Source organism: Gemella haemolysans ATCC 10379 (genome assembly GCF_000173915.1).
GTDB lineage: Bacteria > Bacillota > Bacilli > Staphylococcales > Gemellaceae > Gemella > Gemella haemolysans.
Map to the genome: position 1 here is coordinate 1 of NZ_ACDZ02000009.1, position 115,343 is coordinate 115,343.

Sequence of the window (115,343 nt, forward strand, 5' to 3'; positions counted from 1 at the left end):
AATTCCACTTTTCTCTCCTGCACTCAAGTTTAACAGTTTCCAATGACCCTCCACGGTTGAGCCGTGGGCTTTCACATCAGACTTATTAAACCACCTGCGCGCGCTTTACGCCCAATAATTCCGGACAACGCTTGCCACCTACGTATTACCGCGGCTGCTGGCACGTAGTTAGCCGTGGCTTTCTGGTTAGGTACCGTCTCTACTGTGTATAGTTACTACACAATCATTCTTCCCTAACAACAGAGCTTTACGAACCGAAATCCTTCTTCACTCACGCGGCGTTGCTCCGTCAGGCTTTCGCCCATTGCGGAAGATTCCCTACTGCTGCCTCCCGTAGGAGTCTGGGCCGTGTCTCAGTCCCAGTGTGGCCGATCACCCTCTCAGGTCGGCTATGCATCGTCGCCTTGGTAGGCCTTTACCCCACCAACTAGCTAATGCACCGCAAAGCCATCTCATAGTGTTAGCAAAACCAACTTTTAAACATCAACCATGCAGTTAATGCTGTTATCCGGTATTAGCTATCGTTTCCAATAGTTGTCCCAGTCTATGAGGCAGGTTCTTTACGTGTTACTCACCCGTTCGCCGCTAAGTTTTTCCGGTGCAAGCACCAGAAAAACTTCGCTCGACTTGCATGTATTAGGCACGCCGCCAGCGTTCGTCCTGAGCCAGGATCAAACTCTCCAAATAAATTTGTTAGCTTGATTAGCTCATTAAAAAGTTTTATAGTTTCTTTTTAAAACTGTCCTTTTTTGGAATTAACGTTGACTTAATTCGTTTAGTTTTCAATGTTCAAATCATTGCGATTAACAACTTTTATATTTTAACATTTTTAAATTTCTTTGTCAAGCTTTTTTAAAAACTTTTTTAAAAATGTTTTTTTATCTTCTTCAGAAGACTTTTATTATTCTATCATTTCTTCGAATCTTTGTCAAGAAGTTTTTTTATATTTTTTAAAAACTCTTGAATCGTTTACTTCGTTGAAATAATTGAATTTGTCTTTCTTCAAGACTTTTATAAGTTTATCATTTCTTTCATATTTTGTCAAGAACTTTTTTATAATTTCTTAACATTTAATATTTTGAAGTGTTTAATCGTTCGTCTTCTTCTCGAGAAGACTTTTACTATTCTATCATCTGTTTTATAACTTGTCAATAGTTTTTTTATATTTTTGCAAAACTATTTTAATAGTTTATTTCGATGAAGTTGTCTTTATAAGACAGTAATTATTTTAGCATTTCTATTATCTTTTGTCAAGGTTTTTCTTAACATTACTTCTTTAGAAATTCTCAATTGTTCGTCTTCTCTATCAGAAGACTTTTATTATTCTATCATCACTTTCATATTATGTCAACAAAATTTTTAATTTATTTTCATTTTATTTTTCCAAACCATCTAATACGCTAATTATACCTTTATATAATAAGAAAGAGAGAATAGTTTCCTATCCTCTCCTTCTATTATTTCTACTATATATCGTAAAAATCAAACACAGTAACTGGTAAGTTTCTCTTATGTTCTGATTTTAAATAATGTCCTTCTATTATTTCTTTTACATTATTAAGAACTTCTTTTCCTTCTAAGTAATCATCTATGTCATTATATGTTACTCCAAGTGCAACTTCATCTTCTAAAGCAGGACGATCTTCTTCTAAATCTGCGGTTGGTTGTTTCAAATATAAGTGTTCTGGACAATCTAACATTTTTAATAATGCTTTCCCTTGTCTTTTATTTAATCTATATAGAGGAACGATATCTGCTCCACCGTCTCCATGTTTTGTAAAGAATCCAGTGATAGCTTCTGCTGCATGGTCAGTACCAACTACTATACCTTTATTCATAGTAGCAATAGAATACTGAGCTTTCATTCTTTCTCGTGCTTTCTCATTACCTTTCGCAAAATCAGTAATTTCCACACCTGCTACTTTTAAAGAATTTACACTAGCGTCTACTGCGTCTTTTATATTAACAGTAAATACTTTGTCCGGATTAATAAATTTTAATGCGTCGTTACAGTCATCTTCATCAAATTGTTGTCCATACGGTAATCTAACGGCGATAAAGTTATACTCTTCACCTGTCTCTTCCCTCAATTCAGTAATTGCCATTTGACATAGTTTACCGCAAAGCGTAGAATCTTGCCCACCTGATATACCTAATACTAAACTTTTTATAAAGTTATTTTTCTTTATATAATCTTTTAGAAAATTGATTGTTAATCTTATTTCCTCTTCTACATTAATTTCAGGTTTACATCTTAATCTTTTTATTACTTCCTGTTGTAATGTCATATTATCACCTAATTATTTTGATTTTTTTGTTACTCTTTCCAATATTTCTTTTCTATTTTCCCAACATTTAGTACTTAAGTCTACTGGATAGAATTCTGGATTTAGCAAACGAAGATACTCACTCCATAATAATTCTTTATTTTGTTGGAAGTACTTAGCACTTTCTTGTACTGTTGGAACTTCATATACTTGCTTACCATTAACAAAAATATCTTCATGGATATCTATTGCTTTAAAGTTCTCCACTTCCTTAGCTAAATATGTATGAGTTGGATGGAAAAGTTTTATACTCTGTTCTGCATTCACATCTTCATTCTCCAATGCAATGTAATCCCCTGCTGCCATACCTGTGTCTGTATTTATTATTCTATAAACTTTTTTCACACCAGGAACAGTTAATTTTGCAGGATTTTCTGAGACTTTTAGCCTGTCAATCATCTCACCTTTATCATTTTCTAAACATGCAAGTTTATAAACTGCACCTAATGCTGGATTATCAAAAGCAGTTATAAGCTTTGTACCTACACCCCACGCATCAATACATGCACCCTCTTGTTTTAAGTGAGTAATCGTATCTTCATCTAGATCATTTGAAGCTACTATTTTCGCATTAGGATAACCCGCTTCATCTAACATTTTTCTTGCTTCTTTTGATAAATATGCTATATCTCCTGAATCCAATCTAATACCATGGAAATTAATCTCATCTTTTAATTCATTCGCTACTTTAATAGCAGTAGGAATTCCAGAGCGCAATGTATCATAAGTATCAACTAAGAAATAACAATCTTTATGCGCAGCTGCATATTTCTTAAATGCAACTTCTTCATCTTCATAAGCCTGAACAAATGAGTGAGCATGTGTTCCGCTACATGGAATATTAAACAATTTTGCAGCTTTTACGTTACTAGTCGCATCAAACCCACCGATAATAGAAGCTCGCGTCCCCCATACTGCCGCATCAAATTCATGAGCACGACGAGTACCAAATTCCATACAAACTTCACCTGGACATAAGTGCTTAATTCTAGCAGCCTTTGTAGCTATCAGTATTTGATAGTTAACAATATTCAAAATAGCCGTTTCCATTATTTGCGCTTGAATAAGTGGAGCTTCAATTCTCAAGAGTGGCTCATTAGCAAAAATAATTTCTCCCTCTTTTACAGAACGAATATTACCTGTAAATTTCATAGCACTTAGATATTCTAAAAAGTCTTCTTCATATCCTAATTCTCTTAAAAATTCTATATCAGAGTTTGAAAATTCAAATGAATTTACATAATCTATAATTTTGGCTAGTCCAGCAAATACTGCATATCCTCCACCAAAAGGAATTTTTCTAAAATACACATCAAAATATGATTTTCTCTCATGTATTCCGTCTTTAAAATATGCATATCCCATATTAATTTGATAAAGGTCGGTATGCAAAGCATCACCTATATATTTATTCATAATCTCCTCCGATTTATGTATATAATTAAATTTGTTACCTATTATATTATCATTTTAATACCTTTTTAACAAATATTTAAACTTAAGTATAGTAAATTTAATACTAAAATCTCGTTTCGCTATACAGTATCTTTTCTTTTATATTAATCATTTCTTATATTAATAGTCAGAAGTATTTTTTTATAAAGGAAGTGACTCGACAAAATCTCGATTTCGGAGAAAAAAGATTTTGTCGAGTCACACCCGCACAGTTTATTAGATATCTAAAAAGCTTTTATAAAGCGAATCTAGATATCAATAAACCACTGCGTCTATGAGTCCTCATATACACTTTGTTAAAATTTAGGACTTTTGAGTCAGCCTCATCATTATAGAAGTTTTAAAAAAAGAAGCAACAGAATGTTATCCCCTGTTACTTCTCTGATTATTAGTGTTTGAATTTGCGTTGTTAGTTGCTCTTTGAGGTTGATTAACCTCTTGTTTATCATCATCTTCATTTTCTGATGAACTATCTTCTGTTTTTTTATCGCTAGTTTTATTAGTGTTTTGCTTATCTGTAGCTTTCTCTGATCCTTTTTTAGAAGACGATTTTTTATCATCTTTTTTCGCTAGCTCAGGTATTTTACTGTCATCAATTCTACCATTATTATCTTCAGATTTCTCCAAATTCCCATCCATTATAGACTTAATCGTCGCCTGTAAGAAATTCTCTTGTAATGGAATATTAAAAATCAACTCACCTTGATAACTTAACCCATACTCTTGTCTTACCAAGTCTGTTATAAAGTATGGATCTTTTAGCTTATCTATGACCAGTTCATTTACTTTATTCTCTTTGTCAAGATTTTCAATCATCTGATTTTGTTCAGCTAATTGAGCATTGATTTGTTTCTTATCTCGAATATATAAAAATGTTTGCAGTAGAGTTACAGCTAAAGCAAAAGTCATTATAGCTAATATAATAAACTTACGACGTTTTCTGTACTTAGCCTTTGCTTTTAAGACATCTTTTTTAAATTGGCTATTCTGCTCTCTCATCTTTTACTTCTCTTAGTTTCTCCGATAAGATTTTGAACATTTTAGTTGCATCTTCTTTCTTTGTGCTATCTTTTAATTCTAGCACCTCATAAACAACTTCTTTTTTTGCAAAGTAAATAGTGATTTCATCCCCTATTTTCAAAGTACTCGAAGGCTTAGCTTTCTTACCATTAATCGCAATATGACCTTCTGACGATATTTCATTAGCAACTGTTCTTCTCTTTATAATTCTTGATACTTTTAAAAATTTATCCAAACGCATTTAATCACCCCTAAATATTAGTACAATCTATTATCACATATTTAGCCTCTTTTCGCAAATAAAATCTACGGTAATATATGAAATTTTGAAAACTTCTACCAAACAAAACAAAAGATATACAATCGAAATTTTTTTCAACCGTATATCTTATATATTATTAAGCCCAGTTTCCGTCTTTGAAAATCGCTACTTCTTTACCATCTGCTGTATAACCAGTGATATTTGTTGTCGCTTCTCCAATCATAAAGTCAACGTGAACTAAACTATCATTAGCACCAACTTCTGCTAATTGTTCATCAGTCATTTCCGGTCCACCTTGAACACATGTTGGATATGCTTTACCAAGGGCAATATGGCACGCTGCGTTCTCATCAAATAATGTTTCTAAGAATAGAATTTTTGTATTTGAGATTGGTGAATCATAAGGTACTAATGCCATTTCCCCTATTCTTCTTGAGCCTTCATCTGTTTCTAATAAGTTTTTAAGAACATCATAACCACGCTCTGCTCCGAAGTCTACGACTTTACCATCTTCAAATTTTAACCAGAAGTTATCAATTAATACTCCACTGTAGTTTAGAGGTTTAGCATTATAAACAATACCACTTGTCTCATCTTTATGAGGCATTGTAAATACTTCCTCTGTAGGGATATTAGCTACGAAACGAGAAGCTTTTTTAGCATAACTTCCTGCACTTTGCCAAATATGATTTTTAGGTAAACCTACATATAAATCAGTTCCTAAGTCATTTGTGATATGTAATTTAACTAATTCATTTTCGTGTAAGAATTTCGCTTTTTCATCTAAAACTCTAATGTGTTCTTCCCATTCAGCTACAGGGTCATCTCCAGTTGAACGACAAGCACTTAAGATTTGATCCCAGAGTTTTAAATAAGCTTCTTCATCGCTTAATTCAGGATATAATCTCTTCGCCCATCCAACAGTTGAAGCACTGACTACACACCATGGACATTCGTCACTCATAATTGATTTCATGTAGTTACGCATAGCTTTTGAACGACCTACCATAGACGCTTTTAATTTCTCACTATCTACACCTGCTAATCCATCTGGATCATCTCCGATAATAGATAAGAATGCTGCACCTTCATCTAATTCAACTTGATACTTATCAATATACCATTGACCAACCGTACTCAATGACTCTTCACTTTGATATTTTAAATTTAATTTTGTTAATTCTTGATCACGCCACTCTACTGATACTCTTTTTGCTCCTAATTCATAGCAAGCTTCTACAACTTTAGCTACAAACTCACGTGTTTCAGTACTAGCACGAACTAATACCGGTTGACCTTCTTGAACATTTAATCCAACTTTCGCAATAAGTTGAGCATATTTTTTTAATTGTGTATTTAAATCCATTTGATTTTCCTCGACTTCTTCTCTTTATTTGCTAATTATTTCTTTAATTGCACATAATCTATTATATCACTTTTTCTTAGATAATATTAGTAGGGAGTAACTCAAAAATCGTGATTTCGTAGAAATCGATTTTGTCGAGTCACCCCCGCACAGTTTATTAGATATCTAAAAAGCTTTTCTAAAGCGATTTTAGATATCAATAAACCACTGCGTCTATGAGTTTTCATAGGCACCTTGTTAGAATTTAGGACCTTTTTGTCAGCCCTCATAGAAATTAAACTTCTCTAGTTGCTTGTTTTAACCATTCTAACTCATCACCTTCAAAGTGTGGAGCTAATACTTCAAATACTTTCGCATGATATTTATTCAATTCATATTTATCTTCAATTGTAAGCATATCTAGATTAATAGCCTCTAAATCCCATGGTACAAATGTCATCACTTCAAATTCCATAAATTGACCATATTCATTTTTTACTGTTTTTCTAACAATAAGTTCATTCTCTAAACGAATACCATGAGATCCTGAGATGTATAATCCCGGTTCATTAGTAACTACCATACCGTGTTTAAATGGTTCAGCTGCACGATAGATTCCCCAGTGAATACCATGAGGTCCTTCATGAATATTACCTAAGTAACCTACACCATGACCTGTTCCGTGGTTGAAGTTCTCATAATCTTGCCATAATGGAGCACGAGCGAATAAGTCCACATTAGCTCCAGAAACACCTTCCATGAATTTTAATCTTGATAAACGAAGGTGACATTGAAGTACTCGTGTATAATCGTATTTTAATTTATCGCTAACTTCTCCCATCGCTGTAGTACGTGTGATGTCAGTTGAGCCTTCTTCAAAGTGTGCACCAGTATCAGTTAAGAAGAAAGTACCTGTACGTAGCGGAATAGAAGTTTCTTTAGAAGATGAATAGTGCACAATAGCCCCATTTTCACCATGACCGCAAATTGGAGAAAAACTTGGACAGATAAAGCCACCTTGTTCTTTTCTCAATTCTACAAGTTTCGCAGATGCCGAAAGTTCATCTTCTTGTTCACTTGTACCTTGTTTTACCAGTTGTTTTAACCAATAAATAAACTTCGTATGAGCAATACCATCTTTCACATGGGCTTTAATAGTATGCTGTAATTCAACCTCATTTTTTATAGCTTTCATTAAAATTGTCGGGTTACGTCTCTCCACTAGTGTTATCTCTTTTGGAATATTGTTAAACACTGCATAGTTTAAGCACTCTGGATCGACTAGAACTACATCGTTGCCTGAAAATTGTTTCACTTCTTCATAAATATCATTATATGACTTAATGTGTACATTGTGGTCTGCCAAGTGTTTTTTGATTTCATCTGATAGTTTTCTCTCATCTACATATAAGTCAACACTATCTTCATAAACAACTGCATAACTTAATAATACTGGTACATAATCAACATCCATACCGCGAATATTTAATAACCATCCAATATCATCAAGTGTAGTTATAACATGAATATTTGCTCCTACTTCATGCATTTCTTTACGAACTCTCTCAAGCTTACTAGCTACAGATTCTCCAGCTCTTTCTAAACTCATATAAAATGCTGGTTCTTCTGATAGCGCCGGACGATTTTCCCAAATCTCATCAACTAAATCAACATCATATTTTACCGTAGCATTTTTACGTTTTAGTTTAGTAGCTAAGTCTTTTCCTTCACCAAAAGTCACAACGCGCCCATCGAATCCTAATACCCCATCCTCTGGTGTATTTTCAACAACAAACTCCGCGATAGTAGGAACTCCTGGTTCACGCATTTTTTGTAACTCGATACCAGTTCCTTCTAATTGTTTTTCTCCTTGTAAGAAATATCTCCCATCTGTCCATAAACCTGCGAAATCCTTAGTAACAATTAATGTCCCTGCAGAACCAGTAAATCCACTCATAAATGCACGAGCTTTAAAATGTTCTCCTACATATTCACTATTGTGAAAATCCGCTGTTGGAATCATATAGACATCAATTCCATTTCTTTCCATTAATACTCTTAACTTAGAAACTCTTTCTTTTATCTCCATTGTCCTTACTCCTTCGTTATTTCATATATAACTTCTATATGAATTTTCTAACTAATCGTGAAAAACCTCACCGATAAATAATCTTCACAATTATCATACTTATTATTCTATCACATTATAATATGCATTTCACTAGGGAGTGACTTAAAAATCGTGATTTCGGAGAAATCGATTTTGTCGAGTCACCCCCGCACAGTTTATTAGATATCTAAAAAGCTTTTATAAAGCAATTTTAGATATCAATAAACCACTGCGTCTATGAGTTCTCATATACACTTTGTTAAAATTTAGGTCTTTTGGGGCAACCCCCTAGATTTTTAAATTAGTTATTTTTTCAATAAAATATAGACTATAGAATCAACATCTATAGTCTACATACTATTGTTATTATTTTAATAAATCTTTGAAATAATCAGTTGCTTTTACCAACGAATCCACTATCGCCGGTTCTCCTCCTGAGTGACCAGCTACAACAATATCCAATTTACAATTATTTAACTTTTTACTTAATTCATAAGCACCTACAACACGGCAGTCAACATCATAACGACCATGAGTTATTGTTGTAGGAATATCTTTTATAGCATCGATATTATTTAATATCCAATCATCGTCATTCCAGAACATATTATTCATCCAAAAGTGGCATTCAATAGTCGCCATTGAAACTGAATAGTGAATATCACCAAAACTTTGTTCCAAGTTAGGGTCTGGATTAAGTGTAACAAGACTTCCTTCCCACATGCTCCACTCTTTTGCCGCGATTTCTCTTATCTCCCTATATTTACTTGTTAGACGGTTATAATACGCACGAACCATATCACGACGTTCATCTTTAGGTATTATACTTTCATATCTCTCGAATGCTTCTGGGTGTATATTACTCGCACCACCTTTTTCATAAATCCATAATATATCCTCTCTACGTCCTAGGAAAATACCACGTAATACTAAACCTAACACGCGCTCTGGATGTTTAATAGCATAACAAAGTGCTAAGGTAGAACCCCAACTTCCTCCAAATACTAGCCATTTATCAATGTTTAAATCTTCCCTTATTTTCTCCATATCCTCAATAATGTGCCAAGTATCATTATTCTCTAAGCATGCATGGGGCGTAGACTTTCCACTTCCTCTTTGATCAAATAATATAATTCGATAGAATTCTGGATCGAAATATTGTCTACCACTTGCCGATGTTCCACAACCTGGTCCACCATGTAAAAAAACTACCGGAACACCTTGAGGATTCCCACTCTCCTCATAATAAATAGTATGGGTCTCATCGACCTTTAACATTTTAGAGAAATTTTCTTTAATTTCAGGATATAAACTCCTTAATTCCCCCATAATAATACCTCCTGTTGTGTATTTGTTTACAATTTATTTATATCACATAACAGTTTTATTTTTTACTTCTTAAAAATAAATTAATTAGCGATATTTATACTCCTCTTCTATTATATCTCAACCTTTTTTAATATTCAATTACTTTCTTGAAATCTATAATAATCATCTATATAACAATTTTGCAATCGATTAATATTAGTGATATAATTATATTAAAGATTATAAGACAAAAAAGGAGTAGAGAAAAGTGAAACTTTCAAGAACTAACAAAATTTTAGAAAAAATGAAACAACAAGGAATCAACCAAGCTTTAATTAGCGATCCTTATTCAATTTTCTATCTAACTGAATACTTAGAGCATCCAGGTGAAAGATTTTTTGCAGTGCTACTTGATGAAAATGGTGATCACAAACTATTCATCAATGCTCTTTTCCCACTTGAAAAAGATTTAGAATTAGAAAAAATAGTTTATTCTGATACTGATAATCCTATTGAACTGCTAGCAAAAATTATACCAAATGGTTCTGTCGTAGGTATAGATAAAGTTCTTCCTGCTCGATTCCTATTACCTCTTATGAATCATCTACCAGAAAACAAATTTGTAGATGTATCTCAAATCGTCGATCGCGTTCGCATGATTAAAGATGATGAAGAAAAAGAACTTATGCGCCGTGCTTCTATTCTAAACGATACGGCCTGTCAAAGAGTTATAAATAGTATTTCTGAAGGAAAATCAGAAAAAGATGTAGCTAAAGATTTACTTTCTATTCATGAAGAATTAAAAGTCGATGGATTATCATTCGATCCTATTATCGCTTACGGTGCTAACGGAGCTAATCCTCACGGTACTGTAGGAGATAGATATGTAAAACCCGGCGATGCTATAATTATCGATATGGGTGGGATTAAAGACAATTATTGTTCAGATATGACACGTACTGTATTTTGGAAACAGCCAAGCGAAAAAGCACGTGAAGTATTTGAAATAGTATTAGAGGCTCAAAAACGAGGCGTTGCTGCTGTTAAACCAGGAGTTAGATTCTGCGATATAGACGCAGCTTGTCGTGATTACATTACAGAAAAAGGGTATGGAGAATTCTTTACACATCGTACAGGCCATCACATCGGATTAGAATGTCATGAATATGGAGATATTTCTAGCATCAATGAAACTAAATGTGAACCAGGTATGATTTTCTCTATCGAACCAGGCATTTATCTTCCAGGAGAATTCGGTGTTCGTATCGAAGATTTAGTCTTAGTAACGGAAGATGGTTGCGAAGTTTTAAACAAACTTAACAAAGAATTAGTTATTATCGGCGAGTAACTAATTATATTAAATTAAGCTTTTCATAAAACTACTCCTAAGAAAAGAAAAGACGATTGACTTTAATACAATCGTCTTTTTCTTTTATTCAAAATGTTTCTTTAAAAATTCCCCTACGATATTCCAATATTGTTCTCTGAATTTTCTTTCAGCCTGAACATGTTTCATTCCTGGGAAACTGTGAAATTCTTTTTCTGAAGTTATTAGATCATAAGCTGCTTTCCCATGTTCTAATGGAACAAAACCATCTTCTTCACCATGTAGTACTAAGGCCGGAAGTTTAGTTTCTTTCAAGGCTTTTGTTGCATCTACATCACCAAAGAAATATCCAGCTCTTATCTTCGTCACCGTATTTGCCGCCGGAATTACAGGAAAACTCGGTAAATTAAATAATTTTTTCAACTGATATGTGAACTCTACTTTTAAATTCACATAACCACTATCTTCGATAAAAGTTTTTACGTTAGATGGTAAATCCTTACCTACTGCATTCATTACTGTAGCTGCTCCCATACTAATTCCGAATAATGCAGTATCGGCATTGTTATTTTCTGATGATATTTTTTTCACCCAATTAACTAGATCATCAGAGTCATAGCCACCCATAGATATAAAGTCACCTTCACTATTACCGTGAGCTATTAAATCTGGTGCAAAAACACTATAACCCATGTCGTAGAATTTTTTGATATAATTAACCATTTTTTTAGCATCACTAGTGTATCCATGAACTACAAATATCCACTTTTTAGCATTAGGATTGACAAACTTATATCCAACAAGTTTATTTTTAGTAACAGACTCCATCTCAACAGTTTGCTTCGTTTCATCAAACCACTTGTTTAAAGCTGTTTTATCCTCTTTACTCCCATCACTATCTTGATTTACGATAGCACTCTTGTCTACCTTCGGATTCAATCCAAAATTATAAAAATAGTTTCCAACAAAACCAAATACAACAACTAGTAAAATCAACAGAGTCGCTAATATTTTTTTAAAATGTTTTTTCACTTGTCTTTACCTTTCATCTTCAAATTCAATAAAACTATTATACTACCACTTCGAATAAAAGTAAACAAAAAATAACACTAATAGTGACTTAGAATGTCACTATTAGTGTTATTTTTTATTCTATCCCATACTTTTCTTTAATAGCATCTGCCACAATCATCCCCGTGAACCAGGCAACCATAAGATTGTAACCACCGATTTCTCCATGTAAGTCTAGAATTTCTCCTGCAAAGTATAAATTCTCTATTTTTTTATGACTACATGTCTTCGGACTTACTACTTTAAGATCTACTCCACCTGCTGTAGTAAAGGCATATTCTAATGGCATCGTCTTAACATCAACCAACTCATAACGTTTAATTTTTGTTACAAATTTTCTTAACTCTTTTTTACTAACATTTTCTGGGAAATGTTTTTCGATCATAAAGTTATAAAAACTCTTCGGTAATTTTCCATTCAAGAATTTATTATCTTCCCATAGTTTAGCAAAAAGTTCCTCCTCATTAAGGTCAGGATAAAAGTCTAGATAAAATTTATCCTCTGGATAACGAGCTACGAATTCTCCCATTGAAATTGATAACGGCCCACTTAATCCTTTGTGCGTAAATAGAAGATCTCCGCTTCTTTCATTTTTTTTATGGAACATTCTTACATTTTGCAGAGCAACCCCAGATAATTCTCTAAAGTCTTCAAAAACTAAGGCTACTTCACTAGGATATATTTTGGTAATCTTCACACCATGTTTTTTCAGAATTCTATGTAATGAACCATCACTTCCACTCTGAGGATATGTTTTCCCTCCAGCACAGACTACGACATTTTTTCCGTAATACGTATCAACATTAGTCTTTACACCTACTAGCTTATCATCTTCGAATACTAAATCTTCTACTTTCTCTTTATAGTTAATCTTCGCATGGTCTATTTTAAACGCATTAACAACATCTCTAGATTTTTCACTCGCTGGATATAATCTCCTATTTTCTTGCTTTAATTTCAAATTATGCTTATCAAAGAACTTCTTAACATTATATTTATGATATGCACTTCTTAAAAATCTACCATTATGCACTGCTGCGACAAAATCTTCAGCATTATCACTACTCATAACATTACAACGACCATTTCCTGTTAAAAGCAGTTTTATTCCTGCACGTCTATTTTGCTCAAGAACTAGTACTTTTAAACCACTATCATTAAGCCTATCTGCTATCATAAGCCCTGCACTACCAAGCCCTATCACAATCACATCGTATTTCATCTTAAATCTCAACTTTCTCTTAATTTAATCAAATATCATCTAATTATACCACGTAATCCAATACTTTCAAATTTTTCTATGTTAAACATAATTTTATACTACATACTTCCAATTAAAAATTCTAAAATTTTCCTTCCTTCTTATTGGAATTTTTCGCTATTTTGTAATATACTAAAAGGTATGTGTTTAAACAGTGTTCTAATATTAAATTAGTATTGTGCTTTAAACAATTTTAAAATAAAGGATTTTAAATAATGAGATTGAAAAAAATTGGTATTTTGATTTTACTTCTTGTATTTTTAGTTCCAAACTTCTCGAAAGCTGATGATAACTTTCTAGATAACAATGCAGTAACAAATATAAGTGATGTTAATGCGCATCTTGTAGTTTCGGAATTAAACACGGGGAAAATCATTTCTAAACGTGGAGAAAATGAAAAAGTATCTGTAGGTAAATTACCAAACTACCTTGCACTTTACCTACTTACTGACAATTTAAAAAATAAAAAAATAACGTTAGATGAGAAAATTAATATTGCTAGTGGAGATGACATTCTCTCTAAATATAAAATAGAATCGTCAATTACAGTTAAAGATGCAATCTTCCTATTAGAAAATGAAAATTCTAATAGCCTTAATCAAGCTGTATTCACTCACTTTAACGTAACTCTTGATAAAGCTAAAGAAACATTAGCTGCTATGTCACTACATGACACAAAATTAGAATCACTAGATAACAATGGGAATAATACTAGTACTGCAAAGAATATCTCTTACCTTACTAGCTTAATTCTTAAAAATTATCCTGAGATTACAGAAATCACAAAAAATCCAGAACATACTTTAGTATCTAGAGAAAAAATTAACAATAGTGTTGAGTTTAAAGAATCAGATAAGTTTAGAGTTTTAGGTTTAGATTACTCTGACAAAAATAGTGTAACTTACGCGTACAGTGGTAATACTAAATTAATTATCACAGTATTAAACCAAAGCGATGATAAAGCTACTTATTTTGATAAGCTTCAAAAAACTTACGATTATCTATTCTCAAACTATAACTACAAACTAGCCCTTAAAGCAGGAACATATACTATAAACAATGAGCGTATTACTTTCAATGAAGATATTTACGACTTATTCTATGAAAAACATTCGATAAAAGATGTAACATACCTTCTAATGAATAAAAAAATACTTTTATTCCAAAAATATGAAACAATTTCTGCAAATGAAGGAACAGTATTCTCTGATTTTAGTTCTAACGATAATACAGGAAACCTGGCAAAAATCAAATCAAACTTCATCAATGATGATAACTTTGATAAGAAAGATAATTACGAAAAAACTACTATTGTAATAGATCGTACGAAATACTTCGCTACGGGTATACTTGCAATATACACACTTGTTTTCGCAGCACTATACGTTATGAGACAAGTTGTTAGAAAGGATTAAATATGGAGCAAAACAATTTAGTTTTCGAAGTTGATGGTACAATTTATGAGCTTGTTTACAACTTCAAAGATGCCTTTCAAAAAGAAACATTTGAAGAAAAACTTGTAGATGTATTAAAAAATAAACCATATATCGTAGGAGATATTTCTCATGAAAAACTACGACTTACTGGATTCATTTTAACAAAGGATAACAACAATCCTAAGAACATAAACAACCTTGAAGATTACATACTAGAATATTGTAATTTCGGTGCACCATTCTTCGTCGTTAAAAAAAGAAATTCATAAAATAAATACCTAAGATGAGGTCATCCTCACCTTAGGTATTTTTCTATATAAACTTAGCACAAACTGCCTCAGGTACAACTACCTCAGAAGCAACAACAGTTAGTTCACCTGTTTTCTTATTAACAGTGTACACAGTAATTGTTCCACTATTTTCATTTGTCGCAATTGCTAAAGTATTATCTTTTGAAAGGTCAAAATCTCTAGGCCCCTCTCCTTCAGTACTAATAGTTTGAAGCTGTATTAGACCTGATTCTGTATTTTCAAAAATAACTATAGCATCTTGTCCTCTATTAGAAACATAGATAAATCTATTATCATTTGAAATTTTTATCGCACTACCTTTATTTTCTAATGAAAAACCTTCAGGTAGTGTAGGATAATATGTTGGATTTGTTAAGTTCCCTTCTCCATCGTAATTAAAAGCAATTACCTCACTAGTAAGTTCTGTCATAACAAAAGCTTGTTTTTCGTCACTACTAAATACTATGTGGCGAACTCCACTTCCATCTTTAGCTTTAAAAGTAGCTACTTTTTCTAAAACCCCTTCATTAAGCTTATACGATGTAATCTCATCAGTTCCTAAATCACATGAAAAGACATATTTTTCACTTGGGGTAAATCCTGAAAAATGCACATGAGGTTTCTCTTGTCTTTCGTGTACTCCACTTCCTTCATGATGATCTGTTGATAAGAGTTTTACAAGCTCACCATTTTCAACAGAATAACTATCGATCGTACCTAAATGATAGTTCGCTGATAATAAAGTATTTTTCTCTGAGTTTAACTCTACATAACAAGGAGGATTTCCTTCTTGGGCAACTGATGTTAATTCTTTCAAATCACCATTTTCTTCAACTTCAAAGCTTGTAACAGCACCTTTTCCATCTACTTTTGATACACTATATAAATATTTATTATCATTAGACAATGCTAAATACGTTGGATTGTCAACTTTTGCTACATTTCTAACTTCTAGTACTTTTCCTTCTTCAGATAACTCAACTAAATATATTCCTTCACTAGTTGCTTTCGTATATGTTCCAATATATGCTCTTACCATTATTTTTCCTCCTACTTTCTATAAACTTATTATAACATTTTCAAAAAAAATTTAATAAAATTTTCTCTCGCCTATAATTCGTATAAACCAAAATTATCTTTTTTTTTGAAAAGTTAAAATCTCATTTTACGAATTTTCTACCCTTTTCATAAACTTAAAATTCGTTTTTAGCTATTTTTTTGTTGGAAATTCGATATTTTACAAAAAAAAACCACAAAAATTCTAACATTTAAGATTTTACATATCTTCAACTTCTTGATATAATAGTTTATATTAATAAAAGTATATTTTAGGAGGAAAACCGTGAAACACGAATTTATATTAGTTCTTGACTTCGGTAGTCAATATAACCAACTTATCACTCGTCGTGTACGTGAACTTGGTGTTTATTCTGAGCTACATGACAATGAAATTTCTATTGAAGAAATTAAAAAAATGAACCCTAAAGGAATTATCCTTTCAGGTGGACCTAACTCAGTATATGAAGAAAAACTCTCTTACGATTGATGACGAGATTTTCAACCTAGGTATTCCTGTATTAGGAATTTGTTATGGAATGCAACTTATGCAACACAAGCTAGGAGGAAAAGTTGAATCTGCTACAAGTAGAGAATACGGAGCTCACAATGTTGACGTAACTCCAGGAGCTAAATTATTCGAAGGTACTCCTGAAACTCAACAAGTATTAATGAGTCACTCTGATAAAGTTGTTGAACTTGCTGAAGGATTCAAAGTTGTAGCGACAAGTGATAACTGTCCAATCGCTGCTGCTGAAAACGTAGAAAAAGACTTCTACTGCTTCCAATTCCACCCAGAAGTACGTCACTCAGAATACGGTTATGACTTAATTAAAAACTTCATCCGTAATGTATGTAAATGTACTGAAAACTGGACTATCCAAAACTTCATCGATGAAAAAATTGAAGAAATTCGTGCAGAAGTTGGAGATCAAAAAGTTCTTTGTGCATTATCTGGTGGTGTAGACTCATCAGTTGTTGCAGCCTTACTAGATAAAGCAATCGGAGATCAACTAATCTGTATGTTTATCGATCACGGTCTACTTCGTAAAGGTGAAGCTGAAGCTGTAATGAACACATTCAGTAAAGAAATCGAAGGTGGATTCAACATGAATCTAATTAAAGTCGATGCAAAAGATAGATTCCTTGGAAAACTTAAAGGTGTAAGTGATCCAGAACAAAAACGTAAAATCATCGGTAATGAATTCGTTTATGTATTTGACGAAGAATGTGCTAAACTTCACGACGTACCATTCTTAGCTCAAGGTACTCTTTACACTGACGTTATCGAATCTGGAACTAAGAATGCTCAAACAATCAAATCTCACCACAACGTAGGTGGATTACCAGAAGACATGCGTTTTTCTCTAATCGAGCCACTTAATACTTTATTCAAAGATGAGGTTCGTGCATTAGGTGAAGCACTTGGTCTTCCTCACGAAATCGTTTGGCGTCAACCATTCCCAGGACCAGGACTTGGTATCCGTGTTCTTGGAGAAGTAACAGAAGAAAAACTTCAAATCGTTCGTGACAGTGACTTTATCTTACGTGATGTTATCGCTAAACGTGGATTAGAAGGAGAAATCTGGCAATACTTCACATGTCTTCCAGATATCCGCTCAGTAGGAGTTATGGGAGATGTTCGTACATACGATTACACAGTAGCAGTTCGTGCAGTAACAAGTATCGATGGTATGACAGCTAGCTGGGCTCACATTCCATTTGAAGTACTTGAAGAGATCTCAGCTCGTATCGTAAACGAAGTTGCTCACGTTAACCGCGTAGTCTACGATATTACAAGTAAGCCTCCGGCAACAATCGAATGGGAGTAGCTTTTAAAAGTCAAGAAACCTTGCTATAACTGACTTTAAGAAACATTATATAGATTGAAATTAGTTAAAACACTTTGGATTGTCTCCAAAGTGTCTCCAGAAAGACCTTATCAAAAACTATTGATAAGGTCTTTTTATTAAAATCTTTGATTTCTTACCTTATCTTCACTAAAATAAAAATATAAAAATAGATAATCAAGAATAATACATTCAACACCAAATTTTATCAAAATAGCAACATTTCAATTTCTTGTGACTACTTGTATGATACTTATTATCTATGTTATAATTAAATGGAATTATAATTTTAAGAGGAAGATAATATGAATTTAATAATTAAAAAAATAATAGACAAGAAAGAAAAAGAAACAATATCAAAAGAGGTCCTTTACGACCTTCCTGAATGGTTTGGTCTACCTGAAAGTACAAAAGAGTATATTGAAGATTCACAAGATAAACCGTTTTTGGCTTGCTATGCAGATAATGAAGTTGCAGGTTTTATCGTATTAAACGCAACAAGTAAGGATACTGCAGATATTTTTGTAATGGGTATAAAGAAAAAATTTCATAGAATGGGAATTGGAACAAAACTAAACATAGAATTCGAAAATATGGCAAAAAATCTTGGATATTCTTACTCACAGGTAAAAACTGTAAAAATGGGCCACTACAAAGAATATGATATTACTAATGAATTCTATATCGCAATGGGATATAAAGAATTAGAATGTTTTCCTACCTTATGGGACGAATGGAATCCATGTCAAATATATATTAAATATTTAGGGGAATAATACTTCAATAATATTTTATTTATAAATAAAATATTTTAGTATCTAAAAGCTCGATGAGTAAAAATAAAAGTAGTATATTCACAAAGAAACTTGATATAGTTTACTTTTAAAAACTAAATACAAGATAAATACAAATTTATACCCTGCCATTTCCCCTGCCAATATAAAAAATAAAGTTGAAACTCCCTATGATATCAACTGCTCAGGATAGATTCTTCCCCTATTGAATAGGGGAGTTGTAAAAAAGTTCCCTTAGCCTGCACAACAAGATAATTTCGAAATATCTTTATCGAACGTAAGTGCAACTAATTTTAGCCCTTCAGCCATTGTTAAATATGGTGCTAGGGTTTCTGTTAAATCTTCTATCGTTAAGCCAAATTTAACAGCTAATGATGCTGCATAGATGACATCTCCTGCATTTTCAGATACAATATGAACCCCTAATACTTTTAGTGTTTCTGCATCTGCTACTAGTTTAAATACACCGGTTGTTTCACGGTTTACAATTGCTCTTGGAACAGCATCTAAAGGTAATACAGATGTCTTCACATCATACCCTTTCTCTTTTGCTTGTTCTTCTGTTAAACCAACCGTTGCAACCGTCGGATTCGTAAACGTAACAGCAGGAACTACCGATAAATCTATTTTTTTGTTTAATCCACCAATAGCATTATCAGTAATAATTCCACCTTCATAGGCTGCTACATATACAAATTGTGGTCCTAAAGTCACATCTCCTGCTGCATAAATCTTTTCATTACTTGTTTGACCAAAATCATTGATCAGGATTTCATTATTTTTTCCAGTTTCAACACCTGCTGCACTTAAATTTAAAGAATCCGTATTTGGTTTTCTTCCAGTGGCAATAAGTAACTGATCTGATTCAATGACTTCTCTACTGCCATTTACTGTTACGTAAACCCTTTTTATCTCTCCACTTTGTTCAACACGCTCAAAAGTTGCCCCTTTGACAAGGTTTATACCCTGTTCAATTAACGCTTTTTCAACTGACTCTGAAATCTCAGGATCATACTCCTTTAAAAGTCTCTCACTTCTTTGCATAAGCGTTATTTCTGAACCTAAATGATGAAATAGTTGTCCAAGCTCCATTCCAATGTATCCTGAACCAATTACAGTTAATCGTTTTGGTATTTTCTTTAACTCAAGAAGTGTTGTACTGGTTAAATAGTCCATTTTTTCAAGTCCTGAAATTTGGGGCAACGAAGGCGATGCACCTGTTGCAATTAAAAAGCGTTTTGCAGATAACTTTGCCCCATTGACCTCAACCGTACTAGCATCAACGAATTTTGCTTCACCTTTAATTAAATCAAAATTATATTCATCAATTAAATCCATATATTTTTGATTCTGAAGTTCGCTCACCAATTTATCCTTTTGCGTGATTAAACTAGCTAAATCCACTTCTCCAGCGGATGTTTGTAAACCTATAAACGGATTGTCTTTTGATAAATGATTGATTTCCCCTGCCCTAAGAAGAGTTTTTGACGGAACACAGCCAATATTCACACAGGTTCCCCCAACCGTTCCACGCTCAATCATTCCAACTTTTGCACCGTATTCTATAGCTTTAATTGCCGAAGAAAAGGCAGCAGCACCAGAACCAATGATAAGAAGGTCATAATTATCTTCATTAATTAACGCCACGTTTTCTAGTGATGATACTTCTTCAATTTCTCCGGCTTGGTAATTTGCTTCATCAATCGCCTTTATTGCACTTTCAACCTCAATATCATCGGGCAGTTCAAATACTGCTTCACCACGACGATAACTAGACTCAATATTTTTAGCACCTATCTTTTCAAGTGCTGATTCTACGCGTTTTTCACAACCCGTACAAGTCATTCCTGAAATGTTTACCTTAAATTTATTCATAAAAAAGCTCCTTTCGTTAATTAATCTCTCATGTTAATATTTCTATTATTGGACACGAATGTAATTGCTTTTCAGCTGGACATCGTTGTTTTAAGTCGTCTAACATAGTTTCAATTCGTTTTAAATCCTCTATTTGTTTTTGCACTTCCTTTTGTTTTTTAGAAACAAATTCGAACATATCTTGACAACGAACTTCATCTTTATCTACAACACCAAGTAATTTATAAATCTCGCTTAAAGAGAAACCAAGTTCCTGTATTCGTTTAATAAACCCAACACGCTTAACGTCATCATATGAATATATCCGATAACCAGCTTCCGTTCGGTGAGGTTCTTGTAATAAATTTTTTCGCTCGTAATATCTGATCGTTTCTTTATTAACTCCACATTTATCTGCAAACTCACTAATGCGATAAATCATCTTATTTCACCCCCTGAATATTATAAACCATGTACCATAGTACACAGTCAAGTAAATTGGACTATTTTATTTTTTTCCCAAAGTATCACTCGTATGTGATTGATACTTTTATATAATACTATTGATTATCCTAACATCCCACCAGAAAATCCGATTTAAACACCAGTTGTTTTTAAACTATTAAGAAAGTAATTCCACTATATATTCCGAAGACCCGTTATTTTTTATTGTCTTTTTTAATACTACAATACATGTACTAACTACTGAAACAATCAAAAAATTTATTCCAATAATCGTCTGTACAATTTCAATCTGACAAAATCATTGCAATTAAATTATGTTTATGATAAAATGAAATTATAAAAGAGAGAGCCGTTTAAAAGACGGTGACTCAGTTATTTAGTTAAATTATAACCATCTTAACCTGCCAAAGTTTAAAGATGGTTATTTTTTCATCATATAAGTAACAATAGCTACAACCAAAGTCAAAAGTGCAATTACAAAAACCGCAAAATCTATCATTAGTTGGATAGCTTCGTACGTAGACATTCTCTACTCCTTTCGTCCAGATTTTAGTGTATGCGAGCATAGAACCATCCCCTTTCATATTGAAGTAGCCACCATCTTTATCGGAAGTTTTACACTCCCTAACTTCTCTCTCCAGTTTTGATTATATCAAATTAAACTATCATAATCAAATATTTATAAATACTAATATATCAACACTTTTTACTAAATAATTATACTTTTTATACCCTGCCATTTCCCCTGCCAATATAAAAAATAAAGTCGATACTTCCTATGATATCAACTACTCAGGATAGATTCTTCCCCTATTGAATGGGAATAGATTACAAATATAATTTGAATGGAGAATCCTAATTTAACTGCGTTTCTAGTTGTTATAAATGTTGTAAATCTATTTAATTCAATTAGGTTCCCCACCAAAAACCCCACCAAAATACTTCGGTGGAGTCTTTTTAATAAAATCTTTGATTTCTTACCTTATCTATGCTAAAATATAAATATAAAAAAGAGAGAGCCGTTTTAAAGACGGTGGGTTTAGTTATTATATAACCATCTTACCTTGCCAAAGTATAAAGATGGTTATTTTTTATTGTCTTTTTTTAATGCTACAATACATGCACTAACTACTGAAACAATCAATAGATTTATTCCAATAATCGTCTGTACAATTTCGTAAGCTGACAACTTGCTACTCCTTTCATCAAGATTTTAGTGTATGCGAGCATAGCACCATCCCCTTTCTTATTGAAGTAGCCACAGCAGTAGGAACTAGAAAAAGCAGATACTAACTTTTAGCACCTGCTTTTTAAGTTCCTGTTGCATACGCTATTCGTAATATTTTTCTTCAGTCTTTGACTTTGAAAAATAAACGACTACCGCAATCTTTATCGGAAGGTTTTACACTCCCTAACTTCTCTCTCCAGTTTCGTTTATATCAAATTAAACTATCATTATCAACTATTTATAAATACTAGTATATCAATAATTTTTGCTAAATAATTATACTTTTTATACCCTACCATTTCCCCTGCCAATATAAAAAATAAAGTCGATACTTCCTATGATATCAACAACTCAGGATAGATTCTTCCCCTATTGAATGGAAATAGCTTTTAAAAATCAAGAGATCTTGCTATAACTGACTTTAAGAAATATTATATAGATTAAAAATAAGTTAAAATACTTTGGATTGTCTCCAAAGTGTCTCCAAAAACCCCACCAATAATTTTTGGTGGGGTTAATTTTATAGTTATTATCATGATAAAAATAATCACTATCTTTTATAAAAAGTATTTACAAAGAAATTTCTAAGGCATATAATTAAATGGAGTATCACTAAATTACTTTGATTTCCTAGTTACTTATAACAATAAATCTAAAAAGGAGACACAATTTATATGTACAAAAAACTTATCGCTATAATATCTAGTCTTATCGCCCTTATAGTACTTGCTAGCGGGATTTATTACTTCTTTGGTTCTAATAATTCTATAAAAGAAGAACATACTAAATACTTAGCTCTAATAAATGATAGTCATGATTTTAAAGGAGGGCTTGCTGGATTAGAAACTCTTGACAATGAGAAAGGTCAAGAAGCGTTCAAAAACATTAAAACTGAAATTAAAATCGCTAAAGAATTAAAAAATACTGATGAAAGTCTAGATAATAAGGATGTAGATGCTGCTAAGAAATCTCTAGATAAAGTAGATTCCCTTACTACAGATAATTCTTTCGATAAAGCAATTGAATGGTTAAAAGAAGATATTACGAACTACGAAAAAGCTCAAAAAGAAATCAAAGATGCTAAATCGGATGACTTCAATTCAATACTTGATAAGTATAAATTCAAACATAGTTCTTTAAAAGCAAAACTAAGCGAAGGAAAGAACGAAACTAAATCTGAAAATAACAATTCTAACCCTAGCTCATCAATTTCTGATAATGAAAATATACCTAGAGTCGGATTACAACAAGCTCCAATTACATATGGTGAATTAAAACGTGGTGTATATAATAATGGAGGTGCAGAAACTGTAATAGGTAAACTTCTTTCTGAAGAGCTAGGTGGTCCAGTAGCCAACTTCTCGAATGAACAAATAAGAGATGCAATTGCTAGATATAATCAAAAACACTCAGCTCAAAACACTGTATCTACTAGCGGAGATCCTCTAGAAACTTATTATTCTCAATGGGTTTCTGCCATTAAGAGAGAACATCCAGAAGCAAGCTTTGTCAAGGATACTGATGGAAAGTACTATGTTGAGGGACTTACTAAAAATCGATTAGCTGTTATTTATGAAAATCCTCATTTAGTTCGACTAGTTAACGCTACAACTAACCTACATGTAGAATTTTAATACGAAAACTTCTCAATTATCAAACATGATATTGAGAAGTTTTTACTTTCTAAGTCAAACTATTATCCTATCTCTCATTGACGTAATCATACTATTATTCTATAATTGTTTATGTAAGATAATAAAAGGAGAATTTTATGAATAAAAATAACAAAACTATAATATCAATTGTTTCGATAATCGTTGTCCTTGTTATTTGTTTTTTCGGATATAATCTTTACCAAAAGAAACAAGCAGAAGTTATTTCAGCAGAAAAATTAACATTACTGCATGAACTAACAAAACAATTTAATGATGAAAATGACAGAAATAATAAATTCAACCTACTAAAAGATACTCTTGATGAGCAATCAAAATACAATCTAGATTCTTATAAAGATTCAAAGGTTAAAGATGAATTTAAAAATAGTATAAATACCATGAGAGATTATTTCCATAAAGACTACGACAATACTATAAAAGAAAACAACATCTCCGACCTTAATAACACTTCAGATAAAAGCAAATTTTCTGATAAGAAAGCAAAATTAGATGATTTGGCAAAAGTTATAGAAAAAGAAAAAGATGTTACATTTGAGACTGAACAACAAGCTCAAGAAAAGCAATCAGAAGTGGAAAAACTTATAAAAAAATATGAAGAACGTATAACTGAATTGGGCAAAAAAGAGAAAGAGATAAAAATAGAAGAAAAAAGAAAAAGCACATCAGATGATATAGGAGAAAAGCCGGTCACTATGACTTCTACTCACTATGAAAATGAGTACTTTATCGTTGATGTTCCCGCAAAATGGTCTGGAAAATGGTCTATTAGTAAAACTATAGATACAAAAGATCTTGGAACACCTTCTCAACCAGCTATAATATATGCATTTAGTCGTTCTGGGGATAATCCTATGTTTGGTGGCGGTGGACAAACCGTACATGTTTATCCTAATGGATTACCAAGCAAGGCAAACTCAGTTAAAGAATGGACAAAATTTGGTTCTAATATCTATGTAGGGGTTGGCGCTAGTAGCGGTTTCTTTAACGAAAAAAATGAAACATACTATAAGGACGAAATGGCTAAAATACGTGCTAAATAAGACAAAACACCTCAATCAAATCGGAGATTGAGGTGTTATTTAATATATTTATCTTATTATCAATTATTATTAATCTTGAAATAGTATATATTTCTAAATTAACCTTACTCTCCTCCTATTATTGACGTAGCCTTGCTATTATTCTATAATTATTTATGAAGTAGAATAAAAGGAGATTTTTATGAACAGAAATAAAAAAACTATAGTATCAATTGTTTTGTTAACCATTGCCATAGTTATTTGTTTCTTCGGTTATAATTTTTATCAAAAGAAACAAGAAGAAGTTGTTTCAGCTGAAAAATTAACTGCTATACATGAAGTTATAAAAAAATTCAATAACAGAAATGATAGAAATGAACGACTAAACTTATTAAAAGACACTCTTGATGAACAATCAAAATACAATCTTAGTTCCTATAAAGATTCAAAAGTTCAAGAGGAGTATAAAAACAGCATAACTACAATGCGCACTTACTTCCAAAATGATTATGATAACACTCTAAAAACAAACACCTTATCGGAAATCAATACCGTATCCGATGAAAAAGTAATTACAGATAACAAAACAAAATTAGATGAATTAACTAAAACTATAGATAAAGAAAAAGATTATACTTTTGAAACAGAGCAACAAGCACAAAACAAACAAACTGAAATAGAGAAGCTCGTAAAAAAATACGAAGAACTATAGGTGAATTAAAAGCCAAATCAAATGATAATAAAGTAAAAAAAGAAAATTCATCAAAAAATAGTGAAGAAAAATCAGGAAAAACAAATACAACACACTATGAAAATGAATACTTTAGTGTAGACGTACCACAAAATGGGATAAAATATGGTCGTTATCTATGGATGTTGATTCTAGCAATTTAGGAACGCCATCTCAACCTGCCATAATTTATTCATTTAAACATGACCCTGAAGGTAACGTTCCATTTGGTGGTGCTCAAGCAATCTACGTTTTCCCTGATGGAGTGCCTAATAAGGCTAATTCATCACCAATATTAAAAGAACTAAACTCTAAAGTCTACCTAGGACCTGGAGCTGCATCTGGTTTCTTCTCAACGGATGACAAGCCTGATAGAGCAACTATTAAAGTCAAATAATACAAAAACACCTCAATCAAATTTGGATTGAGGTGTTTATTTCTATACAGTTTGAACATCAGCAACATAGTATTTAGACTTATTGTGTCCACCTGTACTATACCATATTTTAGTGATAAAAAAGTAGTCCTTGAAACTTATAGATTTCAAAGACTACTATATTTATTATCTTAAACCTTTATCGTATGGAATACCAAGTGCTTCTGGAGTAGAAGTTTTCTTAGAAAATACGATAAGTGCAATTATTGTAGCTACGAATGGGAACATATTCCAGAATGATACCGGGATTGGTAGGTCTGGTGCTAAGATAGAAACTTTCTCAGCAAATACTTTAGTTCCTCCGAAGAATAACGAAGCTAATGTAATTGTAATTGGGTTATATTTACCGAAGATTAATGCTGCTAATGCTAAGTATCCGAATCCGTATACTGTGATTGCTGCGTTGAATCCTTGAGAGAATGTAGTTGCAATGATAGCTCCTGCTAATCCTGCTAAACATCCTGAAATAAATACCCCAATATAACGATATTTAAATACATTTAATCCAAGTGAATCACTGGCTTGTGGGTTTTCCCCTACAGAACGCAAACGTAATCCGAATGGACGTTTGTAAATTACATAATATGTTACAATTACTAAGATTACAGCTATAAATACTGTTGGATAAATAGTAAATTTACCAAATACTGTATATCTTGGGAAACCACTTGCTAATAATAATTCATATGTACCATTAAAGTGGTTAACTAAGAATAACGCTATAGCTGGTGTAATTAAGTTTATCGCCGTACCTGAGATAACCTGGTCAGCTTTTAAGTTAATACTGATATATGCGTGGATTAACGACATTAAACCACCAGCAAGTGTAGCAACAACTAAACAAATTACTAACTGGAATAATGTTGGAGATCCATCGAACACTGATAATGCTAATAGTGATGCAATGAATGATCCAAAGATTACGAAACCGTCAAGGGCAATGTTAACAACCCCACTTTTTTCCGAATAGAAACCACCGATGGCAGCTATAAGAATAGGTGCAGTATATTGTAACATTGAGTCTAATAGTGATAATACTGTATCCATCTATTTGTCTCCTTTCTGTTTCTTACTACTAAATAATTTATCAAGCAACTTGTTATCAAAGATAGCTTTAGCTGCAACGAATAATACGATTAATCCAATTAAAATATTCGCGATATCTTTTGGAATACCGATGAATGATAATTGTGGAGTTAATACTCCTAGGAATCCGAATAATAATGCTCCTAATAATGATCCTAAAGCAGTATTAGCACCGATTAAAGCAACCGCGATTCCCATATATCCAAATCCTTGGAATGTTGAACCTGCAACTACTTGTCCTACAGGTCCCATGTTGTAAAGAGCACCACCTAGACCAGCAAAAGCTCCTGAAATAGCCATTGATAATATTGTGTTTCTGTTAACTTTCATACCTACGAATTTTGATGCATTCGGGTTAAAACCTACAGAACGTAACTCATATCCGAATACTGTTTTTTCCATAACAATATAGAAAATAATAACACTAAAGATAGCTAAGAATAAATCTGTTCCTAAACGATAGTTATTGAAAATACCTTCAACTAAACTATTTTGTAAATACCCAGTTCCATCAGCTGAAACGATTGGTTTAGAAATAATATCATTAGTTCCTTTAATATATTTAGGTACAGCAAATTGTACGAAATATAAAGCTGTGTAATTTAACATGATTGTTACAACTACTTCACTGATATTGAATCTAGCTTTTAAGTAACCTGCAATAGCTGCCCAAAGACCACCTACTACAACCCCAACTAAAATACTAGTAATTAATACTAAATAGAAGTTCATACCTTCCATTTTAATCGCAACAAGTCCAGCGAAAAGTCCTCCCATAATGAATTGACCTTCTGCACCGATGTTGAATAAACCTGTTCTAAATGCAAATGCAACAGATAATCCAGTACAAATTAATGGAATTGTTGATACAAAAATTTCAGCTATACTGTTTGAGTCTGAGAAAATATCTCCGATTACTCCAAACACATCTCCTGGTGCTGCCCCTATTGCTGAAATAAGAATCGCCCCAATAATAAATGAAGCTAATATCGGTAGCACCGCATTAGTTAAAACTTTTTTTAACATACGTTCTCCTCTCTACTTCTTAACCCCTGCCATAAGCAGACCAAGTTGTTCTTTTGTTACATTTTCATCATTATCCACAATATCAATAATGTTACCATTGTGAATAACTGCAATTCTATCAGACAATGTTAATATTTCATCTAAGTCAAATGAAATTAACAGGACACCATTACCTTTATCACGGTAATCGATTAACATTTTGTGAATACCATTAATAGCCCCAACATCAAGTCCACGAGTAGGTTGTGTTGTTACTAATAATTTCGGATGTAATTCTAAAGCACGCCCGATAATAAGTTTTTGTTGATTACCACCACTCATACTACGTGCAGAAATTTTCTCATCTCCAGCTTTACGAACATCATATTTTTCACATATTTCTTTCGCAAATTTTGAGATAATATTTTTCTTCAAGAATCCACGGTTAGAGAATTTTTCTGTGTAATAGTTTTCTAAAACTGAGTTTTCTTCAACACTGAAGTCTAGTACAAGACCATCTTTGTGTCTATCTTCTGCAATAATCTCAAGTCCAAGCTCTTTACGTTTTGCAGTAGATAATGAATTGATTTCTTTTCCGTCGAAAATAATTTTCCCTTTTGTTTCTTTAAGTAAAGCATTTAGTACTTCTACAAATTGTTGTTGACCATTTCCGTCAACCCCCGCGATACCTAGAATTTCACGTTCACGGACATTTAAGTTAAAATCGTGAAGAATATCTTTTTTCTCGGCAGTATCTGCATATACCCCTGAAACTTCAAGAATATTTTTCTTACCTTCTCTTGAACGCTCATATTTAATAATTTCTAAGTCTTTACCAATCATTAGACTTGCTAATTGTTCTTTTGTAGTTTCTGCTATTTCAACAGTTCCAAAGTACTCTCCACGACGAATAATACTACAACGATTCGCAACAGCCATAATTTCGTTAAGTTTGTGAGTAATTAATAAAATAGTTTTTCCTTCTGCTTGAAGATTTTTAAGAATAGCTAAGAATTCTTTAATTTCAGCAGGAGTTAAAACTGCAGTAGGTTCATCAAAAATTAAAATGTTAGCATCTCTATATAACATTTTCAAAATCTCAACCCTTTGTTGCATACCTACACTGATATCTCCAACTAATGCTCTTGGATCTACTTCTAAACCATATTTTTTAGATAAATCACTGATCTTTTCAGCAGCGCTATCTAAATCAATTTTTCCACCTTTTACTTCTTCCATTCCAAGAATGATATTTTCTGCAACAGTAAAATTCTTAATAAGTTTAAAGTGCTGATGCACCATACCTATCCCTAACTTATTAGCATGCTTAGGATCTTTAATATCAACTTCCTTACCATCTAATTTGATAACACCGGCTTCTTGATGGTACATACCAAAAAGAACCGACATCAACGTAGATTTTCCAGCACCATTTTCACCAAGTAAGGCATGAATTTCATTGTTCTTTACTTGAATAGTGATATCTTTATTTGCGTAGAAGTCGCCAAACTTTTTAGTTATGTTTAGCATTTCTATAGCGTACATATCTTTACCTCTCTTTTATATATTCTTACATAATATATATTATAATATATTTTGACAAAGTAGTATAGCTTTTTAAGGTATTTTTTTATTTATATTTAATATTAATTTACCTCATAGTAAATTAATTAAAATCCATACTGTATTCGTTTTAATATTTTATAATATAATACGGTTTTTCTAACTTAAATAATCATCAATACAATATAAATTTTTTAATACTATTTAAGAAATATAATAATAATTTCGACAAAAAAAGACCTAGCATTTACTAGGCCTTTTTACTATAAACTTTTTAAAATTAAAGTTCTCCGTCGATATTAGCTTTATCAGCTACACCAGCTGCGTCTGCTGCAACTGTTGCTTTTCCAGACTTAAGATCTTCAACAACTGTTTTAACTTTAGCTTTGATATCATCGCTTAAGTTAGGGTTTTCTGCTGGAAGTCCAACACCATCTTCTTTAATAGTGAAGACTTTAGCTGTTCCACCTTCAAATTTGTTAGCTTTGATAGCATCTAAGATGTTAGCAACTGCTACGTCGATACGTTTAACAGCTGAAGTTAAGATAACTGATTTTTCAACATCTTTTCCATCTTTATCTTTAGCTTTGAATACACCTTCAGAATATTGGTCTTTATCTACACCAACGATCCAGTGTTTAACTTCTCCGCTTTCTTTAAGATCTTTAGCAGCTCTTTCTTGAGCTTCTTTAATAGATCCACTACCAGTTCCACCAGCTGCTACAAAGATTACGTCAGCACCTGCATCAAACATAGTTGCTGCTAAAGTTTTACCTTTGTTAGTGTCATTGAATGAACCACTGTAGTTGTAAACAACTTTGATGTCTTTTTTAGCTGCTTTAGCACCTTGAACGAATCCAACACCAAATTTAACTACTGCAGGAATTTTAGCTCCACCAATGTATCCAACTTTACCAGTTTTTGATTGTAAAGCTGCTGCATATCCAGCTAAGTATCCAGCTTCGTGTTCTGAGAATGTTACAGAAGCAACGTTTTTGTTTTGAACTACACCATCGATGAAAATGAATTTTTTATCTGCAAATGAATCTGCAACTTTTGGTAATTCTTTTTCAAAGTAGAAACCAGCTAATGAAATTACGTCAGAAGCTTTTGCTGCGTTTTGTAAGTTAGCTGCAATGTCACTTTGGTTTTTAGTTTCGATTGGGTTAAGTGCTTTTCCACCATTTTTCTCTGCCCAAGCTTTTACAGTTTCAACGTTACTTTGGTTAAAACTTTTATCTTTTGCTCCACCTTCGTCAGTTACAACACCGATTTTTAATCCAGAGTTGTTAGAAGATGAATTTCCGTTAGATGATTTAGAAGAACATCCAACAATAATTAATGCTGCTGATAAAACAACTGCTATTAATGAAAATACCTTTTTCATAAATAAAAAGTCTCCTTTATTTGTATATTGTTTATATCTAAATAATACCACATTATCTTTGAAACTTCAATGATTTATTTTTGAAATGTTAACATTTTTTTATAATGTTCGTTTTATAATTATAAAAAGCTATAAAAACAACTTCCACAGCTTATATCATATCTATTCTTCTTCATTTTCATAGAATTATTTTAGAATTATAAAGCATTTCCAAAACATTAATAACGTTTACAATTTAACACGAATTTTTGCATATTATTTATTATTACACATTAATTAAATAAATTAAAATAACACTATAAAAAAGGATTTATCAAAGAGTTGAAAGTTTACGAACATTAAAATATAGTACTCTTATTATAAGTAATTAACACATACTAATTGCTGTAGATAAATAAAAAAATCTCTATAGAACTAAAAGTTCTATAGAGATTCCAACATTAAATTTTTTTATAATTCCCCTTCAATATTTGTAGCTGCCCCTTTAGCTTTAAGTTCATCTCCAGTAGCTACTACTTCAACTTTACCTGATTTTAGTTCTTCGATAGCACTAGCAACTTTTGTTTTAACTTCATCACTTAAGTTAGGATTTTCTTTTGGAATTCCTACACCATTTTCTTTAATACCAAAGACATGTTCACCTTTTGTAAACTTACCTTCTTTGATTTCATTTAATATTTTAGTAACTGCTACTTCAATATTTTTAACAGCAGAAGTTAAGATAGCAGATTTTTGATATTCTTTTCCGTCTTTATCTTTCCCTTTAAAAATACCTTCTTCGTATTGATCTTTATCTACTCCTACAACCCAGTGTTTAATCTCTCCACTCTTAGACATATCAATAATGCCGCGTTCTTTAGCTTCTGAGATTACACCATTACCAGTATTACCTGCAGCAACGAAAATTACATCCGCACCTGAGTCATACATAGTAGCTGCTAATGTTTTACCTTTGTTTGTATCTGAAAAAGTTCCGCTATAATTATACATTACTTTAATATCACTTTTAGCCGCTTTAGCACCTTGTACAAAACCAATACCAAATCGCTCTACTGGTGGAATTTTAGTTCCTCCAATATATCCAACTTTTCCTGTTTTAGATTGTAAAGCTGCAATATATCCGGCTAAATAACCAGCTTCTTGTTCCTTAAAGATTAATGAAGCAATATTAGGCGCATCAACAAAAGTATCAACATACATGAATTTTTTATCTTTATATTGTTCCGCTACTTTTGGAATTTCTTTTTCAAATTCATAACCAGCTAAAGAAATAATATCAGATACCTTTGCTGCATTTTGTAAATTAGAAGTTAAATCAGATTGAGTTTTCGTTTCTAAAACAACTGGCTCTTTTGCACCATTAGCTTTCGTCCATGCTTGAATTGCCTCTACGTTAGCTTGGTTAAAACTCTTATCTTTTGCTCCACCTTCACCAGTTACGACACCAATTTTATATCCGCTCTTTCCGTCAGATTTAGTGTCGTTCTTAGCATTCTTTGAAGAACAACCAACAACAATTAATGATAATGCAACTAAAATTGCAAAAATAGTACGTAATTTTTTCATAATACCCTCCTTAAAAATTTATGTACTAAGTACATAATACAATATTTTTAAAGCGTTTGCAAATATTTTCTGAACTTTTTTAAATTTTTTTTAACACCACCAATAATTAGACCAAATGTATCATAATATTATAGCACTTATTAATACTTATTTTTCTGTTTTAATAGCATCATTAAAAAATACATAAAGACATTTATATTAATAATACAAACGTTGATAATAATTAATATAAAATTATATATTTCCTGAATATTTTATGCTATAATAACTTTGATAAAGCATTTTCAGGAGGAATTTATATTATGACATATTATCAAAATATTATTGAAACGGCAAACTACATAATAAAATATTTTGGCGAACCAATTGATTACGCAGTAGTATTAGGAAGTGGAATTACTTTAGAATTGGAAGATCAACAAGAACTTGGCTACGAGGCTATCCCTCTATTCCCAGGAAATAAGCACGCTAACCGTGTTAAAGGACATGCAAATAAACTAACTTTCGGAAAAATTTCTGGAAAAAATGTATTAGTATTAAATGGACGCCTTCACTATTACGAAGGATACAGCATGAAAGATGTTGCATTCATGACATACGTTGTTAAACATCTTGGAGTAAAAGGATTATTTATCACAAATGCTTGTGGTGCTATCAATACTAACTTTAGGGAAGGAGATATCGTTTGTCTTGACGACTTCATCTCTCTTGTAAGCAATAATCCATTAATGGGAGAAAATGAACCACGTCTTGGAGAAAGATTTGTTGATATGACTACTCCATTCGATTCATACTTAGTAGAAAACTTACATAAATCAGCTAAGAAGTTAGATATTACATTACACACTGGTGTTTATGGATTCTTCCAAGGACCTTACTTTGAAACACGCGCAGAGATTCGTGCATTCAAAACTATGGGATGTGACCTTGTAGGTATGTCTACAGTACCAGAAGTAATCGCTGCAAACCACGCATCACTTCCAGTTGCAGTATTAGCATGCGCTACTAATATGGCAACAGGTATTCAAGAGAAAAAACACGATCACGAGCACGTACTACAAACTGCACAAAAAATTAGCGAAAACCTGAAAAAACTTTTAATCGAAACACTACAAAATTTAAAATAATAAGGAGTCAAATTATGGAAAAAACTATTTTCGAAAAAATTATTGATGGAGAAATCCCAAGTTATAAAGTATATGAAGATGAGCATGTATACAGCTTTCTAGATGTGTTCCCTATTACAAAAGGACACACTTTAGTAATTCCGAAAAAACACAGCAGAAATATTTTTGACTGTGATCCTGAAACAGCTGCTAACATTGGACGTGTTCTTCCGAAAATTGCTAATGCTGTTAAAGAAGCATATGGTTGTGACGGAGTAAATATCTTCCAAAATAACGAAGAATATGCTGGACAAAGTGTCTTCCACCTTCACTTCCACATCGTACCAAGATATAAAGATAAAGATATAAACTTCGACAATTTAGAAGTTAAATGGCCACCTCAAAAAGTTGAGCCTTCTGAATTCGAAGAAATTAGAAAAGCAATCGCTGATAGACTATAAAAACGAGAAACTAGGTAAGCTACAAATAGTTACCTAGTTTTTTATTATTCAGCAAATTCAGACTAAACAAAAAATGCTATCTCAAACTTCTAATTTTGATTCAAATTTCTATTAAAAAAAACGAGGATGAGAGCTCTCTCTCATACCTCGATTTCAATATTTACAATATTATTTTTTTCCTTCTTTTGAAGCGAATAAAGATACGATAGAATCTAGAGTTGTTTTTGGTTTTTCTTCTACAACTTCCTCTACTTCTTCTTTAACTTCTTCTGCTTTTTCGATTACTGGAGCTACCGCTTCATGAATTTCTTCAAATGTAGGTTCTACTTTTTCTTCATAGTGATCTAACACTGTTTCTTTTGCACCCTCTACAACTTCTTCCACTTTTTCGAAAGTAGGTTCTGCTGCTGGCGTAACTGTTTCTTTTACTTCTTCAACTACTTCTTCTGCTTTCTCTACAGCTGGTGTTGCTACTTCTTCTACAACTGGAGCCGCTACCTCTTGTGCTTTTTCTACTACAGGTTCTGCAACTTCTTTCACATCTTCTACTTTTTCAGTTACTTCAGCAACAGCCTCTTCCTTAACATCTTCAGCTTTTGCTCCTAATTCTACGAAGTTTTCTTCTACTTTTTCAAATTCTGCAGTTGCAGTTAATTCTTCTAGTTTTTCTTTAGCAAGATCTTGTTCTTCTTGTGTTCTCGCTTCTAATTCTTGAGTTTTTTCATTAATAATTGCTGTTAATTTTTCAATACCAGTTTTAGTATTTTCTTTCAGTAATTCTTTATGTTTCTCTAACTCCTTAGGATTTTTATAATAATAAGCTCCTAATGCACTTACTGCTCCTAATAAAGCACCTTTAAAAATTTTACCCATGTTTAAATTCCTCCTAAATTCTTATCAGTATTGATTTTATCAAAAAAATCAGACAATGTAAAGGATTTAAAGGATTTTATTTTTATAGATTAAGTTTTTAAGTTATTCATATTAAAAAATATAGAAGCAGTAGTCAAAAACATTATTGAATACCACTTCTATTAAAATTTATTTTTTATTTTAAATGTTTAACCCTCGCTACTATTTCTTTGTGTCGTCCTTTAATCATCGGACGAGCTTGAGGATTACCTAAATAACCACATGTTCGCTTCACAACATCACAGCTCTTTGGATCTCTATTACCACATTCTGGGCATTTGAATCCTTTTTTAGTAGGTTCAAATTCACCCTCATATCCGCATTTATAACAACGGTCTATCGGTGTATTTGTTCCTAAATATCCTACCTTGTCATAAGCAAAGTCCCATACCGCTTCTAATGCTTTTGGATTTTGTTTTAATACTGGATATTCACAATAATGAATGAATCCGCCGCTTGCATAATATGGATAATCCTTCTCAAACTCTAACTTCTCAAAAGGCGTTGGATTTTTTCTTACATCATAGTGATATGAGTTCGTGTAGTATTCTTTATCCGTTATATTTTCTACAATACCAAACTTCTCAGTATCCATACGGCAGAACCTATCAGTCAGCGATTCACTAGGCGTTGAGTAAATACTATACCAGTAATCCCCTTCAGCAGTCCATTTATCCACGCATTCCTTCATATAACGCATAATATCTAAAGTGAATTCTTTCGCCTCAGGATTTTTCTCCCATTCTCCTCCATAAAAGACACTTGCTACTTCATATAAGCCTATATATCCTAATGATAATGTAGCACGTTTATTATCAAATAATTGTTTTACCCTATCTTCAGGTTTAAGTCGTTTACCGAAAGCTCCATGCATATAAAGAATAGGTGCATTTTGAGGCTTAGCCTCTCCACAACGTTTTGCTCTGTAATCTAACGCATCTTTACAAATTTCTAATCTTTCTTTAAAGATATTCCAAAACTCTTCTTTATCTCCTTTTGATTCTAGAGCCACTCTAGGAAGATTTAATGTTACCACGCCTAAATTCATACGACCACTTTCGACAAGTTCCCCTTGTTCATTTCTCCATGCAGGTAAAAATGATCTACATCCCATCGGAGTCTTACAACTACCAGTAATTTTCGTAATCGTGTCATACATAAGTACATCTGGGTACATTCTTTGAGTCGCACATGATAATGCAAGTTGTTTAACATCATAGTTAGGATCTATTGATTTTAAATTCAGACCATCTTTAATAACAAAAATTAATTTAGGAAAAATAGCAGTTCTTTTCTCTTTTCCTAATCCTTCAATTCTCACCTTAAGAATAGCTTTTTGAATTTCTTTTTCAAAGTATCCTTCACCTAAACCGAACCCTAAAGATGTAAATGGTGTTTGTCCTTGAGACGAATACAAAGTATTAATTTCATACTCTAGAGATTGCATTGCATCAAAAATATCTTTTTTAGTTTTCTTATCAGCAAACGCTTTTTGTTTTTCCTCATCATCAATCCACTCTTGAGCCATTTTTAAGTTCTTTTCATAGTTCAATTGTGCAAACGGGGCAAGAACTTCGTCAATTCTATCAGCACTGCATCCACCGTACTGGCTTGATGCAACATTAGCAATAATCTGAGCCATTTGAGCTGTTGCTGTTTGAATACTCTTCGGACTATCTACATCTGCATTTCCAATTTTAAAACCTTTTGTTAGCATCTCTTTAAAGTCAATTAAACAACAGTTTGTTAAAGGTTGATAAGGAGAATAATCTAAGTCATGATAGTGAATTTCTCCTTTTTGATGAGCATTAGAAACATGTTTCGGCAACATTTTAAGCCCTATTGCTTTAGCAACAATACCACTGGTTAGGTCACGATGTGTATTAAACACTAAGCTGTCTTTATTAGCATTCTCATTCACTACATTCTCTTCACGATTAACTAATTTTTCAATCGCCACATTTATATCTAGGCTGCGCTCACGTTCAATATCACGCATACTTCTATAGCCAACATACTCTTCATATATTGCTTCTTCACCTAAAGTAAGTAGTGTGTGCTCAACAATATTTTGAAGCTCATAAATTTTAATATTACCTTTAAATCTATTAGCAATCTCTAAAATAACATTATCCACAATACCATTAATATTAACACTATGGTTTTTACCAAATACTGAATGTACAGCTTTTTCTATCGCCTTATAGATTTTTTCAGTGTCAAACCTAACTATACGTCCATCCCTTTTTATAACTAGTAAATTTTTAGTTAAACTATCCACTTTCGCCTTTGTATATGAATATAAATTATTATTTTGCATGTTATCCCTCATTTCGATATAATTTTAGATTCATAAAAATATTATAATACTATCTTATCTCAAAAATTTCTTCCTGTCTACAACATTTATTTCCGGGAAATCAGAAAAGCTTGTTAGCTTGCCTTTTACTCTAATTGTGAATTTTTTTAGCTCTTCTGTTTTTCGAAATAAAATTTAAAAACATTATTATATCAAGGTTGATAGAGGTTAACATATACTTCTGTAGCAATTTATAAACAATGAAAATTATAATACAGTTCGACTTTTCCTAATTCAACGGTAATTAAAAATGACATTCAAAAAGTTCACTAATACCTAAAAAATTTATTTTTTCATCACTTAAACTATATTTTAATACAGCAATTTATGATAAAATTATAGTAAATAATAAAGTGAGAAATGTATATGAAAAAAACACAAATTGAAAAACTAACAGATCAATTATTTTCTATGGAAAATGATAGTTCACTATTAATAAATGAATTAGAACCTTATGTAGAATTATTTATGCACTATGAATGTGCTATGCTTGAAATTGAAACAAAACTAAATGTATTCGATAAGGAATTTTCTCTTCATGGTGAGAGCAACCCCATCGAATCTGTAAATACTAGACTGAAGACACCAATGAGTTTAATGAACAAACTTAAACGTTTAGACTTACCTTTTGACATAAATACAATAAAAGAAAATATCTATGATGTTGCAGGGGTTCGAGTTATATGTTCATTTAAAAACGATGTTTATAAACTTGTCGATGCGCTAAAACAACAAGATGATCTTACAGTTATAGCTGAAAAAGACTATATTAAAAATCACAAAGAAAACGGTTATAGAAGTTATCACCTTATCGTTAAAGTACCAATCTTCTTATCAGATAAAGTAGAACACGTGGCTGTTGAGGTTCAATTTAGAACAATAGCCATGGACTTCTGGGCAAGCTTAGAACATAAGCTTAGATATAAGAAAAATTTAAGTGAAGAGAAAGAAAAAGAAATAGAGCGTCGTCTTCAACTCTGTGCGGATATAAGTTCTAAACTAGACAACCAAATGCAAAAGGTTAAAGAAATAATAGAAGACGATTCAGAATACTTATAAAAAAACTTGGATATTAGGCATAACTAATATCCAAGCTTTTTAATTTTACTATCAACTTATCTTTCTTTGCTATGATTTACAGAATAAGCAAAATAAATTGCTAAACCTACTAAAATCCAACATCCAAAAATTATCCATGTTAAAAATTGAATACCATATAATAATACGATAAATAATAATATTGATATTATTGGTAAATAAGGCATCCCCGGCATAATAAATCCACGTTTCACATCTGGATACTCTCTTCTAATAACAAACATTGAATAACTTACCAACATAAACGCTATTATGTAAGAGACATTAGCTAAATCAGCTAATTGGCCTAAGGGTAAGAAACCAGTTAAGATTGCCATTAATAAACCAACTCCAATTGTTGTTGAACCTGGAACACCACTTTTATTTAATGACGATAATTTCTTCGGTAATAGACCATCTCTACTCATCGTAAATAATATTCTTACAGCAGCGAACATCGTTCCTAATGGCCCAGATAAAAGGCCAATTACCGCTCCTAAGGAAACTATTCCAGCTACCTTATCTTGTCCAACTACTCCAAGAACATACGCTAATGCATCACCTTTTCCTAATTGACTAAATGGTACCATACCCGTTATCACTAAACAAACCATTATATAAAATACCGTACAAATTAATAGTGTAATAATAATAGCTCTAGGCAATGCTTTTTGTGGATTTATGGTCTCTTCCGCTGAAGTTGAAATAGTATCAAAACCTAAATATGCGAAAAACACTGTTGTAGCACCTATCATTATCCCTGACATTCCTTGTGGTGCGAAATTATCAGTCCAATTCGTGGGAGTAATGTAGAATACACCTACAAGAACGAATAGTAAAATAACAATAATCTTAACAGCAACCATTAAATTATTCACAAACTTACTACTATTTGTTCCTTTAAATAATACTATCATTATTAGTAGAACTACAGTAATCGCTAAAATATTACCATAGCCTCCTTCACTTGGTAAGGTTGTAAATTTCTTTGGTAGTATTATTCCAAATCCTTCTAATAAAGATTTAAAATAACTTGACCAGCCATTAGCTATGGCAGCTCCTGCTATAATATAACTTCCAGCTAAAAGCCAACCCATACAATGCGCTACAATCTCTCCTAGTGTAATATAGCTATACGTATAAACACTTCCACTTGATGGTATAGTAGAAGATAACTCTGCATAACATAAAGCCGTAAGTCCACAAGCTAAGCCCGCAATTAAAAATGAGAATATTACTGATGGTCCAGCTTTAGATGCTGCTTCCCCTGTTAATACCAGTATACCCGAACCAATAACTGATCCTATACCAAGTAATATTAGGTCAATAGTTCTTAAAGTTGGCCTCAAGGTCTTTTTTCTACTTTCACCAAACACCTTTTCTATTGTTTTTTTTCTAAATATTTGCATTAATAAAAAATTCTCCTTTCATTAGAATCACTAATACATTCTAACAATCCTTCTCTTATTAAATCTAACAACAATCTATTATAGCGCGAGAATCTAATTTAATCAAATTTTCTTTCATCCTAATTTTTTAAATAATTAATACAACGATATCACTTTAATTCATTCACAAAATTTTATAACCTTATATTGCTAACTACATAAAAACCCTCTTTATTGGAAATAGCTTTATCCAATAAAAAGGATTTTTATTAATTATTTAAGCCATATTGCTTTTCCTTCTCTAAGAAACCGTTATTCCTGTTTTAAATTATGAAATAAGCCCTTCTTTTTTAAGAATTTCTTCTGCTGAATCTTTCTTATCAGGATTTACTAAAACGATTGGTCCAGTACATCCCATTCCACTCTCAGCGTATATTTCATTTTTCCAAAGTAACTTAGTTGCATCTTCAAGGTCTAGAATATCAATTCCAGAGATTTGTGCAGTAACTACTTCTTTTTCTGGCATTTTAACTTCTTCAGTTGTAACTGAGCCTTCTTTTTTAACTTTCAATTTAGAAATAAATTCATCTAGTTTAGCTTTATTAGCTTTTTCAAATTCTTGTTTTGCTATTTCATTTACTTTACCTTTTGCCACTTCATAAGCATATTTCAATGCATTAGCTACAACAGGTGAACCAGATGCTCTTGATAAAATTAAAATTCTTCTATCATAGTCTTCTCCCACACCAGGTCCATATCCAAATCCACTAGCTTCATAATCTCCACCAGTAGTAAATGCTGAGAATACTTTCATGAATAAGTTACCTGTTAATGAATCAACAACCATAACGTCAGGTGTTCCCATAAGTAAATCATTACCTCTCATTACAGAACCACCATCTGCTCTTTGAGATGTTGCAAATTCAAATTCATAACCATTTTCTTTAAGATCTAATAAAACTTTTTCAACCTGTCTAGCACCTTCAACATTCGCTATACCAACAGTAGGATTAGTTTTTCCAAGTGATTTAGCAGTTGCAATACCGTAAAGTGTATTTCTTACCATTGCTTCAACTCTGTTAGTAGATGAAGTCCCTGTTGTTGTTGCAAGAAGCATTTCAGTACCTCTAGCAGGTGTAATAACTCTACCTACTGTAGATACACCGATAGGAAAATTATAATGCATAGTTACACAAGAAGCTATTTCCCCTTTATCTAATAGGTCTTCCATAATTTTGTGAGCTTCATCTTCATCTTTAGCTTCATAAGATTCGAAATCTTCATATCCCTTACCTATTAAAACTATGTCGAATACAGGATTTTTAGCTAATATTGCACCTTGTAGTAAATTCTCGAAACCATGTTCACTTCCTAAAGTTGTTAAACCAACTTTTAATTTTTTACCAAAGTTACCTGTTTCAATGGCATTAGCTACTTCTAGCAATACTTCTGATATAACTTGTTTACTCATAGTATCACCCCTATTCTTCTAACATTTCTTGGGAAATTTTTCTCATTGATTCTGCTATAATTTTTCTGATTTCATCTTTAGAAATTCCTGCAGATTCTCCTTCTACAGCACCGCTATTTCTTTCAACTACAAAAGATACTCCATCAAATAAGTTTGTCATTCTTCCTAAGAATAGACTACCTTTACCTACGATCATAGCACGGTTTTTATCACCTTTTGTTAAGTCATCAATTAAGAATCCTACATAAGGTACTCCTGAAGGAATGTGTCCTTGTGTTGGAGCCCAACCAGGTAAACCTTTAGCCTCAATAAATGATTTAAGTTCTTTTTTCTCAATATCTCCACGCATTGCTGCTAATGCTGCAATCATTTTGTAGTTAGCTTCTGGAACGTTACCTGCTCCTGCAGCTTTTGTGATATCTGGGTTTTGCATCTCTACAGAGAATACATCAACATCTGTAATTTTCAATTTAGCTTTTTCTAATGGATTAGCTACTAAAGCTCCCATTACAGCTTGTGGTGAAGATCCTGTTCCTACATTGTGTTTTCCGACCATATCAGTTCTAATGATTGGATTTACTCCATCATTTTCACTAATAAGAACAGCGAATCCACCTAGAACATCTTCTAGAACTGGAAGACCTTTTTTAACGTGGTCTTTACCATTCATACCTAATTTAGCACTTGCTCCACCTGCAACTACTAATACATTTTTGTATACTCCAGCTTTTACTAAAGATGAAGCACTAATTAATGCGTGGGTTGGTGCAGCACAGAAACCTCTTAAGTCAGATCCAGTAGCATTAACTAAACCAACAACTTCTGCAATTGCTTTAGCAAAGTTACCACCACCACGTTGGTTAATATCTCCACAAGCTTCTTCTGAACATTCCACTACATAGTCAATATCCTCTGGGTTTACACCAGAATTACGTAATAATTCTAATGCAGCAATAACTCCAGAAGCTTTAACTACTAGATTTTCGAATATAACGTGAGCATTTAAGTTCACATCTACATCGTGAGCTTTTTTAACATAACCCACAACTTTACCTTCGTGAACTAAGTCTTCAAATCCTTCTTCATTATCACTAAGGTCTGCACCTTCTAATTTTTCGAATAAAGGAGCTAGCTCTTTGAAGTTTTCCTCTATTTTAGGACGAACAACGGCTACAAACTCTTCTGATAGTTTAACTAAGTCAAAAGCATCACAAAGTTTCATTAGTGCTAGAAACTCATCTTGTGGGACAATTTGTCCAAATTTACCGTGTCGTTCACCTTTTTCATCTTTAATATCATACCAAGGCATTGGATATGTATTTAATTGTTCAGGTGTTTTATTACCAATATACACTTGGTTAGGTAAATAGTTAACCACTTCTTCATATGTACGAATATGGTTATTTACTTCTTTTAAAAACTCTGAATCTGGATTCGTTACTCTCTCTACAGAAGCAGTCGATCCATTTCTTACTATCATATCTGGTGTATGAACAAGAATATATCCTGCTCCCTTAAATACTGGATAATTCATAGCTATATTGTGCTGAGGATATAAACATACCCTCAGCTCCCCTTTCTTTTTTATTATTCGAATACTGTTTGTCCGTCAACTTCTACAGTTAAAGCATGTAATGCTTTTTCTACAAGTCCACGTCTTAATTTTTTCTCTTCATCCGCTTCTAGTTTTGGATTTCCTAGTGGGTGAGGGATTGCGATAGTTGGAACGATTCTGTTAGCTCCAACTGTTAGAGAAATCGGTACTACTGTACACATGTGAACCACAGGTATACCCGCTCTCTCAATTTCTTTTACCATCGTTGCACCGCAACGAGTACAAGTTCCTCAAGTAGAAGTTAAGATTACAGCATCTACTCCGTCGGCTACTAATTTTTGTGCATATTCTTTAGCGAATCCTACAGCACTAGCTACGGCAGTACCGTTACCTACTGTAGTATAGAATTTTTCGTGTAAACTTCCTACTTTACCTTCTTTAACGAATTCTCTCATTACGTCTACAGGTAATACACGGTCAGCATCTTCATTAGCGTATACTGGGTCGTATCCACCATGAGCTGTTTCGTGAGTTTCATCAGTTAAATTAGTGAATCCTTCTAATGAATATTCACCATATTTAGATGCAGAAGATGATTCGATGTGATCTGGATTTCCTTTTGGAACAATACCACCAGAAGTAACTAAAGCGATTTTAGCTTTGCTTAAATCTTTAACAGCTGGGTTCGGCTCAACTCTGTCAAAGTTAGGCATTGGATATTCTGTTTCGAATTCTTCACCTTTAATTTTCTTAACAAGCATTTCAACAGCACGTTCTGATCCACGTTTATCGCTGAAGAAGTTAACACGGATTCCTCTTTCGTGGTATCCTTCTTCTTTTGGAGAAAGGATTTCTTCACCTTTAGCTAATTTTGCTGCAAATTTAGCTAATTTTGGTAAAGCTTTTCTCATACCAGCTGCACTGTCAGCTGTTTCAAGAATATAAACTTCTTTTCTGAACATGTCTGTTCCTGGGTTTTCTACATACATTGCTGTTACCGCTGGAATTCCTAATTCGTCTTGAACAGCTTTAGTAATTGTACCAGCTGCTACTCCGTAACGCCCTGCATTGAATGCTGGACCAGCAATGAATAATTGTGGTTCGCATCCTTTAATCATTTCTAAAAGTTCTGCTTGAACTTTTTCTAAGTTTTCATTGAAGTAACTATCACCACAAACTACTGTAGCTACTACTTCGAATTCTTCTCCCAATTGTCCTTGTAACTGAACACTAATCGGTGGTAATTCAGTTCTTAATTCTGGTGCAATGTGGGCTTGTTCTTCTCCACCTACTCCAGCGAAGAATTGGTTTATATAATGTACTACTCTTATTTTAGACATTTTTATTTCCCCCTATAACTATTATTTAGATCTTTAATTACTCTCCACGAACATCTTTCATTTCGCTTGTTATTTCATCAATATCTAATACCATTTCCATCATTCCAACTTGATCTTCATAGATAGCTTCATCTATTTGAGATTTAATTTCTTCTTCTACAATGTGATAAACAGCAAGATTTAATGCTACACCTGCAAGTGGCCCTGCAAATGTTGGGTCCCCTGCTGTTACTGTTTCAGCTGCTAGACCAGCAGCTTCGGCTTCAGATGCACCTAGTAAAACTACAACGTTTTCGTTACCGAATTTTTCGGCAGCTTCTTTAACACGTTTTTGGTTTTCTAAGTCCATAGCCCCTGCGGCTGTTCAGACGAAACATTCAGTAGATGAGAATACTATTTCTACTCCTTCAATTGGTTTTACACACTCTTCAATAGCTAATCCTGGTATACCATCACGGTCACCAATGATAACTACTTTTTTATTAATAAGACTTACCATTATCTTATTTCCTCCTTGTTAAAATCTATAACATTTATTTTTATTTTGCTTACTAGAAAGTTTTAGTACTTAAATAACCGAAACCTGTTTCGTTAGTAGCACCTGTAATAGCTTGAATTTCAACTTCGATAGTTCCATCTTCTCTTAATGAGTCTTGGTTACCACCAGCAATTACATTTACTACATCGATGTGTCCGATAACTCTATCTAATTTTGGTAATACAACCACTTCGTTAGCATTACCTCCAGTTACTACTGCATCAGCAGCTACGTCAGCATCAGCTAAGCTTTGGCTGGCTCCGTCACGTCCTGCATATTCATCAGTTACGATAACTGTTTTAACTTTTTCAGCTTCAATTTTTTTACAGTTCATGATTAAGTCAGTATCTGGGTTACCGAATCCTTCTTGAGATACGATTACAGCATCTAAGTTTAAGTAACGACAAAGTTTTGCAGTCCAGTTAGATGAACGTTCTTTATCCATTAAGTAAACATTTTCGTTAGTGATGATTACACCTAAGAAGTTAATTTCTTTACCATGTTTTTTATATAAATCTTCAATAACACCATTGTTTAAGTGCACATATGTTGGGTTTTTATCACAAGCTGATACACAGTTACCACTTACGATAGCACCATCCATAATTTCAGTTGGATATAGAATTGTTGGTACTATTTGTTTTGCATCAACACCGTATACATAAGTATCATGTAATAAACCTTGAGTTTGAAGCATGTATACATACCCTACTTTTGGTAGATCTGGATATTCAGCAATTTGTTCTAATAAAGGTTTAGTTTCAAATACTTCTACTTCTTCTGGTTCTAATGAACGAGCTAATTCTGCAATGTAACGAGCAGCTTTGAATCCGATGTAGCGAACTGCTTTTTCGTGTTCGTGTTGTTTAACTCCTTCTTTAGGCTCAGCAATAACGATTAAGTTATTTGTTTTAGAAAATGGAGTATATTCAGCTCCAAGTCCTGTCATGTCGATAATACCTTCTTGGAATCCTACGATTTTACCAGTAGTTACTACAGCCATACCTTTAAGTGCGATTGTACGACCTTCACCTACAGTATCTACTTTTGAAAGGATACCTGGGAAAATTCCTCCACGACCTTCAACTTTAACACGAGGTTCAATTACATCCTTAACTGGTGTAATACGAACACTCTCACCTGGACGAGCAATATCTAAATCAACAGATTCAATTGCATCATCCTCGAAAACAGCTTTTACAAGCTCTTCTTTATTTACATATAATACATTTGCCTCGATTTTTGATTCTGCAGCAAATTGTATATCTTTAATATGGATCTTTCCTAATTCAAGACGCATACCTAATACCTCCCTATTGAGTTTATTTTTTTTATAAATATTTGTTAATCATAGCTTCTATATTTGGAACAGTAGCATCATCTTTAGTTACTTCTTCGACTTTGCTTCCGTCTTTATATATGGCTATTGTTGGTAACCCTAAAACTTTTTGTTTGATTGCAAGTCTTCTTGCTTTTGTTGTATCTAGAGCAGCAAACTTAAGTTTGTCTCCGTATTTGTCTGCTAATTCATGTACACTTGGCATAAGTGCTTTACATGGTTCACATCCTTGGCTCCAAAAGTCTACTAACACGTATCCTTCTGCTTCCAATACTTCACTCTCAAAGTTTTCTTTGTTTAGTTCTAACATTGTCTTTGTCTCCTTTTTTTATTTTTAAATTTTATTCAAATTTCCCAGCAATATATTTTTCTGCAGTGATCGCTGCTACAGCACCATCCCATACAGCTGTCACTACTTGACGAATTTCTTTTTGACGACAGTCACCTGCTACAAATACACCTTCAACATTTGTCTTAGTGTCTTCTCCAGCTTTAATATAACCACCTTCAGTAAGTTCAACTTTTCCTTCAAATAGTTTAGTTTGAGGAACATATCCGATGAAGAAGAATAATCCCATAGTTCCATCTTCTTCGTCAGCTTCTACCACATATTCTTCACCTGTAGCTACATTTTTTAATTTAATAGCTTCTGAATTCCATCACCAATTGCTTCAAGAACAACCGTTTCAGTTCTAATTTCGAATTGTGGATGATTTCTTGCTTTTTCAGCTGTGATCCTTTCACAGTGAATATCTTCTTCAAAATGGATGATTGTTACTTTACGAGCAAATTTAGTTAAGAATAAGGCTTCTTCTACAGCACTATTTCCTCCACCAACTACGAACACTTCAAGTCCATCGAAGAAGTCACCATCACAAGTAGCACAGTAAGAAATACCTTTACTTTCTAATTCCCTAACCCCTGGAATATCTAATTTTCTTGGAGATGCTCCGGTTGCAATTACTACTGCTTTAGCTGTGTAATCACCGCTTGTACAAGTAACTACTTTTCGTCCCCTTCAAGTTCAACATTTAGTACTTCTTCTTGTTTGAACTCTGTACCAAAATTTTTAGCTTGTTCTGCCATTCTCGCTGTTAAACGTGGTCCAGTTGGATCTTCAATCGCACCAGGATAGTTTTCAATCATGTGAGTGATTGCTGCTTGTCCTCCATTTTTCGATTTTTCTAGAACCAAAACGTTTAATTTAGCACGTGAAGCATACAACGCAGCTGATAAACCTGCAGGTCCAAAACCAATGATAATTACATCATAATTTCTACTCATAATTATCCTCCTTTATTTATTTTTTTATAAAATTCTATTTATCGCATTTAATAATAAATCGTAATCAATAACACTAAAGTCATCTTTTACTCTATCTGTCCACTGAGGAACTTCTTTATTTTTTCTAAATTTTTCAAAAGTTCCTACCGCTTCAGAAATTAAATTAATAGAAGCAACATCTAGTTCATTATTTTTCTTAATGACTACGGATCTATAAATTGTTTCATTTGGTTTAACACTTCCATATAGTGGATGTGTTACAATTTCCCAATTTTCATGAACGTAGTCCCTAACTTTTTTTAATACATCTAGATATTCAATATCGTAATATTCGACTTCTATGTTTCTAACTTTTTCATTTGAAAATCTTGGATTATTTGTTATCAATTTCATAGCGTCCCTCCTAAAATAAAAACAACAAAAAGAAAGCTAGCTTTCTCTCTGTTGACTTGCTTCAGAGTTCTGTCCTAGTGCAGTTTTTTTACCTGAGAATTTCATTAACAATTGCTAAGTGTTAATTTGTACCTTCGGTGTCCAATGTCCTCTCCCACACTAATCATACAGTTTATTTTTTACACCCTTATTTTATACTATTTCTCAAACAAATGGAACCATTATTTTAAACCATGTATACGCTCTACAAAAATATATTATCATATATGCTCATGAAAAATAACATTAAATCTCATTAAATCTACAACATAACTGTTATATAACTGATTTTTATTCTGAAATTTAAAGAATATTTTTGTTTTTTTCGAAGTATAGTTTTATAAATTAAGTTTATACTATCTTGCGAAAACACCTTTGTAATAATTATGAAAGTAATGAAAACATCTGATTTTTAGAAAATAATATGCTTATTTTACATTTATTTATAATTTTTTTCGTTGAAATATACATACTTTTTCGTTATACTTAATCATACATTCATTTAGTATAAGGAGGAATAATATGAATAACACTCAAAAAAGTTTATTATCTATCCTCGTATGTTATTTTTCTTGGGGACTATTTCCTATTTATTTTAAATTACTAAAAGAAATAGATGCATATGAAGTTCTTGCGATGAGAATTATATGTTCTTTTGTTTTTATGGTTATTGTAGTGATGATTGCAAAAAATAAAAAATCTATCCTTAATGAAATAACGACTCTCTGGAAAAATAAGAAACGTGTCTTGTTATTAGTACTAGCATCTTTTTTAATATCATTAAATTGGCTTACATATATAATTGCAGTTAACACTAATCATGTACTAGAAGCAAGTTTTGGATACTATTTAAATCCAATTGTAACAATTATCTTAGCCGTAGTATTTTTAAAAGAGAAACTAACACACACTCAAACAGTAGCATGTCTATGTGTTGGCGGATCATTATTATACTTATTTATATCACTGGGATCTCTGCCATGGATTTCCATTATTCTAGCATTAAGCTTCGGACTTTACAGCTTATGTAAGAAAAAAATTGTACTAAGTCCAAAAGCAAGTTTACTTATAGAAACAGCAATAGTTTCTCCTATTGCATTTATCTATATAAGTTATCTTACAGCAAATAATTCACTTACATTTTATTCTTTTGGAACAGATACATTAATATATTTATTATTATCTGGTGTAATTACTGCAGTTCCACTAATGTTATTTGCTAAAGGAGCTACAGCAATTCCACTATACATTTTAGGTATTCTTCAATACTTACCACCTACAATGCAATTCTTCATAGGAATCTTTGTATATGGAGAGGTATTAAGTATTCAAAAACTAATCTCATTCTCAATAATTTGGGTAGCCGTAGCAGCATTCTGTTATTCAGCGGTTATTTCAATGAAAAAACAAAACTTAATTAATGAGAGTCATAAAAAATAAAAAGAACTTATCCATATTTTTCATGGATAAGTTCTTTTTTATAATATTGTCCAATTTTTATATACTACTTTCTCTAATGCACCTTTATCATTACCTAATTCCTGTTTCAATTTCAAGATCAGAGGCGAGGAATTCTTTATACCTAATTCTTCCAAGTCGATCCAATATATTCCACTAGAATCATTTAGTTCATCTTCCAACTTTTCTGAAATCATATCTTGCTGTTCGAGATTAATATCAACGTTATAAAATACCATAATATGATGTACTGTGCGATTAGATTCTTCTACAAAAACATCATAAGCTCTGCAGTTCCCATAGTTTTCTATTGCATACCCCGTTTCTTCTCTGAATTCACGAACTAATGTTTCTGTAAGTCCCTCATTTTCTTTTTGACTACCTCCTGGTAAATCGAATCTATTTTTATAAGGTCCTCTCTCTTTTTGGATACATAAAAGCTTATTATTTCTTATACATATTCCATAAACTCCAATGTGATTAATAATCATAATATACCTTCCTCAATTCTTCAAAAAGGGGCTGACCTAAAAGACCTAAATTTTAACAAGGTGTATATGAAAACTCATAGACGCAGTGGTTTATTGATATCTAAATTCGCTTTATAAAAGCTATTTAGATATCTAATAAACTGTGCGGGGGTAACTCGACAAAATCGATTTCTACGAAATCACGATTTTTGAGTCACTCCCGCTTTAATCTTATTCTAATTCTGCTAATTTAGCTTTTAAGTATGGCACTAAATCATCTTTTAAATCAGACTTAAGTGCAAAGTCGATAGTAGTTTTAACAAATCCAATTGTTTCACCTACATCGTAACGTTTACCTTGGAAGTCATATGCATAAACATTTTCTTCCTCATTTAACATTTGGATAGCATCTGTTAATTGAACTTCTCCACCAACACCCACTTGTTTTTTAGCTAAGTGTTTGAAAATTCCTGGATTAAGAACATATCTTCCCATAATCGCTTGATTAGATGGTGCTGTTCCTGGAGCTGGTTTTTCCACAAAAGTTTCAACATCATATAAGTGTCCATCTTGTCCTTTAGGCGCAATAACACCATATCTGTGTGTTTGATCTTCTGGAACTGTTTGAACCCCGATTACAGAACATCCTGTTTCTTCTGCTTTATCAATAAGTTGTTTGATTGCAGGATATTCATCATTAATTACAACATCGTCACCAAGTAATACTGCGAATGGCTCATCTCCGATGAAACTACGAGCAGTTAAAATCGCATCTCCTAATCCTGCCATTTCTTTTTGACGTACGTAGTGAATATTAGCAAGTTGTGTTGGGTATTTAACTTTTTCTAATAATTCAAGTTTACCTTTGTTTTCTAACTCTACTTCTAACTCCACGTTTCTATCGAAGTGGTCTTCAATAGCTCTTTTTTGTTTACCAGTTACAATAATTATATCTTCAATTCCAGCTTTTACCGCTTCTTCTACTATGTATTGAATAGTAGGAGTATCGATAATCGGAAGCATCTCCTTAGGTAATGCTTTAGTAGCAGGAAGGAAACGCGTACCATATCCTGCTGCTGGAATAATCGCTTTTCTTACTTTTTTCATTTATTCACCTATATTCTTTTCTAAAATTTAACAAACTAATAATAACATATTTTCATCGATTTGGCAAACTTTTTCCTTATTTTCAAACTATATAAATAACATTTTAAATTTAGCATTCTTTTATGTCACCGATATCGAATATTGATATTATGTTTTTTTATAAAATCCTTTATTGTTTTTCTGTTTTGTTTCGAACATTTATCGAACAATACTTAAAAGAGAACTTAGAATGAAAAAACATCCTAAGTTCTTATATTTTATCTTGTATTTAAGGCTTGTACAACAACATTTGTTGTTTGTTCTTTACCATTTCTATAGTAAGTTACTTTTACAGTATCTCCAATTTTTGATTTCTCAAATAAGTATTTTCTAACTGCAGCAACATCTTTTACTTCTTCACCATTTAATTTTGTAATGATATCATATTTCTCTAAACCTGCTTGATCTGCTGGTGTACCGTTCTCAACATAACGAATTACTACACCTTGTTTACCTTCATATTTCAATTGAGATTTAACAGTATCACTATCTACTGTATTCACAGATACTAATTGTACACCTAATGCAGGTCTAATCACTCTACCTGATTGTTCTAATTGTTCAGTAATAAGTTTTACTTCATTTGAAGGAATACCAAACCCAATTCCCTCGGCACTTACATTTGCAGTTGCTTTTGCAATTTTAGACTCGTTAATACCGATAAGTTTACCTTCACTATTGATTAATGCACCACCACTATTACCTGGGTTAATGGCCGCATCCGTTTGAATTACAGTTTGGTTCCAGTCATTTTTACCATCTCCATCAACATCCATTGGGATTTGTCTATTTACAGCTGATACAATTCCTTTTGTAACAGTATTAGATAAGTTAACATCTAAGGGCGATCCGATAGCAAAAGCTGTTTCACCAACTGCGATTTTATCACTATCAGCAAAATCCATCGTTGTAGTTACATTATCTCCGCTAATTTTTAATACAGCAAGGTCTGTCCAAACATCAGTCCCGACAACTTCTGCATTTACATTTGTTCCATCACTTAAAATAACAGATAATTTCTTAGCACCATTAACAACGTGGTTATTAGTAACGACATATGCTACATTTCCTACTTTTTTGTAGATCACTCCACTACCACTAGAAGCTGCTTTTAAATCACCAGAATCATTACCAGATCTACTAGAACCTCCTAAGATTGACTCTAGGTTATTAGATGTATTACTTTGGTAGTTCACGATTGAAACTACTGCATCTTTTGCTTTTGAAATTGCGTTTACTGTAATTTGTTCATTATCTTTATCTTCTTTTGTCGCTGTTACCGAAGAATTCAGAGCCTTACCAGTTCCCATTACCGCTTGCGCTCCAAAAACACTAGTAGCTCCAAGAGCAAACGCTGCAAAGACAGTTAGAAATAATTTTCCATAGTTATTTTTCTCCTGAACAGGTACTTGTGCATTGTTCATCTCTTGATAATTTTCATAGTTATTGTATTGAGAATTTTCTACATTATCATAATTTTGATAATCGTTTTGTTCATTATAATTTCCTTGATTGTTAAATTCTCTATTATTTTGGTTGTTATTTCTGTTTTCCATAAGAATCCTCCTTTTAAACTTTATTTATATTATTTTAAGGTTAAACGTATTTCACCTACATTTTTATAATATCAGTATCAACTTAAACGAAGTTTAAAGAAAAGTTTAAATGTACTTAATATTTTTTTACGAATTACGTATCATATATTTTTCATAATATATATACTTCATTATTCTATATATAAATTATATGAAAAAAATAAGAAGGATGCAACATTTGTAACCTAATGAAACCTAAATAAAAAACTCAAACGTAATTAATCCATGATTGAAGTTCAAACATGAGTAAATTACGCTTGATGTTTATCTTTATACTAATACTATATATTTTTTACAGATATCCGCGAAGAATCCTTGAACATCTCCTGCTTTAAGCATATCTTCTTGTTCTTGATCCACAATATAGTTCTCACTAGCTTCCATAACCGCCAGAAGTCGTTTGAAAGTATCAGCAAATAGAGCTTCATCTTCATTCAGTAAATAGTTGAAGTTTTGTTCAGCAAAAAATGGAATGAAAACCTCTCTAAACGCACCTTGACGTATTCTACCAATAAGTTTTTCACCACTTGCTGTAACGAATAAGTCTCCTTGTTTTTCAACAAATTCTTTCGCTTTTATGTGACTAGAAAAAATCTGGAATCCTTCTGCTTCTTTGTACTCTCTAAAAACTGGAATTTTAAGACCTTGTTCTTCGTAAAGAGCTTTATCGATTATCACAAAAACCTCTTCTAAATCCCAGAATTCTTTCGCTATATAATAAAATGCTACACGCCATCTACTATCACTTTTCGGCAATCTTTTAAATGTAGCTACTTGCTCAACTAATTTAATATCTTTTTCCAATACTGTTTCCTCTATCTCTATGTGAATTTAATCTAATTGAATTACCGTTCCTATACGTTTTGAAGTAGCATTGTCCAGCCTATATGAGAAAAATTTGTCATTATCTCTTACCGTACAGAAATCAATAATTTTAATATTATCTTCTAGTATACCACATTTTTTCAATAATTCTTTATTCAATTTCCATAAATCTAAATAATATTTACCATCAACTTCTTTATAATAATTTGGCACTTCTAAAACAGCGAATTTTTCGATAAGATCATAAGAAACTTCGTAGTTATCCACACTAACCGATGGCCCTATAATAGTCTTAATATTTTCTATCTTACAACCATATTTTCCTGTCATTATATTCACCATTTCTCCGGCAATATTCCCATATGTCCCACGCCATCCTGCATGAGCTAAGGCAACAACACCTTGCTTTTTATCACAGAAAACAACAGGTACACAATCTGCAGTAAAAATCAACAACGGAGTATTTCTAAGATTAGTAATTAAACCATCCGCTTCCTTTCCATTGTCAGCAATATCAGCTTCCGATTCAACAATACGAACATCTGCTCCATGAACCTGAGTATTATAAACTATATTATCATGATTAAATCCATATTTATCAGAGAATCTTTTCATATCTTCATTACTCTTCGCATCAACATTCCTATTAGTAAATGCTATTTTTATATTGTTATCACAAATTAAATATCCATCAACTATCTCTCTCATAATAACCTCCTAAATTAACACTAATAATATTATACACAAAATATGGGCTGTTGTCTCATTACCCTACTCTATTGAAAATTTTCCTGTTTATACCATACATTCATAATTTCATCTAAAAAATAGGAATCTGAAACATATATCTCTCAGACTCCTATTAAACATTTATCTTATTATTCTACTAAATCTAAGTAAACTTTTTTACTAAATGTTGTTGAATTTAATACAGTACGGATTGCGTTAATCACTGTACCTTTTTTCCCTATAATACGCCCACAATCTTCTGGGTGCACTGTTAAAATGTAGTGTTCACGTGCATTTTTAACGAATTTTTCGATTTTGATTTCATCTTTATGCTCAACAATTTCGCTAACAATACTATAAATTAATTCTTCCATGTCTCTCTCCTTATTTAGCTACGATATTAACTAATCTTCCAGGAACTACGATTACTTTCATAACTTGTTTTCCTTCGATTAATTCTTTTACTTCTTCATTAGCTAGAACTATTTGTTCTAATTCAGCTGGCGTTAAGTCTTTCTTAACATCTAATTTAGCTTTAACTTTACCCATAAGTTGAACTACGATTTCTACAGTATCACTCACAAGTTTGCTTTCATCAAATGTTGGCCATGGTACGTATGAGATTGACTCAGTATTACCATAGATTTCCCACATTTCTTCAGCAAGGTGAGGTGCAAATGGTGCAAGAAGTTGGATAAATCCTAACGCATATTTACGAGGGATATATTCAGCTTTATAACAATCATTTACGAATACCATAAGTTGTGAGATAGCTGTGTTAAATCCAAGAATTTCGATATCTTCTGATACTTTCTTAACTGTAAAGTTATAGCTTACTTCTAATTCTTCATTATCTTTATCTTGAACTTTGTCATTCACTTTACCAGTTTCTTCATCTACGAATAGACGATATACTCTATCTAAGAAACGACGAGATCCATCAAGTCCATTTTCACTCCATGCGATTGAAGCATCTAATGGCCCCATGAACATTTCATAAACACGTAATGTATCAGCACCGTGAGATACGATAATATCATCAGGGTTAACTACATTACCTTTAGATTTAGACATTTTCTCCGGACGACCATCTTTACCTTCAGCAAGAATCATACCTTGGTTGAATAGTTTTTGGAATGGTTCACGAGTCGGAACTAGACCTAAATCATAAAGTACTTTGTGCCAGAAACGAGCGTATAGTAAGTGAAGTACTGCATGTTCTGCTCCACCGATATAAACGTCTACAGGTAACCAATATTTTAATTTCTCTGGATCTGCGAACATTTCATCATTGTGTGGATCAATGTAACGTAGGTAGTACCAGCAAGAACCTGCCCATTGTGGCATTGTGTTAGTTTCACGTTTACCTTTTTTACCAGTCTCAGGATCTACTACATTTAACCACTCTTCGATATTAGCAAGTGGAGATTCTCCTGTTCCTGATGGTTTAATGTTGTCAGTTTCTGGAAGTAATAGTGGCAGTTCACTATCAGGTACTGTAGTCATAGTACCATCTTCCCAGTGGATAATTGGAATTGGTTCTCCCCAGTAACGTTGTCTCGAGAATAACCAGTCACGTAGTTTATATGTAACTTTACTACGTCCAACTTTATTTTCTTCTAAGAATTCAATAACTTTAGCGATAGCTTCTTCGTTGTTTAATCCATTGATGAAATCAGAGTTGATGTGTTTACCATCACCAAAGAATGGTACAATAACTTCACCATTATCTTCGATAACAGCTTTGATTGGTAAATTAAACTTAGTCGCAAATTCATAATCACGCTCATCATGCGCAGGAACAGCCATAACAGCTCCAGTTCCGTAGCTTGCTAGAACGTAGTCAGCAATCCAAAGTTCTACTTTTTCACCATTTACAGGGTTAATCGCGTAAGCTCCTGTGAATACTCCTGTTTTATCTTTATTAAGGTCTGTTCTTTCAAGATCAGACTTACGTTTAACAATATCAAGATACTCCTCAACAGTAGCTCTTTGTTCTTCTGTAACGATTTCTTCTACAAGTTTGTGTTCAGGTGCAAGCACACAGTAAGATACACCAAATACAGTATCAGCACGTGTAGTGAATACTGTGAATGCTTTATCAGTTCCTTCAATTTTGAAATCAATCTCAGCACCAACAGATTTTCCAATCCAGTTACGTTGCATAGCCTTAAGACTTTCTGGCCAATCAAGAATATCTAAATCAGCAAGAAGTTTTTCAGCGTAATCAGTAATTTTTAGTACCCATTGACGCATTGGACGGCGCTCTACAGGGTGTCCTCCACGCTCAGATTTACCATCGATAACCTCTTCATTAGAAAGTACTGTTCCCAATGCCGGACACCAGTTAACAGGCATTTCATCAACATAAGCAAGTCCTTTTTCATAAAGTTTTTTGAAAATCCATTGTGTCCATTTGTAGTAGTTAGGATCTGTTGTATTTACTTCACGATCCCAATCATAAGAAAATCCTAATTCTTTAATTTGACGACGGAACGTGTCGATATTAGTTTTAGTAAAATCTCTTGGGTCATTACCAGTATCTAATGCATATTGCTCAGCAGGTAATCCGAATGCATCCCATCCCATTGGATGAAGTACATTGTATCCATTCGCTCTTTTATATCTACTTAAGATATCAGTAGCCGTATACCCCTCTGGGTGACCTACGTGAAGTCCAGCTCCTGATGGATATGGGAACATATCCAATGCAAAAAATTTCTCTTTCGTATGATCATCTAATGTTTTGAATGTTTTATTTTCATCCCAATATTTTTGCCATTTTTTTTCTATAACTCTGTGGTTATACACCATAATTTAAGCACACTCCTTTGCTTTCAAGTTCTCTAAGTTATAGTATACCAATTTTAACGATTTTTAGCAACAACTGTTATAATTTAGGGTAAAAATAAATAAATATAACAATATTATCTTTATTATTTTAGTATAAAGCTGTCGCTATGCTATCTTATAAATTTAAAATTTCAAACAAAAACGACACAGAAAATTAGATTTCTTAAAATCAATATTCCTGCATCGTTCTATTCTATTATCCTATTGCTACGAATGATCCACCGATGTTAGTGTCGTAAGGATCTGTACTTCTTTGGTTCCAAATAGTATTGATATCATACCATTTACCTGTATTGTATGAACTATCTGGATCCATTGCTTTAGTTTTTCCATTGCTATATCCACTTAAAATAATAGCGTGAGTCAATCTACCTTTAGCGAAAATACCATTTCCTACAGTCGCAAACACAGGTTTACCGCTTTGTAGTGCTGCAATAAGTTGTTCTCTAGTTGTAATAACTGTGTGTTTGTATCCATAAGCGTTAATCGCATAAACAGCACCTTTACCTGATGTCCCTAATTCACTAACATTCATCTCGTTAGTGTTGTTGTAGATTGTATCTGCTACAGCTGTTGGAAGAACTTTTTGTCCTAATCCATTAAATACCATAGCTAATGATGTTGGTACACATCCAGTTTGTGCCATAGTACCAAGACCATATCTCTTATGACCCCAACGATAATCTCCTTGATAATATTGAGGCATATTTAAAGCAGCAGTGTTTTGGTCCGCTTTTGCGTAGTCAGGTACCCATTTTCCACTAGAATCTACGTAGTAGCGTCCATTATCTACCCACGCACTCTTAGCCATTTTACCATCAGCTCCTAGCCAGTAATTTCCTACCCACTTATTACGGGCTAATGAACCATCTTTTTCATAGTAATACCAGTTTCCACCGTTACGTTTTTGCCATCCTAGTTCATCATTAATGATAACTTTTTTCTTGATTGATGGATCTTTTTTACCAGACTTATCTACGTAGAAATGATCGTTGTCTACCCAGTTATCTGTTACCATTTTACCATCTTTCCCTACCCAGTAAGTATCACCAATCCATTTATTACGTGCTACTTCACCGTTGTCATAGTAGTACCATGCGTTATCTTCTTTTTTCCAACCTTGTTTCTTCTCTGCTGGTTTTGATTCTTCTGGCTTCTTAGCATCTTTTACCCATGCTCCGTTTGCACCTACGTAGTAACGTCCGTTATCTACCCATGCGCTTGTCGCCATTTTACCATCAGCTCCAACCCAGTATATGCTACTGATCCATTTGTTACGAGCTAATGTTCCATTTTCGAAGTAATACCAAGTGTTTCCTTCTTTCAACCAACCTTGTTTCTTCTCTACAGATTTTGGTGCTTCTGGCTTCTTAGCGTCTTTTACCCATGCTCCGTTTGCACCTACATAGTAACGTCCATTGTCTACCCATGCGCTTGTCGCCATTTTTCCGTCAGCTCCAAGCCAGTAGCTTCCTATCCAGGCATTTCTAACGATTTGCCCTTGGTGATAGAAGTACCATGCTCCACCACTTTGAACCCAACCTTGTTTTTGTGCTACGGCTGGTTTCGGTGTTACAGGTTTAGCTGCTGCTGGTTTTTGAGCACCTTTTACCCATGCTCCGTTTGCATCTACGTAATAACGTCCGTTATCCACCCATGCATTTGTTACCATTTTACCATCTGCACCTAGCCAATAGTTTCCTGCCCAAGCGTTTCTTGTTAATGCTCCATTTTGATTATAGAAGTACCAAGCATTTCCAGTCTTAACCCATCCTTGTGCTGCTAGTGCATCACTACTAGCTACTGTATTTACAGCGATTGGTGTAGCTAATACTGTTAATACTCCTAATCCTAATTTTAATCTATTTTTTATCATAATATATTCACCTCAAAAAATTCCACATTTATTTAAATTGCATTACTTATTTTACAATAATTAATACTTTATTTCAAGAAATTATAAGTTATTTTTCTTATTATTTTAAAAGTAAAGAAGTTGCCAATTCATCGACACCTTCTTTACTTAATTATCTATTTATAGTATTCTACAATTCCGTCAACAATTCCATCAGCAAGTTTTTCTTGATACTCATTAGTCTTAATTTTATTTACTTCCTCTTGATTGTCTATGAATCCTAATTCAACTAAGATTGATGGAATAGATGTTTCACGAAGTACAGCGAATGATGCGCGTTTCACACCTCTATCATATGCACCAGTTTTGTAAAGTAGATTTTGTTGAATTTTATTAGCTAATTTTCTACTTTTTTCTATTCTTTCGGGACTATTATGATTATCTTTATTAATCTCAGGTTCATATCCTTGTTCATGTTTATAATAATAAGTTTCTATACCATAAGCCGTTCCTCTTCCTCCAGCATTAAAATGAATACTTAAAAACATGTCCGCATTAGATTTATTTGCTTGATCTGCACGACTTACTAATCCTACATCTTTATCTGTGTTTCTACTTGTTAATACTGTATAACCTAAAGAAGCAAGTCTACTACTTACTTTATTATATACGCTAAGAGTTAAATCTTTTTCTCTGACACCATTTTCAACTGCTCCCGAGTCGCTTCCACCATGTCCAGGATCCAAGAAAATAGCACGTTTTGTATTTTTATCTCTCGATGCATCTTTTACCCATACTCCATCTGCCCCTACATAGTAACGATTATTATCTACCCAGCTGTTTGTTGACATTCTTCCATCAGCTCCTAGCCAGTAATTTCCTGCCCATTTATTTCGTGCTAATGTCCCATCTGTGTTGTAGTAGTACCATGTATTAGAGTCTTTTACCCAACCTTGTTTCTTCTCTTCTGGATGTCTAGCATCTTTTATCCATGCCCCATTTGTTCCTACGTAGTAACGATTATTATCTACCCAGCTGTTTGTCGCCATTCTTCCATCAGCTCCTAGCCAGTAATTTCCTACCCATTTATTTCGTGCTAATGTCCCATCTGTGTTGTAGTAGTACCATGTATTAGATTCTTTTATCCAACCTTGTTTCTTCTCTTCTGGTTTTTGAGCATTTCTTACCCACTCACCATTACTTCCCACATAATAACGTCCGTTATCTACCCAGCTGTTTGTTGACATTCTTCCATCAGCACCTAACCAGTAATTTCCTGCCCATTTATTTCGTGCTAATGTCCCATCTGTGTTGTAGTAGTACCATGTGTTAGAGTCTTTTACCCAACCTTGTTTCTTCTCTTCTGGTTTTTGAGCATTTCTTACCCACTCACCATTACTTCCCACATAGTAACGTCCGTTATCTACCCATGAGCTTGTTGACATTCTTCCATCTGCACCTAACCAGTAGTTTCCTACCCATGCATTTATAACTACATTTCCTTGGTAATAGTAGTACCAAGCTCCTCCACTTTGTACCCAACCTTGTTTTTGTGCTACAGCTGGTTTTTGAACACCTTTTACCCATGCTCCGTTTGCATCTACGTAATAACGTCCGTTATCCACCCATGCATTTGTTACCATTTTCCCATCGGCACCTAACCAGTAGTTTCCTGCCCAAGCGTTTCTAGCCAATACTCCATTTTGATTATAGAAGTACCAAGCATTTCCAGTCTTAACCCATCCTTGTGCTGCTAATGCATCACTACTAGCTACTGTGTTTACTGCGATTGGTGTAGCTAATACCGTTAATACTCCCAATCCTAATTTTAATTTATTCACTTTCATGATAGTTCCTCTTAATTTCTTCTAAAATAATTCTATTTACATAAATACATGTTTTACTATTTTATTATAAAATTAATAATTTTTCAAAAGAATACCACAGTTGTAACATAATCTTAATATTAGTCACATATTTATTGACACTTACATATACTTCCGATAAAATGAATATATAAAATTATAGGAAGGACTCGTTTTTTTACGAGAAAATTACACTATGACTGAAAAAATACTAGTAACTGGTGGAGCTGGATTTATCGGGTCTCACACTTGTATAGAATTATTAAACAATGGAAATGAAGTAGTTGTCGTGGACAACTTATATAACGCAAATAAAAAAAGTTTAGAAGTAGTAGAAAGAGTTACAGGAAAAAAAGTAACATTCTATGAAGCTGATATTCGTGATGAAGCAAAATTAGACGAAATCTTTGAAAAAGAAGGTAACATCTTTGGAGTTATTCACTTCGCTGGATTAAAAGCTGTAGGTGAATCTTGCCAATTACCTCTAAAATACTACGATAACAACGTAGCAGGAACTACAACACTATGCCGCGTTATGGAAAAACACAACTGTAAGAACATTATCTTCAGTTCTTCAGCTACAGTATATGGAGATCCTCATGCATTACCAATTAAAGAAGATTTCCCATTATCTGTAACTAACCCATACGGACGTACTAAACTAATCTTAGAAGAAATTTTAGGAGATGTTTATGCAGCTGATAGTGAATGGAATGTTGTATTACTACGTTACTTCAACCCAATCGGAGCACACGAATGTGGAGATATCGGAGAAGATCCAACAGGAATTCCAAATAACCTACTTCCATACGTAATGCAAGTAGCTGTTGGTAAATTAGAGAAAGTTAATGTCTTCGGTGATGACTTCGATACACATGATGGTACTGGAGTTCGTGATTACATCCACGTAGTAGACTTAGCTCGTGGTCACGTTGCTGCCCTTAAAAAATTAGAAAAAGGTAGCGGACTTTCTAAGTATAACCTAGGAACAGGAGTAGGATACTCTGTATTAGATATTATTAAGAGTGCTTCTGCTGCTGTTGGTCGTGACTTACCTTACGTTATCGCACCACGTCGTGCAGGAGATATCGCTGCATGTTATGCAGATGCTTCAAAAGCTAAAGAAGAACTTGGTTGGGAAGCACAATACGATGTAAAACGTATGTGTGAAGACTCATGGAGATGGCAAAGTAAACATCCAAATGGATTTGCTGACTAAAACCTATTAATAAATATTATAAAAAATACTCGGGGTTGGATTTTTCCAACTCCGAATTTATTTTATAATCATAAATTTTTAAACTAATAAAAATAAAAAGCAAGACTGTGAATTTCTTCACAAACTTGCTTTTATTTATATACTACCATAAATGGACCACCCGCAGAATTGTCCTCTAGTTCCATACTACGTTGATCCCAAATATCATCAACGTTGTACCATTTATTCGTTCTTTCTGGATTATCTGGATCAATCGCAAGAGTTTTACCATTTTGGTAACCACTTAGAACTATCGCATGCGTGCTATAACCTTTTACAAAAATCCCATGACCTACAGCACCATAGACAATATTTCCATTTTGCAATGCAGCTTTTAGATCATCTTTAGAATTAACAACACGATAGTTACATCCCCAGTGTTCAATAGCTGCAACAGCTCCAAGACTAGAAGTCCCTGTGAACAACGTATTCATCTCCATAGATGTATCATAAATATAATCAGCAACCTGAACAGGTGTAACATTCTCCTTTAGACCAGAAATAATCATCGATAACGATGTAGGCACGCAACCTGTAGTCTTCATATTAGAGATTCCATATCTCTTAGAACTCCATCTCGCATCCGCTTGATAATATTGTGGAAGTTTTACAGGTTTTACGAAATCTTTAGATTTTTCATCGTAAAGATGACTTATACTATCTTCATTTGAGAAATACTCCCATTTACCTTGCTGATCTTTTATCCAATCAGCCTTAACATGTCCTGTTCCAGTTAGTAATAAGCTACCTACTAGAAAAACACCTATACTCTTTTTCATAAACCTGTCACCTCCATTTTTTCTAATAATTTCACTTTAAATTATACTATTTTTAATCAATAAAAACAAATGAGAGGAACTCAAAAATCGTAATTTCATAAAAATAAATTTTTTGAGCCACTACCATCATCTTATCTTTTATCTTTTATAATATTCCTTCTTCCAGCTAAAGCCTTTAACTAATCCAACTAAAGTTCCTAAACCATAACTGAAATGAACTAAAAATAGTAAGATTGGAATTAACAACATCGTTGCGTTGAATTTATTATTAATAATAGTCATCAATGTAACGAGAATTGTAAATAATCCATAAGCAACCGCAAGAAGTACAGTGAATAACTTCGTCATCGGCAGCATCAATAAACTAAAAATTATTCCTAAAACAAATACAAAAGGAACGAAATGGAAGATAGAGAAGGCCTTAGGATAAACATGACTTACCTTACCAATCCAATATCCGTTCGAATATTTTTGTTTCAACATTCTATTTACTGTAGGTCTCGTATATTGGTACGATAGTATATCATTGCTATAACGAATCTTATAACCATTTTTTCTAATTCGATAATGCAGTTCATTATCTTCAACACGACCTACTTTTTCATCCAGTAATCCAATCTTATCAAATATTTCCTTTTTGTACATTCCTTGGAAAACTGAACTTACATAACGTCTAGAAGTCTGTTTACGATAATTCGCTATTCCACTACCGAACATATTTTCCTCGACCAATAATAATGTTTTACTTAAATTATCTTCATTCTCAATAATATTAGGTCGCGGTCCTCCACAAACATCTTCTCCACTCTCAATAACTTTAACATTATTCTCAATAAAGTTCTCGGTAATATGTGAATGACAGTCTACTTTAAGAATACATTCTCCTCTTGCAGCTTTTATACCCACATTCATACCAGCTGACAATATTACCTTAGGATTTTTCAATAATACTACATCGTAAAAATCATGATTACTAGCTTTGAAATCTTCTAATATCTTCCAGCTTTTATCTTTTGACATCCCATCTATAAATATTAACTCTATCTTGCTGTGATCATATGTCTGATTTTTAAAATCTTCTATTAATCTTGGTAAAAACTTTTCCTCATTTAAAAGTCCGATTACAACCGAAACTAACATAATTATCTCCTTTATCAAAAAGGAAGCTAGATTAACATACTAACCTAGCCCTTCCTTTCTTATCTATCTTTTCTTCCTAAGTTTTCATTAGCACTGAACATTATACTCGCGATAGACTCACCCCAATATGGCGCAGTCGCGTAGTTAACATTCATACCACCTGCTTTGTTTCCTAAGTATGCTCCGTTAGCTGGATACCCAGAATTGTGCAGATACTTAGAATTAATCCAACGTGCAGCACCCATAATACCACTATCTACATCATCAAATTTAGTCGCAGAAGTATATGGAGTATCATCATATGCAGAAATTCCAAAGAAGTTATTTTTATCTTTAGCAATCTTACTTCTTCCCCAAGCACTCTCTAAAGCACTATGCGCCACTAGATATAAAGCATTAACTCCATATCTTTGTTCAGCAGCTTTAAATGTAGCTCCTTTACCAGCTAATTTACTATCATTAGCTCCCATTAGGCTGTATAGTCTATTAATATCAGCCGCAGTATAGTTCGTTCTAGATTTTAAATTAGAGAATTGGAATGGGTGATCTAATTTAAATGTTCCAAAGTTAATACCATCTGCTGAATAATATGATTTACCAACTTGCATATTCGCATTGTGATAAGCAACCATTACTTTAGAATACGGAGAATATCTGTGATAAACATATTTCCCATCACTTACGTAATCTGGGATAAATGTATTATTAGAGTTAATTGCAGTTACTTGACTAGCATTAACATAACCTGTAAGTCCCGCTACTTGAACAGGGATCCTACCATTCGCAGTAGATCTGTTATCTCTAAATAATACTGTATCTTTAGAAACGTGAGATAAGATACGACCATTCGCATCATATACGGGAATATATAATGACGTTACTTTGTAATAACTTGAATAGTTTATACCTTGTCCTGCATTTTTAACCCATGCTCCTGAACCATCTACATAATAACGTCCGTTATCTACCCACGCATTAGTAGCCATTTTTCCATCAGCACCTAACCAGTAGTTACCTGCCCATTTATTACGAGCTAATGTTCCGTTTTCATAATAATACCAAGTGTTACCTTCTTTTACCCAACCTTGTTTTTTCTCCACAGGTTTAGCCACTTCTGGTTTCTTAGCATCTTTTACCCATGCTCCATTTACCCCTACGTAGTAACGTCCACCATCTACCCATGAACTTGTAGCCATTTTCCCATCAGCTCCAACCCAATATGTACTGCTAATCCATTTGTTACGAGCTAGTGTTCCATTTTCATAATAATACCAAGTACTTCCTTCTTTTATCCAGCCGTTCTTTTTCACTTCTAGTTTTACTTCTTGCTTCTTAGCAGATTTATCCCATAAACCATTTGCTCCTACGTAATAACGTCCATTATCTACCCATGAGTTTGTCGCCATTCTGCCGTCGGTTCCTAACCAATAGCTTCCTATCCAAGCATTTCTAACAATATTTCCTTGGTAATAATAGTTCCATGCTGAACCATTTTGAACCCAACCTTGTTTCTTAACTTCTGGTTTTGTTACAGCAGGTTTTTGAGCACCTTTAACCCAAAGTCCATTACTCCCTACGTAGTAGCGTCCGCCATCTACCCAAGCGTTAGTCGCCATTCTTCCATCGGCTCCTAACCAGTAATTTCCTGACCAAGCATTTCTTGCTAATGTTCCATTTTGATTATAAAAGTACCAAGCATTTCCAGTTTTAACCCAACCTTGTGCAGCTAAAACGTCACTATTAGCCACTGCGTTCACAGCCATTGGTGTAGCTAATACCGTTAATACTCCTAGTCCTAATTTAAGTTTATTTCTTCCCATTTTTTATAGTCCTCTTTATTCATTGTTATGCATTGATAATTATACCATAATTAAACCATCTTTAAGGTTACAATTAGATTATTTTTTATTACATCTATATTACAAATGGGAGTGACTCAAAAATCGTGATTTCGTAGAAATCGATTTTGTCGAGTCACCCCCGCATAGTTTATTAAATATGTAAAAAATTTTATAAAGCGAATTTAGATATCAATAAACCACTGCGTCTATGAGTTCTCATATACACTTTGTTAAAATTTAGGACTTTTAGATTAACTCCAGTATTCACCTAAGTTATAATCAGAATAATAAAAAAAAAGAATGGAGATTAATTCTCGCATTCTTTTTTCAATATTTCTTCTAATTTGTTGTAGTCTTTAACACTATCAATCTCATAGATGCTATTAGGTTCTAATTCTTCTACATAAACATCTAATTTCTCGATATTATCTTTAACCATATTATCCCAGTACAAGTTCATGAACTCGTTACTTTCATAAGCTTTGTCGATAAAGCTCACGATTTTCTCTGCAGTTTCTTTATCCCAGAAAGATACCCCACTTAGGATTCTTCCTGCTTTACTGTCTACGATAATATCTTGTACTTTATAATCATCACCATAGATTAAGAACCATTCATTCTCACAATCTTCACGATAAACACTGAAATATGTCGAACGATCGATATCAGCTCTAAACATATTTTTGAATAAATAGTTATCAGCATCGATTACATAGCTGTCCGCTAATTTTTCCTTAACTAAGTATAATGAGTAGAAGTTATTATACTCAGCGTATTTATCGTTAAATACTAACTCTACATCATACTTTTCTTTTAAATAATCGAATTTCTCATGTAAATATCCAACAACAACTATTATTTCATCTATACCTTTTTCTTTTAAAAATTCTATTTGATACTCCACGAGTGGCTTATCTTTAACCTTTATCAAAGCCTTTGGAGTATTGTCTGTCATCGGTCTAAGGCGTGTTCCTAAACCTGCAGCCAATATAATTGCCTTCATTATCTATTTGTTACTCCTCTCTAACAATAACATAAACACCTAATATGATAATAATAGATGTAATCACTAATTGTAAATTCACCTCTAATGCAACAAAAATCATCGAGAATAATATTGTCCAAACAACATAGCTGACATTAAGTCCTGTTGCCTTTGCCGGTTCTAATCTATTAATCGCCATATAGTATAGAATATAAGATACCATATTACTAACTACGAAGAAAACGATAAGACCCCCGAATTTTACATCAAGACTAGTCTCAATTCCTAATCCGTTAAATGAGATTATTACTAAATACGCTAGAAATGATGTCACCTGACGAATTAATAAAGTCTCAAGCTCATTTAAGTTGTTTTTCATCGCATATGAACTAAGTACACTCTCACTACCCCATGCAACTGCACAAATTAATGCGAACATAAATCCAAGATAAAATGATTCAACCTGTTCACTCTTATAACTTTGGATGAAAATACCAACAATAATAAGTGCAAGCCCTAAAATCGTTTTTGATGAAACTTTATTTTTTAAAAATATAACAGCTAGTATCACCGACACAGCAGGATAAATTGCTGTAATTGAAGATGTCAAACCACTTCCTATATACTTCACCGCATATAAATTACATTGCATTCCAATAGGCCCCGCAAGTAGCGCACCTACAATAACACTAACACTTTTTATATTCGTAAAAATCTTGAAATTTATTCTTTTATACTTAATTAAAATAATCGCCAGTAGAACAAAAATACTAATAAAATCATGAACTACTGCAACCGCAAAAGGCGAAATATTATAAAATGAAAATATATACGCGCTTATCGCAAGCCCTAAACCCCAAAACATACCAGACAAAAGTCCAGCTGAAACACCTACTTTATTTTTCATAACTTTCTACATACTCCTTTAAATTCTTAACCGCTCTTAGATACCTATCTTTACCATACGTTCCAAAATCCGCACCCTGTTCTTCTTTATAAATCGTCCACAGACTCCACAAGAAGTCCTGTAATATCTTATAAATCATAATCTTAGCTACACTAACTGGAGTATCTTCGCTAAAATACACTTTAAAAAACTCTCCTTCTTCAGCCTTTCTGAAATTAGACTCTAAGAAAAGGGCCGCTAAATCCCACATTGGATCATTCATTGAAGAATACTCCCAATCGATAAGATACACTCGACCATTTTTGTCTTCGATAAAATTTTCAGGAACAAGATCGATATGACAAGATTTTCTATCAACACCAATCTCTTCTAGATGGTTTTGTAGAGAAAATACCTTCTCCCTTATCTTCTGATAATACGGATAGCTGATATTACCTTCAATTAGATTTTCATATTTTTTAATCTCGTCAAAGACTCTGAATTCACCTTCAAGAACCTTCCCAGAACTATGCACTTTTCTAAGAATATTCGCAACTTCTTCCTTCTTCGCTTTTAAGTAATGCGCATCAAAAGTTGTTGCATTCTCAATGTATTCATTTACCTTTATTCCAGATTCAATATCAAAGATATAGTTTTTTACATCTAAACCTAAATCAGCAAGATTCGCAAGATTATTTTTCTCCGCAACCCTATCGATCAACTTATCAGTCCCTTTACCAAAGAACTTAACTATATATTTGTTACTTGTAGTCTCCACCAGGTAATTACTATTCGTCATACCACCTAGTTGTTCTACTTTTACTACTTCCTCAGATTCAGTAAGTAGTTTTTCTATTTTACTTTTTATTAGTTGTTTCAATGTAAAACCTCTTTTCTACATTACAATATTACTTATAATTATAACACAAAATGTAATAACTAAAAGACTTTTTACTATAATTTTTCATTGATAATAAAAAAGAGAATGACTCAAAAATTACGATTTTAAAAATCAATTTTACTAAGTCTCACCCTAATCCTATTTCTAAAATATATTAAACAACTTTCATAATATTCTTTTCAAGAACAATTATTAATTTTTTTATATAATATGCAGAAACAATACTAACAAATAATACAACAATAGTATAAAGTACATCATTTACACCTGATGAAACAAAAAACTTACCAAGATAATGCATAACTAAGCCATGAATCATATACATTTCAAATGAAATATCTCCTAAAAAACCAAGATATTTATTCGAAAAGTTGAGTTTATTTATCAATAGTAAGAAATAAACTACAAAAACCATTGTGCAGATATTTCCAACTATTCCATAATAAACATATTTATTTGTAATCCCAATATTTTTCATAATAACTTCATAATGACGAAATACGTACATTAGTATACTAAATGAAACAAGAAAAATAAAATAATTTTTTTCTAGAAACTTATCTATATAAACCCTGTTTTTCATCCAGAATACACCTAATAAAAATGCCATTATACTAACATATTCCCAATCTCCATGATTTTGATATGCTTTCCAAAAAATATAAACTAATGTCAGAAATACTAGTTTATATTCAGCTATTTTTGAATCTTTCCCCACAAAAGAAACATAGAAAATAACATATAAAACTATTATGCTGTTTATAAACCAACCATTGTAAATTATATTGCTGTGATCTTTCCAGAAAGATAGGAAAAAATCTACATTAACAACTTCCCCTAATGTCGCTCTATAAATAACATAAATGACTATAAAAATAAAAAACGGTATAAATATTCTAACCAATCTTTTCTTTAAGAAATTCTCCATATAAGTTGAGTTGTTACTATACTGGAAATACAGTCCATAACCAGACAGAAAGAAAAATAATGAAACAATATATCGTCCCATGTATTCAAAATTCGAAAAATTTTCACCAGTAGTTATTTTCTGAGAAATGTGGTGAAAAATTATAAATAAAGCTAAGAGTCCCTTTAGTGATTTAGTTGATTTATTACTTAAATAATCGACATCTGTTCTTGGTATAAGATAAACAAATAATGAAATTAGTAATAATATAAAAATATCCACTCTGTTCTCCTTTTTAACATCTAAAAAATACCCTTTGAATTAAAATTTGTTCTCTTTAAAAACACACATAAATATTTTTTAATTCTTCATCACTTAGCATTATAACACAAAATGTGGTAATTCATAGAAATAATATTACTTGTTTTAATATTACAAGATACAAAGGTGACTCAGAAAACCATCTTAATAGATTTCCATGAACCACCTAAATAATTTTATTCTATTGTATTAATTATCAAAAGAAAAAACTTTCTTTACTATATCTCCCACTTAAACACTGTCTTAAACGCTGTATTTAAGTCCGTTGCGAACACCCTATGAATGTCTTTGATATTTCTCACCGGTTGTTCAAGTTCAATAATATTCTTGAATCTTCTTTCGAATTTCTTGTTACTAAGCATCTCAATAGCTTTCTCAAAATCTATTCTACCTGAACGCGATGAACCTATTAGCGCTAGTCCTTTTTCTAAGATATCACGTGTATTGATATTTACCTTGTATTCACTAACTCCCATTAGTACTAAACTTCCTTGTGGTTTGATGTATTGGATTAAGTCATTTATCGCATAACCACTACCATCTCCCCCACAACATTCTACACCATGGTCGAAAGTTAAGTCTTCAGGTATATCATCAGTAATGTATCTTTCTTTGGCGAAACTGAACAGCTCTAACTTCTCCCAGTGACGACCTATTACGATTATCTCACACTCTGGAAGAGTGTAGTTTATTATGTTTGCCATAACATAGGCAAGACTACCATCACCGATTATCGCTATTCTTTCTTTTCTACTATGTGAGTTTTTTAAGAATCTGTCCATTGCGTGCATACCTACACTTATAAACTCTGTAATAGCAGCAACAGAATCTTCCACACCATCATAAGCTACCACTCTATCTTTAGGTAAAGCTACGAACTCTCTCATAAAACCATCGAAACCACTTGATAGAAAGTGTGTTTCTGGCATATAGTTTTCATAGAATTCTTCGTCACTTTGTCTTGGTGGTTGGTTAGGTATCATTACTACCTTTTGTCCTACTTTATACGTACCTGTAGGGTCTGCGATTACTATCCCTGCACATTCGTGAATAAGTGCCATAGGTAGTTTTTTAGCTAGTACCTTAGGATCTCTTTTCCCTTGATAGTATCTTTGATCTGCGTGACATAATGCCATGTAGTTAGGACGGATGGTGATTTTATTACCATCGTTTATATTCTCTTCATTGTATTTTACATTAATAAATTTCGGTTTAATTAATTGATATATTTGATTTATCATATTACTCGTCCTCTAGCATACTCTTAGCTATCTTAAGATCGGTTACTGTAGTTATTTTGATGTTAGAGTATTCTCCCTTAGCTAGTGCTACTTTTTTCCCTTTTATAACGAATATCTTACATGCATCTGTAAGTATTTGTTTTTCTTCTTTGTCTAATGAGTTATATAGATTTAAGAAATCTAAACATTTGAAACTTTGTGGTGTTTGACCTTGGTAGTAGTGCGCTCTGTTAGGAATGTTTGAAATATATTCTCCATTAGTGCTTTCTACAATCGTATCAACAGCTTCTACTACTGTGTCTACTGCATCACTTTCTTTAGCTAGACGTATGTTGTCTTTAATAATTCTAAGTGTTATGAATGGTCGGACTGAATCATGAGTTACGATAATATCTTCGTCAGTTAAAGGTTTATATTCATTAATTCTATTAATGATGTTTTCAATAGTTGTATTTCTATCAACACCACCAGGTGTAATAATGATTCTATCAGCAAACGCTGAAACATATTGTTCAACTAAGTCTTCAGCATGAGATACCCAATCTTCATGAACACCGACTACGATTTTTTCGATTTCAGGCTCTAATAAGAACTTTTCAATTGTGTGGATAAGTATTGGTTTTTTACCTAATTCTAGGAATTGTTTTGGCATGTTACTTATGCCCATTCTAGTTCCTGTTCCACCAGCTAATATTCCTGCGTATATCATTTTTTCGCTCCTTTTAAATACTATTTTTTTCAATATATTATCCATTTTATTATATCATATAAAAACAATAAACTTCAAAAATCTTCTATTAAACCAATAATTTTAAGCTAATGAATTGAAAATATGTTATAATGTAAAATAGAATTTTAGAAAGGATTTCCTTTAAATGAAAAGCATAAAAGTTAATGCATTAGCAAGTTTAATGGTTAACGTTCTAAACATAGTTTTCCCATTAATCACTAATCCTTACTTAACTAGAATACTTAGTAAGTCTAACTATAGTTATTTCAATACAGCAAATACATGGGCTAGTTTTGTAATACCACTTGCTGCATTCGGAATATATAACTACGGTATTAGATCAATAAGTAAAGTAAAAGACGATAAAAATAAAATTAACTACGTATTTTCAAAACTATTCTATATATCAGTAGTAACCTCAATTACGATAACTGCTCTATATTTTATATTTATCAGCGTAGGCACACATGATACTGAAAATTTAAAAATCTTATACTATATACTTGGAATTCAAGCCTTATTCCAATTTTTAAATATTGAATGGATGAACGAAGCATACGAAAACTACACATTTATTCTCTATAAAACTTTATTTATTAGAATCGCAATGTTAGTATCAATCTTCGCATTCATAAAAACAGAGGATGACATTATACCATATGCAATCATAATGAGTGCTACAACAATCTTAAACTATCTACTAAGTTTCTTATGGATAAAAAGAGAAGTTTCATTTGTTAAAATTGATATTAAGGACTTATTGACATCTACAAAAGCACTAACTACAATGTTATTATTAGCAAACGCTAATATGCTTTATACACTGCTTGATAGAATGTTTATAACAAAAAGTCCAGATGAAAATTATATATCATACTATACTATCGCATCGGGCATAGTAATGCTTATCGCAGGTGTGCTTAGTGGCGCCCTAAATGTTAGTCTTCCTAGATTAGGTTATTACTTAGGAAGAAAAGATCAAGATTCTTATGAATATTTAATCAGACAGGGATCTTCCCTATTCTTCTTCCTGATGATACCAACCAGTATCGGGATAATGATTCTAGGAACATATGCAACTGCTATTTATTCATCAGATAAATATTTAGAGGCAGGAATAGTAACGAGTATATTTGCGATTAGAACCATTATTTGGGCTATTGAGATGATACTAGGAAAGCAAATTATATTCATCAATGATTTCGAAAATAAATTGACTTCATTTTACTTTATCGGTGGTGGATTAAATGTAGTATTAAATTCAACATTGTACTTCTGTAATATTTTCAAACCAGAATACTATATTGGAACAACAATACTTGCCGAAGGTTTAATGGTATTACTCGAAATACAGTTCATTAGAAAACATAAACTGATAAACTTATCAGCTGTATTTTCTTCACTTTACAAATACCTTATAGTATCACTTGGCTTTATTCCAATATACTTCATTACAAAATTTGCATTCCATGTTGATTCTTATGAAATAACATTAAACATGATTATTATGGTCTGCACAGTTATAGCAATCTGCGGAATTTATTATCTAGTTGTCCTAACAATACTAAAAGATTCAACAATAAACTATACAATAAATATGGTAAAAGGTAAAATTAAAAAGAGTTAGAGATTTGTTCTTCTAACTCTTTTTGTGATATTTATACATTCTTAAAATCACGATGCTTTCTTATTTAAGAATATTTGTTCTCTTATCTGTTTTATTGGGAAGTTAAAAATATTATGAGATAGTACGATACTCAATAACACTGCCATTAATAGAAACGCTAGTTTCCCACTAACTCCATAATTAAATACATTAGAGATATTAAATACTTTATTCAAAATATAATATATATGCATATGCCAGAAATATACATTTATAGAATTTTTCCCCATGTCTGTAATTAAAAACATTCTTCGATTAGGTATCAACATTATAAGAGCAAAGCACATTACAAAAGATATCGTATAGCTAGCTAACCTTGCTAATGGAGCATAACTCATTATCTGAGGGAAAAATGGATTTCTCCCTGTAAATAAATATCTTAATCGATAAAAAATATCCAATTCAAACACACATAACCCTAACCAAATTACTACTGCTAATCCAGCAAAAAATATATATTTTGAATTTTTATTTTTAATATCTACTATATTTACCTTTTGTAATAATACCCCACTTAAAAAGAACGGAAAGAATATTATTATTCTTGATAAATATAGAAAATCACCTATTCCTGGATCATATCCTATAAAGCAAGCTAACACTATTGCAAATATTAAAATATATCTTTTATTTTGACCTTCAATAACTCTCAATATGATTGTATATGCTGCCAAAGCAAACATAAACCATGAAAGCCCACCATCCCAAAGCAGGAAAAACTCAACCTTCACTGTACCTAGTAATCTTTCCACAACTGCTGAAACTATCTTATAAGCAAAACCAATACTTATAAAAAATATCACTTTACTTGTAATATCTTTATTTTTATACATCAATCCCGATATAAAAATAAAAAGTGGTATATGAAATGAATAGATAAATAAAAATATACTATCATATATATTAGATGCATCAGTAAATCTATCCGCAAAATGTCCAATAACCACACAAGTTACAAGGAAAAATTTTAAGTTGTCCCATAATGCTATCCTATTTCCCATAATACTATCTCCTAGATCAAGTTTATTTATCTTTTCTCAACACAACCTCCGCTAACTCTGCATTCTCGCTCTTATAAATCGGATTTTCTTTCCAATTATAGTTAGTATTAGGAGTTTTAAAATCCTCTCCATATAAAGTTCTTAAATACTCCTCAGTGTTAGTCGGAACCTTTACTTTTAAATTTTTAAAATCACACTCTTTTAAACCTGAAAATGGAATTTCATAGTGGTAAACCTCATATCGAGTAGGATTTCCTAATGCATTTGTCATAAAAAATATTGTATCAGAAGATACTTTATCATCTTCCTTTTTATAGATAATAAAATCCACATTAAGTCCTTTATAGCTGTAAGATAATTCAACTAAATTTTTATTGAAATAGAATTCTTTTGTTCTGTTAAAACCATTATTAATAAGATGTTCTTCTATCACTTCAAATTCTTCTAAACTTGAAACTTGAATTCCGAAATCCATGTCTAAATCATGGCTAATAAAATCATTTTCTCGGTAATATCCCAATAATGTTCCAAAATCTAACCATATATTATAATTCTTTAACTCGGAACTATAAACAATAGTCAATATTTGCTCGAAGTTTTCTTTTAGTAAATTACTTCGCTTAGAATCTAACTCAATATTTGCTTTTTCATTTAATTTTTTTATTAGAGGAAAGTTTTTAACCACATCTTTCTTATCACCTAAAAAGCTAGCTAAACTCCTCTTAAGCCATTGCAACATACTAGTTCTCCTTCTTAATATACGCTACAAAATCATCATGCTGTACTCTTTTTTCTAATGGAGGAATCTCCATATAATCCGAACCATAAATTGTAGTTAAAATATGGTCATAATCTTTTGGTATATTATATACTCTATCCTCAAATTTACATTCAATTACTTCATCTAACGCCTTAGCATCTATCTTAGTACTATATTTTTTAGATTCCATCAGATAATCAATATACTCACTATTAACAGGTACTCTAGAACAATCATTTAATTTTTTATTCCATGTTTTCACTCTTGTTAATCTGAACACAACTAGCATTAGATAACGAATAATATTCTTTATTCCCGCTTCTTTATTTCTTATCCCATATAAAGTATATACAGATAATCTACGATACATATCTAATTTTGTTATTTCTTTGTTTACATCTTTATAGTCATCGAAAGGAAATACATCTACACAGATACCTAATTCTATATCATTTTGTATGTAGTTATTTTCATAAACAGTTCTACTATCATAAACTCTGTAGAATGGGTAATGATATCTAGAATCATTTTCCCAAGAAACAGCCTTATAAACACTATTATTATCTTCTGAAATTGCTTGATATAATTTATCATATTCATCTCTCTTTAAAGCAATATCCAAATCATCATCCCATGGAATAAATCCTTTATGCCTAACTGCACCCAACAAACTTCCATATGCTAATGAATAATTAATACCTTTTTCTTTACAAATATTATGAATATACTCCATAACTCCTAATTCTACTTCTTTGATTTCATCAATATCTAATTTTTTAAAATTACTTTTATCTGTACTCACTATAGAATAGAAATAACCTGCCATTAGAAATAGGATGATACCTAATAATGAGATACCATAGAAAGTAGAACTTAAGAATAGATTAGATACTAAAATCACCATCAATATCATAATCATTGATAATAAATCTTTATTTACTAAATCTTCTTCTTTATCTCTAAATATTCGTTTTATCATTGACACAAAGAATGATAAAACAAAAATTCCCATTGAAATAAATCCTGCTAATCCATTGTAAAATAGGATTTCTAAATACCCATTATGAGTAAGATAATGCTCTTTTATTATATACTCTTCAGGATTAATTTTTTTACCTATTTCATACCAGTTTCCACCTGAATAACCAAAGATAGGTTTTTTAGGTACAAAAGATGCCGTAGATTTCCAAATTGCAAATCTATTATTGGAAATATTTTCCTCACTTGTATCTGTTCTTTCAAGAGAAAGATTGTTATCTTCATTTTCTAACTTTTTATCCTGAGCCTCTAATCTTTCTTTATTGTAATGTAAATATTGCTCACTAGTGAAATTAACAGCTTTATAACTGAATAAAACAACTACTATCGCCAATACTACTTTAAATAATGACCTGATATTTCCTTTTTGATAAAACATCGCTATAGAATATATAGCGGCCGCTATCATCATACAGATAAACGCAGTTCTTGAACCTGATAACACTATATAAATAAAATTCAGTACAATAGTAACTAAACTAATATATCTATATACTTTCTCAAAACTACATATTTTAAGAACTAAAAAAATAATCACAATTAGTGAAATTAATGATAGAAAGTTAGGACTTGCCAAAATACCAAATAATCTAGACTCTACAAACCCTTGTCTAATGTACAATCCCTTATAGTCATGTACTCTGTAGCCTTTCAATAATACGAATTGAATTAATGAAACTAATACTCCAAAAGTATTAAGTACGGTAACTGTATAGAAGAAGTAATCATATATTTTTTTACCCTCTTCTCTAGTAATTCCTGTAAATATAGGGAATACTGTTAAGAAGTATATAAAAAATACTAATGTATTTTTTATATTTGTAGAATAACCATAAGATATCACTAGAATGCTAGTAATAATATTTAAAGCAAAAAATAGTAATAGGTACTCTATTGTTTTTATCTTTAGATAAACTTTCTTAATAACTAAATTATACGTTGCCAAAAGAATTCCAAGTAATGTCATTCCCCCTGCAACAACCTTGTTAGCTGAAATAAATTGTAGTGGTACTATTAGACCACACATACAATAAACAGCAACTATTAAAATAAATGCCAGATTTATTTTAAAATAATTTTTTTCTATTAGTTTTAACATACTCTAATTAATATCCTCTCTTCTCTATTATTTTTCTATATAGATTTCTATTCAATAATAAGGCAACAAATCCAATTTTTCTACCTTTTGTAAATAATGAATCTGTTAAAATACCCTTACTATGATCTTTTAAATACGATATTAACTTATTTTCTAATTTTTTATCATTATATTCTTTATCTAACAATAACCTATCTAATACATAAAAATACGCCCAATTCATCCTCATCTGAGCCACTTCTTTTAATTCAGGGTATTTCTTTATGATAATCTCTTTATTCTGTTCATAAGCCTCTATTACATTTAAAAACTTAAGCGAAAATTTTTGGGTAGTAATGCTATTTTCTCTATGTACATAGTAGTATTTTTTCTCATTAGTTGCTACTATTTTATTGCACTTATCTAATAACTTTATCATAATAAATGCATCTTCAGCGATTTTCCCAATTTCAAATTTGAACTCTGAAAATAAACTCTTTTTATATAATTTATTAACAGCTGTTACAGATAATATCTTAGCTTCCATAACCATTTTAATAGCTTCTTGAGGACTAAGTTCCCATGTTTTCTTATCAGCAACTTGCGCCTCAGGGACATTATTATAGACATCATAATGACCACACATAGATAAATCTGCGTTTGCATCTTTTAGATTATTCATTAGTACTTCATACATATCTTCATCTATATAATCATCACTATCTATAAATCCGATTAACTCAGCCTCTGCTTCATCTATACCAACATTCCTCGCATCAGATAATCCACCATTCTTCTTATGAACAACCCTTATTCTATCATCTTTCCTCGCAAGTTCATCACAAAGTTGTCCACTATTATCAGTAGAACCGTCATTGACTAAAATAATTTCTAGGTTTTTATAAGTTTGATTGATTATTGAATCAACACAACGTTCTAAGTATTGCTCTACATTGTATACCGGTACTATTACACTAATTTTTTCGTCCATAATATTCCCCTTTATACTTAAGATAACTATTTTCCATATCTGCTATAACTACATCATGATGTGGTACTTGTTTCTCTTTTGGTGGTGGTGTCATATAATCACCAAATGCTGTTTTCAGATAAATATCATATCCTACAGGTATCGGCATTTTAGTATTTTCAAAATCTATAAAAATATTATCTTCAAATGCTTCGATTGGATATTTCTTTTTCATATATCCTGGACCTGTACAAAGCTCTGTTATTCCATCACTTTCTTCAAGCGTATATTTCGTCATTTCTTTTTCAGCTTTTTTCCAAATCTTATAACGTAACCTACTCGGTGTTAAACCTAACAGAATAGTGCTTCCCCATTTCATAATTGCTCCATGTTTTTCTGGAATAGTCTGAGCACAGAATAGTGAGTAAATTAATGCCCAACGAACTTGTTTTTTTCTATCTTCTTCATTTTTTGGATAATAATCTAGTGGAATAACATCTAACGCTAAACCATGTGGCATATCTAAATCCTGTTGATATGGTTTTATACATGTTGTTTCTTTATCACGAATCGTGATAAATAAGTTTCTATCAACGAAGTTACTATCACTTTTTGATAAAAAATATTGTTCTTTAGCATATTTTCTCCAAAGTTCCGGAAGTTTTTCATAGTCTTTTCTAGGCATGAAAAAATCTAAGTCATCATCCCAGGGGATAAATCCTTTATTACGAAGTCCACCAATAGCTCCACCACCACAAAGATAACAAAGTAAGTCATGTTTTTTACAAAATTCTACAAAATACTCAGCCATTTCTAAGCTCTTATTTTGTATTTCTTTTAAACTACTCACCTACTACCTCCTCAACTATTTCCTTGAAGTTTTCAATAATAACAGCTACATCTTCATCACTAAGTCTAGTGTGTAGAGGTAATGTTATTTCTTTAACATAGTAATTATAGGCATTAGGATAGTTTTCAATATCGAATCCTAAGTTCTTATACGCAGTTAATAATGGTAATGGTTTATAGTGAACATTACAGCTAATTCCACGTTCTGCCATTTTAACAATTATCTCACCACGTTGTTCAAATGTAGCACCTTCAACATGAGTAATATAAAGATGTCCACATGATTTATAAGCATCTGAACTGTGACTTAGAGCTGTAATTCTTGTCCCTTTGAATCCTTTATTATATTGACTAATAATGTCTTCACGACGATCTAAAAGTTTCGGATAACGATCTAGTTGAACTAATCCAATAGAAGCTGCAATATCAGTTAAATTACATTTATATCCAGGAATAACAATATCATACTCCCAAGATCCTGCTTTTGTTTTAGCTAATGCATCTTTTGTTTGACCATGAAGAGAATATATTTGGTATTCTCTATATAACTCTTCATTATCAAAGTTTTCATTTTGTTTCCAAGTTACACTTCCACCTTCAGCTGTAGTGAAGTTCTTCACAGCGTGGAATGAGAATGTCGTAAAGTCGGCTACAGAACCAATTTCCTCACCTTTATACGTACTTCCCAAAGCATGTGCTCCATCAGCTACAACAGCCACTCTACCAAGCTTTTCTTGATATTCACTATTGGCTTTGAATAAGTGTTTTTTGCTCTCAACTACCTCAAAAATTTTATCGTAATCACATGGAATCCCTGCTAAATCAACAGGAATAACAGCTTTAGTATTCTCAGTAATCGCATCAGCTAAAGCATCATAGTCCATCTCGTGGCTATCTTCAGCAATATCAACGATAACAGCCTTCGCCCCAACATGATAAATCACACTACAAGATGCCGTGTATGTCATCGCAGGAACGATTACTTCATCACCTTCACCAATACCTAGAACACGCAATGTTAATTCTAATGCTGCAGTTGCTGAATTAAGACAAACAGTTTTCGGTGTGTTAGTAAACCCAGATAATCTTCTTTCTAATTCTTTTGTCTTCGGTCCAGTTGTAATCCAACCTGATTTCAAAGTGTCTATTACTTCATTAATTTCCCCATCACTAATGTCTGGTGGAGAAAATGGTATATTATATTTTTTCATTTCAAACTCCTAATTATTAAAATTCTACTTAAATGTATCTTAACTCTATTTAACAACCGCAATAGCAGTTCTTATCATTATTTTAATATCATTTATAACACTGAATTCTTCAATGTACTTTAAATTATATTTCATCTTGTCCGGAAGAATTTCCTCCACATAGATTTCATCTACACTTCTTCCACTTCCTTTGAATTTCTCAATAACTTCATCTTCATTTTTGTATTCGATACTCGCTGGAGAAGTTATCCCAGCAGGAAGAAGTAATGTCGCATTCATTTTATCAGTGTACTTATCTACATATTTCGCAACTTCCGGCCTTACTCCTACAAAACTCATATCTCCTACAAGTACGTTGATAAGCTGAGGAAGCTCATCAAGACGAAGTTTACGCAGCTTGTGTCCTACCTTACTAATACGAGGATCATTTTGTTGAGTAACCGCTGTCCCAAGCTTATCTGCATCTTTAACCATAGTTCTAAACTTAAAGATTCTAAATGTTCGACCATAAGTTGTAATACGCTCTTGCCTGTAAAATACAGGACCTTCACTATCAAGTTTTATCCAGATAGCTATTCCTAAAATTATCGGCGATAAAGGAATAAGCAAAACTAATGCCAGCACCTTATCAAAAAATAATTTCAGAAATAACGATATCTTCTTCTTTTCAATCGAAGCTCTATACTTTTTTACCGCTTCTGTTTCAAATCTATTATCAATGTTCATCTTTCACCTTACTTAATTCAACTGAATATTTATAAACAGTTTCTCAAATTTATTCCATCCTTTTATTATACCATATTTCATAATAGAACAGAAGAAATGGAAGTAAAAAAGACAACCCAAATTAGGTTGTCTTAAATGATTTTCCAATAATAAATGGGAAAGTATTATTAATTATCTTAGCAATTAATTCACACAATATTATCGCTAATAATAACTCTACAATAGCCATTATGTAATTATTAACAAATATTCCTGTATACCTAGCGGCAAGTTGTTCCATAATTATGTCTAAAATATATAAAACTATCGGTGAGTGATATGCATAATATATCAATGTGTTGTTACCAATTCTCTCTAATATTGGTATATTTGGAATATTTTTGAATAATATAAAACTTGCCCAGATACCAAAGAACGCACCAACAAAATATAAGAAAGTCGAATTAATCTGTTGGTAATATAAATCTACTCTTGTGTTGTAAACTCCACATATAATACTTACTGCAGCAACCGGCAAAAAGTATACTAATTTGAAATAACTTTGTAAAGTAGTTAGATTTTTTCTTATTATATATCCTGATAAAATAAAAATAGTCGCATACGGTACAAGATCAAAACTCCAAATCAACCAAAATTCCATCGTATATAGTTTTTTTCCTAAACTACCACACAGTATAAGAACAATAAATACAATCATATATTTATATAATGTATCACTGTATTTTATCGCAAAATAACAAACCAATTCCGCTAGAAACAACACATTTAAAAACCAAAGTTGATAATAAATATGCATTCTATCTGCTACTATCATTGCTTTTATAAAATGTATAATATCTATTTTCAAAATAAATTGCGGTTGCAAAATAAATGATTTAATAAAAAATATAGAAATATTCATTAAAAAGCAAGGTATAACTATAGTTTTAAATTTTCTAGCAAAGAATTCAAAGAACGATTTATACTTGACTACATTTAAAGTCATTCCAGATAAAAAGAAAAATAAAGGTATATGGAATATATATAGTAATAATTTCACCTTGGCTGGAGTGTATCCCATGTGACCAGCTATTACTAAGATTATGCAAAAAGCCTTCAACATATCGATATATTTAATTCTCTTACTACTCATTACTTATCACTCCTTAAAATATATATATTCATATCATTTGAAATATCACTTTCTTTTACAAAGTAAACGTCCCTATCATAATTTTCTTTAAACAGTACTCTGATTTTATCGAAAGAACTAGAGCCCTTGGGTAAAATAAATTTAATATTATCACTATTTACCGCACTAGATAGTATATTATTCGTATCTTTAACTCTAAAGCCTTTTAGTTTATTATGATATTCAGGCGAGAATGTTTGCCAGGTTCCAAAAGTTATTATATTTTTTGTTAACTTATCTGTCTCAACAAAAACCTTACTGACATTAGGTTGCGAACTAACTAAGTTTCCGTATCCTGAAATAATATATAAATTTTCTTTATTGTTGACTAGTACATTGTTATAAGCCTTATTAAAATCATAAGAGTGATAATTAAACCAATACAATTCATTTTTTCCATATTTCCATATAGAGCCCATTAATAGTATACATAAAATTGTAAAGATAACATTTTCTAGATTATTCAATAATTTATAGTTTCTTTTTATAAACAACTCATTCCCATATACAATAAAGATAAATAGAGCTAGAATAATGATAGGTATATAAACTCTCTCTACTACCCTTTGCCTAACTATTAACGCCGTTAGTAGAGCTAAAGGACTCAAAAATAGCAAATATCCATAATAGCTTTTAGATTTATAAAAAATAAAAACAAGGAGTACAAAAAATGTAAACAACTTATAAAACTCATTAGAAAAGTAATCAAGTATTATCTTTTTAATCGAAAAATTATATTTTTCTGATACAGATCTTACTCTATCAAGATTATCTAACAGCTCATTACTAAAAATTTGTTTTTCTGAGAGTATCCAAGAATTATGACTTGCTAATGTATTTTCGGTAATACCTATCTTATCTAGACTTTCTTTTTTTACAGAATAATCAATAGCAGGATAGTCTCTAATCAAAGTACTCTTTTCATTCCACTCTATATATGATTTTTCTACATCATTATTTTGTATAAATAACCAATTTGTTAAACTTACAATAAAAATTGTACTAATTAAAATACCTGTTTGTTTTACCTTTTTACTTTTAATTAATTCAAATATAATTATCGCTAAACATATTACTAAAAGACTGGGGATTATTTGAACTCTAAGAGAGATACCGATAAATATAAGTATAATAGGAAAAACTATGTTTTTTTCTTTATAAAGTAAAAATATTCCGGAGATAGATAACAAATAAGCAACCACAGAATATGTAAAATATTTTAATAAAGCAAACTCTATTACTAAAACTATTATCCATAAAACTATTTTATATTTTCTATCTCTCATCAGATAAAGCAAACATGAAAAACTTATACTATACGCTGATACTAAAAAAACGAAGAAGATATTAACATTTGAAAATAAACTTTGTGATATTACTAATATCTTAGTTAATATTATTCCCATGTAGGGAAGTAACGTATATTCTTTATTTAAAATTGAATAATTAATTGTAACATCATCAACAGCATGATAAATATATCCATATAAATATCTATACAATACTACAATAAACAATGGTATACCAATTGAAATTATTAGCGATATATTTCTCTTTACCACTTATCTCCCCCCTTCCCTTAAAATATAATATTCAAAATTCAATAATACTAGTATAATACTATAATTAAAAGGTTTTTTCAAATTATAGCTGATTTTACTTTCCCTATACTATACTATTATATTTTTTTATGATATATTGTTACTAATATAATTTCTTCGAGGTTTATTATGAATTTTTCAAAACGAAACATTAATATAGATATTATTAAAACATTTTCCCTACTATTAGTTATTGGTTTACACTTTTTTCTATACACAAAATTTTACTCTGTAGATTATACACTCATTAGTATACCCTTCATTACTGTACGTAATATTACAATGACATGTGTTCCTTTGTTTATTGTTGTTACTGGCTACTTAAATAAGGATAAAACTTGGAATAGAAAATATTATTTAAATATTGGTCGTATTTATCTACTATATTCACTTGCTATATTTATTTTAACATTAGTAGACAATAAATATGCTATTAATACAATTTTATTTAAAACTACTCTTATTAATATCTTAAATTATAAATACTACGGATGGTATATTAATATGTATGTAGGTCTAATGTTAATCGCACCTATTATTAATATATCTTTTAAAAATATGACAGATATAACTAGAAAGCACGCAATGTTAAATATTATATTAGCTATATCTATACCTGTTACCTTATTAAATTTATTTTATGGTATTAGATATTCTATCTTAGGTTATATTTTACCAAATTGGTGGTCTCTTACATGGCCTCTTTTATATTATATTATAGGGGTATGTTTCTCATATAATAAAAATATATTAAATAGAAATTCTAAGTTTACTTTAGAATTAATTGCTATAACAAGTATATTGTCAGCTTTAGTTTATTACAAATTTCAGATATATGTTGAATCTGGACTTCACATTAATATCTTCATTGTAATTATCACAACATGCATCTTTTCATGGTTGCTTAATCTAGATATTAATATACCCGAGAAAATTAAACCTGGTATAATATTCATTTCTAATAACACATTATTAGCATATCTACTTTCATATATTGTAGATAATATTACATATCCTTTTGTAAATCAGATTACTAATATGAACATGAGGTTCAGTATGTTCCCAGTGATAGTAGTCCTGAACTTCATACTGACTTTAATACTTGTTATAATCGTAAGAATTATCTTATCAGCACTTTCTAAATCTATAAAATTTGTAAAAAGATAGTTTCACATTATTGTGAGATTATCTTTTTACAATTTCTTCCAAATATAAAACAAAAACTCGAATCTAGATTCTTCCAGACTCGAGTTTTATTATTTAGTTTACATACCGCGGCGATTAATAAAAGTAATTTAGCTTACATATTCAAAAGAAGAGATACCTTCTTCACAACATAATCAGCTCATCACCTTTTGATCTTCTCTACTTAATATTAAAATTCTTAAGTACGATACTAAATGTTGTTAAATTGTGTAGTAATGCTAATAAGTTCGATGGCAATACATTTATTAATCCTAAAAATATTAGCGAACTATTAATCGATACCGTACTCTTAACATTGTTGCTCATTTGAGCTCGTAGTGTTTTAGAAACATCTGACAGTAATAATAGCGAGTTTAGTGAATCTGATTTTAGGACAACATCACTAATTTGTTTTGAAAGATCAGCACTTTCACTCATAACAATACTCACGTCACTTTCTGATAATGCCGCTGAGTCATTTAGACCATCACCTATCATTAGAACTCGACGTCCCTGTTCTTTTTCACTCTTAATATATTCAAATTTCGTGACTGGTGTCATACTTGTATGTACTTCATCAAAAGTTACATCTTTTAAAATTTTCTTCGTTCTAAGTTCATTATCCCCTGTTAAAAGAACTACCTTTTTACCTCTATTTCTAAGCTCGGTTAACACTGCACCAGCTTCATCTCTTAATGGGATATCTACACAGAAAATTGAGATTAATTTTCCTTTATATCCTAAGAATAATAGGTTATATTGTTCTTGTTTTTCGGCTATAATTTGTTCTTGCTCAGCAGTAACAACTACACCTTCATCTTTTAGCAATTGTCTACTTCCAATAACTACTTTCTCTCCGTCGATATGAGATATTATTCCTTTTGAGGCAATGTGATATAACTCTGTATGCATCTCTTCATGCTCGATTCCATCTTCTTCCGCCTTACTTACTACAGCACTGGCAATCGGATGATAGATGTGCTCCTCTAAACATGCTCCAATTCTAAGAACTTCTTCATAAGAATATTCATAAAATGGTAGTACTTCTTGAATATATGGTTTAGATACTGTGATTGTTCCTGTTTTATCAAAAACAAATGTATCTATATCCTCATATTTATCAAGAGTTACTGAATTTTTTACCACAATTTTCTGATCAATTAGGTTTTTTATAGTAGTTAGATATGCTACAGGTGTTGATAATTTCAATGCACATGAGTAATCAACTAGTAAAAACGACATCGCCTTCGCGAATGACCTTGTAAATAAATACGTTAGTCCCATCGCTAAGAAGTTGTATTTTACTATACTGTCGGCTAATTTGATATATTTGTAATGATATGTGTCTTCTCTACTTTCAGAATCTTTCATCAGTTGAATTAAATGTTGGATACGACCATTAACTTGTGGATTCTCTACTTTTAGCTTAATCTCACCGTTAACAACTATCGTGTTAGAATAAACTTCATCTCCAATATTCTTCACAATCGGGAAACTTTCTCCTGTCAATGAACTTTCATCAACACTAGCTCCCCCACTCATCACAATACCATCAAATAGAATTTCATTTCCTTCTGAGACTAAAATTATATCGCCTTTTTTTACTTCTGCACAAGTTATTTTTCTATTACCTTCTTCTTCAACAAGCCAGATTTCTCTATCCATAGAAGTTAGGCTTTGTTCTAGTACTTTTACAGATTTTTTCTCAGACCAGTTGTTCAAAGATTCTCCTAATTCCAAAATGAACATAATAGAACTTGCCGTTTCACGAGCTCCCGTCGCTAATGAGACTAGGATTGCTGCAGAATCCAATGTTTCCATGGTAACTTGCTTGCGACATAATAATTTTAGTGTATCTTTTAAATACCCTGATGCTTTCCACCATGTGTGAATAGCTCTAAGTGGAAGTGGCACGAATAATTTAGACATTGCACGCCAAAACAAGGCATCTACAATTATTGAATAAGGACTCTCTTCAGCTATCACAACTGGATTTTCATAACAGTCCTTAACTCTTTCTTTATCTACTAGTTTAAAGAATTCTTGCAAGCAACTGTTGCAACCATCTTTAAACATAACGACAAAAGTGTACTCATCTTGATAAAAGTCCACTTTTTGTATGTTTTCGATTTTTGATGCCTGTTCTTTAAAATATACTTTTACATCTGGTGTCAAGCGAAAATCAGCTCTAACTCTCGCTCTCGCACTAGAAAGATGTAGTATTTTAAAATCCATCTTATTTTTCCTCTAATTCTTGAAGATTGCTTTCTCTTTTTTCTTTTTCGTATAAGTCTTTAGCATCCGCTACAACATCATCAGCATGTTGCTTAATGTTTGATACTGTTCCTTCTACTCCATCTTTTGCTTTATATAGTTTTGATAAAACAACTGAGTACCCTTTTTTCGCATCTTTACTTGATAAAAGTTTAAGACCGAAAGTCCCGAATGCTACTCCTCCTGCGAATACTCCTGGTGTTTTAAGTGCTGCTTTTGCAACTTTTAATGCTTTGATTGACATATTTAATTCCTCCTTATATACTTTATATTTATATTATTATATCACTTTAAAAATCATATGTAAATCCTAATATATCAAGCTTTAATTAATATTCTTTGACATTCTAAAACCTTTATATTCTGAAAATATTTCCACTTAAAACATCACTTGTATAGTCAAAAATTTAATGTTTTATTCTAACTTAACTACTTTTGAAAATTTGCATTATCTTAATGTTTTACAATATATTTTACCTATATTTCGTAATAATTTAACTCTAAAAACACCATATCTCATAAATTTTCACCAGGAAAACTTAAATTTCCAAAGAAATATTTCTTCTCTTTACTGTAGTGAACAAACTTGTTTATTAATGTAAAATATATCATTATTTTTTATAATTCACTCGAATTTCAATCATACAATACTGAATATTTGAATAATGAATTAATAATATTCAAATAAATATTTTTATCAACTCAATACTTAATTTATGTTATAATAACAATGTTGAAGAAAGTGAGGCACTTGATACACTCAAGACACTTTCGGATTAAAGAAACATGTGAAAAATGAAAAAAGTGATTTGTACTAGATGAAGTTATTAATTTTTTAAAAAATTATTCGTACTGGACTTACATATTGCTTTTGAATAAAGAAATCTTATTAAGTGTTTAAAAGTGTAATCCACTCCTGTTGAGATTATTACTTTTGAATATAAAAACTTATTAAAATAGATAAATAAGGAGAAACCTATGATTTATATTATTGGACTTGGACCTAATGATAGTTCAAACATTAAGGAAAATATTAAACAACTTTTACTAGATAACACTAATGCAAAGGTTATTGCGCGTACTAAGGAACATCCTGCGATTTTTTTCTTGGAGGAGAATAATATCGCGTTTGAAACTTGTGACAGATTTTATACAGAAAGTGAAAATTTCGAAAATACATATAACGGTATTGCAAATTATATTCTTGAAGTTGCTGAGAATAACGATGTAATGTATCTTGTTCCTGGGCATCCTATGGTCGCTGAGCTAACTACTCAACTTCTAATAAACAGTGGTAAAGATGTGAAAATCGTTGGTGGTGAGAGCTTTTTAGATTCTTGTTTTAACGCGGCAAAGTTCGATCCTGTTGAAGGATTTGCACTTGTTGATGCCACTGCACTTGAAACATTAAGACAGGTTAATCCACTACAACACCTACTTATTACTCAATGTTACGATGATTTAACTGCGGCGAATGTATCGGATGAACTTATGTCGTTTTATCCTTATAATCATGAGGTTACAGTTATTGAGCAGGCCGGTGCAGAAGATGAGAAAATTTACACTGCTCCTCTTCATGAACTTTCAGCTGCAGTTGGTGAAGATGTGAATAACCTACGTGCTTTATATATCGCACCGTTAAAAAATGGACTTAGCTTTAATATCAAAGACTACACTAAAGATTTCGATGAAAATGATGAAACTACAGAAGCTGATTTAGTAGAAAAATTAGAAAAACTTGTCACAGGTCTTAAAGCAAACTTAAACCGAGAAGAAGACTATACAAGTGATAATTCAAAATTACTAGCTGAGATTATTAACACGTCACTTGATTTCATAATAGCTAGCGATAACTATTACGAACTTAGTGACATTCTTTCTGAAATGAAAGCAGACAGACAAAAATAATTTTATAATAAGGACAATAATATGGATAAGGTATTAGCTTTTAGCAAAAAATTATTAAAAGAGGTTATTGATAAAAATTCAGTCGTTGTTGATGCTACAGCTGGAAATGGAAATGATACGTTATTTCTAGCGAAGACTTCAGCTAAAAAGGTCTATGCGTTTGATATTCAAGAATTGGCAATAGAAAACACTACGAGGCTAATCGAAGAAGCAGAGCTAACGGATAAATGTGAAATTGTTCTTGATTCACACTTCGAATTCGATAAGTATATAGATGATACAATTCGTGCAGTTGTCTTTAATCTGGGATACCTACCAAATGCAGATCATGATATTACTACACTAGCTGAGACGACACTTGCGACGATTAAAAAGTTCTTATTACACCTAGAAATTGGCGGAAGAATTGTTATTGTTGTCTATTGGGGACATGAGAATGGTAAAGTAGAAAAAGAAGCATTGTTAAATGAACTTCAAAATCTCGATCAAAAAGAAGCTGAAGTATTGGTTTATCAATTCATTAACCAGAAAAACAACGCACCATTTATTATTGCGATTGAAAAGAGAAAGGAAATTTCATGCGAGAAATAGAGATAGAATTTAAAAACTTACTTACAAAAGATCAATATGCGTCACTATTTGAAAAATATGACTTAAAGAATTCTGAAGAAATAATAAACAAAAATTTCTACTATGATGATGCAGATGAAAGTTTCAAAAAAATCGGAGCAGCACTAAGAATTCGTTATACAAATAAAAAAACAGAAATGACTCTTAAGGTAAAAGGTGATACTCAAAATGTTGAGATAAATGTACCTCTTGATGAAAGATATCCAAAAGAGCCAACGGTACTGCCGATTTTACCGAACGAAATTATCACAGAGCTAGAGCGAATGAACGTGAAGATTAAAACTCCAATGCTGATTCAAAAAATTGAGACACTAAGACACGAAATCACTTTAGAAGAAGGCTTATTGGTGCTTGATAAGACAACATTTATCAATGATATCGTCGATTATGAATTAGAATTCGAGACAAAAAATTACGAAGCAGGATTAGTCGCATTTGAGAAATTATTAGAAGAAAACAATATAGATAAAAATCCTGCTAAACCAAAAATAGCAAGAGCTATTGAGTATTCAAAACGATAAAACTAAATAAAGACTTAAAAAACAGCGCTCCATCAAGTTCGGGGCATGGGAAAAAATCATACTAGAAATCTAGGCAGCATTTTGCTGCTTAGATTTTTTCACCTATCATATGAAATTTGGGATAATTCGACAAAATCGATTTCTCTGAAATGACAATTTTCGAGTTATTTCCTGACATAAGGGGATTTTTATTATAACCTATTGTAGGTACAAGGTGCACTCAAACCTTAATTCCAAAATGGAAATTTTGACTGTTTTTTCCATTTTGAACTCTCTTTTTCTTCCCAAAATGGAAATTTCAACTGTTTTTTCCATTTTGATCTCTCTTTTTCTTTCCAAAATGGAAATTTTGACCATTTTTTCCATTTTGAACTCTTTTTTTCTTCCCAAAATGGAAATTTCACCTATTTTTTCCATTTTGAATATGCTATAATTATTAAAAATAGAGTAAAGTAGGTGATTTATATGAATAAGTATTATCCACTAGAAAAATTATTTCATATGAATTTTGATATAGAAAACGAATATAACAATAGAATCCATTCTCCTTCTACTTCTGTTACTTCGCTTAAAATCAATCCCTTTATTAAGGGAGAAAGAAAACCGGAAGAGTATCCATTATTTATATACAACTCTGCAGAATTGATTTTAATTCTAGAAAAAATTTATACTAATAGTGCCGAGATTATTGCCAAACAAAGTGTACTACCAGAAGCTGCACGAGAAAAGTTTATTAATTTGTTGCTTATCAACGAACTTCAAAGTACTAATGAAATCGAAAGTATTCATAGTTCTAAAAAAGAGATTAGCGAAGCACTTTCTAAAAAAGATAGTGATTCTCCTAACCATAGACGTTTTTCTGGTATGGCCACATTATATTCTTACCTTGACAAAAATGTTCAAATACTTGAACCTAAAGATTTCAGAAAAATTTATGATGTTCTTGTTGGAGATGATGTTTCAAAAGAGGATATTTTGGATGGGGAAGTTTTTAGAAAAGGTAGAGTAAGTGTCTATGCTGGGAATGATATCATTCATAATGGTTTAGCAACTGAAGATGATATTAACAACGGACTTGCTGATTTAATTAGATTTATGAATTATGACAACTTGCCAAAACTATATAAAATTTTTATTGGACACTACTATTTTGAATACATCCATCCATTTTATGATGGAAATAGTCGTGTAGGCAGATACTTACTCGCCAAATCTCTTACGAGTGTAGTAGATATATTTACGGCAATTACTCTTTCATATAGCATTAATAGAAATAAAAATAAATACTATAAGAGTTTCGAGAAAACATCACACCCCTTAAACAAAGGTGATATGACTCTATTTGTTAAAGAAAACTTAGAACTTTTAGTTTCAGGTCAAGAACATATATTATCTTTCTTAACAGAAAATATTGAAAAAATGTTTATAGCTGAAAATTATATTAACTATAATATCGATGATGGTAAACTTAAAAATATACTATTCCTACTTCTACAAAGTCGTTTATTTAGTGCTAAAGATGCTTTAATAACTCATGATGAAGTGTCTAATGTTTTAGGAATTTCTAAAAGAACCTTAAATAAATATTTAGAAGAAAATGAAGATAAGATTACAGTGATTAAGAAGAATCCAAAAATATATACGCTTAGTGAAGACTTTCTAGCTAAAATATTTGAATAAAAAAATCTGGGAAACTATGAGCCGATTCGATAAAATCGATTTTGAGTCACTCATTCTCCCCAGATTTCTGGTTATATAATAAATTCGGGGCATGGAAAAAATTCCAGCCCCGGATTTATTATTTTTGTATATACAACTTTTAGAAAATCAAATTCTCTTATCTATTCACTTTCTTGTATAAACATAAGTCAAAAAGTTTCTATATATATATCGAAAAATAAATCTATCCTATTCTTCTTTGAACTTCACACCGTTATCTTTCAGTTTTTTGATAATACCTACTCCGATACCATCTAGTTTTTTCAGTTCCTTTTCTGTATAACATTCGATAATTTCTTTATTATACAATTCTGCATCGATAATCTTGTTCAATTGTTTTTCCATACCTTTAAAGACAGGATCTTCTTTCATAGCTTCTTTAGATGCAGTCTTACGTCCTTCAACAATCAGGCTTTGTTTTTTCTCTATATCTTGTATATAGAATTTCTCTAATAATTCGTAATGATATTTATTAGTTAAATATTCTTTAGCAATGCCTGCTGAGAATTGCATTTCAAAAGATTTTTCCTTATTAGCACCTTTCACATTACCGGAAGTTCCTACTATATAATCTAGAACTTTTTTGAATCCGCCTTTAAATATATTCCCTGCGTACTTGTTAAGTTTTTTAAGTTTAGTCATATAGTAATGTGCTTCATCAAATCTTTCTTGATTTATGCTAAAGATACTTAACAATAACAATGTAGCTTCCGAATCTTCATAGTCAAAGCAATCGATATGATCCATCAATGAACCTTCTCTATCTAGGCGAACATACATAAGTGTCAAGAGATCTATAACTTCATGGAAATCACTTGGATTCGCCATCAGCATAAGTTCATACAGTTTCGCAGCTTCTTCATTCATACCAGCCTTACTATAATATTCAGCCAGAACATCCGCTATTATCATCTGTTCAGCATCTTCATCATTATCTGAGTACATAATATCCTCTTCCAACTCTACAGCCCTCTCTAGAGCATCTTTATTTTCCTCATGAAGCTCACGTAAGGCACTTATTTTATCAACGACACTCATATCTCCTTTATCTATCGTATCAACAAGATCGCTAAGAGAAGCATCTATCTCATAACCTGAGTCAACCAAATTGTAAATACGCTCAAATACCTCCGTAGCCTCTTCCTTACTAGAAAAATGCTTCCCTTCAGTTTTCAAAAACTCTTTAAGCAATATTTCAAATTCTCTATCATGTTTTGCCATAAGTCATCCTCCATAAGTTTCATCTAGATATCAAACTCACTATCATCAGCGAACATTACACCGTTTAAATGTAGGTTTCTGATAGTCCCCTTACCTAAACCTTTTATTTTAAGAAATTCTGACTTCGTAATTTTCAAGAAATCCTCTTTTGTTAATAAAAAGTTCTCATGCATAATTTTTAATTCCGTATCTCTAATTGCCATAAATGATCTATCACGTTTCATATCAGCAACTGTTATTTCTTTACGATCCGCATACTTATCCAGTTCATCTCCAATTACATATTCACTTTCTCTCACATGCATAAGGAAATCGAAGTAGTACTCTTTACTTATGAAATAATCGAATTTTATAACTGTATTAAGCGCATCTAGATACTTACAATCATCATCTGTACTGAACTCTATCAGTTTAGGATTAGCAATTCTATCTAGTACATCCGAAATGTATTTATTATTTTTTATCAATTTATTATAGAATGCAACTGCCTCTTTCTCCTCACCTTGCATCAAGTGATAGAAAACTTTTGATAATAAAATTACATCATTATTTTTACCACGTTTACTCAAAAGTTTATAGTAATGATTAAGCATTGTGAAATCATTTAATATTAGACTAGCCACGATAAAATTATGATACATCGGCACTAAAACTTCATCAGCCATATCTAAAGCCATATAAAAAGGTTGATAGGCATCCCAAACTTTATTGTAGAGCTTATTTCCTAAATAAAATTCCGCAAGGTGGTGGCAAACTATTAGATGAAGGTAGTTAATCGGAAATAGTTTACCCTCGACATAACCTTCTTCAAAGGTGTATACTTCATCTTTTAGGCGTAGTAATGCTAATTCTATTTCATATTCTGTACAATCTTTACTAACAATTTTCCAGACTCCAGCATCCACATTATACTTAGATAAAGCTATTGCATCTTCAATATAAATCGCGTACTTAGGATCATCAATATTCTCAATAAATTCTGTAAAAAGTCTCATCGATTCCTTAAAATCGGATTCAAGCTCTTTAGAAGAAAATTTAATCCTACTATAGCCATGATTAAGCTCGAAGTCTCTATATGTTTTGTTCCTTATTCCTGTATATCCCTTTCTATCGACAGGAAATTCTATAATTTTTTTATTATTCATGTCTGCCCCCTCCTTTTTTTCTTGAGTAAATCTATAAAATTTACAGAGATTTTAATAATCAGCTTTTGTATTAAAATTTTTATAAAATTCACCCTTCCTTCAACTTTATTCTACACTATATTTTAATATAATACAAACTTAACAATCAGCAGATTGATAAATAAGAAGAATAAAAAATAATTTATAATAGTTAACATAAATAAAAAAACTTATCTCATACTTAATAAGATAAGATTCTTTATAACCTTTCTTAAGATAAAACAAGGGAAGTAGCTAGCCATTTTAACTCAAAACGCACATACCTCACTTGCATGTGAATATTAAATATTAATATAAAAAGCCAATTGAAGAACCAGTTCAATTGGCTTTCGTGATGAAATTTGATAGACATTTCCCATTCACTTTCCTATATTTTACCGTATACCTTTTCTTATTGTCAATTAATTCGAAGAGTTAGACACTTATTTCCCTTCTTGTTAACATAAACTTAAGAATATAACTTTCATTATAATTATAAACAGAAAACCTTTTCTTGCATTATTTCTGGTGCTATAATAAAGGTAGGCTACTTGCCCGGAAGGGAGGTGTTGGTATGAATACTAGTATTTTGCAAATTCTTGTTAATATATTATCCGGAGTCATTCTTCTGATAATTGAATATTATTTCCTAAAAGATAACAACAAGAAAAAGTAGCCATTTTAGGACACGACGCATACTCGTCACTTTGTATGTGAATATTAAATATTAATATAAAAAGCCAATTGAAATAGCAGTTCAATTGGCTTTCGTGTTGGAATGTACTAGTATCTTGCATTCACTTTATTACATATTAACATACCTAAGCTCTATTGTCAATTAATTCGAAAGGCTCCTCCGTTACTCTATCAACTCTTATTACTGCCCATTTTTAGCGTAATTAGCTTCTACTGCTTCTTTTTGTTCTTTCCACCAAGATTCGTTTTCTTCATACCAACGAATAGTATCAGCTAGCCCTTGACGGAAGTTTGTGAACTGTGGTTTCCATCCTAATTCTTCGCGTAATTTTGATGCATCTATCGCATAACGTAGGTCATGTCCCGCACGATCATTTACATGTTCATATGCATTCTTATCTTTCCCCATTAGCTCAAGAATTAACTCAATAACAGTTTTATTGTCCTCTTCTCCATCAGCACCTATTAGGTAAGTTTCTCCTATTCTACCTTTCGTTAAGATAGTCCAAACCGCTGATGAATGATCCTCTGTATGAATCCAGTCCCTTACATTCTTACCTTCACCGTATAGTTTTGGTGTTATTCCTGATAATATATTAGTTATCTGTCTTGGGATAAATTTCTCAATATGTTGATATGGTCCGTAGTTATTTGAACAGTTTGATATAGTCGCCTTAAGTCCAAAAGAACGTACCCACGCTTTTACTAGTAGATCTGATCCTGCTTTTGTTGATGAATATGGGCTTGATGGATTATAAGGTGTTTCGGCTGTAAATTTCTCTCCAACTCCTTCACCTTTTCCTGGTAAATCTTCACGCAATGGAAGATCTCCGTATACCTCATCTGTAGATACATGGTGATATCTAACATCATACTTACGACACGCTTCGATTAAAGCATATGTTCCAATAATATTCGTATGTAAAAATGGATATGGATCTTTTAGGGAATTATCATTATGAGATTCAGCTGCATAATGAACTACTGCATCAGTCTTACTAACAAGTTTATCTACCAATTCCGCATCTGCGATATCTCCAACAACTAACTCAAATCTATCTTCTGGAAGTCCAGCAAGATTCTCCCTATTTCCCGCATAAGTCAATTTATCCAGAACAGTCACATGGATATCTGGATGGTTATTTATAATATAATGTACAAAGTTAGAGCCGATAAATCCAGCCCCACCCGTTACTATAATATTCTTCATCTTTTTTACCTTTTAAAAAATATTTAACACAAGATTACTGCTATTTTCTAAAGCAATCTATTCTTCTTTTACCCTTCCCCATACTCAAAATCATTGCTCTTTTCAAATTCTTTGAATGTAGGAAGGTTTCTATCCTTATCTGAAATAATCGCTTTTGATAAATCAATCTGCCAATCAATTCCAAGAGCTTTATCATCGAATGCAATTCCTGCATCTGCTTCTGCATTATAATAATTATCACACTTATACATAAAGTTAACATTAGGCGTTAATGTCGCAAAACCGTGAGCAAAACCTCTAGGAACTAGAAGTTGCCTTCTGTTATGTTCTGAAAGAATAAAGCTCCCCCACTGACCATATGTAGGGCTCCCTTTTCGAAGATCCACAACCACATCTAGTACCTCACCAGTTACTACACGAATAAGCTTCGTTTGTGCTGCATTTCCTCTTTGGAAATGTAATCCACGAACGACACCAGCTTCAACAGATAATGAATGATTGTCTTGAACAAAGTTAAAATCTATACCTAGTTTTTTATACTTTTCTTCAGAATAACTCTCCATAAAGAAACCACGTTCATCTTCAAAAACATCTGGCTCTATTATTTTCACATCTTTTAATTTTGCATCAAAAACCTTCATCCCAAACTGCTCCTATCTCATGATTAGACAAATTCTTTTCACTCTTAATTATACTGTATTTAGTGGTTTATTTCTAATGGAAATAATAACTAAATAGCAAAAAATAATTAATAAATATTGAAATATACGCTAATGAAAGACAACATATTTATACCACACACATAATATATATTATAAACCAAATTATATATTACCGATTTACATAAATAATAAATTAATATATAGGAGTAGTGCTTTGAAATTTAACTACTATTGTAAAAACTATGAAAGAGTATATTATTTATCTGTTTCAACAGGATTTTATATATATTCCAAAGTAATATCAAAAGATTAGACAAAAAAATATTCTGTATGATATAATTAAAACCTAAAGTACAAGGAGGTGAAAACATGGAAATCATCGGATATTTAATATCCTTAATCTTACTTTATGGTTTAATATATAGTACCTTAAGATTATCTAATTTTATAACAGATTATTTGACTAATAAATACTATAAAAATTCAGTTCAAAACACATCTTTAAATAAACAAAAGATAACTCTAAAGTCTATAGAACAATCTAAGAACTACTATAATTTCCTTATATCATTTACAATTAAAAACTTAATTCAAAATAATGTAAATCATTCAAACATAGTTGAATTATTCAAACTACTTAGAATCTCATCACTCTCTTCATCATTTAGTACAGTATTGAATAAATATACAATCAGTGATTTAAATATACTAAAATATAAACTAAAAGAAGATTTGAAAAATAATAAGCCCCTATTTGAAAATAAACTAGCGAAAATTATTTTAACAGCTATTACTTCAGAAAAATTTATCCCTAAGTTTACTGATCTTCTAACCAATAGTCGTTATGGAATATTGGGAATCACAGCAATAATTTTTATAATTAATGAGTATATAAAAAGAAAAAAGGAAATATTATTAAAACATGAGTACGTAATTTCAGAAATAGATAGAATAATTCAACTCAAATCTAAAATCAATAAAAAATCTTAAGAAAGAATCAGAGAAAAAATACTAAAAATGATACATCTAGATAAAATTATATCGACCTATAAAAGTTAATCATATTAATATAACTTTTATAGGTCAATATTTTTTACAAAATATAATTGTTAATAAAAAATAAACAATACTAGGATTCCTAAATGAAGGAATATACTGAAGTATGCATAAAAAAATATCTAGAATATTATAATAAAGGTAGCAATAAAAAGAAATTAAGACAGATAATAATATATTCGTGTATAGTATTTTTTATTTTAAATCTATACCGTAATCTTTTCTGTTATTTATTCAATTATTTTTTATATCTAGCTTAATCTCATTATTCAATGACTTTAGAAATATACATTCTCCTTTACAAATATTAAGTGCTCTATTACTAATAATTTTTCTTTTCATAATATTTTTATCTTCATCCTCTACTTCACAAGTAAACAGTTTATAATTCAATATTTCAAGTAATATATTAACATTAAAGTGGCTGTGGCGAATACATAAAAAACCTAAAGTAAGAAAAAGGAAAAGAAATAAAACTACCTGATCCCACTTTGTAAAATCAAAAGCAAATAGGGGTACTATATAAGACAATATATATTCAGATGTTATAGTTTTTTCAGTTTTCACATTCTTAACCACAACCCTCGTACTTCCTTCTTTTGATTTTTCAGAGAACGTAAGTTGCAGTACTAATAAAGAAATAAAACTTATTAATAAAATGATACAAATGCTTATTCTCTCTGTCCACAAGTTATTGGTGTTTTCAGATAAGCTTTTAATATCAATAAAAAGTATTGAAATCCATAAAGGAAAAAATGAGGTGAAGTACAGACATATTGATACAAATTTAGACATTTATTCTCCTCCTATTCCCATTTTTTTGCTCCCGATACTTCTATAGGATTGTTATCAAACGGCTCAATCATACCTCTATCACATAATAGTTTAACAAGTTTATCCGCAGCACCTTGTTGATTCATATCAAACTTATCTCCATCAAGAGGAATCTTAAACTTTTTACCAATTTTCTTTCTCATAACATCATCTTTTAATTTATTCAAGTGCGATTCATTAAACGAAACAAATTTTCTTGGGTTATGACCAGAACTTGCAGCTTTTCTAAATATTTCAACATCATTGATTATATTTGAATCTATAATATTAATAATTTGCTTTGCACAAATAGATTTGTATGCTCTTTCCATATTAAATAACTTCTCTCCATCAAGTGTAAGCATATAAATAATGTCATCTATAATCACAACATCAATAAATGTTCTTAACGATATAACCTTGTTAGAAATTTCTTTAAACGTACCATTAGCATACATATATTTGTGTTTTAATGCTGTAATGGGATTTTTCATTGAAATCAATTTTATAGATAATTCCTCACCATCAATGATAACTACACCCTTAAGAACATAAGCCTTGGCAGAAAATTTCAGCGGATCAAGCTCAGAATCTGGATCCCCGATTGCTTTAATTAGTTCTGTATATTCAGTTAAAATTAACTCATTATTACTATTTAACTTATATATTGTATTAGAAAGAGTAGATCCATCATACTCTCTTACATCTTCAAACTTCTCTTCCAGTCGTCCTTCTGAAGAACAATATATACTAGAAATCTCAGTTAGAAAATTTTTAAGTGTACCTTTCGGAGACAAAGTAATCTCTCTACCACAATACCAAGTTCCATTTTTCTTTGAAGTTTTTATTTGTAGAAGTTGTAACGACCAAGCTTCACAAGTTGTTAAATTTTCAAATACACTCTTTAGTTTATCTATCGACATTTAAACACCTCTCTTAATAAGTTATCTTTTCTTAATTTTATCTCTTTAAATTTGTTATTCTTTCCACTCTTTTATTTTTTCATAAACATCTTTTTTAAATTTACCCAATGATTTATTTATAAGTTCTTCGTCTGGGGTAAATACTACATCACCATAAATTAATTCATCAATTTTTTTCTCGAGTTCAAAACCTTCTTCTGGAAATATTTTTTTTAAGAATTCTCTATATTCAGAACCAAATTTCCGTTCTCTTTCCACCATCTCCTTTATTTCAATATCATGGATTTCATAAGCTTCATCTAACCTCAAAGTAATGACATCTTTTTTTAATTCTTCTATATTATTTTTATCCGTTACATTACCATTCAAATCGTGTATAAAATCAATCTTATATCCATCAACATCTTTAGTTATATCAAATTTTATTTTATTTGTATTATCCCTTAAAAATGGATTTATTTTCAATTCTTTTGTCCATTTAATCCTATTACAACTACTACAACTTGGGATAAAATTATATAACGAAATTGCAAACATAGGATATTTATTTTTATTATAAATATGATCTATCTCTGAACCAAGAGCTTTCCCTCTATTATTAACATAATTTCTATTACAGTATGGACAAACAAGTAATCCCTTACCACCAAAATCTATAAAATTTCGAACCATAAGCGTATTAATTTTTTCTGGTTTTCCGGCTACATCAATTACTTTTGATAAGTTGTATAAACTTTTTATACATTCCCAATTCCCGGTATTATTATCTCTATTCTGATAAACATATTTCTCCATATCCTCAGGTTTCATTAAAAGCAGTTCTTTAAAATACTCAAAGAAAGTGTTAAATTCTTTACTATAATCTTTTCTAAATAGCTCTATAATTTGACTACTTCTTTCTTTTATTATACTATCAACATCAGCTATAAAATTATTATCACAATTCTCCATTTTGTCATTAGACATTACTCGCAAATATTCTTTTATTATATTATCCTGTGTCATTTTATTATTAAGAATACTATTCTTATACACTTTATCTTTTTTTGAAAGTTTAGTTAACAAATAACTTCCTTTAATTTTGTGTTTTATAACATTTTCATTTGCTTTATTACTTTTTTTGCTTTTTTTGCTTTTTACATCTATCCTATCTATCTCATTTATATACTTACTAAACATAAATTTAACATAAGCATCTATAAATTCTTGTGGATAATTTGGTATTTTCAAATACATCATTAGTTCACTTCCTCCCCAAGTTCACGAAGTTTGTTTTCAAGTTTTCTAATTTGATTTTTAATATCATCAGCCTCTGGATTAACAGCGGGAAAAGCCCTAGTAAATAATTCATAAAGTTGGTTAGACATTATCTTCTCCCCTATAGAATCAATAATCTTTTTGGCTATTTTTTTAGCATCTTCCTCATTTAAATTAGAGTATAAACTTTCATCGCCAAGATTTTCTAATTTTCCATCAATTTTAAATCTTAAGTATTCTATCGTATCTTGAATTTTTTGGTAAGCATATTCACCTATAAACTCATCTTCATTTAGAAAGAATGCATTTTTAAAAAGTGAATATATATTTTGACCAAAAGTTCTATAATTATATATCTCCCTTCCTTCAGGAAGAAATATTATATTTTCTTCAAAAATATCCGATAAGAAAATTGGTGAATGTGTTGTAATTATAATTTGCAGATGATTTCCTTCAAAAATTTTTTCAATAATAGGTAATGCTGTACTTATCCACTTTCTTTGCCATCTAGGATGCAATCCAAGATCTACTTCATCTAAAAGTAGCAAGTAATTTTCTTCATTTACTCCTGATGCTTTTCTACTCTGTAAAGCTATTTTTGCTGAATACAAGTTAGAAAAAGTCTTTAATAATGCTAATTCTCCCGAACTCAATCCTCCCCACTTCATTTCTAAAAATTGATTAAGATTAATATTTTCCAACTTAGAGATATTTTCTATTAATGATGTTAATATTTCAAAATCCATATTTATTTCGTCTAGTTTAGACAATAAGCCTCCAATATCTTCTAAAAGTTCAATTTCATCATCATGTACTCCAAGCTCTCTCAATCTATCCATTACTTTTTGAGGAATTAATTTAAGTTTTACAAAATATCCATAACTCTTTAACTCAAAGTAAGAAGTATAACTTATTGCTTTAGCTACTCGAATACATGGAGTTTTTACAGTCTCCCAAAAATCCTTCCATGCTTCAAAGTCATTATTATCAATTTCTTTATGAAATATATTGATATTTTCTAGATATTTAGAAAGTTTATCATTAATTTCAATTGACGGTGGTAAAACTTTTTCCCTACCTATTAATGCCTTTAATCTTTTTATAATACCCTCTATACTAGATTTATATTCATCATTTTCTCCCTTATTGAATCTTATATATTCAAAGTATAGATTTATTATATAAATACTATGCCATACCTCTATCCAAAATTTACTATTTCTATCTCCTAACTCTATATTCGGTACATCCTGTCGTAATCCTCCTATACTATACTCATATGGTAAAAATTTATCTTTATCGACTCCAATTGATTTGTATTGTAAACTAATTTTTGATTGATTCTCTAACTCTGATGCATTCTGTAACTTTGATGCATTCTCTAGCATTGAAAGATGAAAATTTAAAAGATGCTCATATTTTTGAGGCTTAGGATTATCATAGTCAATATCAATCATATAATTTATCAAAATAGAATAAACAGCAACTAACATATCATTTATAAGATTTTTTTTGCGCTCTTCTATGTTAAGGCTATCAACATCAGATATATATTCTAGTTGGTTACTGCTGTTAGGCAGTCTTTCCCCTTCAAAATCTATCGTTACTCCTTTTTTCGTATAATCTACAAACTTTCTAATTTCATCCTTAAATATATGAACAAATTTTACTTGATTTATCGTTTCCCAAAATCTAATATCTTCTTTATTTTTTATATCAAATAATTTTAAACTATTATTTATATTCTCAAATTTAGATGAATCAATCCGATAAGAACTATTAGAATTATCTATATTGTAATATTCATTTGCATTTGAAAACTTAATAATTTTCCAGGATTTCTCTGAATTTAACAATAAAAAATCATGCTTATATTCATCCTCATGCTCTAGTGCTATATTTTCTTTAAAATGATAAGGATCATTAACTAAAATTTGATTTCCCTTCTGATAAATCAAACAAATTGAACTTCTAAAACCAAACCTAAAAAGATTATTGATTAACATTGTTTTTCCAGTTCCATTCTCTCCAACTATAACAGTTAAATCTTTAAATTCTTTAGTATATGGAATTTGAAAAATATCCTTTTTCACTATCCTAAAACGGTACTTATTAGCACTATCCTGTAAATGTACATCATCTTCAACAATTTTTTCTACCTTAATATCTGGAAGGAAATTTATTACTTTGTATTCTCTTTCTGACTCTTTGTTTTCCATTTCTTTTTTAAAAAAGTCATCTTCTTTTTCCTTTTTTAAAACATTATCTTCTTTTTCCTCTTTTAAAAAGTTATCCTCTTTTTTTTCTTTTAAAGAGTTGCCTTTTCTTTTTTCTACTTCTTCTATTAAAGCAACTAATCTTACTTTATTTTTTTTACCCATTAATCTTTCCCCCATAGTACTGTTATATTATATTATTCTACTATAATAGAATATCTTTAGTAAAATAATTAGTAATACATATTCTAAATAATATTTATTCAAAAAAAATCGGATTGATTTATCATCAAACCGATTAAATTCTATAATTTTAAAAGCTACATAAATATTATAAATCTAATATAGCCAAATCCTGCTTCCTACTTAAGCATTGCCTTCATCTCTTTGATATTAACAGTTTTTAGTAAGAATATCATTCCTAGATAACTGATACCACCAACTGCAAGGTAAATTGCAAGTTCGATAATTCCGTCTAATCTTAATGTCATTTTACATGACATCACGGCTCCGAATATTACAAGAGATGACAATATGATTTTTGCTAAATCTTTATTAAACAATAGTTTCTTGTTAATAATATTACGGCTATAATACCACTGAATAGCGAATACTAGTATTTCAACAACTACAGATGTTATACTCGCTCCAATATATCCGAAAAATGGAATAACGGCAATATTAACAGCTACACTGACAAAGGCAGGAATCGTCGTCGATAGCATGTACTCCTTATTTTTATTTCTAACCACCAATACTTGAAAACCTAGAATATTCGTCCAACCTACAAACATAATGTTAAACACGATAACATACAGAACATACTTAACATCTTGGAAGTGTTGTCCTAAGAATAATTTAACAAACACTTCATTTACCGCAATAAGTCCAAACATCATCGGGAAAATTATAAGATTGTATAAAATGAATGAGAATTTTACCATATTTTGTGCTTCTTTATCTCTTCTTTCTGAAAGAAGATTCGCAACTCTTGGCAACATAACAGCCCCCAATGAGTTAACTACTGTAAGAAGTATACTAATTAATTTTTGTCCTTGTTCATAGATTCCAACATCTGAATACGATCCTAGTAAACCAAGTAAAGTTCTGTCTAATACGACATAAAGTGATATTGCGACCTGTGGTAAAAATAACAGTATAGTAGGACGCATGTTTTTCTTTATACCCTCTAAATTAAAAGTTGGTCGATTTAAAAACTGCTTTGCAGGTATCCACATTACAAATTGTCCTAAGAAATCAAAGATTACAATTAAGAATACATAAAGATATAGATCCTCACTACTTTTAATAAAAGTGAAGATACTTATTACTCCTGTCACTTTGACTACAGTATTTCTCAGTGTAATTTTTTTAAAATCTTCTTTCCCTAAAAATAACCATGAGATATCTAGCATCTTCGTGAGTAGCACAACTCCTAAGATTAATGAAATTGTTGTACTCATTTGTGAAATACTGAATACCGCTATTAAGTAGACAGACAACGCTAACAAACTTGCGACAAACTGAATTGCATAGATATTCCAAAATGTACTATTCACATCACTCGCAGCAGCTATTTGCTTCGTACCATATATACCAATCCCTAACATCGCAAATAATGAGAAATAACTCACTATAGAATTATAAAATCCGTAGTTCCCTAGATCTTCACTTGTAAAAATTCTCGTAACATACGGGACCGTTATTATCGGTAATATTATCGTTAATATTTGATACGAAAGATTATATAAATAATTTTTTATTACTTTCATTATATTTCCTCAGCATATATGTGAAACTCCTAAAAACAGGAGATTTCTAAATTTTATTACTAGTATTAGTATACGTAATTTATAGCTATATTTCAACTATTTTTGTATTAATATTAGTTATCAATATTTTTTGAAATTCTAATCTTTCATGTTATAATTAATAATGATTAGTAATAAATTTTACATTATTTTAAAGGAGCGAAAAAATGATATACGCAGGAATATTAGCTGGTGGAACAGGAACTAGAATGGGGATAAGTAACATGCCAAAACAATTCCTAGAATTAGGTAAAAAGCCAATACTTATTCACACAATTGAGAAGTTCTTATTAGAGCCTGAAATCGAAAAAATCGTAGTCGGTGTTCATGAAGATTGGGTATCTCATGCTGAAGACTTAGTTGAACAATATGTTTCAGCGTTTGCTGATAGAATCATTATTACACCTGGTGGGGTTGATAGAAATACAACGATTGAAAACATCATTAATAGAATTAATGAATATAAACCTTTAACTGATGAAGATATTATCGTAACTCATGATTCAGTTCGACCATTTATTACACTTAGAATTATTAAAGACAACATATGTCTAGCTAAAGAAAGTGATGCAGTAGACACAGTAGTAGAAGCTGTAGATACAATTGTAGAAAGCACTAATGGAGAATATATCTCAAGCATTCCAAACAGAGCTCACTACTACCAAGGTCAAACACCTCAAAGTTTCAAATGTTTAGATTTCTTGAGTCTATATAACTCATTAGACAAAGAAGAAAAACAAATACTTACAGATGCATGTAAGATATTCGTTATAAAAGGGAAAAAAGTAGCACTAGCTAAGGGAGAATACTCAAATATCAAAATAACTACAGTAACTGACCTTAAGATAGCTAAGAGTATGCTAGAGGACGAATAATATGATAAATCAAATATATCAATTAATTAAACCGAAATTTATTAATGTAAAATACAACGAAGAGAACATAAACGATGGTGACAAAATCATCATTCGTCCAAACTACATGGCACTATGTCACGCAGACCAAAGATACTACCAAGGAAAAAGAGATCCTAAGGTACTAGCTAAAAAACTACCGATGGCACTTATTCATGAATGTGCAGGTATAGTAATTGCAGACCCTACAGGAACATATAAAGTAGGACAAAAGGTAGTAATGATACCTAACCAACCACCAAGACAAAGTGATGAAGAATTCTATGAAAACTATATGCCAGGAACACACTTCCTATCAAGTGGTTTCGATGGTTTTATGAGAGAGTTCGTAGCTTTACCTAAAGATAGAGTAGTAGCTTATGATAATGTGGAAGATTCTGTTGCGGCTATAACAGAGTTCATAAGTGTTGGAATGCACGCAATGGATAGATTCTTAAATAATTCACATAGTAGAAAAGAAAGAATAGCGATAATCGGTGATGGGAGCCTAGCTTATGTTATGGCGAACATAATAAACTACACTCTTCCGGAGTGTGAGATAATCGTAATAGGTCGTCACTGGGAGAAGTTAGAACTATTCAGTTTCGCAAAAGAAAGATACATTACTGATGAAATACCTGAAAACTTAACTTTCGATCACGGTGTAGAATGTTGTGGTGGTGATGGTAGTGGATATGCGATAAATGACCTAATCAAGTACATCAAACCACAAGGAAGCCTAGTACTAATGGGTGTTAGTGAATATAAGGTAAATATCAATACACGTGATATCTTAGAAAAAGGACTAACGCTAATAGGTTCATCACGTTCAGGTAGAATCGATTTTGAAAAAGCTATTGAGATGCTGAGTAAAAAGAAATTCGAAAGAAGATTCAAGAATATTATTGAACTTGAGCAACCTGTGAGAAATATTAAAGACATTCATAGGCTGTTTATGATTGATTTAAATACTGCATTTAAGACTGTTTTCAAATGGGAAATATAGGAAAACTGCAATACTTGTTTAACTTCAAGTATTGCAGTTTTTCATATTATTTATTTAATTCCTCTCTTACTACATTAAGAACTCTTTCGATTACTACGTGCATATCATAATATTTATAGTCTGCAAGACGTCCACAAAAGATAACATCTTTACCTTTTGCCTCTTCTAAATATTTTTGATACATTTCATTATTTTTAGCATCATTAATTGGATAGTATGGTTCGTCTCCACGTTTCCAATCTACTGAGTACTCACGTGTAATAACTGTTTTTTCTTGAGTACCTTTTTCGAAGTGTTTATGCTCGATAATACGAGTATAAGGAACTTCACGTTCTGTGTAGTTCACTACAGCATTACCTTGGTAGTTTTCTTCATCTAGTACTTCATGTTCGAAGCGAAGACTTCTGTATTCTAATTCTCCGTGTTTATAATCGAAGTATTGATCGATCATTCCTGTGAATACTACTTTCTTCGCACTTGCTTCTAACTCTTCACGGTTTTCGAAGAAGTCTACATTTAATTCTACTTCAATTCCCTTTAACATGTTTTCGATAATAACATTGTATCCACCGATTGGAATACCTTGGTATCTATCGTTGAAGTAGTTATTATCGAATGTGAAACGTACTGGAAGACGTTTAATAATAAATGGTGGTAGTTCTGTAGCACTACGTCCCCATTGTTTTTCTGTATAACCTTTAATTAAAGTTTCATATACGTCAGTACCAATAAGCTTGATAGCTTGTTCTTCTAGGTTTTTAGGTTCACTATCTTGCAGATGAGCTGTTTGTTCAGCGATTTTCGCTTTTACTTCTGCAGGAGTCTTAGTACCCCACAATCCATAAAAAGTATTCATGTTGAAAGGTAGATTGTATAATTTACCTTTGTAGTTTGCTACTGGTGAGTTAATATAGTTGTTAAACTCAGCAAACTGATTCACATAATCCCAAACTTCTTTGTTAGAAGTATGGAAGATATGCGCACCATATTTGTGAACGTTGATTCCTTCAACATTCTCACAATAAATGTTCCCACCAATGTGGTCACGTTTATCTATTACTTTTACTTTTTTTCCTTGTTTTGTTGCTTCATGAGCAAAGATCGCACCTGATAATCCAGCTCCTACTATTAAATAATCGTACATACGTTCCTCCTGATTCTATTTATTTTTATCCTCATATATTATTTCTAATATCTTTTCTTTCAATTCAGGATACTTTTCTAAGTCAAATTTTCTTGAAAATAAATGCCCGTGATTTTTACCATATTTAAGTTGTTCTATGTCTTTTTCAGAATCTGTCCAAGTATACGGACTACCGTCCCACCAATTTATATAACGAAGGTTCCCTTGAAAATCTGTTGGTTGATCGTTTGTCGGTTCTAAAGAATACACACTATCTAACAAACCATTATTATATAAAACTGTAGGAACAAATAACTCATCTTGTACTTTACCAGATTTAAAAGCATTTTTAATTAACGAACTATTTTCTATAAGTTTTTCTACAGCTATATTATTCAAAGAACACCAGTTTGAAGCATATTTTAATTCTAAATCAAATTTTTTAAAGAAATCAATCTTTAGTTTTCTCTGAATACCTATTTCTAGTTTTCTGTATGAATTTAATACTTTTTTGGGCAATCTTCTATTAAGGCTTCGACTCGACAAATGAGAAAACAAAGTTTTAAAAGCTACTCTCTCGTATACTCTATTTCGTTTAAATAATTCATCAGAGACCATAGTTAGAAAATTATATTCTTTTCTCTTATCAAAAAAATTATAAATATTTTCTGCAGTATCTAATGGTAAATCAACACCAGACAACAAGTGATACATGCTATATTCTTGCTGATTCTTCGCAGTTGAGAATAATTGCATTTCTGCTTCAACTTGAGAATAATCTCCCCAATAGATAGGGATTTCTTTAGTAAAAAATATCGTAGAATTCTGCACACTATTTTCAATTTGTTTTTTTTCTTCTTTAGTAATTTTAGATTTCTTATCAAACAAGATATAAAAATCATGTTTTTCATAATCTAATAAAGAAACTAAAAACTTTAATTGTTCTATTTTATCATGTGCAATAATTAAATATGCTTGTTTCATACAATCTCTCTTTCTTTTACATACTTGTTGAGTATTCATTCAAAATGATATTTCTTTAGAAACTTGAATTTTATAGTAAATATGGAATTAAAGTTTCATATGTATAAAACTATAAATAATTAACCTTGTATTAATTCCTTTTTCAAATAATTCAATAATTATCAATAACTTAACATCGCTAAATATATATATTATAATAAATTTTTCAGTTGTTCTTCTCTATATCTAGTAATTGAATTTTTTTGTTTGAAAGTTTTTACTTTTAATTTACTAACCATCTGTACTCCTTGAAAAATTTCTTAAACATAATGGTTAAATACAGTCCCAAAAACAATGTCACTATAAACCTTAAAATCACCATAATTACTATTCCTATCGGTAAAAACATGAAGTTCCCTGTACTCTCAAAAATGATCTTTAGAATTAGATAATTGAGTGAATCAGAAAATATATATATTCCTAAACCATTTACCAAGATTAATTTGAACCCCCCACTATTTAATATATTAGTTTTCTTTGATAATAAATATGCAATGCTATAGCAGGTACTAGAACCTAATACTGCCAAAATATCAAGTATGAATCTTTTTAATAATTTTAACTCACTCCCTACAGAATTGTTAAACCATAAAAAAATCAAAAACAATAATAACAATAATGGAAATAAGTATTTTATTTCATCTAAATATTTATTATATATCTTCCGATTTAATTCAAACAAAGAACCTACAATAAACCAAAATAGAAATTCTAGTGGCGCACTTATCACTATAAAATTAAATAAATAACTCATTAAATGAATCATATAAATAATACAGAATATATATATATTAACATTTTTTTTTAACACATAAAAGGATATGAAAAAAATAATAAATAAAGCATACAAATACCATAGATGAGAATTTCCGAGTAAAAATAGTTGACCTATTACTGCCTTTATTATTCCAATATCTTTAAAATAACTTGAAAAGTATTTTATGGGTAGTGTATAAAAAATTGTAAATAAAAAAAATGGAATCATCAATCTTTTAAATTTATTTTTCATTAAGTCTGCCAATGATACCCATTTATTCTTTTGGACCTGTGTATAAAACAATGCTCCAGACAAAGCCATAAACAATGGCATATGGAAATAATATAAAACTAATCTTATTTTATCAAAAACTTTGTATAAGAATATTGAATTTTCATACACTAATAAATGTTGATAATCAATCCCCCCATAATTCGAAGAAATTTTATAATATGTAGTATGACTAAGTACTACAAGTATGATAGTTAACACTTTTAAAATATCATATTCATTTATTCTTTTCATAACTATCTCCACTATCTCCTTTTAAAATATAACTATAGTATACTGCAACTAGAAATGAGAATAAATATGTTCCTGAGAATATAGTAGTCGATATTAATAACATTATTAATACTATAGACATTCTTAAGTCTCTATCATATCTTCTACTTAATAATATTCTAATCATAGGATAAAAATATAAAACTAACAATAGTAATCCACCTTGGGCTAATATTACAAATAAAGCATTACTATACCCATAGTTTATTCTAATAGTGGTATCCATATATTGTTCTATATTTTTTAATCCTGACATAAAACCTGAACCAAAAAATATGTTATCTTTCCAAGCTAAAAATCCTGCTCTATAATCATCAAAACGAATATTTACTGAACCGCTTTCAGATTTATTGTCCCAAACAATTAACAATAGATACATCACCATAGGAACAATACACAAACCAATATATTTTATCAATCCATTATATTTTATCGACAATTTATAAATTATTATTAATCCAAGTACAAAAACTCCTGTAGTCGATGTTGTAGATAATATGGTTACAACTAATAATATAGTTTTCCAATTTGTTTTTTTTATAAAATATTCTTGAAATACTACAGCTACACAAAGTAATAAATTCCACATTGGTACTTCTGGATATACACCACTATTTCTAACTAATTCATTATCAAAAATAGAAATACTTTGAGATTCAAAATATATATTATAATAACTTGGTATTATACTTCCACCATTCCAATCATTAACTACATAATTAGTTGGTTTTATAATTCCAAAATTACTACCCAACACCCAAAAAAATAAAGAAATTATCGATAAAACTAATACAATATTTATAAATTTTCTCATTGTTAATATCATATTACCACTATTTATTATTACAATCACAATAATAATCGAAGAATTAATAAAATAATTTAGTATATTCATGTTTATAATATCATCTTCATGAATTAAAAAAAGAATCACTATTACTACATAATATATAAAAATAACAGATACTATCTTGGAAATATTCCTTCTTGCTATTGTCAGAGTGGAAATTTTCAATATCAAAGATATTAAAATAATTATACTCACAAATGCATACAATTTTGAACCTATAATAGAAACATACATAGAATTGGTAGTAATAACAATTAAAATTAATAATACATAATCAATTATATAATTTAATCTAGCGTACAATTATCTTCACTCCCTTTCTTATAAAATTCTTTTATACTAAAAAATAAACCTGGGGATAATAAAAATAATATATACTTAAATTTGAATTTAGCATTAATTTTCTTACAGAAAACTACATATTTAAAATCCATTTTTATTATTCTTCTTATTTTTTTTATATCTATTTTTTTAAATTTATCTAGTGTAGTTAATAGCTTAAATGCTCCTACGACTTCTTTTATATTTATCGCAGGTAGTAAATCTTTTTCTTTAGAAAATTTCTTTGCAAATTCCCTATTCTTATCTATAGCCTCAAAAAAATCATATTGTTTTTTTGAAAACTTAGAGTTCACAATACTTCCTGGTCTCCTATAATAATTATATATTTGCAATGATGTATGTACTATCTTTTGAGCTCTAGTTACATGATCACTAATAACAAATAAATCCTCATATATCTTTCCCTTAGGAAAGGGTATTTCTAAAATACTTTTTCTATATAACTTCCCACATGCTGATACCGTAACAACCTTATCATAAAACGCCTCTTCAAGAAAAACATCATTATCCATATGAGTCACATTCTCAAAATCTTTTTCCACCAAAGAATAATCTGAATAAACATTATATGATTCTGTTGCTTTAACTCGGGTAGAAACAATATCACAATCATGCTTTTCTTGAATACCTACTAATAACTCTAGAGAATACGCTTCTAAATAATCATCAGGATCTAGAAATGTTATAAATTCTCCTTTAGCTTTTTGAATACCAAAATTTCTCGCATCAGATAATCCACCATTCTCTTTATGAAATGCCCTTACATTAGAGTATTTTTCAGAATACTCATCACATAATTTTCCTGAATTATCTGTAGAACCATCATTTACAAGAATTATTTCAAAATTTTTATACGTTTGTTTTTCTAAACTATCCATTGCATAATGAAGATAATCTTCAACATTATACACCGGTAAAATAACTGAAATCATAATTTTCTACCTATAATCTTCTTTCTAATAACATATGATAAAAACTATTTTTTTTATTATCAACAGAAACTTTATAACTACACTTAAAAATTCTAGTATCTTCCAGAATTTCTTTCCACTCTTTCTCATTGTACTTATTTGAAAAATTATCCACTAAGTAATACAAGTTTTTATTATTATAAATAACAGAATCAATTTCCTTACGCACATGACTATTAGTTCTGTATCCCAACTCCATTAGATAATCTATTAGGAAATAATCAACAGGAGCATCAAACTTTTTAAAGTATTCGAATTGTATTTCCTTTAAAAAATTACACACAGCTCCATCCTTTTTCTCCGATAAACAAAAAAGTGCCCATCTACCATTGGTTATATATTTAGGATATTTCTCCTTACCACTAGCTCGTATAGTATAAAAATTTTCATCAAGATAACCTAATTTCTTTTCACTATCCATATAAATAGTTGCATCCAACCAAACTCCACCATAATTTGATAATAGTACTGTTCTTATAATATCTGAATACTTTATGAAGTCAATCTTTTTTTCTTGATATTTTTTTACAATGTGGGTAGGTAACTTAACATATTCATATAAATTAGTCTGATCTAATAATATGTATTCATATCCAAATTTACTAGCATAATTTTTTTGACTATCTATCGTTCTTTTTACTAACTCAGGCGCTAACTCATATCCTTGAAGCCATAGTGAAAATATTTTTGTTCTCTTTTCATTTTCATATGTACCGCTATTTTTATATGTATATGAAGATAAAAAATCTGAAAGATTTATTTCTAAAAATTTTAAAATATCTGCATGTTTTTTATTGTAAAAGTTTGTTACAGTTTTTCCAAAATAGCTATAATTAGTTAGACGAACAATAAATTTTTCAAGAAGTTTATTATTTGCAATTTTTATTGAGAAATTCTTTTTTAAAAATAAATATTCTTTTAACACCTTCTCTACTTTCTTCATTTTTTTCTCCAATCACTATGAATTTTTGCTAATGAAAATAATAAATAATTACTTTTTCTAACTAATATTTTTTTAATCCTGGTATTTCCCTTACTAAACCACTATTCAAATTTAGTAATTCTTTTTCAAACATAATCAATTCTTGTTTTGCTTCTTTTTTATTATTCATGGTGAAATATATTTCCCATTGTTTATTAATTAAATTAAGAAGTTGTTTTTTTATTACATTCAATCTAACTTTACTTATTTCTAGTTCATTATAGTAACTAACTATATTAAAAATTACTTTTTTATGCATTTCTCTATTTCTAATATAGCTATTTATATTAACACTTTGTTCACTAGTTCCCAAACCGATATTTATAAATAGGTTTCCCAAAATATATAATAGTCTCTACGTGTGGAATTGTATATATAATATATTCCATGTCTACATAAAACATTTTTTCAGATAACTTAATTTTATTATTTTTAATATATCTGTTTTAATAGTAATCGTGTGCATACCTACAGTTTGACCAATTGTACTAAAGAATTCATCGGCCTGACAAATCTTTCTTTTCTGTACTTTTGTAAATTCATTGTATTCTCCAATATTAAGTATAGAAGAATTCTCGTCTACAAATACCTTATAATATGGTAATAATACATTATCTACATCTGTTTCTTGTAGATATTCTATCAATAAGTCTAAATTTTCTGTATCAACCCAATCATCCGCATCTACTACTTTAAAATATTTTCCTACAGCATACTCAATTCCTGTATTTACTGCCGATCCATGTCCACCATTTTCTTTATTAATAACTCTTACTATTTCTGGATATTGCTTTGATATTTTCTCTGCAACTTCCCTTGTCATATCAGTAGAACCATCATTAACTATTACTAAATCAATTAAATTTCTGTATTTAGCTGCTAAAATTGATGGCATAGTCTCAGTTAAATATTTTTCTGCATTATATGATGGTACTGCTATTGTTAAAATCTTATTCTGCATTTTCTCCTCCTGTCATTTCTTCAATCAGGTTAACCCATTGTTGAAAAATTTTTTCTTTATCAAATTTCTCTGTATCTTTCATAGTATTTTTAGAAAAGTTATCCCTCAACTCGTCATTTTCAATAAGCTCACAAATTTTATTGCTCATTCGCTCAGTATCAAAGTTATCAATTAAATATCCATTTACACCTTCCAGAACAATCTCCGATGGACCAGTTGGACAATTAAAACTAACAATAGGTAATCCATACTGTTTTGCCTCTAATAACACTAAAGGTAATCCTTCATAACGAGAAGTCATTACATATACTCCATGATTTGGATATATATTCTCTATTCCCTTAACATTCCCCTTAAAATGTACTCGAGAAACAACACCTCCTGCTTTTAATTCTTCTCTCAATGCTTGTTTAATTATTTCATCACCCTCACCAAAAATATCCCATTCCCAATCAGGATGTTTCGATAATACACTTATAGCTACTTCAGATAGATAATCATAACCTTTTTGTCTATCGAAACGGCCTACAGTAATTATTTTCTTTGAATTTGTAGTATATT

102 protein-coding genes, 1 rRNA gene, 1 pseudogene and 1 riboswitch (1 of these 105 running past the window's edge) are annotated in these 115,343 nt (G+C 31.2%); of the genes and pseudogenes, 23 read left to right on the forward strand and 81 right to left on the reverse strand.

Annotated features, from left to right (window positions below):
* The 8 genes from GEMHA0001_RS03745 to pip all read right to left on the reverse strand — a co-directional run.
* Positions 1-687 (reverse strand): 16S ribosomal RNA (locus GEMHA0001_RS03745); the annotation flags it as partial.
* Positions 688-1,466: 779 nt separating this feature from the next.
* On the reverse strand, positions 1,467-2,288 hold the full coding sequence (gene nadE, locus GEMHA0001_RS03750; RefSeq protein WP_003144461.1) for an ammonia-dependent NAD(+) synthetase: 822 nt from the start codon (positions 2,286-2,288) through the stop codon (positions 1,467-1,469).
* Between the two features lie 12 nt (positions 2,289-2,300).
* Positions 2,301-3,743 (reverse strand): nicotinate phosphoribosyltransferase, encoded by a 1,443-nt coding sequence (locus GEMHA0001_RS03755; RefSeq protein WP_003144633.1) that lies wholly within the window; start codon positions 3,741-3,743, stop codon positions 2,301-2,303.
* 402 nt (positions 3,744-4,145) lie between these two features.
* On the reverse strand, positions 4,146-4,781 hold the full coding sequence (locus GEMHA0001_RS03760; RefSeq protein WP_003144525.1) for an FtsB family cell division protein: 636 nt from the start codon (positions 4,779-4,781) through the stop codon (positions 4,146-4,148).
* Positions 4,765-5,043, reverse strand: a complete 279-nt coding sequence (locus tag GEMHA0001_RS03765; RefSeq protein ID WP_003144620.1) for an RNA-binding S4 domain-containing protein — start codon at positions 5,041-5,043, stop codon at positions 4,765-4,767. Before GEMHA0001_RS03765 ends, GEMHA0001_RS03760 begins: the two co-directional genes overlap by 17 nt.
* A gap of 157 nt (positions 5,044-5,200) precedes the next feature.
* Positions 5,201-6,430, reverse strand: coding sequence for an aminopeptidase (locus tag GEMHA0001_RS03770; protein ID WP_003144554.1), 1,230 nt, complete (start codon positions 6,428-6,430; stop codon positions 5,201-5,203).
* A 274-nt stretch (positions 6,431-6,704) separates the two neighbouring features.
* Entirely contained in the window at positions 6,705-8,498 is a 1,794-nt protein-coding gene (locus tag GEMHA0001_RS03775; RefSeq protein ID WP_003144606.1) for an aminopeptidase P family N-terminal domain-containing protein, read from the reverse strand.
* A gap of 387 nt (positions 8,499-8,885) precedes the next feature.
* A complete protein-coding gene (gene pip, locus GEMHA0001_RS03780; RefSeq protein ID WP_003144535.1) occupies positions 8,886-9,848 on the reverse strand; it encodes a prolyl aminopeptidase in 963 nt (320 codons plus the stop codon).
* 247 nt (positions 9,849-10,095) lie between these two features.
* Between pip and GEMHA0001_RS03785 the strand changes: the two genes are divergently transcribed.
* The gene (locus tag GEMHA0001_RS03785) at positions 10,096-11,175 is read left to right on the forward strand and encodes a M24 family metallopeptidase (protein WP_003144572.1); all 1,080 of its coding nucleotides are present in this window, start codon (positions 10,096-10,098) and stop codon (positions 11,173-11,175) included.
* A gap of 84 nt (positions 11,176-11,259) precedes the next feature.
* Here GEMHA0001_RS03785 and GEMHA0001_RS03790 read toward each other — a convergent pair whose 3' ends face one another.
* Positions 11,260-12,150 (reverse strand): alpha/beta hydrolase, encoded by an 891-nt coding sequence (locus GEMHA0001_RS03790; protein WP_248657380.1) that lies wholly within the window; start codon positions 12,148-12,150, stop codon positions 11,260-11,262.
* 151 nt (positions 12,151-12,301) lie between these two features.
* Positions 12,302-13,447, reverse strand: coding sequence for a BaiN/RdsA family NAD(P)/FAD-dependent oxidoreductase (locus GEMHA0001_RS03795; protein ID WP_003144503.1), 1,146 nt, complete (start codon positions 13,445-13,447; stop codon positions 12,302-12,304).
* Positions 13,448-13,701: 254 nt separating this feature from the next.
* Here GEMHA0001_RS03795 and GEMHA0001_RS03800 point away from each other — a divergent pair, with 254 nt between their 5' ends.
* Positions 13,702-14,901 carry a D-alanyl-D-alanine carboxypeptidase family protein gene (locus tag GEMHA0001_RS03800; RefSeq protein ID WP_003144470.1) on the forward strand — a complete coding sequence of 400 codons (1,200 nt, stop codon included), beginning with the start codon at positions 13,702-13,704 and terminating at the stop codon, positions 14,899-14,901.
* Positions 14,902-14,903: 2 nt separating this feature from the next.
* Positions 14,904-15,191 (forward strand): YutD-like domain-containing protein, encoded by a 288-nt coding sequence (locus GEMHA0001_RS03805; protein ID WP_003144636.1) that lies wholly within the window; start codon positions 14,904-14,906, stop codon positions 15,189-15,191.
* A 43-nt stretch (positions 15,192-15,234) separates the two neighbouring features.
* Here the strand turns inward: GEMHA0001_RS03805 and GEMHA0001_RS03810 are convergent, their stop codons facing one another.
* Entirely contained in the window at positions 15,235-16,251 is a 1,017-nt protein-coding gene (locus tag GEMHA0001_RS03810) for a lactonase family protein (RefSeq protein ID WP_003144573.1), read from the reverse strand.
* A gap of 303 nt (positions 16,252-16,554) precedes the next feature.
* Here GEMHA0001_RS03810 and guaA point away from each other — a divergent pair.
* Both guaA and GEMHA0001_RS03820 read left to right on the forward strand, forming a co-directional pair.
* A pseudogene (gene guaA / locus GEMHA0001_RS03815) lies at positions 16,555-18,100 on the forward strand (glutamine-hydrolyzing GMP synthase).
* A gap of 323 nt (positions 18,101-18,423) precedes the next feature.
* Positions 18,424-18,894 carry a GNAT family N-acetyltransferase gene (locus GEMHA0001_RS03820; RefSeq protein WP_003144619.1) on the forward strand — a complete coding sequence of 157 codons (471 nt, stop codon included), beginning with the start codon at positions 18,424-18,426 and terminating at the stop codon, positions 18,892-18,894.
* A 252-nt stretch (positions 18,895-19,146) separates the two neighbouring features.
* On the opposite strand, the gene merA is transcribed toward GEMHA0001_RS03820, so the two are convergent.
* The 4 genes from merA to GEMHA0001_RS09180 form a co-directional block, all read right to left on the reverse strand.
* A complete protein-coding gene (gene merA / locus GEMHA0001_RS03825; protein ID WP_003144501.1) occupies positions 19,147-20,787 on the reverse strand; it encodes a mercury(II) reductase in 1,641 nt (546 codons plus the stop codon).
* Between the two features lie 28 nt (positions 20,788-20,815).
* Complete coding sequence (merR, locus tag GEMHA0001_RS03830) at positions 20,816-21,208, reverse strand: mercury resistance transcriptional regulator MerR (RefSeq protein WP_003144449.1); 393 nt, start codon at positions 21,206-21,208, stop codon at positions 20,816-20,818.
* Positions 21,209-21,652: 444 nt separating this feature from the next.
* Positions 21,653-21,757 carry a putative holin-like toxin gene (locus GEMHA0001_RS08790; protein WP_081450716.1) on the reverse strand — a complete coding sequence of 35 codons (105 nt, stop codon included), beginning with the start codon at positions 21,755-21,757 and terminating at the stop codon, positions 21,653-21,655.
* Positions 21,758-22,315: 558 nt separating this feature from the next.
* A complete protein-coding gene (locus tag GEMHA0001_RS09180) occupies positions 22,316-22,420 on the reverse strand; it encodes a putative holin-like toxin (RefSeq protein WP_081450717.1) in 105 nt (34 codons plus the stop codon).
* A gap of 713 nt (positions 22,421-23,133) precedes the next feature.
* On the opposite strand from GEMHA0001_RS09180, the gene GEMHA0001_RS03835 reads away from it, so the two are divergent.
* The 4 genes from GEMHA0001_RS03835 (at position 23,134) to GEMHA0001_RS03850 (ending at position 26,281) form a co-directional block, all read left to right on the forward strand.
* The gene (locus tag GEMHA0001_RS03835; protein WP_003144640.1) at positions 23,134-24,093 is read left to right on the forward strand and encodes a hypothetical protein; all 960 of its coding nucleotides are present in this window, start codon (positions 23,134-23,136) and stop codon (positions 24,091-24,093) included.
* A 137-nt stretch (positions 24,094-24,230) separates the two neighbouring features.
* Complete coding sequence (locus GEMHA0001_RS03840; RefSeq protein WP_003144632.1) at positions 24,231-25,175, forward strand: hypothetical protein; 945 nt, start codon at positions 24,231-24,233, stop codon at positions 25,173-25,175.
* 181 nt (positions 25,176-25,356) lie between these two features.
* A complete protein-coding gene (locus GEMHA0001_RS03845; RefSeq protein ID WP_003144516.1) occupies positions 25,357-25,866 on the forward strand; it encodes a hypothetical protein in 510 nt (169 codons plus the stop codon).
* A gap of 157 nt (positions 25,867-26,023) precedes the next feature.
* Entirely contained in the window at positions 26,024-26,281 is a 258-nt protein-coding gene (locus tag GEMHA0001_RS03850) for a hypothetical protein (RefSeq protein WP_003144481.1), read from the forward strand.
* Positions 26,282-26,446: 165 nt separating this feature from the next.
* On the opposite strand, the gene GEMHA0001_RS03855 is transcribed toward GEMHA0001_RS03850, so the two are convergent.
* The 5 genes from GEMHA0001_RS03855 to GEMHA0001_RS03875 form a co-directional block, all read right to left on the reverse strand.
* The gene (locus GEMHA0001_RS03855; protein ID WP_003144629.1) at positions 26,447-27,367 is read right to left on the reverse strand and encodes an ABC transporter permease; all 921 of its coding nucleotides are present in this window, start codon (positions 27,365-27,367) and stop codon (positions 26,447-26,449) included.
* On the reverse strand, positions 27,368-28,432 hold the full coding sequence (locus GEMHA0001_RS03860; RefSeq protein ID WP_003144520.1) for an ABC transporter permease: 1,065 nt from the start codon (positions 28,430-28,432) through the stop codon (positions 27,368-27,370).
* A 12-nt stretch (positions 28,433-28,444) separates the two neighbouring features.
* Positions 28,445-29,956 carry an ABC transporter ATP-binding protein gene (locus tag GEMHA0001_RS03865; RefSeq protein WP_003144613.1) on the reverse strand — a complete coding sequence of 504 codons (1,512 nt, stop codon included), beginning with the start codon at positions 29,954-29,956 and terminating at the stop codon, positions 28,445-28,447.
* Positions 29,957-30,254: 298 nt separating this feature from the next.
* Entirely contained in the window at positions 30,255-31,361 is a 1,107-nt protein-coding gene (locus GEMHA0001_RS03870) for a BMP family lipoprotein (protein ID WP_003144490.1), read from the reverse strand.
* A 450-nt stretch (positions 31,362-31,811) separates the two neighbouring features.
* Entirely contained in the window at positions 31,812-32,927 is a 1,116-nt protein-coding gene (locus tag GEMHA0001_RS03875) for a BMP family lipoprotein (RefSeq protein ID WP_003144540.1), read from the reverse strand.
* Positions 32,928-33,229: 302 nt separating this feature from the next.
* Here GEMHA0001_RS03875 and GEMHA0001_RS03880 point away from each other — a divergent pair, with 302 nt between their 5' ends.
* Positions 33,230-34,054, forward strand: coding sequence for a purine-nucleoside phosphorylase (locus GEMHA0001_RS03880; protein ID WP_003144591.1), 825 nt, complete (start codon positions 33,230-33,232; stop codon positions 34,052-34,054).
* 14 nt (positions 34,055-34,068) lie between these two features.
* Complete coding sequence (locus GEMHA0001_RS03885) at positions 34,069-34,494, forward strand: HIT family protein (protein WP_003144455.1); 426 nt, start codon at positions 34,069-34,071, stop codon at positions 34,492-34,494.
* A gap of 168 nt (positions 34,495-34,662) precedes the next feature.
* Here the strand turns inward: GEMHA0001_RS03885 and GEMHA0001_RS03890 are convergent, their stop codons facing one another.
* Positions 34,663-35,367 (reverse strand): hypothetical protein, encoded by a 705-nt coding sequence (locus GEMHA0001_RS03890; protein ID WP_003144578.1) that lies wholly within the window; start codon positions 35,365-35,367, stop codon positions 34,663-34,665.
* A 175-nt stretch (positions 35,368-35,542) separates the two neighbouring features.
* Positions 35,543-37,726 (reverse strand): anaerobic ribonucleoside-triphosphate reductase, encoded by a 2,184-nt coding sequence (nrdD, locus tag GEMHA0001_RS03895; RefSeq protein ID WP_003144610.1) that lies wholly within the window; start codon positions 37,724-37,726, stop codon positions 35,543-35,545.
* A gap of 405 nt (positions 37,727-38,131) precedes the next feature.
* Here nrdD and GEMHA0001_RS03900 point away from each other — a divergent pair, with 405 nt between their 5' ends.
* Positions 38,132-38,824, forward strand: coding sequence for a GTP pyrophosphokinase (locus GEMHA0001_RS03900; protein ID WP_081450718.1), 693 nt, complete (start codon positions 38,132-38,134; stop codon positions 38,822-38,824).
* A gap of 56 nt (positions 38,825-38,880) precedes the next feature.
* Here GEMHA0001_RS03900 and GEMHA0001_RS03905 read toward each other — a convergent pair whose 3' ends face one another.
* The 11 genes from GEMHA0001_RS03905 to GEMHA0001_RS03955 form a co-directional block, all read right to left on the reverse strand.
* Positions 38,881-40,251 carry an APC family permease gene (locus tag GEMHA0001_RS03905; RefSeq protein ID WP_003144618.1) on the reverse strand — a complete coding sequence of 457 codons (1,371 nt, stop codon included), beginning with the start codon at positions 40,249-40,251 and terminating at the stop codon, positions 38,881-38,883.
* A gap of 307 nt (positions 40,252-40,558) precedes the next feature.
* Entirely contained in the window at positions 40,559-41,701 is a 1,143-nt protein-coding gene (grdD, locus tag GEMHA0001_RS03910) for a glycine/sarcosine/betaine reductase complex component C subunit alpha (RefSeq protein ID WP_003144504.1), read from the reverse strand.
* Positions 41,702-41,711: 10 nt separating this feature from the next.
* Entirely contained in the window at positions 41,712-43,235 is a 1,524-nt protein-coding gene (gene grdC, locus GEMHA0001_RS03915) for a glycine/sarcosine/betaine reductase complex component C subunit beta (protein ID WP_003144631.1), read from the reverse strand.
* A gap of 53 nt (positions 43,236-43,288) precedes the next feature.
* Entirely contained in the window at positions 43,289-44,596 is a 1,308-nt protein-coding gene (gene grdB / locus GEMHA0001_RS03925; RefSeq protein ID WP_081450719.1) for a glycine reductase complex selenoprotein B, read from the reverse strand.
* A gap of 37 nt (positions 44,597-44,633) precedes the next feature.
* Complete coding sequence (gene grdA, locus GEMHA0001_RS03930; RefSeq protein ID WP_081450720.1) at positions 44,634-45,095, reverse strand: glycine/sarcosine/betaine reductase complex selenoprotein A; 462 nt, start codon at positions 45,093-45,095, stop codon at positions 44,634-44,636.
* A gap of 52 nt (positions 45,096-45,147) precedes the next feature.
* Complete coding sequence (locus tag GEMHA0001_RS03940; protein WP_003144533.1) at positions 45,148-46,434, reverse strand: glycine/sarcosine/betaine reductase component B subunit; 1,287 nt, start codon at positions 46,432-46,434, stop codon at positions 45,148-45,150.
* Between the two features lie 31 nt (positions 46,435-46,465).
* Positions 46,466-46,783, reverse strand: a complete 318-nt coding sequence (gene trxA, locus GEMHA0001_RS03945) for a thioredoxin TrxA (protein ID WP_003144580.1) — start codon at positions 46,781-46,783, stop codon at positions 46,466-46,468.
* 31 nt (positions 46,784-46,814) lie between these two features.
* Entirely contained in the window at positions 46,815-47,081 is a 267-nt protein-coding gene (locus GEMHA0001_RS09295; protein WP_003144602.1) for an NAD(P)/FAD-dependent oxidoreductase, read from the reverse strand.
* A 26-nt stretch (positions 47,082-47,107) separates the two neighbouring features.
* Positions 47,108-47,434: an NAD(P)/FAD-dependent oxidoreductase gene (locus GEMHA0001_RS09300; protein ID WP_282677700.1), complete on the reverse strand. Its 327-nt coding sequence runs from the start codon at positions 47,432-47,434 to the stop codon at positions 47,108-47,110.
* A 41-nt stretch (positions 47,435-47,475) separates the two neighbouring features.
* Positions 47,476-47,757, reverse strand: a complete 282-nt coding sequence (locus GEMHA0001_RS09305; RefSeq protein WP_003144567.1) for an NAD(P)/FAD-dependent oxidoreductase — start codon at positions 47,755-47,757, stop codon at positions 47,476-47,478.
* Positions 47,758-47,781: 24 nt separating this feature from the next.
* Positions 47,782-48,150, reverse strand: a complete 369-nt coding sequence (locus GEMHA0001_RS03955) for a GrdX family protein (RefSeq protein ID WP_003144615.1) — start codon at positions 48,148-48,150, stop codon at positions 47,782-47,784.
* Between the two features lie 70 nt (positions 48,151-48,220).
* A riboswitch (glycine riboswitch) is annotated at positions 48,221-48,317 on the reverse strand.
* Positions 48,318-48,711: 394 nt separating this feature from the next.
* Between GEMHA0001_RS03955 and rarD the strand changes: the two genes are divergently transcribed.
* The gene (gene rarD, locus GEMHA0001_RS03960) at positions 48,712-49,629 is read left to right on the forward strand and encodes an EamA family transporter RarD (protein WP_003144601.1); all 918 of its coding nucleotides are present in this window, start codon (positions 48,712-48,714) and stop codon (positions 49,627-49,629) included.
* 38 nt (positions 49,630-49,667) lie between these two features.
* Here rarD and GEMHA0001_RS03965 read toward each other — a convergent pair whose 3' ends face one another.
* The 9 genes from GEMHA0001_RS03965 to GEMHA0001_RS04005 form a co-directional block, all read right to left on the reverse strand.
* Positions 49,668-50,138, reverse strand: coding sequence for an NUDIX hydrolase (locus GEMHA0001_RS03965; RefSeq protein WP_003144505.1), 471 nt, complete (start codon positions 50,136-50,138; stop codon positions 49,668-49,670).
* Positions 50,139-50,348: 210 nt separating this feature from the next.
* On the reverse strand, positions 50,349-51,224 hold the full coding sequence (gene galU, locus GEMHA0001_RS03970; RefSeq protein WP_003144581.1) for a UTP--glucose-1-phosphate uridylyltransferase GalU: 876 nt from the start codon (positions 51,222-51,224) through the stop codon (positions 50,349-50,351).
* Positions 51,225-51,481: 257 nt separating this feature from the next.
* Positions 51,482-52,819 (reverse strand): S1C family serine protease, encoded by a 1,338-nt coding sequence (locus GEMHA0001_RS03975; protein WP_003144517.1) that lies wholly within the window; start codon positions 52,817-52,819, stop codon positions 51,482-51,484.
* Positions 52,820-53,128: 309 nt separating this feature from the next.
* Complete coding sequence (locus tag GEMHA0001_RS03980; RefSeq protein ID WP_003144590.1) at positions 53,129-53,662, reverse strand: hypothetical protein; 534 nt, start codon at positions 53,660-53,662, stop codon at positions 53,129-53,131.
* A 27-nt stretch (positions 53,663-53,689) separates the two neighbouring features.
* The gene (pgeF, locus tag GEMHA0001_RS03985; RefSeq protein WP_003144585.1) at positions 53,690-54,391 is read right to left on the reverse strand and encodes a peptidoglycan editing factor PgeF; all 702 of its coding nucleotides are present in this window, start codon (positions 54,389-54,391) and stop codon (positions 53,690-53,692) included.
* 170 nt (positions 54,392-54,561) lie between these two features.
* Complete coding sequence (locus tag GEMHA0001_RS03990; protein ID WP_003144479.1) at positions 54,562-54,786, reverse strand: KH domain-containing protein; 225 nt, start codon at positions 54,784-54,786, stop codon at positions 54,562-54,564.
* Between the two features lie 10 nt (positions 54,787-54,796).
* Entirely contained in the window at positions 54,797-57,226 is a 2,430-nt protein-coding gene (leuS, locus tag GEMHA0001_RS03995; protein WP_003144544.1) for a leucine--tRNA ligase, read from the reverse strand.
* Between the two features lie 235 nt (positions 57,227-57,461).
* Complete coding sequence (locus GEMHA0001_RS04000; protein ID WP_003144450.1) at positions 57,462-59,141, reverse strand: C39 family peptidase; 1,680 nt, start codon at positions 59,139-59,141, stop codon at positions 57,462-57,464.
* 155 nt (positions 59,142-59,296) lie between these two features.
* Positions 59,297-60,967, reverse strand: a complete 1,671-nt coding sequence (locus GEMHA0001_RS04005; RefSeq protein ID WP_003144574.1) for an N-acetylmuramoyl-L-alanine amidase — start codon at positions 60,965-60,967, stop codon at positions 59,297-59,299.
* Between the two features lie 214 nt (positions 60,968-61,181).
* Between GEMHA0001_RS04005 and galE the strand changes: the two genes are divergently transcribed.
* Positions 61,182-62,204 carry a UDP-glucose 4-epimerase GalE gene (galE, locus tag GEMHA0001_RS04010; RefSeq protein ID WP_003144506.1) on the forward strand — a complete coding sequence of 341 codons (1,023 nt, stop codon included), beginning with the start codon at positions 61,182-61,184 and terminating at the stop codon, positions 62,202-62,204.
* 131 nt (positions 62,205-62,335) lie between these two features.
* On the opposite strand, the gene GEMHA0001_RS04015 is transcribed toward galE, so the two are convergent.
* The 9 genes from GEMHA0001_RS04015 to GEMHA0001_RS04055 all read right to left on the reverse strand — a co-directional run bounded on the left by GEMHA0001_RS04015 (position 62,336) and on the right by GEMHA0001_RS04055 (position 71,953).
* Positions 62,336-63,022 (reverse strand): C39 family peptidase, encoded by a 687-nt coding sequence (locus GEMHA0001_RS04015; RefSeq protein WP_003144509.1) that lies wholly within the window; start codon positions 63,020-63,022, stop codon positions 62,336-62,338.
* A gap of 138 nt (positions 63,023-63,160) precedes the next feature.
* Complete coding sequence (locus GEMHA0001_RS04020; protein ID WP_003144514.1) at positions 63,161-64,162, reverse strand: glycosyltransferase family 2 protein; 1,002 nt, start codon at positions 64,160-64,162, stop codon at positions 63,161-63,163.
* 59 nt (positions 64,163-64,221) lie between these two features.
* Positions 64,222-65,982: a glucosaminidase domain-containing protein gene (locus GEMHA0001_RS04025; RefSeq protein ID WP_003144609.1), complete on the reverse strand. Its 1,761-nt coding sequence runs from the start codon at positions 65,980-65,982 to the stop codon at positions 64,222-64,224.
* 328 nt (positions 65,983-66,310) lie between these two features.
* Entirely contained in the window at positions 66,311-67,006 is a 696-nt protein-coding gene (locus tag GEMHA0001_RS04030) for a sugar phosphate nucleotidyltransferase (protein ID WP_003144494.1), read from the reverse strand.
* 10 nt (positions 67,007-67,016) lie between these two features.
* Positions 67,017-67,895, reverse strand: a complete 879-nt coding sequence (locus GEMHA0001_RS04035; protein WP_003144496.1) for a DMT family transporter — start codon at positions 67,893-67,895, stop codon at positions 67,017-67,019.
* On the reverse strand, positions 67,885-68,754 hold the full coding sequence (locus GEMHA0001_RS04040) for a choline kinase family protein (RefSeq protein ID WP_003144492.1): 870 nt from the start codon (positions 68,752-68,754) through the stop codon (positions 67,885-67,887). Before GEMHA0001_RS04040 ends, GEMHA0001_RS04035 begins: the two co-directional genes overlap by 11 nt.
* 175 nt (positions 68,755-68,929) lie before the next feature.
* Positions 68,930-69,964 carry an acyltransferase family protein gene (locus GEMHA0001_RS04045; RefSeq protein WP_003144553.1) on the reverse strand — a complete coding sequence of 345 codons (1,035 nt, stop codon included), beginning with the start codon at positions 69,962-69,964 and terminating at the stop codon, positions 68,930-68,932.
* A gap of 257 nt (positions 69,965-70,221) precedes the next feature.
* Positions 70,222-71,244, reverse strand: a complete 1,023-nt coding sequence (locus GEMHA0001_RS04050) for a ribitol-5-phosphate dehydrogenase (RefSeq protein ID WP_003144562.1) — start codon at positions 71,242-71,244, stop codon at positions 70,222-70,224.
* 1 nt (position 71,245) lies between these two features.
* Positions 71,246-71,953: an IspD/TarI family cytidylyltransferase gene (locus tag GEMHA0001_RS04055; RefSeq protein ID WP_003144473.1), complete on the reverse strand. Its 708-nt coding sequence runs from the start codon at positions 71,951-71,953 to the stop codon at positions 71,246-71,248.
* A gap of 166 nt (positions 71,954-72,119) precedes the next feature.
* Here GEMHA0001_RS04055 and GEMHA0001_RS04060 point away from each other — a divergent pair, with 166 nt between their 5' ends.
* Entirely contained in the window at positions 72,120-73,601 is a 1,482-nt protein-coding gene (locus GEMHA0001_RS04060) for an oligosaccharide flippase family protein (RefSeq protein ID WP_003144594.1), read from the forward strand.
* Positions 73,602-73,648: 47 nt separating this feature from the next.
* Here the strand turns inward: GEMHA0001_RS04060 and GEMHA0001_RS04065 are convergent, their stop codons facing one another.
* The 9 genes from GEMHA0001_RS04065 to GEMHA0001_RS04105 form a co-directional block, all read right to left on the reverse strand.
* Positions 73,649-74,641 carry an acyltransferase family protein gene (locus tag GEMHA0001_RS04065; RefSeq protein ID WP_003144598.1) on the reverse strand — a complete coding sequence of 331 codons (993 nt, stop codon included), beginning with the start codon at positions 74,639-74,641 and terminating at the stop codon, positions 73,649-73,651.
* Positions 74,642-74,663: 22 nt separating this feature from the next.
* Positions 74,664-75,380 carry a LicD family protein gene (locus GEMHA0001_RS04070; protein ID WP_003144515.1) on the reverse strand — a complete coding sequence of 239 codons (717 nt, stop codon included), beginning with the start codon at positions 75,378-75,380 and terminating at the stop codon, positions 74,664-74,666.
* A 1-nt stretch (position 75,381) separates the two neighbouring features.
* Positions 75,382-77,538, reverse strand: a complete 2,157-nt coding sequence (locus GEMHA0001_RS04075) for a LicD family protein (RefSeq protein ID WP_003144607.1) — start codon at positions 77,536-77,538, stop codon at positions 75,382-75,384.
* Between the two features lie 7 nt (positions 77,539-77,545).
* Positions 77,546-78,508, reverse strand: coding sequence for a glycosyltransferase family 2 protein (locus GEMHA0001_RS04080; RefSeq protein ID WP_003144487.1), 963 nt, complete (start codon positions 78,506-78,508; stop codon positions 77,546-77,548).
* A complete protein-coding gene (locus GEMHA0001_RS04085; RefSeq protein WP_003144493.1) occupies positions 78,492-79,337 on the reverse strand; it encodes a LicD family protein in 846 nt (281 codons plus the stop codon). The genes GEMHA0001_RS04080 and GEMHA0001_RS04085 overlap by 17 nt, the downstream gene beginning before the upstream one ends.
* Positions 79,330-80,547 (reverse strand): DegT/DnrJ/EryC1/StrS family aminotransferase, encoded by a 1,218-nt coding sequence (locus tag GEMHA0001_RS04090; RefSeq protein WP_003144530.1) that lies wholly within the window; start codon positions 80,545-80,547, stop codon positions 79,330-79,332. The genes GEMHA0001_RS04085 and GEMHA0001_RS04090 overlap by 8 nt, the downstream gene beginning before the upstream one ends.
* A gap of 45 nt (positions 80,548-80,592) precedes the next feature.
* The gene (locus GEMHA0001_RS04095; protein ID WP_003144586.1) at positions 80,593-81,273 is read right to left on the reverse strand and encodes a sugar transferase; all 681 of its coding nucleotides are present in this window, start codon (positions 81,271-81,273) and stop codon (positions 80,593-80,595) included.
* A 121-nt stretch (positions 81,274-81,394) separates the two neighbouring features.
* Positions 81,395-82,405, reverse strand: coding sequence for an acyltransferase family protein (locus tag GEMHA0001_RS04100; protein ID WP_003144463.1), 1,011 nt, complete (start codon positions 82,403-82,405; stop codon positions 81,395-81,397).
* Positions 82,405-83,730: a hypothetical protein gene (locus GEMHA0001_RS04105; RefSeq protein ID WP_248657381.1), complete on the reverse strand. Its 1,326-nt coding sequence runs from the start codon at positions 83,728-83,730 to the stop codon at positions 82,405-82,407. Before GEMHA0001_RS04105 ends, GEMHA0001_RS04100 begins: the two co-directional genes overlap by 1 nt.
* Before the next feature lie 444 nt (positions 83,731-84,174).
* Between GEMHA0001_RS04105 and GEMHA0001_RS04110 the strand changes: the two genes are divergently transcribed.
* On the forward strand, positions 84,175-85,212 hold the full coding sequence (locus GEMHA0001_RS04110) for an acyltransferase family protein (RefSeq protein WP_003144643.1): 1,038 nt from the start codon (positions 84,175-84,177) through the stop codon (positions 85,210-85,212).
* A 198-nt stretch (positions 85,213-85,410) separates the two neighbouring features.
* On the opposite strand, the gene GEMHA0001_RS04115 is transcribed toward GEMHA0001_RS04110, so the two are convergent.
* Together GEMHA0001_RS04115 and GEMHA0001_RS04120 are read right to left on the reverse strand one after the other, a co-directional pair.
* Positions 85,411-87,465 (reverse strand): heavy metal translocating P-type ATPase, encoded by a 2,055-nt coding sequence (locus GEMHA0001_RS04115; RefSeq protein ID WP_003144489.1) that lies wholly within the window; start codon positions 87,463-87,465, stop codon positions 85,411-85,413.
* A gap of 1 nt (position 87,466) precedes the next feature.
* Positions 87,467-87,748: a DUF6110 family protein gene (locus GEMHA0001_RS04120; RefSeq protein ID WP_003144604.1), complete on the reverse strand. Its 282-nt coding sequence runs from the start codon at positions 87,746-87,748 to the stop codon at positions 87,467-87,469.
* Between the two features lie 734 nt (positions 87,749-88,482).
* Here GEMHA0001_RS04120 and GEMHA0001_RS04125 point away from each other — a divergent pair.
* The 3 genes from GEMHA0001_RS04125 to GEMHA0001_RS04135 are packed head-to-tail and all read left to right on the forward strand — an operon-like array spanning position 88,483 to position 90,563.
* Positions 88,483-89,412, forward strand: a complete 930-nt coding sequence (locus GEMHA0001_RS04125; protein ID WP_003144454.1) for an SAM-dependent methyltransferase — start codon at positions 88,483-88,485, stop codon at positions 89,410-89,412.
* A gap of 21 nt (positions 89,413-89,433) precedes the next feature.
* The gene (mnmM, locus tag GEMHA0001_RS04130) at positions 89,434-90,003 is read left to right on the forward strand and encodes a tRNA 5-(aminomethyl)-2-thiouridylate-methyltransferase MnmM (RefSeq protein ID WP_003144538.1); all 570 of its coding nucleotides are present in this window, start codon (positions 89,434-89,436) and stop codon (positions 90,001-90,003) included.
* Positions 89,991-90,563, forward strand: coding sequence for a CYTH domain-containing protein (locus GEMHA0001_RS04135; RefSeq protein ID WP_003144472.1), 573 nt, complete (start codon positions 89,991-89,993; stop codon positions 90,561-90,563). Before mnmM ends, GEMHA0001_RS04135 begins: the two co-directional genes overlap by 13 nt.
* Positions 90,564-90,761: 198 nt before the next feature.
* On the opposite strand, the gene GEMHA0001_RS08955 is transcribed toward GEMHA0001_RS04135, so the two are convergent.
* Positions 90,762-90,980: a hypothetical protein gene (locus tag GEMHA0001_RS08955; RefSeq protein ID WP_126512467.1), complete on the reverse strand. Its 219-nt coding sequence runs from the start codon at positions 90,978-90,980 to the stop codon at positions 90,762-90,764.
* Positions 90,981-91,028: 48 nt separating this feature from the next.
* Here GEMHA0001_RS08955 and GEMHA0001_RS04140 point away from each other — a divergent pair, with 48 nt between their 5' ends.
* Positions 91,029-92,243, forward strand: a complete 1,215-nt coding sequence (locus tag GEMHA0001_RS04140) for a Fic family protein (RefSeq protein ID WP_003144634.1) — start codon at positions 91,029-91,031, stop codon at positions 92,241-92,243.
* A gap of 228 nt (positions 92,244-92,471) precedes the next feature.
* On the opposite strand, the gene GEMHA0001_RS04145 is transcribed toward GEMHA0001_RS04140, so the two are convergent.
* From GEMHA0001_RS04145 to rfbC, 4 genes are all read right to left on the reverse strand, one after another.
* Positions 92,472-93,503 (reverse strand): hypothetical protein, encoded by a 1,032-nt coding sequence (locus GEMHA0001_RS04145; protein WP_003144495.1) that lies wholly within the window; start codon positions 93,501-93,503, stop codon positions 92,472-92,474.
* Between the two features lie 23 nt (positions 93,504-93,526).
* Positions 93,527-94,648, reverse strand: coding sequence for a hypothetical protein (locus tag GEMHA0001_RS04150; protein WP_003144526.1), 1,122 nt, complete (start codon positions 94,646-94,648; stop codon positions 93,527-93,529).
* Between the two features lie 895 nt (positions 94,649-95,543).
* On the reverse strand, positions 95,544-96,572 hold the full coding sequence (gene rfbB, locus GEMHA0001_RS04155; RefSeq protein WP_003144608.1) for a dTDP-glucose 4,6-dehydratase: 1,029 nt from the start codon (positions 96,570-96,572) through the stop codon (positions 95,544-95,546).
* Positions 96,573-96,640: 68 nt separating this feature from the next.
* Positions 96,641-97,213 carry a dTDP-4-dehydrorhamnose 3,5-epimerase gene (gene rfbC / locus GEMHA0001_RS04160; protein ID WP_003144523.1) on the reverse strand — a complete coding sequence of 191 codons (573 nt, stop codon included), beginning with the start codon at positions 97,211-97,213 and terminating at the stop codon, positions 96,641-96,643.
* A 390-nt stretch (positions 97,214-97,603) separates the two neighbouring features.
* Here rfbC and GEMHA0001_RS04165 point away from each other — a divergent pair, with 390 nt between their 5' ends.
* The gene (locus GEMHA0001_RS04165; RefSeq protein WP_003144576.1) at positions 97,604-98,224 is read left to right on the forward strand and encodes a hypothetical protein; all 621 of its coding nucleotides are present in this window, start codon (positions 97,604-97,606) and stop codon (positions 98,222-98,224) included.
* Positions 98,225-98,524: 300 nt separating this feature from the next.
* On the opposite strand, the gene GEMHA0001_RS04170 is transcribed toward GEMHA0001_RS04165, so the two are convergent.
* The 5 genes from GEMHA0001_RS04170 to GEMHA0001_RS04190 form a co-directional block, all read right to left on the reverse strand.
* A complete protein-coding gene (locus GEMHA0001_RS04170; protein WP_003144469.1) occupies positions 98,525-99,085 on the reverse strand; it encodes a hypothetical protein in 561 nt (186 codons plus the stop codon).
* An 11-nt stretch (positions 99,086-99,096) separates the two neighbouring features.
* Complete coding sequence (locus GEMHA0001_RS04175) at positions 99,097-100,026, reverse strand: Kiwa anti-phage protein KwaB-like domain-containing protein (RefSeq protein ID WP_003144635.1); 930 nt, start codon at positions 100,024-100,026, stop codon at positions 99,097-99,099.
* A 54-nt stretch (positions 100,027-100,080) separates the two neighbouring features.
* Positions 100,081-101,265, reverse strand: a complete 1,185-nt coding sequence (locus tag GEMHA0001_RS04180; protein WP_003144537.1) for a hypothetical protein — start codon at positions 101,263-101,265, stop codon at positions 100,081-100,083.
* The gene (locus GEMHA0001_RS04185) at positions 101,265-103,664 is read right to left on the reverse strand and encodes an AAA family ATPase (RefSeq protein WP_003144484.1); all 2,400 of its coding nucleotides are present in this window, start codon (positions 103,662-103,664) and stop codon (positions 101,265-101,267) included. Before GEMHA0001_RS04185 ends, GEMHA0001_RS04180 begins: the two co-directional genes overlap by 1 nt.
* A 197-nt stretch (positions 103,665-103,861) precedes the next feature.
* On the reverse strand, positions 103,862-105,271 hold the full coding sequence (locus GEMHA0001_RS04190) for an oligosaccharide flippase family protein (protein WP_003144519.1): 1,410 nt from the start codon (positions 105,269-105,271) through the stop codon (positions 103,862-103,864).
* 206 nt (positions 105,272-105,477) lie between these two features.
* On the opposite strand from GEMHA0001_RS04190, the gene GEMHA0001_RS04195 reads away from it, so the two are divergent.
* Positions 105,478-106,185, forward strand: coding sequence for an IspD/TarI family cytidylyltransferase (locus tag GEMHA0001_RS04195; RefSeq protein WP_003144474.1), 708 nt, complete (start codon positions 105,478-105,480; stop codon positions 106,183-106,185).
* A gap of 1 nt (position 106,186) precedes the next feature.
* Positions 106,187-107,209 (forward strand): ribitol-5-phosphate dehydrogenase, encoded by a 1,023-nt coding sequence (locus GEMHA0001_RS04200; RefSeq protein ID WP_003144498.1) that lies wholly within the window; start codon positions 106,187-106,189, stop codon positions 107,207-107,209.
* A 46-nt stretch (positions 107,210-107,255) separates the two neighbouring features.
* Here the strand turns inward: GEMHA0001_RS04200 and glf are convergent, their stop codons facing one another.
* The 9 genes from glf to GEMHA0001_RS04240 form a co-directional block, all read right to left on the reverse strand.
* Positions 107,256-108,353 (reverse strand): UDP-galactopyranose mutase, encoded by a 1,098-nt coding sequence (gene glf, locus GEMHA0001_RS04205; protein ID WP_003144551.1) that lies wholly within the window; start codon positions 108,351-108,353, stop codon positions 107,256-107,258.
* 15 nt (positions 108,354-108,368) lie between these two features.
* A complete protein-coding gene (locus GEMHA0001_RS04210; RefSeq protein WP_003144597.1) occupies positions 108,369-109,316 on the reverse strand; it encodes a beta-1,6-N-acetylglucosaminyltransferase in 948 nt (315 codons plus the stop codon).
* Between the two features lie 262 nt (positions 109,317-109,578).
* Positions 109,579-110,637: an acyltransferase family protein gene (locus tag GEMHA0001_RS04215; protein WP_003144457.1), complete on the reverse strand. Its 1,059-nt coding sequence runs from the start codon at positions 110,635-110,637 to the stop codon at positions 109,579-109,581.
* Entirely contained in the window at positions 110,621-111,571 is a 951-nt protein-coding gene (locus GEMHA0001_RS04220) for an O-antigen ligase family protein (RefSeq protein WP_162010648.1), read from the reverse strand. The genes GEMHA0001_RS04215 and GEMHA0001_RS04220 overlap by 17 nt, the downstream gene beginning before the upstream one ends.
* 242 nt (positions 111,572-111,813) lie before the next feature.
* Positions 111,814-112,800, reverse strand: a complete 987-nt coding sequence (locus GEMHA0001_RS04225; RefSeq protein ID WP_003144468.1) for a glycosyltransferase family 2 protein — start codon at positions 112,798-112,800, stop codon at positions 111,814-111,816.
* A 10-nt stretch (positions 112,801-112,810) separates the two neighbouring features.
* Positions 112,811-113,782, reverse strand: coding sequence for a capsular polysaccharide synthesis protein (locus GEMHA0001_RS04230; RefSeq protein WP_003144611.1), 972 nt, complete (start codon positions 113,780-113,782; stop codon positions 112,811-112,813).
* 61 nt (positions 113,783-113,843) lie between these two features.
* Positions 113,844-114,080 carry a hypothetical protein gene (locus GEMHA0001_RS08680; RefSeq protein WP_155800210.1) on the reverse strand — a complete coding sequence of 79 codons (237 nt, stop codon included), beginning with the start codon at positions 114,078-114,080 and terminating at the stop codon, positions 113,844-113,846.
* Between the two features lie 132 nt (positions 114,081-114,212).
* A complete protein-coding gene (locus tag GEMHA0001_RS08685; protein ID WP_003144626.1) occupies positions 114,213-114,782 on the reverse strand; it encodes a glycosyltransferase family 2 protein in 570 nt (189 codons plus the stop codon).
* On the reverse strand, positions 114,772-115,343 hold the 3' portion of the coding sequence (locus GEMHA0001_RS04240; RefSeq protein WP_003144616.1) for a glycosyltransferase family 4 protein. 532 nt of this gene lie beyond the right edge of the window; only the last 572 of its 1,104 coding nucleotides appear in the window; the start codon falls outside the window, past its right edge; its stop codon occupies positions 114,772-114,774. The genes GEMHA0001_RS08685 and GEMHA0001_RS04240 overlap by 11 nt, the downstream gene beginning before the upstream one ends.

What these genes read in the sequence shown, in the direction of transcription:
- GEMHA0001_RS04065 (WP_003144598.1), bottom strand. Translation starts at nt 74,641, where the DNA reads ATGGGAAATAGGATAGCATTATGGGACAACTTAAAATTTTTCCTTGTA.
- GEMHA0001_RS04175 (WP_003144635.1), bottom strand. Translation starts at nt 100,026, where the DNA reads ATGTCGATAGATAAACTAAAGAGTGTATTTGAAAATTTAACAACTTGT.
- GEMHA0001_RS04115 (WP_003144489.1), bottom strand. Translation starts at nt 87,465, where the DNA reads ATGGATTTTAAAATACTACATCTTTCTAGTGCGAGAGCGAGAGTTAGA.
- GEMHA0001_RS04025 (WP_003144609.1), bottom strand. Translation starts at nt 65,982, where the DNA reads ATGGGAAGAAATAAACTTAAATTAGGACTAGGAGTATTAACGGTATTA.
- trxA (WP_003144580.1), bottom strand. Translation starts at nt 46,783, where the DNA reads ATGTTAGAACTAAACAAAGAAAACTTTGAGAGTGAAGTATTGGAAGCA.
- rfbC (WP_003144523.1), bottom strand. Translation starts at nt 97,213, where the DNA reads ATGAAGGTTTTTGATGCAAAATTAAAAGATGTGAAAATAATAGAGCCA.
- GEMHA0001_RS04150 (WP_003144526.1), bottom strand. Translation starts at nt 94,648, where the DNA reads ATGAATAATAAAAAAATTATAGAATTTCCTGTCGATAGAAAGGGATAT.
- GEMHA0001_RS04110 (WP_003144643.1), top strand. Translation starts at nt 84,175, where the DNA reads ATGAATTTTTCAAAACGAAACATTAATATAGATATTATTAAAACATTT.
- GEMHA0001_RS03975 (WP_003144517.1), bottom strand. Translation starts at nt 52,819, where the DNA reads ATGGAAAACAGAAATAACAACCAAAATAATAGAGAATTTAACAATCAA.
- nrdD (WP_003144610.1), bottom strand. Translation starts at nt 37,726, where the DNA reads ATGCAAAATAATAATTTATATTCATATACAAAGGCGAAAGTGGATAGT.
- GEMHA0001_RS04195 (WP_003144474.1), top strand. Translation starts at nt 105,478, where the DNA reads ATGATATACGCAGGAATATTAGCTGGTGGAACAGGAACTAGAATGGGG.
- GEMHA0001_RS04140 (WP_003144634.1), top strand. Translation starts at nt 91,029, where the DNA reads ATGAATAAGTATTATCCACTAGAAAAATTATTTCATATGAATTTTGAT.
- GEMHA0001_RS04145 (WP_003144495.1), bottom strand. Translation starts at nt 93,503, where the DNA reads ATGGCAAAACATGATAGAGAATTTGAAATATTGCTTAAAGAGTTTTTG.
- mnmM (WP_003144538.1), top strand. Translation starts at nt 89,434, where the DNA reads ATGGATAAGGTATTAGCTTTTAGCAAAAAATTATTAAAAGAGGTTATT.
- GEMHA0001_RS03840 (WP_003144632.1), top strand. Translation starts at nt 24,231, where the DNA reads ATGAATAAAAATAACAAAACTATAATATCAATTGTTTCGATAATCGTT.
- rfbB (WP_003144608.1), bottom strand. Translation starts at nt 96,572, where the DNA reads ATGAAGAATATTATAGTAACGGGTGGGGCTGGATTTATCGGCTCTAAC.
- GEMHA0001_RS04170 (WP_003144469.1), bottom strand. Translation starts at nt 99,085, where the DNA reads ATGTCTAAATTTGTATCAATATGTCTGTACTTCACCTCATTTTTTCCT.
- GEMHA0001_RS04030 (WP_003144494.1), bottom strand. Translation starts at nt 67,006, where the DNA reads ATGAAGGCAATTATATTGGCTGCAGGTTTAGGAACACGCCTTAGACCG.
- galU (WP_003144581.1), bottom strand. Translation starts at nt 51,224, where the DNA reads ATGAAAAAAGTAAGAAAAGCGATTATTCCAGCAGCAGGATATGGTACG.
- GEMHA0001_RS03880 (WP_003144591.1), top strand. Translation starts at nt 33,230, where the DNA reads ATGACATATTATCAAAATATTATTGAAACGGCAAACTACATAATAAAA.
- GEMHA0001_RS04190 (WP_003144519.1), bottom strand. Translation starts at nt 105,271, where the DNA reads ATGAAAGTAATAAAAAATTATTTATATAATCTTTCGTATCAAATATTA.
- GEMHA0001_RS04125 (WP_003144454.1), top strand. Translation starts at nt 88,483, where the DNA reads ATGATTTATATTATTGGACTTGGACCTAATGATAGTTCAAACATTAAG.
- GEMHA0001_RS08955 (WP_126512467.1), bottom strand. Translation starts at nt 90,980, where the DNA reads ATGGAAAAAATAGGTGAAATTTCCATTTTGGGAAGAAAAAAAGAGTTC.
- GEMHA0001_RS04075 (WP_003144607.1), bottom strand. Translation starts at nt 77,538, where the DNA reads ATGTTAAAACTAATAGAAAAAAATTATTTTAAAATAAATCTGGCATTT.
- GEMHA0001_RS04120 (WP_003144604.1), bottom strand. Translation starts at nt 87,748, where the DNA reads ATGTCAATCAAAGCATTAAAAGTTGCAAAAGCAGCACTTAAAACACCA.
- GEMHA0001_RS03795 (WP_003144503.1), bottom strand. Translation starts at nt 13,447, where the DNA reads ATGAAATACGATGTGATTGTGATAGGGCTTGGTAGTGCAGGGCTTATG.
- GEMHA0001_RS04055 (WP_003144473.1), bottom strand. Translation starts at nt 71,953, where the DNA reads ATGATATACGCAGGAATATTAGCTGGTGGAACAGGAACTAGAATGGGC.
- GEMHA0001_RS03870 (WP_003144490.1), bottom strand. Translation starts at nt 31,361, where the DNA reads ATGAAAAAGGTATTTTCATTAATAGCAGTTGTTTTATCAGCAGCATTA.
- leuS (WP_003144544.1), bottom strand. Translation starts at nt 57,226, where the DNA reads ATGGTGTATAACCACAGAGTTATAGAAAAAAAATGGCAAAAATATTGG.
- GEMHA0001_RS03770 (WP_003144554.1), bottom strand. Translation starts at nt 6,430, where the DNA reads ATGGATTTAAATACACAATTAAAAAAATATGCTCAACTTATTGCGAAA.
- pgeF (WP_003144585.1), bottom strand. Translation starts at nt 54,391, where the DNA reads ATGAGAGAGATAGTTGATGGATATTTAATTTGTGATAACAATATAAAA.
- GEMHA0001_RS03860 (WP_003144520.1), bottom strand. Translation starts at nt 28,432, where the DNA reads ATGTTAAAAAAAGTTTTAACTAATGCGGTGCTACCGATATTAGCTTCA.
- GEMHA0001_RS03905 (WP_003144618.1), bottom strand. Translation starts at nt 40,251, where the DNA reads ATGCAAATATTTAGAAAAAAAACAATAGAAAAGGTGTTTGGTGAAAGT.
- glf (WP_003144551.1), bottom strand. Translation starts at nt 108,353, where the DNA reads ATGTACGATTATTTAATAGTAGGAGCTGGATTATCAGGTGCGATCTTT.
- GEMHA0001_RS04180 (WP_003144537.1), bottom strand. Translation starts at nt 101,265, where the DNA reads ATGATGTATTTGAAAATACCAAATTATCCACAAGAATTTATAGATGCT.
- GEMHA0001_RS04105 (WP_248657381.1), bottom strand. Translation starts at nt 83,730, where the DNA reads ATGAGAGATAGAAAATATAAAATAGTTTTATGGATAATAGTTTTAGTA.
- GEMHA0001_RS04090 (WP_003144530.1), bottom strand. Translation starts at nt 80,547, where the DNA reads ATGAAAAAATATAATATACCATTTTCTCCACCAGACATTAGTGATGGG.
- galE (WP_003144506.1), top strand. Translation starts at nt 61,182, where the DNA reads ATGACTGAAAAAATACTAGTAACTGGTGGAGCTGGATTTATCGGGTCT.
- GEMHA0001_RS03805 (WP_003144636.1), top strand. Translation starts at nt 14,904, where the DNA reads ATGGAGCAAAACAATTTAGTTTTCGAAGTTGATGGTACAATTTATGAG.
- GEMHA0001_RS03765 (WP_003144620.1), bottom strand. Translation starts at nt 5,043, where the DNA reads ATGCGTTTGGATAAATTTTTAAAAGTATCAAGAATTATAAAGAGAAGA.
- GEMHA0001_RS03850 (WP_003144481.1), top strand. Translation starts at nt 26,024, where the DNA reads ATGGATGTTGATTCTAGCAATTTAGGAACGCCATCTCAACCTGCCATA.
- GEMHA0001_RS09305 (WP_003144567.1), bottom strand. Translation starts at nt 47,757, where the DNA reads ATGAGTAGAAATTATGATGTAATTATCATTGGTTTTGGACCTGCAGGT.
- nadE (WP_003144461.1), bottom strand. Translation starts at nt 2,288, where the DNA reads ATGACATTACAACAGGAAGTAATAAAAAGATTAAGATGTAAACCTGAA.
- GEMHA0001_RS04220 (WP_162010648.1), bottom strand. Translation starts at nt 111,571, where the DNA reads ATGAATATACTAAATTATTTTATTAATTCTTCGATTATTATTGTGATT.
- GEMHA0001_RS08680 (WP_155800210.1), bottom strand. Translation starts at nt 114,080, where the DNA reads ATGCATAAAAAAGTAATTTTTAATATAGTTAGTTACTATAATGAACTA.
- GEMHA0001_RS04210 (WP_003144597.1), bottom strand. Translation starts at nt 109,316, where the DNA reads ATGAAACAAGCATATTTAATTATTGCACATGATAAAATAGAACAATTA.
- GEMHA0001_RS04165 (WP_003144576.1), top strand. Translation starts at nt 97,604, where the DNA reads ATGGAAATCATCGGATATTTAATATCCTTAATCTTACTTTATGGTTTA.
- grdD (WP_003144504.1), bottom strand. Translation starts at nt 41,701, where the DNA reads ATGAGTAAACAAGTTATATCAGAAGTATTGCTAGAAGTAGCTAATGCC.
- GEMHA0001_RS03955 (WP_003144615.1), bottom strand. Translation starts at nt 48,150, where the DNA reads ATGAAATTGATAACAAATAATCCAAGATTTTCAAATGAAAAAGTTAGA.
- GEMHA0001_RS03865 (WP_003144613.1), bottom strand. Translation starts at nt 29,956, where the DNA reads ATGTACGCTATAGAAATGCTAAACATAACTAAAAAGTTTGGCGACTTC.
- GEMHA0001_RS03820 (WP_003144619.1), top strand. Translation starts at nt 18,424, where the DNA reads ATGAATTTAATAATTAAAAAAATAATAGACAAGAAAGAAAAAGAAACA.
- GEMHA0001_RS04100 (WP_003144463.1), bottom strand. Translation starts at nt 82,405, where the DNA reads ATGAGTAGTAAGAGAATTAAATATATCGATATGTTGAAGGCTTTTTGC.
- grdC (WP_003144631.1), bottom strand. Translation starts at nt 43,235, where the DNA reads ATGAATTATCCAGTATTTAAGGGAGCAGGATATATTCTTGTTCATACA.
- GEMHA0001_RS04095 (WP_003144586.1), bottom strand. Translation starts at nt 81,273, where the DNA reads ATGAACATTGATAATAGATTTGAAACAGAAGCGGTAAAAAAGTATAGA.
- GEMHA0001_RS04060 (WP_003144594.1), top strand. Translation starts at nt 72,120, where the DNA reads ATGAAAAGCATAAAAGTTAATGCATTAGCAAGTTTAATGGTTAACGTT.
- GEMHA0001_RS03810 (WP_003144573.1), bottom strand. Translation starts at nt 16,251, where the DNA reads ATGGTAAGAGCATATATTGGAACATATACGAAAGCAACTAGTGAAGGA.
- GEMHA0001_RS04070 (WP_003144515.1), bottom strand. Translation starts at nt 75,380, where the DNA reads ATGTTGCAATGGCTTAAGAGGAGTTTAGCTAGCTTTTTAGGTGATAAG.
- merR (WP_003144449.1), bottom strand. Translation starts at nt 21,208, where the DNA reads ATGATTTATCGCATTAGTGAGTTTGCAGATAAATGTGGAGTTAATAAA.
- GEMHA0001_RS04215 (WP_003144457.1), bottom strand. Translation starts at nt 110,637, where the DNA reads ATGAAAAGAATAAATGAATATGATATTTTAAAAGTGTTAACTATCATA.
- GEMHA0001_RS03940 (WP_003144533.1), bottom strand. Translation starts at nt 46,434, where the DNA reads ATGCGTCTTGAATTAGGAAAGATCCATATTAAAGATATACAATTTGCT.
- GEMHA0001_RS03885 (WP_003144455.1), top strand. Translation starts at nt 34,069, where the DNA reads ATGGAAAAAACTATTTTCGAAAAAATTATTGATGGAGAAATCCCAAGT.
- GEMHA0001_RS08790 (WP_081450716.1), bottom strand. Translation starts at nt 21,757, where the DNA reads ATGTCTACGTACGAAGCTATCCAACTAATGATAGATTTTGCGGTTTTT.
- GEMHA0001_RS03775 (WP_003144606.1), bottom strand. Translation starts at nt 8,498, where the DNA reads ATGGAGATAAAAGAAAGAGTTTCTAAGTTAAGAGTATTAATGGAAAGA.
- GEMHA0001_RS03760 (WP_003144525.1), bottom strand. Translation starts at nt 4,781, where the DNA reads ATGAGAGAGCAGAATAGCCAATTTAAAAAAGATGTCTTAAAAGCAAAG.
- GEMHA0001_RS03800 (WP_003144470.1), top strand. Translation starts at nt 13,702, where the DNA reads ATGAGATTGAAAAAAATTGGTATTTTGATTTTACTTCTTGTATTTTTA.
- GEMHA0001_RS03990 (WP_003144479.1), bottom strand. Translation starts at nt 54,786, where the DNA reads ATGGAAGAATTAATTTATAGTATTGTTAGCGAAATTGTTGAGCATAAA.
- GEMHA0001_RS03845 (WP_003144516.1), top strand. Translation starts at nt 25,357, where the DNA reads ATGAACAGAAATAAAAAAACTATAGTATCAATTGTTTTGTTAACCATT.
- GEMHA0001_RS03855 (WP_003144629.1), bottom strand. Translation starts at nt 27,367, where the DNA reads ATGGATACAGTATTATCACTATTAGACTCAATGTTACAATATACTGCA.
- GEMHA0001_RS08685 (WP_003144626.1), bottom strand. Translation starts at nt 114,782, where the DNA reads ATGCAGAATAAGATTTTAACAATAGCAGTACCATCATATAATGCAGAA.
- GEMHA0001_RS03890 (WP_003144578.1), bottom strand. Translation starts at nt 35,367, where the DNA reads ATGGGTAAAATTTTTAAAGGTGCTTTATTAGGAGCAGTAAGTGCATTA.
- GEMHA0001_RS04015 (WP_003144509.1), bottom strand. Translation starts at nt 63,022, where the DNA reads ATGAAAAAGAGTATAGGTGTTTTTCTAGTAGGTAGCTTATTACTAACT.
- GEMHA0001_RS03965 (WP_003144505.1), bottom strand. Translation starts at nt 50,138, where the DNA reads ATGATTATTAATCACATTGGAGTTTATGGAATATGTATAAGAAATAAT.
- GEMHA0001_RS03835 (WP_003144640.1), top strand. Translation starts at nt 23,134, where the DNA reads ATGTACAAAAAACTTATCGCTATAATATCTAGTCTTATCGCCCTTATA.
- pip (WP_003144535.1), bottom strand. Translation starts at nt 9,848, where the DNA reads ATGGGGGAATTAAGGAGTTTATATCCTGAAATTAAAGAAAATTTCTCT.
- GEMHA0001_RS04005 (WP_003144574.1), bottom strand. Translation starts at nt 60,967, where the DNA reads ATGAAAGTGAATAAATTAAAATTAGGATTGGGAGTATTAACGGTATTA.
- GEMHA0001_RS04200 (WP_003144498.1), top strand. Translation starts at nt 106,187, where the DNA reads ATGATAAATCAAATATATCAATTAATTAAACCGAAATTTATTAATGTA.
- GEMHA0001_RS04035 (WP_003144496.1), bottom strand. Translation starts at nt 67,895, where the DNA reads ATGAAAAATAAAGTAGGTGTTTCAGCTGGACTTTTGTCTGGTATGTTT.
- rarD (WP_003144601.1), top strand. Translation starts at nt 48,712, where the DNA reads ATGAATAACACTCAAAAAAGTTTATTATCTATCCTCGTATGTTATTTT.
- GEMHA0001_RS04020 (WP_003144514.1), bottom strand. Translation starts at nt 64,162, where the DNA reads ATGTTAGTTTCGGTTGTAATCGGACTTTTAAATGAGGAAAAGTTTTTA.
- GEMHA0001_RS03875 (WP_003144540.1), bottom strand. Translation starts at nt 32,927, where the DNA reads ATGAAAAAATTACGTACTATTTTTGCAATTTTAGTTGCATTATCATTA.
- GEMHA0001_RS04185 (WP_003144484.1), bottom strand. Translation starts at nt 103,664, where the DNA reads ATGGGTAAAAAAAATAAAGTAAGATTAGTTGCTTTAATAGAAGAAGTA.
- GEMHA0001_RS04225 (WP_003144468.1), bottom strand. Translation starts at nt 112,800, where the DNA reads ATGATTTCAGTTATTTTACCGGTGTATAATGTTGAAGATTATCTTCAT.
- GEMHA0001_RS04080 (WP_003144487.1), bottom strand. Translation starts at nt 78,508, where the DNA reads ATGGACGAAAAAATTAGTGTAATAGTACCGGTATACAATGTAGAGCAA.
- GEMHA0001_RS04135 (WP_003144472.1), top strand. Translation starts at nt 89,991, where the DNA reads ATGCGAGAAATAGAGATAGAATTTAAAAACTTACTTACAAAAGATCAA.
- GEMHA0001_RS04000 (WP_003144450.1), bottom strand. Translation starts at nt 59,141, where the DNA reads ATGATAAAAAATAGATTAAAATTAGGATTAGGAGTATTAACAGTATTA.
- GEMHA0001_RS03755 (WP_003144633.1), bottom strand. Translation starts at nt 3,743, where the DNA reads ATGAATAAATATATAGGTGATGCTTTGCATACCGACCTTTATCAAATT.
- GEMHA0001_RS04230 (WP_003144611.1), bottom strand. Translation starts at nt 113,782, where the DNA reads ATGAAGAAAGTAGAGAAGGTGTTAAAAGAATATTTATTTTTAAAAAAG.
- GEMHA0001_RS04050 (WP_003144562.1), bottom strand. Translation starts at nt 71,244, where the DNA reads ATGATAAATCAAATATATCAATTAATTAAACCGAAATTTATTAATGTA.
- GEMHA0001_RS03900 (WP_081450718.1), top strand. Translation starts at nt 38,132, where the DNA reads ATGAAAAAAACACAAATTGAAAAACTAACAGATCAATTATTTTCTATG.
- merA (WP_003144501.1), bottom strand. Translation starts at nt 20,787, where the DNA reads ATGAATAAATTTAAGGTAAACATTTCAGGAATGACTTGTACGGGTTGT.